Here is a 113,646-nt window from a genome sequence, read left to right as displayed (position 1 = left end):
GCTGGTCGTCCTGGAAGAACCGATAGTATCCGTTGGGCGCCAGCCGCAGCATAATCTCTCCGAATGTTACCACACGCTTGCTCATAAGTGAGAGCCTCCTTATTTCTGTACCAGATGAATGGCAAAGCCGCCGAAGGTTCCGTCCAGATAGATGGCCTTGGTCCTTCCCTTGCCGTCGGTCTTTCGGGTCTCCTCCAGACACTTGACGCCCTGAAGGCCCAGATGATAGACCGCCCTGTCCACGCTGTTGGTGCCGATGGCGATGTGGCCGTGGACGCCGGGGCCGGGCGTCTTGGTGCACTCTGCCGCAGGCAGCGCCTGCACGGAGGAGTTGCCCATCTTATACTCGAATCCAAAGATGGCGCACAGCGTCCTGGCCGTCTGGTCCGCCTCCGCCTCGCTGCCGCAGTTGATGCCCACGTGATGCAGGGAGAACCCCAGCATGGTGCGCACGGCTTCCCGGGTCATGCGGGTGATCTCCTCCCACTTTTCTCCCTCGATGAGCTCCTTTTTCACCATCCAGGTGCCTCCGCAGGCCACGATCTGGTCAAAGGACAGGTAATCCATCAGATTCTTTGCGTTGACTCCGCCGGTAGGCATCCATTTCAGCGCCCGATAGGGGCCGGCGATGGCCTTCAGCTTGGCCACGCCCCCGTTCTGTTCGGCGGGGAAAAACTTTACCACCTCCAGGCCCATGGACATGGCCTGCTCCATCTCGCCGGGGGTGGCGGTGCCGGGCACCATCAGCGCCCCCTTGGAGAGGACATACTGCACGGTGTCCGGGTTGAATCCGGGGCTGACGATAAACTTGGCCCCGGCCTCCAGCGCCCGGTCCACCTGCTCATAGGTCAGGACAGTGCCCGCGCCCACCAGCATCTCGGGCACTTCCCGAACGATCGCCCGCATTGCCTCCTCCGCTGCGGCGGTGCGGAACGTCACCTCCGCCACGGGCAGGCCGCCAGCCACCAGGGCCTTCGCCAGCGGCACCGCCTTCTCAGCGTCGTCGATGGCGATCACGGGCACAATGCCGACGTTGGAAATTTGTTTCAGAATGGGGTCCATGCGCTCAACCTTCTTTTCTGCAAATTTAGAACCTGTATTCCTGAGACGGGCAGGGTCCCCGCAGCATGGCGGGAAAACCCCGCCTGGATGCCGCGGGACGGAGGTGCATACGGGCTCTTACACACGAAAAACACCGCACCCGGCGTCGAAACCAGCCGGCATGCCGGGACGCGCACGAATGCGGTGTGCTCTCTCTGTTACCGGTGGTCCTTTTGAATGGCCTCCCACAGGCCGCTGAGGTAGGCCACGCCCAGCGCCCGGTCGTACAAGCCGTAACCCGCCCGGCCCTGCTCATCCCAGATCATACGTCCGTGGTCGGGCCGGATATAGCCCTCGAAGCCGATGTCATAGTAGGCCTTCATGATCTCGTACAGGTCCAGGCTGCCGTCGGCGGAGAAGTGCGCCGCCTCCTCAAATTGGCCGGGCCCGGTAAACTTGATGTTGCGCACATGGCCGAAATGGATGCGCCCCCGGCTCCCGAATTCCCGCACCATGGCGGGGATATCGTTGCAGGGATTGGAGCCCATGGAGCCGGAGCACAGCGTCAGGCCGTTGCAGGGACTGTCCACCAGGGAGAGGATGCGCGTCACATTGTCCCGGTTGGTACAGATCCTTGGCAGGCCGAAAATATCCCAGGGGGGATCGTCCGGATGGATGGCCATTTTGACGTCGTACCGCTCACAGACCGGGATAACGGCCTCCAGGAAATAGCGCAGATTGCGGAAAAGGTCCTCATGGGAGACGCTCTGATACTGGGCGAAGAGGTGCTTGATCTCCGCCATGCGCTCCGGCTCCCACCCGGCCATCTCGAACTCGCCCGCCCCCTGCTGGATCCGGTCGGCAAAGTCCTGGGGATCGGTGATCTTGTCGATGACAGCCTGGTCATAGGCCAGTACGGTGGCCCCGTCGGCGCGTGGCTTGAACAGGTCGCTGCGGGTCCAGTCAAAGACCGGCATGAAATTGTAGCAGATGACCTTCACGCCCGCCTGTCCCAGCCGTTCAATGGTCTTGCAGTAATTGTCGATGTACTCGTCCCGGCCGGGCAGGCCCAGCTTGATATCCTCATGGACGTTGACGCTCTCGATGACCTCCAGCTCCAGCCCTGCGTCGTTGACCTCCTGCTTCAGGGCCTGGATGCGCTCGGTGGGCCACAGGGCCCCGGCGGGCATGTCCATCAGGGAGCTCACCACACCGCTCATATTGGGGATCTGTTTGATATAACGCAGCGGTATGGGGTCCATCTGGCTCCCGTACCAGCGAAATGTCATCTTCATGGATGATCGCTCCTCATGCTCTCTCACTCAAATACCGGCGCAGAGTGGTACGGACCGCGCCGGGGCCCGCCAGCATGGCCCGGAACGCGGCTTCTGTTTTTTCTCCCAGCCCCGCCTGATACAGGTCCACGCCAAAAATAGCGGCGTTGGAAAGGATGGGGCGGAGCTGATCGGTACAGGTCTCGGGCGTGCCCACCTTCACTCCGGCCAACAGGGCCTGGAGGGCAGGCACCATGGGATCGGGGCTCACCGGCATCTCCCGCAGGGCGTCGTCCACCCCCAGCAGGTACCGGCACCACCCCGCGAAGACCAGCGGGATATATTCCAGCGCGGAGACCGCCAGATCGGTGCGCTGGGTATAGCGCTGAAGCGTGCCGCCGTACCGGACGGGCAGCTTCTGGGAGGTGTCCGCGGCGATACGCTGGGGCGTATCCGGGATGGCGGGGTTGGGAAAACGCTGGCGCAGCACCTCGTCGATGAACTTTCGGGGACTGAGGAGGCCCGGGTCCTCCACCACGGGGAGACCTTCGGCGGCGATGTGCTCCACCAGAGCCCGCAGGTCCGGGTCGGCCATCTCCGCGGCGATGGTGGTGTAGCCCAGCAGGCACCCATACACGGCCAGGGCGGTGTGCAGGGGATTGAGGCAGGTGCCCACCTTCATCTTCTCGGCCTTTTCCACCGTGGCGCGGTCGGTAAAGTAGACCCCCGCCCGCTCCAGGGGAGGGCGTCCATTGGGGAAGGCGTCCTCCAGCACCAGGTATTCTGTGGTCTCGGCGTTGACAAAGGGGGCGATCAGCGTACCGGTGTTGGTCCTGGAAATGGTCATGTCCTGCAGCCCCAGGTCCTCCAGGGCCTTTTTGACCTGCTCGGAGGGGTGAGGGGTGATCTTATCGATCATGGACCAGGGGAAGGTGACCTTTTTCTGGTCGGAGAGCCATGCCAGGAAGGCGGCGGGGACCAGTCCCGCCCGCTCCCATGCCTCTGCGGCGGCAAACACGCCCTCCCGGAGCTTTTTTCCGTTCTGCGCGCAGTTGTCCATGCTCACCATGGCGATGGGGTGTCCCCCCGCCTGGAAGCGGCGGTAGAGGAGCGCCGCCGCAATGGACATGGTGTGCCGCGGGGCGTCCGGCCCGGCGGCAAAATCCTGCCGGGCCACGGGGAGCGTCTCGCCCGCCAGATCGGTCAGCGCATACCCCTTCTCCGTGATGGTAAAGCTGGCCAGCTGGAGGCTGGGATTCTGGAACACCTGCACCAGCCGTGCCCAGTCAGGCCCCGCGCAGTCGGCCTTGTATCCGCCCGCCACGCTGGCCACGACCTCCTTGTCGTAGAAGCCGTCGGCATGCATGCGCACCAGCAGGCTCAGCTCGTCATAGGGCTCGTATACTTTGTCGATGATCTGGAAGTCGAAGGATTCGGCCGCCAAAATGCCGGTATCGGTGACCCCGGCGTTCAAAAGGGTCTGTTGGGCCGCGGCCAGAAAGCCCCGAAAGATATTGCCCGCGCCGAAGTGGACCCAGGAGGGCCTTTGCAGCGTCCGGGCCTTCATGGCCTCCACATCGTACCGCGGCAGCGCAATGCCGGCGGCTTCCCAGGCGGAGCGGTCCTTCAGTCCCTGAATATTCAAATGCAACATAGCAGATCGTTACCCTTTCCGTCAGACTCTGGTGTCCACCAGATGCTTGCCCAGCTTCTTTTCCAGCATTCCCTGGAGCTGAGTGAGCACGGTGCTGAAAATCAGGTAGACAAGAGCGGCCTCGCAGTAGAGCAGCAGGGGCTGGAATTTGACGGCGATGATGGACTTGGCCGTCATGAGGATCTCCGCCACCGTGATGGAGGAGACCAGGGAGGTGTCCTTCAGCAGGCTGATGAAGGAGTTGCCGAGAGATGGTACGGCCACCAGGGCCGCCTGCGGGATGACCACCTGGGCCATTGTCTGGAGCTTGTTCAGTCCCAGGGCCCTGCATGCCTCAAACTGTCCTTTGGGGATGGAGCCCAGGGCGGCGCGGATGACTTCGGAATTGTAGGCGCCCTGGCTGATGACCAGCGCCAGGATAGCGGATGGGATGGGGTCCAGCACAAGCCCCACAGAGGGCAGTCCAAAATAGATCACATAAATCTGGACCAGCAGGGGGGTGCCGCGGATCACCCAAACCACAAACCAGGCGATTGCCTTGAAGGGTGCGATCTTGGACATGCGCATCAGCGCCAGGACGAATGCCAATACCAGGCCCACGACAAACGAGACCAGCATCAGCGGGACAGAGATCAACAGGCCCGCTTTGAACATGGGCCAGAAGGAATCGACCAGCAATTGAATGTTTTCCATGGCAGCCCGCCTCCTTGTTTTTCGAGAAAAGGGGGCGCCGCCCAAGGGCGGCGCCCCGGTCAATGCTTGACTTACTTCTTGTAGATGCTGGTGCTGTCGGCCACGGTCTGGCCAAAGTACTTCACGGTCAGGTCATAGCAGGTGCCGTCGTCGATCATCTCCTGGATGATCTCGGAGATCTTGTCGCACAGTTCCTGATCCTCTTTGCGGAGCATACCGGCGGACTCGATCATGTACTCCTCGCCTTCGGCGGGCTCATAGATCGCGGCGATCTTCACGTTGACCTCGGGACGGTTCTTCATATACTCGTCCACGGCGGCCACGTTGTTGATGGTGCCGTCGGCGCGACCGGTGTTCAGCTGCTCCATTGCGGCGGTCAGATCACCGTCGGCAGTGGTGGCGCCGAAGCTCTGGGCGATCTTGCCCGCGGCGGAGGAGGGAGAGTTGATGCACAGCTTGCCGTCGAGGTCCTCAAAGGAGGTGATCTCATCGTTGTCGCCGTTGACCACCAGGCAGTAGGGGTTCTCCGCGTAGGAGGCGGTGACGGCGTATTTCTCCTGGCGCTCGGGGTTGGGGTTCACGCCGCAGATCACGATGTCATAGCGGGCTGCATCCAGGCCGGCCAGGACGGGGTCCCAACTGTCGGAGATCTGGAACTCGGCCTCCACGCCCAGGCGGGAGGCGATCTCCTTGGCGATCTCCACCTCGAAGCCGGTGAGCTCTCCGGTGCCGTCCTCGTTGTACACGTAGGGGATCCAGTTGCCTTCGGCGCCGATGGACAGCTTGCCCGCGTCCAGCACGCGCTGGAGGGAGCCGTCTCCCTCGGGAGCGGCCGTGACGGGCGTAGTGGTCTCGGGCGCCTCGGTCCCGGGCGTGGGCGTGGCGCTGCTGCCGCCGCCGCAGGCGGCCAGAGAGACGATCATCGCAAGAGACAGGGCGCCGGTAAGGATCTTCTTTGCTTTCATGACTGCTTCACCTTTTCCTTTTCATTATAATTTATTTTTCAGCGCGCCGCGCTGAGAAATACGGATCTCCAGGGCCTGTTGGAACCATGGGGGCAGGCCCGGCGTTGGGGTGTGCCGCCCGTTTTCAAACAGGCCCTAGTCCTGGAGGAACCGCTCCAGGACCCGAAAGTTTCTCCGGTCCGCGGCATAGGGGTCGGTAAAATAGTGCTCGTCCGCCACCTCCTGCACCAGATATCCGGTGAAATGGTGGTCGTTCAGGGTCTGGATCTGCCGTGCCAGGGCGGTGTTTCCGTCACCCCACACATTGTGGAGCCAGGGGTCGCCGTCCAGGAAGTGCATGTGGATCAGATCGTCCCCAAATGCCTGAAACCAGTCCTCCAGGGTCTCCCCCGCCGCGCCGGTGGCAATGTTGTCCACCATCATTTTCAGATTGGGATGGTGGATCTCCTCATACATGCGGCGGGCCCGCTCCAGACTGTAGACCAGATTGCTCTCGTCCTGGCGGAGGGACTCCATCACCAGCAGGATACCCTCCCGCCCGGCCGCCAGGCACAGCCGGCCCAAGTGATCCCGGCATCGGCCCCACATGGCGGCCTCATCCTCCCCGCAGTAACCCCAGCCGGAGTTGACCACGACCCGGTCCGCGCCCAGCTCGGCCGCCAGATGGATGGCGTTGGAGAAGTACCGGAAGGACCGCTCCAGAAGTTCCGGCTCCTGGGAGGCATACTGATATTGATAGGCTATACTGGGCGCCGTGACGGACACCACCCGGACATTGTGCGCGGAGAGCTTGCCCCGGAGCGCATTGACATCGCCGAGTCCCTCATGATCCAGCCAGAAGTGGGCCGCGCCGCACCAGAGCTCGATCTGCTCTACGCCCAGGCGCTGCTGGCAGTCCAGAAAGTAGTCCAGAGAGAAGCGGCGGTAATGCTGGTTCATGTTGACCAGTTGTCCTCGTTTGATGCCCGCCATGGCTACACCTCCCCACACAGGGCCGCCAGGGCCCGCTCGTCCGGATAAGAGGGCCGCTCCAAATACCGCTCACCGGGCAGGCGCAGGGAAATCTCCCCCCCATAGCCCACCTCATTCAGCTGGCACAGGTACCGCTCCATGGGAAGTACCCCTTCGCCCCAAGCCCGCCAGCCGTGGTAATTGCCGTCGCACAGCCGCACCAGCCCCGTCCGGTCCCCCAGCCGGTCGAACCAGTCCGGAATGGTATCGCCGCAGGCGCTCATGACATTGGTATCCAGACACACGCCCAAGCCGGGACGGCGGAGCCGGTGGAGCATGGCCTCCAGCTCCCGCGCAGTGTTGAGGACGGGGGCCTCGGCGATGAGAGGGGTCTCCGCCCCCATGGCCGGGGCCAGCAGCAGGCCAACACCCGCGGCCTCCGCCGCATCACACAGGATGCAGAGGGTGTCGGCGGCGTGCTCCCGGAGCTGTTCGACCTTCAGGTCCCAGCAGGCGCCGGCCGCGTCCAGCACCAGCCGGTCGCACCCCAGTTCGGCGGCCAGTTGGATGCAGCTTTTGTAATAGCCCAGGGTGGCCGCCCGCTGTTCCCCGGCCGGAGCGGTGATGGAACAGCGGTAGGACGGCGGCGTCAGGACCGCCACGCGAAGCCCTGCCCGCGCCAGCGCCGTCTTCAGTCCCGCGGGGTCGTCATGGTCCCGGTATCCGCAGAAGAAATGGGGGACCTGTGGAACAAAGTCCAGACTGCGCAGCCCCAGCCGCCTCATCTCGTCCAGGAAGAATGCCAGAGGGTAGCGGCTGTACTGGCCGTTGGAGCCCAGCAGCCGTGTGCTGACCGCCATTTCTTACTTGATCTCGCCGGGGTAGCCGTTCTCGCACAGCTCGAACCACACATAGGCAAACTTCTCGCCGTCGGCGCACTCGCTGCCGTGGTGGGAGCCGTGGGGGGTATAGGTGATGTCGCCGCCCTGGACGTGGATCTTTTCCTCCTCGGCGGTGTAGGTGAAGGAGGCTCCGGGCAGCATAATGTACCACTGCTCCAGCTCGTTGTGGATGTGCTGGCCGATGTAGTTGGGGCCGGTGCCGAAGTTGGCGCCCATGGACAGGCGGCCCAGGTTGCGGTGCTCCAGCATCATCATCTGCTGGATGTCGGCGCCGGTGAAGTCCTCCTTATAATGCCACGCCTCGGACACGCCGCGGAAACGGGGCAGGCTCATATGCGCCTCACGGAGGCAGGTCTTGTCGTAGTCGTTGAGCTCGGTGACGAAGTGGACGATCTCCATCGTCTCCTTGGCGTCGGCAGCGCAGTGGAAGGTGAAGGTCTCCTTATCAAAGTCGGGCACAAACACGGAGACCTCCTTGATGTTGAACACGCGGCGGGGGGTGACGATGTAGCCCTTGCCCGCGGTCACCAGGAAGACCTGATTGTGCTGCTCCCGGGTATAGGTCTCCGGGGTGAAGTCCGCGCCGGGCTGGAGGGACACTCGCTCCACGGTGGCGTCCTTGTAGGCGCCCTCCAGGACGCTCACGCGGGACACACCGTTGGTATACTTGTGCTGGATATCAGTACCTCTTGAAATCTTGACCAGAGCCATGGTAAATTCCCCTTTACAGTGAATTGTTGTGTATGAACGATCAGGTAGGCGTCCCTTTCGGTGGACCTTATTTGATCTCTCCGGGATACCCGTCGATGCACATCTCGAACCAGATGTAGTCGCACTTCTTGCCGGCCTCGACCTTGCTGCCGTGCCAGAAGCCGGTGGGAGTGAAGGACAGGTCGCCGCCGGTCATGTGCACTTCCTCGCCGCCGGCGGTATAAATGAACTCCGAGCCGGGCAGGGGGAAGTACCACTGGGCCAGCTCGTTGTGGATATGCTGACCGATCTCGATGGGGCCGCAGCCCTTGACGCAGCCCATGGACAGGCGGCCCAGATTGCGGTGCTCCAGCAGCATCATGGAGGTGGTGACGGAGTTATCCTTGAAATCCTCGTCGTAGGTCCAGCCCTGGCTGATGGTGCGGAACCGGGGCAGCACCATGCGGGACTCCACCAGGCAGGTCTTGTCATACCCGTTGAGCTCGGTAATGATGTGCAGGAATTCCAGGGGCTGCTTGCTGTCGGCGGAGCAGGTGATGGTGAAGCGTTCGGTGTCGAACTCGGGGACGAACACGCCGGGCTCGGTCACGTTCCAGGCCTCGCGGGGCGTGGTGACATAGCCCTTGCCCTTGGTGAAGATGAAGAGCTGATTGTGCTCGGTGACGGAGTATACGTCGGGGGTAATGGAGTGGCCGGGCTGGAGCGCACAGTGGGCGAAGCGGGCCTGATCAAAGGCCTCCTCCAGCACGGGCACGCAGGCATAGCCGTCCTTGAAATCGTACTTGACGTCGCTGTACCGGGCTACCTGAATGAGAGACATAAGTTCGTTCCTCCTAGCTAAATTTTCTGTGGTTGATTTAGATCAAAGCATCTTGCTCAGGAAATCCTGGAGACGCTTGTTCTTGGGATGCGCAAAAAACTCCTGCGGCTCGCTGTCTTCCACGATCACACCACCGTCAATGAAGATGACCCGGTCGGCCGCCTCACGGGCAAAGCCCATCTCGTGGGTGACCACCAGCATGGTCATGCCGTCGGCGGCCAGCTTCTTCATGACGTCCAGCACTTCGCCCACCATCTCGGGGTCCAGCGCGGAGGTGGGCTCGTCGAAGAGCATGACCTCCGGCTGAAGGGCCAGGGAGCGGGCGATGGCGATGCGCTGCTGCTGACCGCCGGAGAGCTGATTGGGGTAGGCGTCGCGCTTGTCCTCCAGGCCTACCGTTCTGAGCAGCTTCAGGGCCCTTTCCTCGGCCTCCCGTTTGCCGGTGCCCTGCACCTTGATGGGGGCCAGCGTGATGTTGTCCAGCACCGTTTTGTGCGGGAACAGGTTGAACTGCTGAAAGACCATGCCCATGCCCAGCAGGACCTTGTTGGTCTCTTTAGGCGCGCCGGAGACCAGATCCACGTCATGGTAGAGGATCGAGCCGCCGGAGGGCTTCTCCAGCAGGTTGAGGCAACGCAGGAAGGTGGACTTGCCGCACCCGGAGGGGCCCACGATGGCCACCACCTCGCCGGGCTGGATCTCGATGTCGATGCCCTTGAGGACCTCATGCTTGCCGAAATTTTTTCGGAGTCCCTTGACGCTGATCATACTCATAACGTTTCTGCCCCCCGTAAGTGATAGCGGCCGAAGCCGAAGTAGGCAACGCTGTTGCGGTAGGAGATGTCGGCCACCAGGCGCTCCAGCGCCTGCCTGTCGTCCGGAAACTGCCCTTCTTCCACCCAGCGTCCCAGCAGAGCGCACAGGATGCGGCGGAAGTACTCGTGCCGGGTATAGGACAGGAAGCTGCGGGAGTCGGTGAGCATCCCGATGAAGTTGCCCAGGACGCCGCCGGCGGCCAGATTTTTGAGCTGGGCTTCCATGCCCTCCTTGCAGTCATTGAACCACCAGGCCGAACCGTGCTGGAGCTTGCCCCGCACGCCCTCCCCCTGGTAGCAGCCCATCAGGGTCACAAGGCCCGCATTGTCGCCGGGCTCCAGGGAGTAAAGGATGGTCCGCGGCAGTTCTCCGTTCTCGTCCAGCGCGTTCAGGAAGGCGGCCAGATCCGGCAGGTGCACCGCCGGTCCGATGCTGTCATATCCGGTGTCCGGTCCCAGCAGGCGGTACATGCGGGAATTGTTGTTGCGCTGGGCGGCAAAGTGCATCTGCATCGCCCAGCCCCGCTTGGCATAGCCCCGGCCAAAGAACAGGAGCAGGGCCGTTTTATACTGCCACAGTTCCTCCTCCGTCACACCCTCTCCCGCCAGGCGCTTTTTCAAGATCCCGTCCAACTCTGCCTCCCCGGCGGGGCGGAAGCAGATATTGTCCAGCCCGTGGTCGGCCAGCGCGCAGCCGTGGGCGTCAAAGAAGTTCAGCCGCTGCTCCAGGGCGTCCAGAAGGCTCTGCCAGCCGCCGATCTCCATTCCCGCGGAGGCGGAGAGCCGCTTTATGTATTCGGGGAAGTCCTCCTTCTCCAGGTTCACCGCCCTGTCCGGTCGGAATGCCGGGAGGACCTTTGTCTCCAGCGTCGGGTCGTCGGAGAGCCTCTCATGCCATTCCAGCGTGTCCGCCGGGTCGTCGGTGGTACAGATCAGGGTCACGTTGGACTTTTTCAGGATGTCCCGCACGTGCATCCCCTCTCCGATGACCGCCTGACAGTGGTCCCAGACCTCTTTGGCGTTGGCTCCGGTGAGGTGCCCGTCATAGCCGAAATATCGCTTGAGCTCCAAATGGCTCCAGTGATAGAGGGGATTGCCCGCCGACCGCTCTAAGGTGGCGGCCCAAGCCTGGAATTTTTCCTCGTCTGGCGCAGACCCGGTGATGAGCCGCTCCGACACACCGTTGGCGCGCATCAGCCGCCATTTGTAGTGGTCCCCCTCCAGCCACAGCTGGGTCAGGTTGCGGAAGACCCGGTCTTCCGCAATCTCCCGCGGACTGACATGGCAGTGGTAGTCCAAAATGGGCATCCCCTCCGCCACGCCGTGGTAAAGCGCCCTGGCCGTCTGTGTATCCAGCAGAAAATCCTCGTCAAGGAATGGTCTCATTCTTCCATCCTCCGTCCCGTTCACAGGTTTTGCCGTTCTGTTCAAAGTTCCATCATATATGAATGATATATTTGTGATATATCTCTTGTAGCCAAACATAACATAGTTTGTCCGCCGTGTCAAGCAAAAACCAGACTATTTTGCCAAAAAAATATTCTGTTCTGAAAACGAACTGTTGATTTTCGCCATAAGTCCTATCCCTGAACCTGTTTCCGTCCTTGACATCCCTGGCATATGCTGGTATACTGACAGTGTTCTTGATATATTACATACCACCTATTTTCAATCATCTGATATATTACAGTGGAGGTGCCTTATGGCAAAAGCACTTGCCCAAAAGCGGGAAAGCCTGTCACAGGTCGCATACGACCAGATCAAGGCCATGATCCTGCAAAAGGAGCTGATCCCTGGACAGTTTATCAACGAGTCCCAGCTTCAAGAGATGCTGTGCCTGGGCCGCACACCGGTGCGTGAGGCGATTCTGGCGCTGGCGCAGGACAACCTGGTTACGGTGCACCCCAGGCGCGGGATCGAGATCACCCGCCCCACCCCCAAGGACATCCACGATATTTTTGAGATCCGTTCACTGTTGGAGCCCACGATCCTCCGCCAGTGCTTCACCATGGTGGACCCTCAGTGGGCAATGGATATGCGCGCACTGCTGCTCCAGCACGAGGACGACAGCGCCGGCAATTCCGCCGAGACGGCGGCGCCGCTGATCGAGCTGGACAACCGCTTCCACCTGGAACTGGTGGACACGCTTCGAAATCAATATGCCACCAACCTGATGCGCAGCCTGGTGGACTACCTGAACCTGATCCGGGTCACCGCCTGGCGCCCCATCCGGTATCGGGCCAGCAACCGGGAACATATCGATATCCTGAACGCCATTCTGGAACAGGATCTGGAGAAATCCTGCCGGTTGCTCTCCGATCACATTCATCTGTCCTATCAGGAGGCCATCAACACCATGATGCACAGTTCTTTTTGAAGCGGCGCCAGGGGCCACCGATTAGTCGGCGGGAAGGGTGCCGGAACGTGTGCGTACAAAGGCCGTGAAAAGCCTGTGCCGACAGGCGTTCGGAGGGCGGGGCGAAAGCTTTCCCGGGGCAGAGCACTGGGAAAGTAACGGCATTGGAAAGTCTGGGAGAACCCAATGGGCAATGTCATTAAGTTAATCTAAAAAACCAGCCGTTGAGGGACGGAAAGGTGCTTTCCGTTGTTCGCATGCCATTCCTTTATTCTATGTTTGGTATGCTTTAAAGAAAGCACCCAATCATACAAACCAGAATTCGAAAGAGGAAGGTAATGGAAGAGAATATCGTAGCGAAGTTGACCGCAAAGGATGATAAATATGCTTGTGCTCTTGCCGATAAAATAATATCCGAAAGTCAGGAAACAGATGAATGGTACGGATATTTTGACGACTTTGCATCGTTGCTTGACCATCCAAAATCATTGGTACGAAATCGAGTGCTGCATATTCTGGCAGCAAATGCTCAGTGGGATGAGGAAAATCATTTTGATTCCATTATATCTGATTTTCTCACGCATATAATGGATGAAAAACCGATTACCGCAAGACAGTGTGTTAAGGCTCTTGCACAGGTAGGATTGGCAAAGCCACAGTATATTCCAAGGATATTATCAAGCCTTAAACGTGCTGATTTATCTAAGTACAAGGACAGTATGCGTCCATTAATTGAAAAGGATATGGCAGAAACCGAAAAGATATTGACAATTTCCAGTTTGTCGAAAAGATGAAGGCTTGACTTGCTGGAATATGATATAAAAAGCTGCATCATGTAGAACCTATGTCCCGCTCCTGTAGAAAAAGTACCCACCCCGTTCAAAATAGGGTGGGTACTTTTTATGTGTGCCCAAAGGTTTAACTTAATGACATTTCCCAAATGGGTCCGCCCTTTTTCCATATCCCTACAGGGTCACGCCGTCTTTCCAAATGGCGAGATCCCGGTAGCCCGCCTGTTCCGACCGGGTGGGCGCGCCGGAGGCCGTATCCAGCACCTTCCGCAGCAGGGCCTCCGTGTGTTTGTCCCAGCCCTCTCCCTGCGCCAGGCCGCCGGCGCTGTAGTCGATCCAGCCCGCCTTATGTCCCGCCAGCGCAGTGTTGGTGGAGATCTTGACGGTGGGTACCGGCGCGCCGAAGGGCGTCCCCCTGCCGGTGGTGAAGAGGATCAGCTGGGCCCCCGCTGCCGCCAGTCCGGTGGTGGACACCAAGTCGTTGCCCGGGGTCTGAAGTATGCACAGACCCCGCTTTTTCGCCCGTTCTCCGTAATGGAGTACATCTCTCACAGGAGAGCTCCCGCCCTTCTGCACACAGCCCAGCGATTTTTCCTCCAGGGTCGTAATGCCCCCCGCCTTATTGCCGGGAGAGGGATTTTCATAGATTACCTGGCCGTGGCGGACAAAGTAATCCTTGCATTCCTCCACAAGGGCGGGTAGGCTCCGGGCTGTATCTCCGTCGGCGCAGCGGCGGAAAAGCACCGCCTCCGCCCCAAACATTTCGGGGATCTCGGCCAGCAGCGCGGTGCCGCCCATGGCCACCAGGCCGTCGGCCACCCGTCCCACCAGGGGATTGGCGGTGATGCCGGACAGACCGTCGGACCCGCCGCACTTCAGCCCCACGATCAGTTCATCCACCCCGATCTCCTCCCGGGTCTGTCCTGCTGCGCGGTCGATCAGCCCACGCAGCAGGGCCTCCCCCTCCGCCAGCTCATCCTGCGCGGCCTGGCATTCCAGGAAGGCCGTGCGCGCGCTGTCCCAGCCGCCAAGCAGCTCCTGGAGCACCGAGATGCTGCTGTTTTCACACCCCAGGCCCAGCACCAGCACACCCCCCGCGTTGGGGTGGCGGATCAGTCCGCAGAGGATGCGCCGGGTAGCCTCCTGGTCCTCCCCGATCTGGGAGCAGCCATAAGGGTGGGGCCAGGCGTATACGCCGTCCACCCTCCCCCGGGCATAGGTCTCCACCACCCGCGCCAGGGCCTGGGCCACACCGTTGACACAGCCCACCGTGGGGATGATCCAAATCTCGTTCCGGATCCCCACCCCTCGGTCGCGGCGCCGGTAGCCCCGGAAGGTCCGGACCGGCATCGGCTCCAGGGTCAAGGCGGTCACCTGCGCCCCCGGGGTCTTACCCTCTTCCAGCGCGGTACCCAGATTGTGGCTGTGTACCCACGCGCCGGGGGCGATATCCCTCTTGGCCCGCCCAATGGGGCAGCCGTATTTGATCACCTCGCCCCCGGCGGCGATGGGGGCGAGTGCCAGCTTGTGTCCCTGTGGGATGTCCTCCAGCGCTGTGACCTCTCTTCCCTCCACCCGGACACGTTCCCCCGCCGCGACGGGAGAAAGGGCAACGGCAACGTTGTCCCTGGCATGAATCCGCAGTACTGCCATATCTGTCCCTCCTATCTGCAATCCGCCAAGACCGCGGCCATGCCGTCTGCACGGATCCGGGCCAAAACCTGCCCCGCCGCCGGGACAAAGCCGGGCAGCGTGCGCAGATCCTCCCCCCAGAAGTCCGTGCGGGCCGCCAGGGCGGCGATCAGCGCCTCCGGCGCCAGCCCGCTGTTTTGGGCAAAAAAGTCCAGTACGGCGGGCTCGTCCCGGACCGGATAGGCATGGCCGCACCGCTCTGCCTGGGTATAGAAGGCGGCCAGAGCGGCAAACGAGAAGGTGAGGCGGCCCGGCGCCCGGCCGTTCTGTGCCAGGAAGGCGTTTACGCTGGGCAGCACCCTGGCCCGCCACTTGGACACGGAGTTGAGGGCAATGTCCAGCAGCCTGTGGTCGATATAGGGATTGGAAAACCGCTCCTCCACCGCCCTGGCAAATGCCTCACAGTCCGTCCGGGGCAGGGAGAGGGTGGGGATGATCTCCTCAAAGAGGGCTCCCTCCAGGAAGGCGCGGACCGCAGGGTCCTCCATGCAGGTGCGGACGATATCATGCCCCGCCAAGAAGGCCGCAGGCACCATGGCGGTGTGACCGCCGTTGAGTATACGCACCTTCTGTTCCTTGTACGGATGGTGGTCGGCCACAAACTTCACCGGCAGGCCCGCCTGCGGCGCGGGGAACTCCTCCGCCAGGGACTCGTCTCCCTCGATCACCCACAGTCCAAATGGCTCCGCAGTATCCAGAAGCGCGTCGCGGTAACCGTTGCTCGCATGGAGTTCCTCCGCCCAGTCCTTGGGATACCCGGTGACGATGCGGTCCACCAGGGTGCTGCAAAAGCGGTTCTCCTCCCGCAGCCAGCGCCGGAACGCCTCCCCCAAGCCCCAATCCTCGGCGTGGCGGAGCACATACTCCCGGAGCACGCTGCCGTTGTCCGCAATGAGCTCGCAGGGCAGCAGCACCCACCCCCGCTCTCCCGCCTGCCAACGTTCCCACAGCAGGCGGGTCAGCTTGGCAGGAAAGGAGGCGGGAGGCCGGTCGTCAAACCGGCAGGACCCATCATAGACGATGCCCGCCTCCGTCGTGTTGGAGATCACAAAGCGCAGCGCCGGGCTGCGGGCGGTACGCAGCAGTTCCTCCCAGTCCGTAAAGACATCCAGCCCCCGGCTGATGCAGCTGATGACCCGCCGGTCGTTTACCACCGCGCCGTCATACTTCCCCCGCAGGCAGAGTTGGTAAAGCCCCTCCTGCGCGTTGATGCGCGCGGCCTTGCCGGTAGAGGCCGGAGGCACCACCACTACCTTGCCGTTGAAGCCCGCCCGCTCGTTCATCACATCGATGAAGTGATCGGCAAAACCCCGGAGGAAATTCCCCTCGCCAAATTGGAGCACCCGCTCGGGCGCCTGCCGGAGGAGATAGCCCTTCCACTCCCCCAGCGTCGTATAGGTCAGTTGTTCCATCTTGAAAACCCCTTTCCTGCCGTCTCAGCCCTCACTGATATATCTATGATATATCATAAGTTTCAGCCGCCGCCCTGTCAATCCTCTTTTTTGATCTGACCACTGTGCTCTTTTGTAAGTGTCTTTGTAGCGGCAAAAAGCGCCGGGCCTGATCAGAATCTGATAAGGCCCGGCGTGTCCCATGCCGTTCCAGGCCGCCAAGGGCACTCCGAACGACATGACATATGTGTATTTGATGAGCAAGCGGAAATGCAGAATGCTTTCATTTGGATGTGTTTAAGGGATAATCTCCATCACGGCGCGCCGAAAACAGTGAGGCGAAAGCGAGACCCGATTGAAGAAGCTGGCTGTGTCCTCCACAAAGGCCCGGTCGACCGAGATATCCGCTATCGTGATGGCCTGGGACTTGCCTGCTGTGCTGTCCTTGAACACACAGGCAATGCCGTAAGTGGTACACTGTCCGGCCTCCTCAATGGAAACCTCTGATTGCACCACCTCATAGATGGGCGCGCGCTCGGAATGCTTCATTGGAATCTACCTCTCTTCTATTTATTTTCCCGGCTGTGAACCGGGCCCACACTAAATAGAACGAGGTAAAACGGGAGATATGACACTTTTTATAACATATTATAGCATAATTTATGTATCTAAATATTCATATATGGGGCCGACATACTCCAGCTCGGTGCTGCCGTCGTAGATATAGACCTCCGCAGACACCCGGTAGCTGTCCCCGGCGATGTTGTCGGTGTAGGTGCCGCCGGCCCCCGAGATGTGGCTGGACTCCTTGTTGCTTTTCGAGGCCACGGTCAGCCAGCCGGTGGAGGTGCGCAATTGCAGCTTGACGTCCACTTTGACCGCCGTGACGCTTTGCACGGAATACGCCATGGCTGTGGCGCCCCACTGTATCCCATCGTCCTTCTCCTCCAGGGTGATGGCCAGGGTGCTGAGATAGGACCACCGGGCGACCGCCGCGCTGGCCGAGGCCGCAAAGGAGAAGACCAGCAGGACCGCGAGCAGTGATGTCAGTTTCTTTTTCATCTAATTGTCCTCCTTCTGGATCAGTCTCATGCTTTCTGCAATTTCCAGCAGCTCATCAAAGGCACACTCTCCCTGCAGGCAAAGGTTGCTGCCCCCCTGGGACCAGGAGAGGACCCTCAGCTCCGTGCCGGCAAGCTCTTTTTCGACCGCATAGGCGCTGAAGCCGTTCACATAGATCCCCTCCGCCTCAGTTGCCTCGTTGTCGTTGAAAAGAGGCGTGCTTGCATCGCATTGCAGGAGGCTGATTGCCCGGTCCTCATCATTGGAAAACACAATGGCTTTTATAGCCCCATCGGCATTGTAAGCGTCGGAAAAGACATATCCCTCCGGCATGTCCTGCGGGTACCAGTAGTTTGTCCAGTCGGATGGGATACCGACGTCAGAGGCTGTGTCCTCCGGGGCCCGGGGCGTGACGTATAATTTCGTGTAGGTGTCATGCACCTGTGTGAAGAATAGGTTGAGCTGCTCCCAGAAGGCCCCGGCCGTCAGAACGCCGAGGAGCAGAAGCACCGTGGCGGCCACGGCCAGCACCCTCCCCGGCAGGAAGCGCCGCCTCCTGCGGGCGGGACCGCGGCGCTGCAGGGCCTCCAATCCCTCATAAAACTGCTCGGAGAATGTGTGCTCCGCCTGCTCGGCCGCTTTGAGAAGGGCGTCGTCATCGTCAAGGATTGACTCTCGGATCATTTCATCGATCTGATTCACAAAATAGTCCCTCCCGCTCCAAAGAATCCATCAGCTTTTTCCGGGCCCGAAAGGCAATCGTCCGGACATTATCCGGAGTGATAGACAATGTCTCGGCGATTTCCTTGTCGGACAGGCCGAGGGATCGATAGCTGAAAATGGCCTTTGTCTTTTCTGGAAGCGCCTGAATAAATCTGCCGACATATTCTTCTGTGGAGTGTGCCGCCGCTGCGGAATACGTGGTGTCTCCCCGCTCCATGGAGAGCTTGTCCATACTGATATCATCCAAGGTCTCACAGGGCTTGTTCTGCCGAAGAAGATCGATTGCCGCATTTTTGGCGGCGCGCAGCGCGTAAACGCGTTCTTCGCGCGCAGTCCTGAAGCTGAGCTTCCCAAAGGTCCGATAAATGCGGAACAGTGCTTCTTGTACAGCGTCTTCAGCCTTTTGCGAGTCGCCCAGGACATTACATGCAATATAGAACATTCCGCTTTGATGTCTTTCGCAAAACAGCTCGAAGTCGCTTAACCGCACATAGCATCACCTTGCCTTGCAAAGTTCGTCCCTATTTTATCACAAATTCCAGCATAATAAAGAGATTTTTGCCGAAAAACAGAAAATAATATCCACAGCAGCGCCTAAAAACAGATTTTCCCTTCAGCCGTCCCCCTCTGCCCTTTCGATCGGTCCGTTTTCCCTTTCATAGCGGGCAATATACTGTTTGATGGCCTGATTGATCTCACTGTTGCGGCTTCTGCCGTTGGCCCCCGCAATGTAATCCAATTTTTGCACGCTCTCGCGGTATACCCGCAAAGTGAAGGCTAATTCGTCAAGTTTCTTTCTTGGCATACGTACCACCGCCTTGACGTTAAGTATAGGCAAATATGGTACTATAAAGTAACCTATTTGGTATCAAAATATAACCAGTTTATTTTTTGTGTCCAAAAACCGCCCCGCCACATGCCTGCCACCGCTCTGCGGCCCTTTACCTTATAAGCGCAAAAGAGCCCTGGCGCAAATGGGCGGTGTTCATAAGACAGTAACAGTCACAGTAGTTTGCTCTGCTGTGGCTGTTCTTGTATATTATCCCGTTATGTGATAATATGGAACCGAACGGACCTGCAATTCAGAATTTGATTGGGAGGTGAGACTTTGGAAAAATTTAAAAGTTTGAATCGCTATCAAAAAGGTGTCCTGATATTTTTGATTGCAATGGCACTGGTGTTTGCAGTGGTTTATCCCATGACAATTTCAAAAGTTGGATTTGAATACAAGGACACAATTCTTGTCCCAAGTCTAGAAAATGGCAGTACGGTGTATTCCGGTAAAATCCAAGGGCAACAGGCACGTTTTACGGTGTCGGAGGATAAGACCGTTGTATTTCAGCATGGCAATAAAACCTATGGTCCTTATACAGCAAAAGAAGACCCTACAGCTATTCCGAAGGACGAAGAAATGGCAGAATACATGACCGGTGTGGAGCTTCGTCAAGGAGAAGATATTCTGTTTCGTGGGGGCGTTTTGGAAATCGGGGATTCATATTGGTTATACAATGAGGATGGAACCTTAGATAACTTTGGATTTTCCTATGTAACCAGCGACGGAATCGAAAGGGACGAAAACGGGAATGAAATTGATCCCCTAGAGCCATCTGCCTCTACCATACTGGAGCTGATGAATGATCCCGAACTGACACATAAGGGCGAATGGTTTGCATGGTTTGGAGCTTTGTTCATTTGCGCTCTCAATGCAATTTCTATTTTGTTTGCAGATGAGCTGTTCCGTTGGAATCTGGCATTTCGGATTCGCAATGCCGACCATGCAGAGCCGTCTGATTGGGAAATTGCAGGAAGATATATCGGCTGGACTGTTCTGTCGATTATGGCATTGGTACTCTTTATCATTGGGCTACAGTAGCAAAACTTCCAGTTTATCGAGCAGATACAAGGGCGCACTTCTATACGGGTATTCCCCGTATGTGCGCTCTACGAGATCGAGCAGCCCGGACAGTTGAATGTCCGGGCTGTTTTGCGTCACTTCGTTCCGAACAAGGGACTGCATCCCCCGCGCCGCTCTGCGGCTATCCTCATAAGACAAAATGCGTGACCACAAAAGTCACGCATTTTGCATAGTTAACTGTCTTACGAACACCCCGCTAAGCGCCAAGGCTCTTTCTTGAAGTGCCTCCGCAGAGTCCGTCTCTTCGCCTCGGAACGTCCCTTTGCTTCCCCCATGCCTCGAACCGTACCGGAACAGCAACATGGCGGCGGGCCTTCTACAAATCTAAATAAAAATCCCCAGAAACTGTACAGTTCCTGGGGATTCACTGGTGGACGATACAGGACTTGAACCTGTGACCTCCCGCACGTCAAGCGGATGCTCATACCAGCTGAGCTAATCGTCCAAATGGCGAAGGTTATAATATCATTTTTATCTTGCTTTGTCAACACCTTTTCAGATTCTTTTTGATCCTCTTTTTTTCATATTATGATAGAAAACCTCCCGCATCTGAAATCTTCCACTGTTCAAACTACACCTGTCCTGCTATACTGATGATACTTGATACTGACACAGACGGGATGTCGGCACAGAGCCGCACCCGGAGTACGAGGAGGTGCCTCCCTCTCATGCAGCAGACGGTTCTGATCACTGGCGGCAGCCGGGGTATCGGTGCGGCGATGGCCCGCGCATTTGCCGCCGCCGGCTATGCGGTAGCGGTCAACTACCACCGCTCCGAAGCCGAAGCCCGCGCCCTGGTGGAGGAGCTCTCCTCCTCGGGATATTCGGTCCGGGCCTTTCAGGCCGACGTGTCCGATCCCGGCCAGGCCCAGTCTTTGGTTGACAATGTGTTGGATATTTTTTGTCAACTTGACATTCTGATATGTAACGCCGGCGTCGCGTGGACAGGCCTTCTCTGCGATATGACGGATACGGACTACCGCCGGGTGCTGGGCACCGACCTGGACGGCGTCTTTTACTGCTGTCGGGCGGCCTATCGGCACATGGTACACCGGAAGTATGGGCGTATCCTCACGATCTCCTCGATGTGGGGACGTTCCGGCGCATCCTGCGAGGCGGCCTACTCGGCGGCCAAGGCCGGTGTGATCGGGCTTACAAAGGCTTTGGCCCAGGAGCTTGGCCCCTCCGGGGTGACGGTCAACTGCCTGGCACCCGGTGTGATTGACACACAGATGAACTGCGCGCTGTCTGCGGGGGACCTGCACACGCTTGCCGAGGAAACCCCGGTGGGCCGTCTGGGCACGGCCGAGGACGTGGCCCGCGCCGCCCTGTTTTTGGCCTCTCCTCAGGCGGGCTTTATTACCGGGCAGGTCCTTGGGGTGGACGGCGGCTTTCTTTTGTAAGCTGCTTTTGTCACTTTTGTGGATATCTTTGTTTCTTTCCTCTTTTTAGGTTGTCAAAAACAACGGTTGACAATTTCATGGGGCAAGGCTTATAATTGTCAACAACCTAAAGGAGGGTTTTACAATGAAAATGAATCGCGCTTTGTCTCTTGCCATGGCAGGCGCCCTGGGCCTGTCCCTGTTGGCCGGCTGCGGCGGCGGCAGCGGCTCCGCCACGCCCGCCCCCGCCGACACCTCTGCTCCTGCCGACCATTCCGGCGCTTCCGGCGTCATCAAGATTGGCGGCATCGGCCCCCTGACCGGCTCCGCCGCCGTGTACGGCCTGGCCACGAAGCAGGGCGCCGAGGTCGCCGTAGCGGAAATCAACGCCTTGGGCGGTCTCCAGTTCTCCCTGGATTTCCAGGATGACGAGGGCGACGCCGAGAAGGCCGTCAACGCCTACAACAAGCTCAAGGGCGACGGCGTGCAGCTCATCTACGGCTGCACCACCACCACTCCCTGCGTAGCCGTGGCCGCCGAAACCTTCAACGACCGCTACTTCCAGCTCACTCCCTCCGCCTCCTCCACCGATGTGACCAGCGGGCGGGACAACGTCTTCCAGGTCTGCTTCACCGACCCCAATCAGGGCCTCACCGCCGCTAATTACATCAAGGAGAACGGCCTGGGCACCAAGGTCGCCGTCATCTACAACAACGGCGACGCCTACTCCACCGGCATCTACAACGCCTTCCAGTCCGAGGCCGACGCCATCGGCCTGGAGGTCGTCTCCGTGACCACCTTCCCCGACGACACCAACGCCGACTTCACCGTGCAGTTGGGCGAGGCCCAGAGCGCCGGTGCCGACCTGGTGTTCATGCCCATCTACTACACCCCCGCCTCCCTGATCCTGAACCAGGCCAAGACCATGGGTTACGCCCCTACCTTCTTCGGCTGCGACGGCATGGATGGCATCCTGGACCTGGAGGGCTTTGATACCTCCCTGGCCGAGGGTCTGATGCTGATGACCCCCTTCAACGCCTGGGGCACCGATGAGCGCACCGTCAACTTCGTCACCACGTACCAAGGGCAGTACGACGGCATTCCCAACCAGTTCGCCGCCGATGGCTATGACTGCATCTACGCCATCTATGAGGCCTGCCAGAAGGCCGGCATCACCGCAGACACCAGCGCCGCCGACGTGTGCGAAGCACTGGTGTCCACCTTCACCTCCGAAGACTTCAGCGTGGACGGTCTGACCGGCACCGGCATGACCTGGTCCTCCACCGGTGAGGTCTCCAAGGCCCCCGTGGTCGTCAAGGTCGAGGGCGGCGTGTACGTCACTCAGTAAGAAAACCAGAAAAGGGAACCCAGGAAGAGGGTTGCCGGGTCTCTCGGCAGCCCTCTTTTCCCCATTCCGGGCCGGAGGCGGCCCCCGCCTGTATGGCGGACACATCCGCGGCCGGAGCGACTGCTGATGTGTCTGCCATATAGTCCCGTTTTGGACCTTTTGCAGAGAGAAAGAAAAGAGAGGTGACTGGCTTGAGTCTTCTCAATAACCTGATCAACGGCATCAGCCTGGGCAGCGTCTACGCCATCATCGCCCTGGGCTATACCATGGTCTACGGCATTGCCAAGATGCTCAATTTCGCCCATGGTGACATCATCATGGTGGGCGCCTACGTCTGCTTTTTCGCCACCGGCCAGTTCGGTCTGCCCCCCATCGCCGGGGTGCTGCTGGCCATGGTGGTATGCACCATCCTCGGCATGGTCATCGAGCGGCTGGCCTACAAGCCCCTGCGGCAGGCTCCCTCCCTGGCCGTGCTCATCACCGCCATCGGTGTGAGCTATTTCCTTCAGAACTCCGCCCTGCTGCTGTGGAAGTCCGACCCCAAGGTCTTTACCTCCGTGGTTCCCGGCGGCGCTCTCACCCTGGGGAGCGTCAACATCACCTATGTAGCCCTTGTGACCGTGCTCTCCTGCGTGGTCATCATGCTGGTACTCAGCTTCTTTACCGGCCACACCAAGCTGGGCAAGGCCATGCGGGCCTGCTCCGAGGACAAGGCCGCGGCCCAGCTCATGGGGATCGACGTCAACCGCACCATCTCCATGACCTTTGCCATCGGCTCTGCGCTGGCCGCCGTCGCCGGAGTGCTGCTGTGCTCCACCTATCCCACCCTGATGCCCACCACCGGGTCCCTGCCCGGCATCAAGGCCTTCACCGCCGCGGTCTTCGGCGGGATCGGCTCCATCCCCGGCGCCATGCTGGGGGGCATCCTGCTGGGGATCATCGAGATCTTTGCCAAGGCCTTTAATACCAATATCTCCGACGCGGTGGTCTTTGCCGTGCTGATCGTGGTGCTGCTGGTGAAGCCCTCCGGCCTGCTGGGCAAGACCGTGCGTGAGAAAGTGTGAGGTGGCCGATATGAAAACCCTTTCTTCCGGCCGGAAACGGCTCTTCCGCAACGCCATTACCTACGGCATTGTCATCGCCGCCTTTGTGATCCTCCAGGTCCTCAACGCCGGCGGGCTCCTATCCCCCTCTCTGCAGGGACAGCTTGTGCCCATCTGCGCCTATGTCACCATGGCCATCGCCCTGAATTTGGTAGTGGGCATCTCCGGTGAGTTGAGCCTCGGCCACGCCGGCTTTATGAGCGTAGGCGCGTTCTCCGGCGTTGTGGTCTCCCTCTCCCTCCAGCAGGCGATCCCCTCCGGCCCCGTCCGTCTGGCGGTGGCCATGCTGGTGGGCGCCGTGTGCGCCGGAATCGCCGGCTTTATCGTGGGCGTGCCCGTTCTGCGGCTCCGGGGCGATTATCTGGCCATCGTCACCCTGGCCTTCGGCGAGATCATCAAAAATATCATCAACATCCTCTATGTGGGCATAGACGGCAACGGACTCCACTTCTCTACCCAGAACGAGGCCGCGCTGGCCCTGGGCGAGGGCGGCAAAGCCATTCTGAAGGGGCCCATGGGCGTCACGACCAATGCGAAGCTTTCCTCCTTTACCGCTGGCTTTATCCTGGTGCTCATCGCCCTGACGGTGGTGCTCAATCTGATCAACAGCCGTTCCGGGCGGGCCATCATGGCACTGCGTGACAACCGCATCGCTGCCGAGAGCGTGGGCATCGGCGCCACCAAGTACAAGCTTCTGGCCTTTGTCACCTCCGCCGTGCTGGCGGGCGCCGCCGGCGCCCTGTACGCCATGAATTACTCCTCCCTCGCCGCCAAAAAGTTTGATTTCAATACCTCCATCCTCATCTTGGTCTTTGTGGTACTGGGCGGGCTGGGCAACATCCGGGGCTCCATCATTGCCGCCGCCCTGCTCTATGTGCTGCCCGAGATGCTCCGCGATTTCTACGATTTCCGCATGCTGATCTATGCCATCGTTCTCATTCTGGTGATGCTGCTCACCAACAGCCCCTTCTTCCAGGACCTGCGCAGTCAGCTCCAGAGCAAGCTGCGGGACCGTGCGGTGGCCAAAGCCGATGCGAAAGGGGGTTCCGGCCATGAATAAGCCCAAGAGAGAGCCCACCCGTCTGGTCCCTGTGCCCAGCCCCAATATCATCCCCGAGCGCGACGTGGACAAGACCCCCATTCTGGAGGCCCGGCATCTGGGCATCGACTTCGGCGGCCTCACCGCCGTGGACGAATTCAACATGGCCATTGGCCGCACCGAGATCGCCGGGCTCATCGGCCCCAACGGCGCGGGCAAGACCACAGTGTTCAACCTTCTAACCAAGGTTTATCAGCCCACCCGGGGCACCATCCTGCTCGACGGCATAGACACCGCCGGCAAGTCCACGGTCCAGGTCAACCGCATGGGGATCGCCCGTACCTTCCAGAACATCCGGCTGTTCTCCAACCTCAGCGTGGAGGACAATGTGAAGATCGGCCTCCACAATCACATCAAATATGGCACCCTCCAGGGGGTGCTCCGTCTGCCCGGGTACTGGAAGGAGGAGCGGATTGCCCACGAGCGTGCATTGGAACTGCTGTCCATTTTCGACATGCAGGATCTGGCCGGCGCCAAGGCGGGCAGTCTCCCCTACGGCGCCCAGCGCCGCTTGGAGATCGTCCGCGCCCTGGCCACCAATCCCTCCCTGCTGCTCCTGGATGAGCCCGCGGCCGGCATGAACCCCTCCGAGACCGCCGAGCTCATGGAGAATATCGTAAAGATCCGCGACACCTTCCAGATCGCCGTCCTGCTCATTGAACACGATATGAGCCTGGTCATGGGCATCTGTGAGGGCATCTGCGTGCTGAACTTCGGCCACATCATCGCCAAGGGCACGCCCGACGAAATTCAAAACAACCCGGAGGTCATCAAGGCCTATCTGGGTTCCGGGAAGGGGGAGTGACACCATGTCCATGCTGCATGTGGAAAACATCAACGTATACTACGGTGCCATTCACGCCGTCAAGGACATCTCCTTCCATGTGGACGAGGGCGAGGTGGTCACGCTCATCGGCGCCAACGGCGCGGGCAAGTCCACCATCCTAAAGACCATCTCCGGCCTTTTACACAGCCATACCGGCTCCATCACCTTCCTGGACCAGAAGATCGCCGGCGTCCCGGCCCACAAGATCGTCTCACGGGGCCTTGCCCAGGTGCCCGAAGGTCGGCAGGTCTTCCTCCAGATGACGGTGGAGGAGAATCTGGAGATGGGCGCCTACACCCGTCCGGGCAGTGAGGTCGCTCCCGGCCTGGAGACCGTCTACGAGCAGTTTCCCCGCCTGAAGGAGCGCCGCCGTCAGGTCGCCGGCACGCTCTCCGGCGGCGAACAGCAGATGCTGGCCATGGGGCGCGCCCTGATGTCCCGCCCCAAGCTGATGATGCTGGACGAGCCCTCCATGGGGCTGGCCCCCATTCTGGTGGAGCAGATCTTCGAGATCATCCAGACCCTCCACAAGGCGGGCACTACCATCCTTCTGGTGGAACAGAACGCCCGGATGGCCCTCTCGGTGGCGGACCGCGGCTATGTGCTGGAGACCGGGCGCATCCTCAAGACAGCCCCCGCCCACACCCTTTTGGAAGACGAGGACGTCAAAAAAGCCTATCTGGGCGGCTGAGAGGCCGTAAAAAGTCCGCCGGCTCTGCCCGTCGGACTTTTTCCCGTTTTTTGCCGCTTTTGTCTTGGCGTATCCGGTGGTATGATAGGAATTGATACGCCGCCGTGGAGGACGGCGCAAAATTCGATCGCATCCGAACAGAGGAGAATCCCAGCCATGCCAAACTATTACGCCCATCTGAGCCTCGGCGCTCAGGTCCTGTCTCAGCTTCCGCAGGAGCTCTCCCTGCTTCTGAACCGGGAGCGTTCCGCCTTCGATCTGGGCTGTCTGGGGCCTGACCCACTCTTCTTTTACCGCCCGACCCTGCCCAACCCGGTCCGCCGGGAGGGCGTCGCCATGCACGCCCGGTCCGCGCTGCCCGTATTCGGCCGCCTACGGGAGGCGGTGGAGGAGGGCGCCCCCATGTCCGCAGGATATGCCGCCGGTTTTCTGTGTCATCTGGCCCTGGACAGTGCCTGTCACGGCTGGATCGACCGCAGGGCGGCCGAAGGGACCGTCACTCACCTGGCCATGGAAGCCGAGTTCGACCGCCTGCTGATGGAGCGGGACGGCCTGGTATCACTGGGACATTCCTACCTCCCTCCCATGCCCTCCGGCGAGGTGTTCGCCGCCGCCGCCCGGGCCTACCAGCACACCTCTCCCAGGCAGTTGGAAGAGGGCTATCGCTCTATGCGGCGGGACACCGCCCTCTTCGCCCGTCTCTCCGGCCACCGTCTGAGCCGCCCGGCCAACCGCGCGGTGGGCGCGCTGCCCGGGCTCAAGGCCCTGCAGGGCATCTTCCTCACCGCCGATTCCCACGATGCCTATGCAGAGAGCAACGAATATCTCACCCGCCAGCTCGCGGCCACCGTGGAGGCGGCGGCCAAACAGACGCAACGCTTTTTCCAGGCGGCGGAGTCCGGCGCCCCGTTGGACCCCTGGCTGGACCGGGATTTTAAGGGCACCCGCCTCTCCGAGGGGGCCGGCGGTCTACCTCAGTCCGCACCGGCCTGAGCCTTCCTTTAAAACGGCAAGAGGGCGTATCCCCACATGGGGATACGCCCTCTTATTGCCCCAGCCCGCCGCCTGCCGGTGTTCTCCTCGCTGCCGGCTGCAGAACATCATTGGAAGTACGCCGCGCCGCTTTCGAAAATGGGCTGGTACTTGTCGCCGGGTATGTTTTTGGCAATGTAGGTCCCCCGCCGCTCGGAGTGGCCCATCTTGCCGAACACCCGCCCGTCCGGAGAGAAGATCCCCTCTATGGCCAGCACGGAGCCGTTGGGATTGGCGGCAATGTCCATGGAGGGCGCCCCGCCCAAGTCCACATACTGCGTGGCCACCTGTCCCCGGGTGATCAGCTCCTCCAGCAGCGCCCCGGGGGCCACGAACTTGCCCTCTCCGTGGGAGACGGGGATGGCGTGGAGGTCGCCCACCTGAGAGCGGAGCATCCAGGGGGAATTCACCGAGGCCACCCGGGTGGTGACATACCGGCTCTGATGGCGGCCGATATCGTTGAAGGTCAGCGTGGCACAGTCCTCGTGCATAGGCCGGATCTCGCCGTAGGGCACCAGTCCCAGCTTGACCAGGGCCTGGAAGCCGTTGCAGATGCCCAGCATCAGGCCATCCCGGTTTTTGAGCAGGTCGTGGACCGCGTCGGTGAGGCGGGGATTGCGGAAGAAGGAGCAGATGAACTTGGCGGAGCCGTCGGGCTCGTCGCCGCCGGAGAAGCCGCCGGGCAGGACGATCATCTGGGCCCCCTGGATGGCCTGCTCCAAAGCTTGGGCGGACTGGGCCAGAAGCCCGGCGCTCAGATTTTTCACCACCACGATCTCCGGCTCGATGCCCGCCCGAAGGCAGGCCGCAGCGGTATCGTATTCGCAGTTGGTGCCGGGGAACACGGGGATCACGGCCTTGGGCCGGGCGGTCTTGTGGGCGCACACCGCCGGAGATCGCCCCTCCCAGGAAATGGCCTTCACGCCGCCGGAGGCGGGGGTGCGGGTGGGGTACACCCGCTCCAGCACCCCTTCGGCACACTGCAGCAGCTCCTCAATGGAGGCGGAGTCGTTCTTCAGGGTGACGATGGGCTCGTCAGAGGTATAGCCCAGCAGAAGGGCGCCGGGGATCTCCCTGCCGCATTCGGCCACAATGGCGCCGGGAGTGGGGTCCCAGAAGGGGTCGGACTCCAGGCGCGGGTCGGCGAGGAAGCCGATCCGGTTGCCGAAGGACATCTTCATCACGGCCTCTGCCGCCCCGCCGGGTCCCACGGCCCAGGCGGCCTTTACGGTCCCGTCCAGGCACAGGCCGTGAAATTTCGCCCACAGGGCGCTCAGCGCCCCGTAGTCCCGGAAGTCCTCCGGCCGGAAGAGGTAGACCGGGTGCCCCGCCTCCTTGAACTCGGGGGAGAGCACATTGCCGGCCCGCTCCGGGGCGATGGCAAAGGAGATGAGGGTGGGGGGGACGTCCAGCCCCAGGAAAGAGCCGGACATGGAGTCCTTGCCGCCGATGGCGGCCACACCCAGGCCCAGTTGGGCGGACAGGGCGCCCAGCAGGGCGGAGAAGGGCTTGCCCCAGCGCACCGGATTGTCACGCAGCTTTTCAAAGTACTCCTGGAAGGAGAGGTAAGCCCCCTTGGCGTCGCAGCCCGCCGCCACCAGCCGACACAGGGAGTCCACCACCGAGACAGAGGCCCCTGTGAAGGGATCGCTCTCCATCCACTTGGGCCGGAAGCCCCACGCCATTACCGAGCAGAGGTCCGTCTCCCGCCCGGGGCCCACCGGCAGCAGGGCGGCCATGGCCTGGGTGGGGGTGGTCTGGGTCCTTCCGCCAAAGGGCATCAGCACCGAGCCCGCGCCGATGGAGGCGTCGAACCGCTCTCCCAGCCCCCGCTGGAGGCCCAGATTCAGCTCGGCGGCCAGCCCCCGCAGATCCTGGGCGACGCCGGCCCCTGCCCGCTGCACGGGCGGCACGGTGACGGCGGTGTGCTTGTCCGCCCCGTTGGAGGAGAGGAAGGCCCGGGAGAGGTCTGCGATGACCTTCCCGCCCCAACGCATCACCATACGGGGGCTCTGTGTGACCTCAGCCACCACATAGGCCTCCAGGTTTTCTGCGTTGGCGGCGGCGATGAACCGCTCCACGTCCCCGTCGGCCACCACCACGGCCATGCGCTCCTGGCTCTCGGAAATGGCCAGCTCCGTGCCGTCCAGGCCGTCGTATTTTTTGCGGACCTGGTCCAGGTCGATGGAGAGCCCATCGGCCAGCTCGCCGATGGCCACGGACACGCCGCCCGCCCCGAAGTCGTTGCAGCGCTTGATGAGCCGGGTCACCGCCGGGTCGCGGAACAGGCGCTGGATCTTCCGCTCCTCCGGGGCATTGCCCTTCTGGACCTCGGAGGCCATGGTGTCCAGGCTCTTGAGGTCATGGCTCTTGGAGGAGCCGGTAGCGCCGCCGATGCCGTCCCGCCCGGTGCGTCCGCCCAGCAGGATGACCTTGTCGCCGGGCGCGGGCGTCTCCCGGATGACGTTGGCCGCCGGGGCCGCGCCCACCACGGCCCCCACCTCCATGTGCTTAGCCACATAGCCGGGGTGGTAGATCTCGCTCACCATACCGGTACACAGACCGATCTGATTGCCGTAGGAGGAGTATCCCGCCGCCGCGGTGGTGCACAGCTTCCGCTGGGGCAGCTTGCCCTCCATGGTCTGGTCCAGCGGGGTGCGGGGGTCGCCGCAGCCGGTGACGCGCATGGCCTGGTACACATAGGACCGGCCGGACAGGGGGTCCCGGATGGCGCCGCCGATGCAGGTGGCCGCGCCGCCGAAGGGCTCGATCTCGGTGGGGTGGTTGTGGGTCTCGTTCTTGAACATGAGGAGCCAGTCCTCCTCCTGCCCATCCACCGTGGCGGTGACGTGGACGGAGCAGGCGTTGATCTCCTCGGACTCGTCCAGCCGCTGGAGCACGCCCCGCCTTTTGAGGACCTTGGTGGCGATGGTGGCCAGGTCCATCAGCGTCTGGGGCCGCCGAGCGGCCTTCTCCTCCCCATAGACCTCCACCCGGGCGGCCAGATACTGCCGGTAGGCCTCCTCCACCGCAGGCTCCAGGATCTCTACCTTGTCGATGTGGGTGGAGAAGGTGGTGTGGCGGCAGTGATCGGACCAATAGGTGTCCACCAGGCGCAGCTCGGTGAGGGTGGGCTCCCGTTGCTCTTCCTCCCGCATATAGCGCTGAAAAAACTTCAGGTCGTTGACGTCCATGGCCAGGCCGTACGCCTGGAGCATATGCTCCAACCCGTCGTCATCCAGGTCCCGGAAGCCCGCCAGCACCTTCACCCTGCCCGGAGCGGAATAGTGCTGGGAGAGGGTCCGGGGCTTGTCCAGCGCCGCCTCCCTGGCTTCCACAGGGTTGATGAGGTACTTCTTCACCTTTGCAAGGTCGGCGTCGTCCACCTGGCCCTGGAGGATATAGACGGCGGCCGTGGCGCAAAGGGGCCGCTCCCCGCCGGTCTGAAGCTGGATGCACTGGCTGGCGGAGTCCGCCCGCTGGTCGTACTGTCCGGGCAGGGCCTCCACCGCCACCAGGCGGCAGGGCGCCCCCGTCATGTCGGGCAGCTCCTCTTCATACACGGCGTCCACCTGGGGCTCGGAAAAGACCGTGGCCGCCGCCTGGGCGTAGACCTGGGGGCTCACGCCCTCCACATCGTAGCGGTTGAGGATGCGCACCCCCGTGAGGCTGGAGATCCCCAGCTCCTCGGTAAGCTCCCGGCACAGGGCCCGGGCCGCACCGTCAAAACCCGGCCGTTTCTCTACGTAACAGCGAAATACCTTCTCCATGTCTCATTCTCCCTCGTCTGTTTCTTCGCGCCTGTATCGGTCGCGGCGGAGCGCTCAGCTCCCCAGGGTCCAGTTTTCAATGCCGGAAAAGGGGTTGTTCTGGGTGGGGGAGAGGCCGCTGACGGCCCCCCACTGGGTCAATACGGATTGGTTCTTGAAACAGAGCACCGTGAACGGGGCCTCCCGCTCCAGGCCCTCCCAGAGGGACCGGGCGGCGGACTCCCGTTCCGCGCCGGAGGCGCGCTGGTAGGCGGCCAGCAGCGCGCCGATCTCCCCGCTCTGGAAGGCCCCGAAGTTCAGGCTTCCTCCCACCTTCGTCAGCAGCCCGGGGTCAAAGTCGGCGGAGAGGGCGGTGGCGCCCAGATAAAGGTCAAATTTCCCGGCGGAGAGCGCCTTCTGGTAGTCGGCCCAGGAGAGCTTCTGCAGGTCCACCGTGATCCCTGACCGGGTGAGCTCCTCGGCCAGATATTCAGCCACGGCCAAGCGGAAGGTATTGTCCGTGTTCACCAGGAAGGTGAGCGCCAGCGTCCGCCGCCCCTTGCCCCACAGGCCATCGCCGTCCTTCTCATAGCCAGCCTGGGTCAGCAGCTCCGAGAGCGCCTGCGGCGAGTAGCTCCGGCGCTGCGCCAGCGTCTCATCGTAAAGGGGGCTGTCGGGCGGCACAGGCAGTGCCGCCGCCTGGGCGTGCCGGGAGAGGAGCGCCACGGCGGCGGTGGTCCGGTCAAAACCCCGGTCCAAGGCCCGGCGGAGCGCGGCGTCGGCGCAGGGCCCGGAGGAGGCGTTGTAGCCGATGAACAGCATGGTGGAGGTGGGGTAGTCCCATACCTCATAGTCCCCGGCAAAGCCCAGGGCATTGGTGCCGGTGAGATCGGCCGTCACCAGGGAGACATCCCCGGTGTCGAAGGCATAGATAAGGTCATCCGCCTCCCTGATGCTCCGCAAGGGGATGGCATCCACGGGCAGGGACTTGTTCTGCCACCAGCCGGACCGGGTGGCCAGCCGGGGGGCTTCTCCCCCCTCCAGCACATAGGGTCCGGTCCCCAGAGGGGCGTCCCCATCGCCCTTGACGATGGGGATATCCAGCAGGGCGGGCAGCGCCCCATTGGGGGCGCTCAGGACCACGGTGACCGCCCCCTCCTCCGCGGCAACGCTTCGGATGCCGGAGAGCCGGCCCGCAAAGCGGGACTGTGCGCTCCGGGCCAGGTTGAGAGAGGTGGCGGCCTCTTCGGCGGTGAGGGGAGTCCCGTCGGAAAACGTGACACCGCTGCGGAGCTGGAAGCTCCAGGTGAGACCGTCCTCGCTGACGCTGTAGCTCTGACAGAGCACCGGCTGGGGCGTGAAGGTCCGGTCCAGCGCAAAAAGCCCCTCCCAGATGAGGCCCCCCAGGGTCAGATTCACTTTATCGGTGCTGAGAAGGGGGTGGAGGCTGCCCTCCGACATGGGCAGGGCGAACTCCAGCGGGGCCGTCGTCTCCGCCGACGGCGCGGGGGTGGGCGTGGGGGCGGGCAGCGTCTCCTCCACGCTGCACCCGCCCAGCCCCAGCAGGAGGGCCGCTGCCAGTATCCCGATCAAACTCAAATGGAGGGGGTGTTTTCGCTTCATGGCTCGCCTCCCGGCAAAAGCAGGATAGGAAAGAGCGAAAAGCGGCACATACCATTCCCCTTTTCGCTCTTTTTTCTTATTTCAGCAGCTCGATCACAGCCGCCTGGCTTCCCCGGACGCCGTTTGTGACCCGGTGAGACCAGTATTTTTCAGGGTGGCAGGCGGTGCAGTCTCCGGACACGGCGATGTGCTCCGGGAGCAGCCCAGCCCGCTCCAGGCGCATGGCGTTGATCCCCTTCAGGTCCACCTTGAACTTTCCGTTCTCAATGGGATCGATATAGGGTGTGGCGCACACGCCCAGCGCCGACGTCATGGCGTTGGGCACGTCCTCGTGGGTCTCGAAACAGCATCTGGAGATTCCCGGTCCGATGGCAGCCAGAATATCCTCCGGACGGGAGCCGTAGAATGCCATTTTCTCCACAGCCCGCTCCACGATGCCCGCGGCGGTCCCCCGCCAGCCAGCATGGGCCGCAGCCGCCACCCGGCGCACCGGGTCGTAAAACAGGACGGGCAGGCAGTCCGCCCCAAACACCACCAGACTGACGCCGGGGATGTCCGTCACCAGACCATCCACCTCATAGGGCTCCACATCGTAGAGATCCCTTTTGACGTCGGCACAGGTGACGGGGCGGACCAGATCGCTGTGGATCTGATTGGACATGGCGATGCTGTCCGCATCCGCACCGATGGCGGCGAAAAAGCGCCGGTAATTTTCCCGGACATGTCCGGGCTCGTCTCCCCGGGTGGTGCCCAGGTCCATGCTCTCATAAATGCCTGTGCTCACGCCGCCCAGGCGGGTGGAAAACCCGTGGGCCACGCCGCCGACGGCCTCAAAGCCGTCGGCGGACAGAAACGTAACGCCGTTTCGGGTCCGGTCAATGATCTTCATATTGCCCTCGCTTGCTCTCTTGTCACTGCAGATCGGGGTGGTACTCCTTACAGGTGCACTTCTTCCACTTCAGTCCGCTGCCGCAGGGGCAGGGGTCGTTGCGGCCGATTTTTTCGCCTTTGTGGACCACCGGCTGCTGCTTCACCGTGCCATCGCCGCCGGAGGTGCCGGTGACCTTGGCCACCCGCTTGCGCTCCACGGTCTGGGCGTTGGTCTGCACCCGCACGATGAACACGCGGCGCACCGTCTCCTCCTGAATGGCCGCGATCATCTCCTCGAACATGGCGTAGCCCTCGCGCTTGTATTCCACCACCGGATCGTTCTGGCCGTAAGCCCGCAGGCCGATGCCCTGGCGCAGTTCGGTCATGTTGTCCAGATGCTCCATCCAGTACTCGTCCACCACCCGGAGCATCATGACCCGCTCCAGCTCGCGCATCAGGGGCGCGCCCAGGGCCTGCTCCTTCTTCTGGTAGATGTCGAAGGCCCGCGTCTCCACCATCTCGCACAGCTCCTCGGCGGTGTACTTCTGGAGCTCCTCGTCGGTAAGCTTGAGTTCCTCGGAGGCCAGGAACACCCCGCGGAAGGGGGCCATGGCTTCCCGGAAGGACTCCGCGTCCATGTGCTTCTGTTCGCCCATGCGGCCGTGGATGGCGTTCTGGATCGTGGTGCGGATCATGTTCTCCACGCTGGCCTTCATGTCTTCGCCGTCCAGCACCTGCCGGCGCTGTTTGTAGATGACCTCGCGCTGGGTATTCATCACGTCGTCGTACTCCAGCACGTTCTTGCGCTGCTGGAAGTTCTTGGACTCCACCTGCTTCTGGGCGGACTCGATGGCATTGGTGAGCATCTTCTGCTCGATGGGCGTGTCCTCATCCACACCCAGCTTCTCCATCATGCCCATGACCCGCTCGGAGCCGAACAGGCGCATGATATCGTCCTCCAGGGACAGGTAGAACCGGGTCTCGCCGGGGTCTCCCTGTCGGCCGGCGCGGCCCCGGAGCTGGTTGTCGATGCGGCGGGACTCGTGCCGCTCGGTGCCCAGGATAAAGAGGCCGCCCGCCGCCCGGACCTTGTCCGCCTCCGGCTTGATGGCCGCCTTGTACTTGGCCTCCGCTTCGGAGAAGAGTTTTCGGGCATTGAGGATCTCTTCATTCTCCGTCTCCGCAAAGCCGGTGGCCTCGGCGATGAGCTCGTCGGAGAGGCCCGCCTTGCGCAGGTCGTTCTTGGCCAGGAACTCGGCGTTGCCTCCCAGCATGATGTCGGTACCGCGCCCGGCCATGTTGGTGGCCACGGTGACCGCGCCGTACTTGCCGGCCTGCGCCACGATCTCGGCCTCTTTCTCATGGTTCTTGGCGTTCAGGACATTGTGCTGGATGCCCTTCTTTTTGAGCATGCCGGAGAGCAGCTCGGACTTCTCGATGGAGATGGTGCCCACCAGAACGGGCTGGCCCTTGGCGTGGCACTCCTCGATCTGCTGGATGATAGCCCGGTACTTGCCCGCCTCGTTCTTATAGACCACGTCGTGGTGATCTACTCGGGCCAGGGGCTTATTGGTGGGGATCTCCACCACATCCAGGCTGTAAGTGCCGTTGAACTCGTCTTCCTCGGTCATGGCCGTACCGGTCATGCCCGAGAGCTTGTCGTAAAGGCGGAAGTAATTCTGGAAGGTGATGGTGGCCAGCGTCTTGGACTCCCGTGCCACGGTCACATGCTCCTTGGCCTCGATGGCCTGATGCAGGCCCTCGGAGTAGCGCCGCCCAAACATCAGCCGCCCGGTGAACTCGTCTACGATGATGACTTCGCCGTCCTTCACCACATAGTCGATGTCCCGCTTCATGAGGCCCCGTGCCCGGATGGCCTGGTTGATGTGATGGGAGAGGGTGGTGTTCTCCGGGTCGGCCAGGTTCTCCAGATGAAAGGCCTGCTCGGCCTTGCGGATGCCGTTGGCGGTAAGGGTGACGGTGCGGGCCTTCTCATCCACGATATAGTCGGCCGTCTCGTTGGGGTCCTCCTCCTCCTTCTCGTCCACGGAGGCCACGGTCTTGCATGTGAGCCTGGAGACAAAATTGTCCACGATGGTGTAGAGCTGCGTGGACTCGTCGCCCTGGCCGGAGATGATGAGGGGGGTGCGGGCCTCGTCGATGAGGATGGAGTCCACCTCGTCCACGATGGCAAAGGAATGGCCCCGCTGTACCATTTCCTGCTTGTAGATGGCCATGTTGTCCCGGAGGTAATCGAAACCGAATTCATTGTTGGTGCCGTATGTGATATCGGCCTCATAGGCGCGGTGCTTGTCCGGGCCCTGCACGCCGTGGATCACCAGGCCCACGGAGAGGCCCATAAAACGATAGACCTTGCCCATCCACTCGCTGTCGCGCTTGGCCAGATAGTCGTTGACGGTAACGATGTGGACCCCTTCGCCGGTCAGGGCGTTCAGATAGGCCGGAAGGGTGGCCACCAGGGTCTTGCCTTCGCCGGTCTTCATCTCGGCGATGCGGCCCTGATGGAGGATGATGCCGCCGATGAGCTGCACCCGGTAGGGCTTCATGCCCAGCACCCGCCAGGCCGCCTCCCGGCAGGCGGCAAACGCCTCGGGCAGCAGGGCGTCCAGGTTCTCGCCGTTCTGATAGCGCTGCTTGAACTCCGGCGTCTTGGCTTGGAGCTGCTCGTCCGTCAGGGCGGCGTATTCCGGCTCCAGCGCCTCGATTTTATTCACGATGGGGGAGATCGCCTTCAATTCCTTCTCCGAGGTGGTCCCGAAGAGCTTTTTGAGCAAACCCATATCTTATCGTACACCTTTCCATATGGAATCAGCCTAGTATACCATATTAAGCAAAAAGAAAAAAGACAAAATTGTAAACAAAAAAGCCCTGACCGCCTTCCGCCCCCTTGGGCTTCGGGCCCGCTTCCCGCACAGATTTCCGGTTTACGGCGGCGGCGCGGAATGATACAATAGGAGGCGTAAGCTCCACCCGTCCGCAGAAAGGATATAGGAACATGAACATAAGATCTGCAAGACTGTTTCCGCTTATGCTGGCCCTCGTGCTGGCGCTGTCCGCCTGTACGTCCGGGGGCCCGTCCAATACCCGGACGCCCGCCGCCTCGTCCACGACTCCGGCCTCACCCACGCCCTCGTCCTCCGGCGCGCCGCAGGACGCCGCTCCGTCCTCCCCCTCGCCCACCCCCCAGGTCCTCACCTGGAGCGAGCAGACCTTCCAGCGGGATTACACCGCGGAGGACGGCACACTGGTCATGTCGGTTAAATATGTCTTTCCCGATGTGGAAAACGCCGACCAGAACCCCGCCTGGTCCGAAATCAGCAGCTACTATGCCGCCGAGGGGGCGGCCTATATGGCCACTGCCGGCGAGCTGGCGGGCTACGCCGCCGACGACTACGCCGTTACCAAGGCCACCGGCGGGGAGTTTCTCCCCTTCGGCGAGGAGTCCGGCTACCGCTTCTCCCTGGAGACCAAGGACCTGGTGAGCGTGGTGCGCAGCTATTACGCCAACTCCGTCACCGGGGCGGCCCACCCGGCCAACTACCAGTTCTCCGAGCAGTTTGACCTCGCCACCGGAGAAAGGCTGACGCTGAGCAGCTTCTTTACCGATCCGGAGGCCGCCCGGACCCGCATCCTGGAGACCCTCTCCGGAAAGGATGCCCTCTCCGGCTACAGTGCCGACACACTCTCCTCGGAATTCAAGGACGAGTATTTTTACCTCACGGAGGACGGCTTTGTCTTCTACTTCCAGCCCGACACCGTGGCCCCTTATGCCGCCGGTCTTTTGGAGTTCTCCATCCCCTACTCCGAGTTGGAGGACCTTCTGAGCCCCACGCTGTAAATCCCATTCCACAAAAGAGAGGTAGTTTCCCTATGCCGAAGAAAAATGATATCGTCCGCCTGACCATCGAACGCTGCGGTCTGGCGGGCGAGGGGATCTCCCGCCTGGACGGACAGGTGGTCTTTGTCTCCGGCGGCATTCCCGGCGAGGTCTGCGACGTGCAGCTTCTCAAGGTGGGCAAAACCGCCATCTGGGGCAGGGTCCACGCTCTGGTGGATGGCTCTCCGGCGCGCGTGGCCGCCGACTGCCCCTATTACCCCAAGTGCGGCGGCTGCCAGTTCCGCCACATGCGCTACTCCGCCGAGCTGGAGGCCAAACGCCGGCGGGTGGAGGACGCGCTCCGGCGCATCGGGGGCGTAGACCTCCCGGTTTCCGAAATATTAGGCGCGGAAAATACGCTCCGCTACCGGAACAAGGTCCAGCTTCCCGTGGCCCCAGGCCCCAGGATCGGCTTCTTCCGTGCCCGGAGCCACGACGTGGTCAACGTGGAGGACTGCCTGCTCCAGCCGGAGACCGCTTCCGCCCTCCGCCGGGCCGTTCTGGCCTGGATGCTGGAGTGGGGTGTGCCCGCCTATGAGGAAGAAACCCATACCGGCCTGCTCCGTCACCTCTATCTCCGCTTCTCCCGGACGCAGGTCCTGTGCTGCCTGGTGGTCAACAGCGCCAAACCCCTCCCCGGGGAGGAGGCGCTGGTCTCGGCCCTCCGCGCCGCCGCGCCGGGGCTGGCCGGCGTGGCGGTATCGGTCAATCAGGAGCGGACCAATGTGGTGCTGGGGCGGGAGCTGCGGTCCCTCTGGGGCCATCCCTGGCTGGACGACACCCTCTGCGGCCTCACCTTCCGCATCTCGGTCCCCTCCTTCTACCAGGTGAATCGGGACCAGGCAGAGGTCCTCTATGAACAGGCCCTGGCGTTTGCCGGACTCACCGGGCACGAGCTGGTGCTGGACCTCTACTGCGGTATCGGTACCATCTCTCTGGTCATGGCCCGGCGCGCGGGCAAGGTCATCGGTGCGGAGATCGTTCCCTCCGCCGTCACCGACGCCAAGGCCAACGCCGCCCGGAACGGCATCACCAATGCGGATTTTCTCTGCGGCGACGCGGGCACGGCGGCCCAGCACCTGGCCATGCAGGGGCTCCGCCCCGACGTGATCTGTGTGGACCCGCCCCGCAAAGGCCTCTCCGCCGAAGTCTGCGACGCCATCGCCGATATGACCCCCGCCCGGGTGGTCTATGTCTCCTGTGACCCGGCGACCCTGGCCCGGGACGTCCGCCGTCTGCATGAGTCGGGCTACCGACCGGAAAAGGCCGTGGCCGTGGACATGTTTCCCCGGACCGCCCATGTGGAGACGGTGCTGCTGCTGCAAAGAGAAGTCGGGTAGGGCGTCTCGAAATCCAGGTGCTCCTCCCATCGTGCAGCATTTGCCGCCGTGGGAGAGCAGCTCCGCAACAAACAGAGATAAAATTGGAACGAAGGCCCCTCCCATGAAAAGATTTGAATACAAAGTCATTCCCATTGCGACCTCTTTGGCGATGCGCACAAAGCAGTTTGAAAAAAATAGCGCAGGAGTTTGAAGTGTCTTTGAATCAATTGGGGCCTGAGGGCTGGGAGCTTGTCCAGCGGATCGACGGCTACTTTTTCTCCAAGCGCGAGCTCTCTTAGTCCCGATTGATCCCGGAGCTGATTTGTATTTTACAGGGAGGTATTTCTATGGAACTGGTTCTCTATTATCATCCCCTTCCTCTGGCCGATCCATCCCAGCTTCGTTCTATCCTGGCAGCCCATGGAGCGGAGCTGCGGGTGGTGTCTCACCCGCAGCTCTGCCGGCCGCTGGGTGAGCTGGCCGGACTCTCCGGGCTGTCTGTCCCCCCCTCCGCGAGGGAGTATCCCCGTCCGGCGGAGCCGGTCATGGTCTTCTGCGGCTTTTCCCGGGAGCGATTGGATACGGTGCTGGACGCTTTCAAGGCGTGTGGAGCCCCCGCCGCCCTAAAAGCAGTCCTCACCGCCACCAATCAGAGCTGGAGCCTGTCCCGCCTGGCGGATGAGCTCCAGGCAGAGCGTGCGGAGATCGCCCGCTCCCTTCAAGGGGGGAAGTGAGCCATGCGTCTCCTCTTCAAACAGCGCTTTCTCTCTTGGTTTGACAGCTATGACATCTACGACGAGGGCGGGAACACTGTCTTCACCGTGGAGGGCAAGCTCTCCTGGGGCCACCGGCTGGAGATCCACGACGCCCAGGGCGCCTATTTGGGCCGCGTCCAGGAAGAGGTGCTCACCCTCCTGCCCCGTTTTGCCCTCTATGTGGGGAAAAACTATCTGGGACAGATCAAAAAGGAGTTCACCTTCTTTCAGCCCGTCTTTACCCTGGACTGCAATGACTGGGTGGTAAACGGCGACTGGCTGGAGTGGGACTACTCCGTCACCGACGGGGCCGGTGTGGAAATCATGCGCTGCTCCAAAGAACTTTTTCACTGGACGGACGTCTATACTTTGGATATACCGGAGCCCCGGAATGCTCTGCTGTCCCTCATGATCGTCCTGGCCATCGACGCCGCCAAGTGCTCCTCCGGAAATGGCTGACCCCGGCCCGAAAAGGGGGATGGTTTTCTCCGCCGCCTCCGCCGTGCTCTTCGGCGTCACACCCGCGGTGGCCAGCCGGATCTATTCCATGGGCGGCAATGCCGTTACCCTCACCTTTTATCGGAACCTGATGGCGGTGCCGGTGCTGTTGGCGCTTCTGGGGCTGGAGGGGGTTTCCCTGCGCCTCACTCGGCGGGAGGCGGGCTTGCTCCTGCTGATGGGAGCGGGCTTTCGGGTCACCACCACCCTTATGCTCTACCAGTCCTATCTATATATCCCCACCGGTATGGCGACCACCCTCCATTTTCTCTATCCGGCCCTTACTGCCCTGCTGTGCCGTGCGCGCTTCCGGGAGCGCCTGGGTCCATGGAAGCTGTTCGCTCTGGGTCTCTCCGGGCTGGGCGCCCTCTGCCTTTTGGAGCTGGGCGCCGGAACAGATCCAAGGGGAGTCCTCCTGGCCTCCTCCTCAGCTTTGACCTACGCATGCTATCTCATCGGCCTTGACAAAACGGCGCTGCGGGATATGCACCCGCACAAGGCGGCATGCTATATGGGGCTTCTCAATGCCGCAGCCATGCTGGCGGTGGGCCTTCCCACCCACCAGCTCCGGCTCGCGCTGCCTCCAGCCGCCCTGGGTCTCTCCTTTCTGCTGGCCGTCTCCACCTCCTTTCTGGCCGTGTCTCTGCTCCAGCGGGGCATCCGCCTCCTGGGCGCCAGCTCGGCAGCCCTCTTCTCCATGCTTGAGCCTATCACCAGCGTAGCGGTGGGCTGCCTGGCCCTCGCCGAATCGGTCTCCCGCCGTTCCCTGCTGGGCTGCGCCCTCATTCTGGCGGGCGTTGCCCTCACCGCCCTGGCCGGCCAACGGCAGGCCGTGGAAAAATGACCGCTTTTCAGGTCCTTCCCGCTTGCATCCACGGGACAAATGAGATATCCTATTGAATTGCACCGAAACAGCCCACTTGGAGAGGAGGGCGCTCTTGGATTACGACAAGCTGCTGACCCTGAGCGGTGAGCTGGGCTATCACCTGCTCCTGAGCGGGGCTGAGATCTACCGGGTGGAGGAGTCGGTCCGCTACCTGCTGCAGGCCTATGGCGCGGGTCCCGGGGAGGTCTTTGCCATTCCCAACTGTATCATCGTGGGTATTTCCTCACCGGGGCAGAAGCCCCTCACCCGGATGCGCCGGGTGGGCCCTCACGGCACCAACGTGCGCAAGATCGAGGCGCTCAACGCGCTGTGCCGCTGCCTTTGCGCCGAGACCCCGGATCTGGACCAGGCCTGGGAGGCGCTCCAGACCGCCGCGGCGGACCAGACGTATTTTTCCACCCCCCAGCAGCTCTCGGCCTATTTTCTCGGCACCGCCGCCTTCTGTCTCTTTTTTGGCGGGACCCTGGCCGATGCTGCGGCCAGCGGCCTCTGCGGCGTGGCCATCGGCATTTCGCTCATCTTTATGAGCCGGCTGGGCACCAACCTTTTTTTCAAAACCATTGCCGGCGGATTTGTCAGCGCCCTGGCGGCAGTGGTCCTGGTGGCGCTGGGACTGGGAACCCACACCAACCTCATCATCATCGGCGCCATTATGGCCCTGGCCCCCGGTGTGGTCATCACCAATTTTATGCGTGACATCATGGCGGGGGATATGCTCTCCGGCCTCTCCAAGTTTGCCGAGGCGCTGCTCACCGGCGCGGGCATCGCGCTGGGCACCGGACTGGCGCTGAGCCTTGCCCGCATGCTGGGAGGTGCCGCCTGAATGCCGTTTCTGGATTGGTTCCTCCCCTGTTTCTACGCCTTTGCCGCCTGTCTGGGCTTCTGCGTTCCCTTTAACATCCGGGGCCTGGGCGCGGTCATCTGCTCTCTGGGCGGCGGTCTCGCGTGGCTGGTCTATCTGATCGCCGGCCCCCTCACGGGCTATCACGACCTGATGCAGTATTTCTGGGCCGCCGTCTTTCTCTCGGCCTATTCCGAGGGGATGGCCCGGGTCCGCAAGTGCCCCGTCACCGGCTATATGCTGGTGGCCTTTCTCCCCCTGGTCCCCGGCGCCGGCATCTACAACATGATGGAGTACGCCCTCAACGGCGACACCGAGCGTTTCCTCAGCACAGGAATGCATACGCTGAGCATTGCGGGCGCCTTGGCGGTGGGGGTGCTGGTGGTCTCCTCCCTGATGCGCATGTACACCGCCCTGCGCCGCAGGCGGAGGATATAGCGCTTGTATGTCGGACGCAATTCTTTTCTCAGGAGGTCGCTATGCCCCGCTATGACATCGTCTTTTTAGATGCCGACAACACACTCTTCGACTTCGACGCCGCCGAGCACGCCGCTCTGCGGCTGGTCCTGGAGGAGCGCGGCTACCCCGCCACGCCGGAAACCGAAGCGCTGTACCTGGGCTTCAACCGGGACCTCTGGTCCGCCTTTGACCGCGGCGAGGTCACTCAGGAATTTCTGCTGGTGGAGCGCTTTCGCCTGCTCACCCGGGTCCTGGGCGGTACGGACGATCCGGCTGCCTTCAACCGGGACTACCTGTCCCACATGGCGGCTTGCAGCCGTCTCCTGCCTGGGGCCGAAGCGCTGTGCCGGGACCTGGTCCGGGGCGGGTGCCGGCTGGCGCTGGCCACCAACGGGGTGGCCCGGGTCCAGCACACCCGGCTGGCGGCTTCCCCGCTCTCTCCCTGGCTGGAGGGGGTATACATCTCGGAGGAACTGGGCGCGCAGAAGCCCCAGAGGGCCTTTTTTGACCGCGCCTTTGCCGGGATGGGGGTGCGGGACAAGTCCCGCGCCGTCATGGTGGGGGACGGCCTCCAGTCCGACATCAAGGGCGGCATTGCCGCCGGGATCGACACCATCTGGTACAATCCCGGCGGTCTGCCCCCCGCGCCGGACGCGTTTCCCACCTATACCGCCGCCGACTACGGCGACGTCCGCCGCCTGATCCTGGGCGGATCGAGACAGACGAGAGAGGAGCACCTGAACCCATGACAGAGCAGAAGGACGGAAAGCGCGTCCTGGAGAAAAACGACAATGGGACCCTGGGCCACCGCAGACGGCTGCTGCTGGCCGCGGTGTTCCTGTGCGCCGGGGTGCTGGGTGCCCTCTCCCTGGGGGCCCTGGCCCAGCAGCCCGGTCCGTCCGCTGCGGTCTCCGCCCCGACGGACGCCGTGCTCCCGCCTTCCACAGCGTCCGCCATCCCCTCCGCAGCGCCGGAGCCCACTCCTGTGCCGGCCCCGGCGCTGGATTTCTCCCTCCCCGCCCCGGAGACCGGCGCGGTGGAGGACGACTGGTTTTCCGACGCCGTCTTTCTCGGGGATTCCCGCTCCGACGGTCTTCGGCTCTACAGCGGCATCCGCGGCGCGGACTTTCTGGCCTATAAGTCCCTCATGGTCTTTCAGGTCACCGGCACCGGCGGCGTGGACGCCAAGGCCATTCCCAAGAACGGGGTGGGCGACAAAAAAACGGCGCTGGCATGGCTGGAGGAAAAACAGTACGGCAAGGTCTATGTCATGTTCGGCATCAATGAGCTGGGCTACGGCGACGACCAGGCTTTCCAGGATGCCTTCGCCCTTCTGATCGACGAGATCCGCGTCCGGCAGCCGGAGGCTGTGATCTACATACAGTCCCTGATCCCGGTGGAGCCGGAAAAGGCCCACCAGATGAACCCGGCCGCCTGGCTCAACAATGAAAATGTGGCCAACTACAATGAGATCCTCCGCCGAGTCTGTGCGGACAAGCGCGCCGTCTACGTAGACGTCCAGTCCGTGATGGCGGATGACAGCGGCACACTCCCCGCCGAGAGCACCACCGACGGCATCCACTTCACCCGGAGTTGGTACGAAAAGTGGTATGGATACCTCAAAACCCACACCGTGGACCCGGAGGCCTATCGGGCCGGCCAGGGGCAGGCGGAGGGGACGGAAGCATAAGGAGTATCTATGATGAAAAAACTGTTTTCTCTCTGCGCGGCACTGGCGTTCACCCTGATCCTGGCCGCCTGTTCCGGCGGCGGGGCGCCCGCCGGGGCATACGACCCCGATGCCACCGCCCAGGCCCTGCTGGACTCCGGCGCCTTTTCCGAGACCCTGGAGGCGCTGGACGCCGATCTGATCTCCAGCCTCTATGGCCTGGAGTCCCAGCCGGAAGCGGCTGCGGTCTATACCTCCACCGGTGCCACCGCGGAGGAGATCGCCGTGCTGGTCTTTTCCACACAGGAGGAGGCTGCCAACGCCCGTAAGGCCCTGGAAGCCCGGGTATCCGACCAGAAGGACGCCTGCGAGGGGTACCTCCCCTCTGAGCTTCCCAAGCTGGAGCAGGCCATTGTGAAGGAATCCGGCAGCTCCGTCCTGCTTGTGGTGGCCAACGACAGCCAGGCGGCCCAGGCCGCCCTGGACGGCCTGGCGCAATAGACGTGCAGAGAGGGAGGAGCGCCAAGCTCCTCCCTCTCTGCACGCTATTCCAGCCTCTCCGGCGGTACATCCATCAGAAGCAGCGCCCCCACGGCGCACAGCCAGGGCAGGGGGGAGCGCCCCGGCGGAAAGGGGAGCACCAGCTCCTGCCGCTCCACCACGGCGCCGGATACGGTGACGATGTCCCGCTGAATCGCCACACAGATCTGATCCCCCTCCAGGCTGGAGAGGGTCAGCGTATCCCGTGCCGAGGTCCCATAGCTCACGGCCCTCTCTGTCCGCAGGACCCGTGCAAGGGGCCCCGCGGCACCGCTCAGGAGCACGGTCCCAGCGTGGATCTGTCCGGCCCCCGCCCATCCCACCGCCTCCGGTGAGATCACCAGCAGGTCCAGCTCCCCTGAAAAGTCCGCCGGATGGGCCCCTGCCTCCAGGACGGGCGGTTCCGCCCCCGCCGCCCGCAGACCTTCCAGTATGACCTCCCGCAGGCCCTCGTTCCGCTCCCAGATCCCGATACGCATCTCCCGCACCCCCTTACAGAGACAGTTTGCGGCTTTTGATGCAAAATATACGGGTCGGCGGGCGGCCGTTTGATCCCAAGAGGAGGAAGATCGGCCCCCATACTTGACTTTTCACCCGTTTCCTCATACAATAAGCGGTGAATTTGATTCGTAAAGGATTGAGATAGACTATGGCAGACAAGAAGCAGGTGGAGCAGATCACGGATATGGAAGTGGACTTCGCCAAATGGTACACCGACGTGTGCACCAAGGCCGAGCTCATCGACTACTCCAGCATCAAGGGCATGTTCATCTACCGCCCCTATGGCTATGCCATCTGGGAAAACATCCAGCGCCTCATGGATGCGGAGTTCAAAAAAACCGGCCACGAAAACGTGTATCTGCCCATGCTCATCCCCGAGTCCCTCTTGCAGAAAGAGAAAGACCATGTGGAGGGCTTTGCCCCGGAGTGCGCCTGGGTCACCCACGGCGGCAGCGAAAAGCTGGAGGAGCGCTACTGTATCCGCCCCACTTCCGAGACGCTCTTCTGTGAGCACTACAAGAACATCATTCACTCCCATCGCGACCTGCCCAAGCTCTACAACCAGTGGTGCAGCGTGCTCCGCTGGGAAAAGACCTCCCGCCCCTTCCTGCGCCACCGGGAATTTCTCTGGCAGGAGGGCCACACCATGCACGCCACGGAAGACGAAGCCCGGGAGGAGACCCAGCGGATGCTGGGCGTCTATGCCGACTTTATGGAGAACGTGCTGGCCATGCCCGTGGTCAGGGGCCGGAAGACTGAAAAGGAGAAGTTCAACGGCGCGGAGGAGACCTACACGGTGGAGTGCATGATGCACGACCGCAAGGCCCTCCAGGCGGGCACCAGCCACTATTTCGGCGACGGCTTTGCCCGCGCCTTCGACATCACCTTCACCGGCAGAGACAACCAGCTCCACTATCCCCACCAGACCTCCTGGGGCGTCAGCACCCGCATGATCGGCGGCATCATCATGACCCACGGCGACAACAACGGTCTGGTGCTGCCCCCCCGCATCGCCCCCATCCAGGCGGTGGTCATTCCTGTGGCCCAGCACAAGCCCGGCGTACTAGACCATGCCGCCACCCTTCTGGCGCGCCTTCAGGCCGCCGGTATCCGCGCCAGGATGGACGACTCCGAGCAGTCCATGGGCTGGAAGGCCGCCGAGTACGAGATGAAAGGCGTGCCCCTCCGGGTGGAGATCGGCCCCAAGGATATCGAGAAGGACCAGTGCGTCATCGCCCGCCGGGACAGCGGCGAAAAGGTCTTCGTCCCTCTCGGCCAGTTGGAGGACAAAGTCCGGGAACTGCTGGACGCCGTCCACGACGGGCTCTACGCCCGCGCCAAGCGGAACCTGGAGGAGAACACCTACGCCTGCGCCTCCCTGGAAGAGGTCAAGGAGAAGATGGCCCAGCGCGGCGGCTTTGCCAAGACCATGTGGTGCGGCGATCTGGAGTGCGAGCTGCGCATGAAGGAGGAGGCCGGGGTCTCCTCCCGGTGCATCCCCTTCGAGCAGGAACACCTGGGAGACACCTGCGCCATCTGTGGCAAGCCCGCCAAGCATATGATCTACTGGGGCGTGGCGTATTAAACCGGATGGAGCCGTTAAAAAGCGCGGAGGCGATCGCCTCCGCGCTTTCCATTTGTCGAAAAATCTTCCGTCCCATACTGAATGACGGTACGAATCAGGCAGGGGAGCTCGAGGGGCGGCGCCCATCTCGAATGGGACCGGCCGCCTTACAGCACCTTCGACAGGAAGTCGATGGTCCGCTGCTCTTTGGGGCCGGCAAAGAAGGCATGGGGTTCGTTTTCCTCCACGATCTTCCCACCATCCATGAAGATGACCCGGGAACCCACCTCCCGGGCAAAGCCCATCTCATGGGTGACCACCACCATGGTCATACCCTCCCGGGCCAGCTCCTTCATCACGTCCAGCACCTCGCCCACCATCTCGGGGTCCAGGGCGGAGGTGGGCTCGTCAAAAAGCATCAGCTTGGGCTTCATCGCCAAGGCCCGGACGATGGCGATGCGCTGCTTCTGTCCGCCGGAGAGCTGCGCGGGGTAGGAATCGGCCTTTTCGGTAAGGCCCACCCGCTCCAGGAGCTTGGCGGCCTCGGCGTCTGCCTCCTCCTGCTTCATGAGTCCCGTGCGCACCGGTGCCAGGGTGATGTTCCGGCGGATGGTCATGTTGGGAAAGAGGTTGAAGTGCTGGAAGACCATGCCCATCTGCCGCCGGATGGCGTCAATGTCCACCTTGGGGTCGGTGATGACGACGCCGTCGAAGGTGATCGTGCCGGCGGTAGGCTGCTCCAGCAGGTTCAGACACCGCAAGAAGGTGGACTTTCCGGAGCCGGAAGGGCCGATGACCACCACTTTCTCCCCCGGGGAGATGTGCTGGTCGATGTTGTCCAGCACCAGATGGTCGCCGAAGGATTTTGAGAGCCCTTTAACGTCGATCACTTTGACGCAGCCTCCTTTCCAGCTTGCTCTGGAGCCAGGTCAGGACAATCACCACCACCAGATACATCACCGCAATGCCAATCAGGGGTGGCATATAGTCGAAGGTCCTGCCGCCGATGGTGCTGGCGTAGTAGAGCAGCTCTGTGCCGCCGATGGCCTGCACCAGAGAGGTGTCTTTAAACAGCGTGATAAACTCGTTGCCCAAGGAAGGCAGGATGTTCTTGAACGCCTGGGGGACCACGATGAAGCGCATGGTGTCCACGTAGTTCATTCCCAGGGAGCGGCTGGCCTCGGACTGGCCGACGTCCACGCTCATCAAGCCTCCCCGGACGATCTCCGCTACATAGGCCCCCGAGTTGACCCCTAGTCCGATGAAGCCGATCAGGACTTTATTCCGGACCGAGGGGAAGATGACGAAGGTCCAGATGAACAGCTGGACCAGCATGGGGGTGCCCCGGATGACGGTGGTGTAAATCTGACAGATCCCATTTAAAAGCCCCAGCAGGGGATTTTTCCGCCGGTCCACCCGCTGCTGATCATGGGCCGTGCGGATCACGGCCACGATCAGCCCCAGGACCAAGCCGAAGCACAGGGCGACCACGGTCATCTCCAGGGTCAGGCCCAACCCTTTCAGGTAGAGTTTCCAGCGGTCCCCCTCCACAAACGCCGTGTAGACCCGTGGGCCGATCCTGTCCAGCCAGTCTATCGCCCCTTGGAACATAGGCCCCTCTCCTTTCTGTGTCTGGTGCAGGGAAAAGGGCGGCCTTTGAAGGCCGCCCTTTTCCTTACTGAAATGGCTGTTACTCGGCGGTGATGTACTTGTCCACGATGGTCTGGAAGGTGCCGTCCGCCTTCAACTCGTCCATGGCGGCGTTGACGGCCTCCAGCAGCCCGGTGTTGCCCTTCTGGAGCGCGATGGCATAGTCCTCCACGGCAAACTCCGTGTCCAGGATCTTCAGGCTGGGGTTGGCGGCCACGTAGGCCTTGGCGGGTTCGTTATCGATGACTACGGCATCCACCTGACCGTTCACCAGAGCCTGAACGGCCACAGCGCCAGTTTCATAGGCGGTGACATGGTCCTCGCCATAGCCGCCGTTCTCCGGGGTGTCGGAGCAGTAGATGTAGCCGGTGGTGGCCTTCTGGCAGCCGATCATATCAGCGTTGGCCAGATCGTCCACTGTCTCAATGGGAGAGTCCTCCTTGACGATGACCACCTGGATACCGGTGGCGTAGGACTCAGAAAAGTCCATGACCTCCTGGCGCTCCTCGGTGACGGTGATACCCGCCATGGCGATGTCGCTCTGGCCGGTCTGGACGGCGGTGAGGGCGGCGTCAAAGCCCATATCATCCACCACCAGCTCCAGGCCCAGCTTCTCGGCGATGGCACCGGCCACCTCCACGTCGATGCCCTCGAAGCCGCCGGCATCGGTGGTCATTTCATAGGGAGGAAAGGCGGCGTTGGTGGACATATGGAGCTTGCCCTCCTCCACGGTGGTGAATCCAGCAGGGGCGGTGGTATCCGCGGGCGCGGCGGTATCAGTAGGCGCTGTGGTGTCGGCCGGTGCGGGGGTGGCGGCGCTGTTCCCACCGGAGCAGGCGGTCAGCAGGCTGAGGCTCAGCACGGCGGCGAGGCCGAGGCAGAGCATGTTCTTCTGATGTTTCATTCCATTTCTCTCCTCTTTGACCATTTGGTCTTTTGTGCGTATGATTATACATCTGATTCTTAAAAAATGCAAGCCTTTTTCCGGCTCTTCCCGGTTTTTATGCACATTATATAGGATATAAATGAATGACCTCCCACACTGGTCAGATTCCATAAAAGAAAGGGCCGCACCGTGCAGGTGCGGCCCTTTCCTCATTTCTGCTAATCAGCCTTTGGTGCAGTTATCAAAGAAGAAGTAGCCCAGGGGCGTATAATACATGCCGTTGATGTCGGAGTTGAGCATATACTTCTGGGTGTAGAAGTAGATGGGACCCAGAGCCCAGTCCTGACCTATAATGATATCCTCGGCGCGGTGCATGGCGTCCATGCGGACCTGCGCGTCGGAGCTGGCCTTGGCCTCGGCAATAGCGGCGTCATAGTCGGCGCTGGAATACTGGGCGTCGTTGTTGCCGCCGCCGGTGAGCCACATATCCAGGAAGGAGATGGGGTCGTTGTAGTCGGCGATCCAGCCGTTGCGGGCGATCTGATACTGGCCCTGCTTACGGGTCTCCAGGAACACGGACCAGTCCTGGTTCTCCAGCTTCACGGTGACGCCCAGGGCGGTCTGCCACTGGCTCTGGAGGGCCTCGCCGATGGCCTTGTGGTTGTCGGAGGTGTTGTAGAGGTAGGTGACGGTGGGGAAACCCTCGCCGTTGGGATACCCGGCGTCGGCCAGGAGCTGACGGGCCTCCTCACAGTTCTTCTCATACTGCTCGGAGGTGGTGGGGGCGGTCCAGTAGTCGCCGCCCACGGCGCGGAAGTCGGGATCACCGGTCACATCGCCCACGCCGGAGGGCACAAAGCCAGTGGCCGGGACCTGGCCGGTCTGGGTCACGTTGTCCACGATATACTGGCTGTCGATGGCCAGGGTAAAGGCCTTGCGCACACGCCAGTCGTCAAAGGGGGCGGCGGTGACGTTGTAGCAGACATAGTAGGTGCCGATATAGGGCACGATGTTCAGCTTTCCGTCGTTGAGGAGGGTGGGGATCTCATCCACGGGCACGTCCTCAGTAAAGTCCAGCTCGCCGGAGTTGAAGGCGGACAGCATGGCGTTGGCGTCGTCCATCAGCATGAAGGTGAGGGTGTCGGGGCCCTTGTCGGCGGAATAGCCGTAGTACTCGGTGTTCTTCTCCATGACGATGCGGGCATTGTGCTGCCAATCGGTCATCTTATAGACGCCGTTGCCGATATAGGTGGACACGTCATGGGTCCAGCCGTCGGGATTGGCGGAGACGATGTCCTCGCGGACGGGCAGGGTGGCGGGGAAGGCGCAGACCTCCAGGAAGTAGGGACAGTCATAGGTCAGCTCGACCACAAAGGTCTTGTCGTCGGGAGCGGAGACGCCCAGCGTGGTGGGATCGGCGTGATCCATGATCTCGACCTGCTCCTCCTCGCCGGTGTCCGCGTTGACCTTGGTCTCGAACTGGCCGGTGGGAGTGCCGGTGTTGACCAGATCATAGCCCTTGACCATATCGATCATGTAGCAGTAGTCGGCGGCGGTGGCGGGGGTGGCCAAGCGCTGCCAGGCATATACAAAGTCGCCGGCGGTGACGGGCTGGCCGTCGGACCACTTGATGCCGTCGCGGAGATGGAAGGTATAGGTAACGGTGCCGTCGTCATTGACCACCTTGTCATAGGTCTCGGCCTGGCCGGGGACCAGCTCGGCCAGGTTGGCGCCCTGAGCGCCCTCCACGGCCTCGCCGCTGTCGGACCATTTCATCAGGCCCTCGAACACATGCTGGGTCATGATGCCGCCGTCCACGGCGGAGTTCAGCGCGGGGTCGATGGTCTGAGGCTCGGAAGCGATGCAGACGCTCATGTTGAAGCCGGCGCTGGGGGCGGAAGTATCCCCAGGAGCAGTGGTGTCGCCGGGAGCAGGGGTGGTGGCGTTACCGCCGCCGCCGCAGCCGGCCAGCAGCCCGAGAGACATCACGCCGGCCAGAGACAGAGCAAGAAGCTTTTTGCCGTTCATTTCATTACCTCCTGAAATATTTTGTATCATCTGTGTCCCGCACGCGGGACCGGATACCAACAGACATTATGTCCCCAAGTCGGGGACATAAAACGGCGCATGCGCCGTTCCCGGTTGGAAGAAAAAGTATCCTCCGCCGTATGCTGCATTATACCATCCCTGTGGTATATTTGTAAAGCAAATGTTTCAAAAGTGTTAAATATCTGAATTCGCCCTGCCGCCGGGAGCGTTTTGCGGAGGGCCCGGAATACTCAGGCCCCGCTCTTTTCCAGCAGGTGACAGGCCGCCCAGTGGCCGGGTGCGTATTCCTTGAACGCCGGGGCCTTTTGTTTGCACGCCTCAGTGGCATAGGGGCAGCGGGTGTGGAACCGGCAGCCCGTGGGGGGATTGATGGGGGAGGGGATATCCCCTTCCAGCACGATGCGCTGGCGGGTGCGGCTCACCTCCGGATCGGGCACCGGTACAGCGGAGAGCAGCGTCTTGGTATAGGGGTGGAGCGGGTGCTTATTGAGCTCATAGCTCTCGGCCAGTTCCACCATGGTGCCCAGGTACATCACGCCGATGCGGCGGGAGATGTGCCGCACCACCGAGAGGTCGTGGGCAATGAAGAGATACGTGAGGCCCAGCTCCTGCTGCATGTCCTCCAGCATGTTGACCACCTGGGACTGGATGGACACGTCCAGCGCGGAGATCGGCTCGTCGCAGACAATAAATTCCGGCTTCACGGCCAGGGCGCGGGCAATGCCCACACGCTGCTGCTGGCCGCCGGAAAACTCGTGGGGGTAGCGGTTGGCATGCTCGGTGTTGAGGCCCACGCGGCCCAGCAGCTCCTTGATCCGGTCGGTTCGCTCCGCCTTGGAGGCGCAGAGCTTGTGGATGTCGATGGCCTCTCCGATGATCTCTCCCACGGTCATGCGGGGGTCCAGAGAGGCGGAGGGGTCCTGAAAGATGATCTGCATTTTCCGGCGGTAAGGCAGCATATCCACCGCCTTCTCCCTGGGCACCCTTTTGCGGATGAGCTCGGTCTTCTCCACCGTCGCGCCGTCCTGACCCCTGACGGTGACCGTCTTTGCCTCAAAGGGATATTCATGCTGATAGATGGGCTCCCCCCGGTATAGGATGGTGCCGGAGGTGGGCTCATGGAGACGGAGGATGGTGCGCCCCAGGGTGGTCTTGCCGCAGCCGGACTCGCCCACCAGCCCCAGGGTCTCCCCCTCGTGGATGGCAAAGGACACGTCCTCCACCGCCTGTACGCCGGGGCCCTTCTGCCCCTTGATGGGGAAATACTTGGTCAGGTGGTCCACCTGGACGAGGATATTCTCATTCATGGCTCTCCACCTCCCCGGTTCCGGTCTTTTCCCGCTCCAACTGGTCCTGTACCCGCAGCCAGCAGGCCGAGCGGTGGTCTTTGCCGATCTCCACATAGGGCGGCATCTTCTTGAGGCAGATCTTCATGGCGTGCTCACACCGGGGGGCGAAGGGGCAGCCCTCGGGCGGATTGAGCATGTCCACCGGCGTTCCCTCGATGGGGATGAGCCGCTCATGGCTCTCTGCGTCCACACGGGGCATGGAGCGCAGCAGCCCCACGGTGTAGGGGTGAGAGGGGTTATAGAAGATATCGTCCACAGGTCCCTGTTCCACCATCTTACCGGCATACATGACGCAGACCTTGTCGCAGATCTCGGCCACCACGCCCAGATTGTGGGTAATAAAGATGATGCCCATATGCGTCTTTTTCTGGAGGTCCTTCATGAGCTCCAGGATCTGGGCCTGGATGGTCACATCCAGGGCGGTGGTGGGCTCGTCCGCGATGAGCAGCTTGGGGTGACAGATGAGGCCCATGGCGATCATGACGCGCTGGCGCATGCCGCCGGAGAACTCGTGGGGATACTGCTTCATCCGTTTCTCCACATTGTTGATGCCCACCAGCTCCAGCATCTCCATGGCGCGTTTGGCGGCGTCCTCCTTGGAAATGGACTTGTCGTGGGCCTTCAGGGCCTCAATGAGCTGGTTGCCCACCGTGTAGACGGGGTTGAGGCAGGTCATGGGGTTCTGGAAAATCATGGCCACCTTGTTTCCCCGGAAGTCGGTCATCTGATCCTTGGTAAAGGCCAGCACGTCCTCGCCCTCAAAGGTAATGGACCCGCCGATGACCTTGCCGGGGGACTGCAAAAGCCCGATGACCGAATAGGCCTCCACGCTCTTGCCGGAGCCGGACTCGCCCACGATGCCCATGACCTCGCCGTAGTTGACGCTGTAAGAAATGCCGCCCACCGCCTTGACCTCACCGGCCGGGGTGAAGAAGGAGACGTGGAGGTCCTTCACTTCCAGCAGCTTTCCACCCGCATCGTCGGCGGCGTGCGTCTCGGTGTGGAGCCGCTCGTCGTGCTGCTTTACGGTTTCATTCTGTGTCATATGCTGTCTCCTCCTTTCTTATTTCTTTAGCTTCGGGTCCAGGGCGTCCCGGAGCCCGTCGCCCACCAGGTTGAAGGACAGGATCATAATGCTCAGGATCAGCGCGGGGAAGAGCAGGCGGTAGGGATAGGTGGTCATGCCGCCCAGGGCCTCGGAGGCCATGGAGCCCAGGCTGGTCATAGGCGTGGACACGCCCACGCCCAGGAAGGAGAGGAAGGACTCCAGGAAGATGGCGGAGGGGATCTGGAGGCAGGTGGTGACCACGATCTGCCCAATGCAGTTGGGCAGCAGATGCTTTTTGATGATGCGGGGGCCGGAGGCGCCCAGGGCCCGGGCGGCGGTGACGTACTCCTGCTGCTTGAGCTGAAGGATCTGGCCGCGGATGATGCGGGACATGGTGACCCAGTACAAAAGGCCGAAGGCGATGAACATGGAGATGAGGTTGGCGCCCAATACGTTGGCCATATCCGCGATGAAGCCCGAATGTGAGTTTACATAACTCGTCAACGCGTCACCGATGACGGTGGCGATGAGGAGGATGACCAGCACCTCGGGGATGGAGTAGATGATCTCAACGATGCGCTGCATGACGGCGTCCACCTTGCCGCCCAGATAGCCGGAGATGGAGCCGTACAGGGCGCCGATGACCAGCACAAGCAGGGCGGCGGACAGGCCCACCACCATGGACACCCGGGTGCCGATCATGACCCGGACCATGATGTCGCGTCCGAACTTGTCCGTGCCAAAGACGTGAGGAAACACGCTCTCCCCCGCGGCCTTGCGCTGGAGCTCGGCGTTGGAGTAGCCAAACAGGCGGGCCCTGATGCCCAACTCCTTGCGGAGCTCATCGGTGTCCGCGCCGCCGCTGGCCTTGGCCGCGGCCATGATCTTGGCCTTATCCACCGGCCCCAGGGTCTTGCCCTGGGCGGCGGCCTCCTCCTGGGCCTTGGCCCAGGCCTCCTCGGGCGTCATCTGGGCCGCGGCCAGCTTCTCCTGGTCCTCCAAAGTGTAGTGCCAGGGGTGCAGGTTCTCGGAGCCCGCGATGAACTGGTCGTAGCCATAGGGCACGATGACCGGGCCCAGGAACGCGAAGAGGGCCACCAGGATCAGAATGACCAGCGCCACCATGGCCACGGTATTTTTGCGGAACCGTCGTCCCGCGTCCTTCCAGAAGGACACGCTCTCCCGGTCCTGGATGAAATTTTCCTTCTCCTGCGAGGAGGCGGGTGCAAAATCGGCGTTGGTCAGCTCGCTCCAGGAGATCACATCCTCCACATCGAGCTGGAGGGAGCCGAATTTGGCCTTTTTCATTTTGTCTGCCATGCTCAGCTCTCCTTTCCGAGGGTGATGCGGGGATCGACCACTTTATAGAGGATGTCCACCAGCAGGTTCATAATGATGATGAAGGAGGCCAGGAAGATGGTGGTGCCCATGATGACCGGGTAGTCCCGGTTGGACACGGACTGGACGAAATAACGGCCCAGCCCGCCGATGGTAAAGACCTTTTCCACCACAAAGCCCCCGCACAGCGTAAAGGCCACCTGGGGCCCCAGATAGGTAAGAACAGGGATCAGGGCGTTCCGGAGGGCGTGCTTGAAGATGATCTTCCCCGTCTTGAGCCCCTTGGCCCGGGCCGTCTTGATATACTCCTGATTGATGGCGTCCAGCATGGCGGCCCTGGACTGGCGCGCGATATAGCACATGGGGTAGAAGCCCAGGGAGAAGCAGGGCAGCACATAGCTGCGGGGCGAACCGTCGAAAATACTTGGGAACCAGCCCACCACGCCGCCGCAGAATACGATCAGCAGCAGGCTCGCCACCACGAAGGAGGGCATGGAGATACCCACGGTACAGACCACCCGCAGCGTGCTGTCCGTGGCGGTGCCCCGGTTATAGGCCGCCAGACATCCCAGCGGGACGCCCACCAGCACCGCCCAGAGGAGGGCAAACGCGCCGATCTTGGCGGAGACGGGGAACATCTCCTTGATGATGCTGATCACCGGGTAGTTCTTCTGCATCTTGACGGAGACGCCGAGATCCCCCCGGAGGAGATTGCCCATATACTTGAAATACTGGACGCTCAGCGGCTGATCCAGACCGTACTTCTCATTCAGGGCGTCCAGCACCGACTGCGGCGGCGTCTTTTCACTCACAAAGGGGTTGCCTGGGACCGCCTTCATCAGGAAAAATGTCAGCGTGGCCACGAGGAAAATCGTAAAGAGTGCCATCAGCACACGCTTAAGGACATACTTTGCCATTTCTTCACTTCCCACTTTTCTATTGCATATTTCTGTATCCAAAATCAGGGAAACTCCCCATACACAGGTCTTATTATTTTATACTATAAACTTTTGTCCGTCAAGGGAAATACGCCTTCAAATTGATGGAATCTCCTTCAAATCCTGCAAATGTCTTTTCCAGAAGGACGAAATAGCTGCATTTTGTCCATGAAAATTTCCTGTCACGGAGCAAAAATGAATTGCATCATGCATAGAAATTCAAAACCGCCGGCGGCGGGGCAAATCCCCGGCCGCCGGCGGCCACAGTCTTGCCTAGAGCTTGCCTGAAAATGGTCCCTGCACTTGGGGCTTTTTCCACTTTCGGTCAAGGTCTAGTATTCTCTTTTTCAGCCTCTTTAGTCGAACCCCAGGCCCATATAGCCCCGGCGGTATTCCCGCCATTCCCGTTCCAGGGCGGCGTCGTACCATTTTACCATGGCAAAGGCCTGCAGATAGCTCCCGGACACGCCGTCCCAGAAGGGCGGCGTGCGCAGATGATAGCGCACGGCGGGCATCTCCGCGCCGATCAGCGCGGCCGCCCCGGCCATCCCAGGCTGGGGAATGAGCAACTCCTTCACCATGACGGTGTCGTCATCCAGATACTCGGTGCAGGCCAGCCCCTCGCTCCCGGCCACCCGCAGGCGGAACAGCGCTCCGTTGGCCATGTGGGAGAGCCCCTCCTGATAGGCCACGAGGGAGTCGCTGTAGACGACATGCAGCGTCTCGGCCAGCAGTTCTTCCCGCAGGCGGTTGTACGTCTCCGGGTCCACCCGCTCCAGCGTGTCGCCCGCCGCCGGAACGCCCACCATGCTGCGCAGCAGCTCCACCTTCCGGGTGGAAAAACATTCAGAAAAACCGGTGGTGCCAAAAAATTTATGCAGGGAGACCTCCGCGGGGACAATGGTGACGCAGTCGGCCCCCCGCTCCTTTAAATAAAAGTCCACATAGCTGAGGATGTATCGGCCAAAGCCCTTTTTTCGGGCGTCCGGGTGGGTGGCCAGGGCATAGATATAGGCGGAGCTGGCCTTTCTCCCGCCGGGCAGGGCGAGGGCCACCGGAAACAGCGCCACCATCGTGTAGACGACTCCGTCCTCCAGCAGGACCAGCACCTGGCTCTCCTCTCCATGGGCGAAAAAATAGTCGATATAGTCGTCCTCATCGCCGAAAGCCAGCTTCCACAGCTCCTTTTGGCGGAGGAGCTCATCCGGCTTGGCGGGGCGGATCTCGATCATGGGGTCACACTCCTCTCGGGAACGGACGGTGTCCGTCGGTCATTCTTTCGTGGCGAAGTACTTCTCCACCATCAGGTCCGGATAATAGGAGCCCTTGGCTTTCCGCAGGCCCTCCACGCCCATGTCGTCCTCCCGGTTGAGGTATTTGATCTCCGGGTGGCGTGCCCGCACCTGCCGGGCAAACTCCCGGTTGATCATGGCGTAGGCCCCCTGGAGCTCTCCGTATGCCTTTTCAAAGTGGACGTCAAAGGTGTCGGCGCAGAGCATGTCCCCCATGGTAAAGGCCACTACCTCGCCGTAGACCCGGATGAGTCCTCCCTCCAGGCCCAGCTCGTGGTAGTGCTCCATGGCCAGGCGGAGGGCGCGGCCCTCATCGCCCAGGTCCCGCTCCTCCGCAAGGCCCTCCCGCACCATGCTGCGGCGGTACCACTCCTTGTCCATCTCCAGGCACGCGGGGAGGGTCTCAGGCGTGATCTCCTCGTAGGTCCAACTGGGGTTGTTCTCCATAAAACGGTTGATGTGGTTGCGCTTGGCGTGGAGCTTCTTGCCGGTGAGGTCGGCCAGGCGGTCGATCTCATAGAGGTAGTCAAAGCCGTCCCGGTCGGCCTCAAAGTGGAATTCACCGGGAAAAAGGGCCTCCATCTCCTCCACCTGGCGGGGGGTGAGGCAGACCATGCGGAAGGGCTTGTCCCGCTCGGCCGCGTCCCGCTCCATGGCCCGGATGACCGGGGCCACATCGCCCTGGCCGGCGGGGTAGATATAGGAGCACCCCAGCGAGCCGCACAGATGGGTCACCAGGAAGCCGTCCACCCGGGCGATACGCTGGTCATAGGCGGGGCTCCATGCGTAGAGGTTGGTAAAGTTATACTCACAGCCCCGGTAATTGGCCTGCCGCAGCAGGTCGTCCACCCAGGGCTTGTCGGACAGACGGGGGAGTTGAAAATCAATCATGGGCGTCAAAATCTCCTTGGTTGGAATTGCCTGTGCCAGAAGTGTACCACGGCGCGGAGAAACGCGCAAGGGTTTGACGGGGATTTTACCGCCCGTCCCAGCGGCACCGGGACAAATCCACCCTCCCGTCCGGAGTAAAGGGCACCCCCTCCGCCTCCAGCAGGGCCCGCTGCACGCCGGGGCCGAAGGCGTGCTCCCGGATGGTCCCGTCCCTGGCCATGACCCGGTGGCAGGGCACGGCGGGATCGGTGCAGGCGGCCATGGCGTATCCCACGGCCCGGGCGGCCCGCGGGCTACCCGTCATCAGGGCGATCTGGCCGTAGGTGGCCGCCCTGCCCCTGGGGATTCGCCGGGCGATCTCATACACCCTGTCATAATAGCTCACCGGCCCTCACCCCCTCGTTTTTTCTTCAGTATACCACACTTTAGGTCCGTGCAGACATCCTTCCGGATAAAAACCCGCCGCAGAGCAGAAGATCGGGGGGCGCCGCAGCGGCGCCCCCCGATCTCTTCCCCGGCTCAGTAGCCCGGATATGCCTCGCTTTTCTTGGGCAGGATGATGGCGGCGGCGATATAGAGCCAGATGCCCACCGTGCCCGCAAAGCAGAAGATCACCCACAGCAGGCGGATGATGCCCGGGTCCAGATTGAAATATTCGGCGATGCCGCCGCACACGCCGGCCAGCATGGCGCCATGCTCCACGCGACAGAGCTTTTTGGGTTCGTTCATGACAACCGCTCCTTTTTTCTATGTCTGAGGATAGTATACGGCGCAAGGATTAAAATAACCCTTGCGCCGAGATTAAAAAAGGATAAAATTATTTGCCCTCTTCCAGGTCCAGCAGGGTCCCCTTTTCATACTTGAGGCGGTGGACCTTGTTTTTGGTGGCCTTTTCAATGTCGTCCATCCGCATGCTCTCGGTGATGGTGGACACCAGGGTGTAGGCCACGCCGTGGCGCTTGGCCCGGCCGGTACGGCCGATGCGGTGGACGTAATATTCATTTTCATCGGGCACATCGTAGTTGAACACCACGTCCACGTCGTCGATGTCCAGGCCGCGGGCGGCCACGTCGGTGGCCACCAGCACCCGCAGCTCCCCTCTGCGAAAGCGGTTGAGCGTCTTTTCCCGCACGGACTGCTGGATGTCCCCATGGATGGCCTCGGCGGAGAAGCCCCGCATCTTTAAAAGGCCGGAGAGCCGGTCCGTCATGTTCTTGGTGTTGCAGAAGGCGATGGCCCGCTCATAGCTGCCGGCCTCCAGCAGGCGGGCGGTGATCTCGGTCTTGTCCCCCCGCTCCACCTCGATGCGGTATTGCTGGATGTCCGGCTTGTTCTGCTCGTCGGCCCGGACGGTGATCTCCACCGGGTCCCGCTGGTACACCCAGGAGATGTCCATGACCTCCCGGGAGATGGTAGCGGAGAACATGCCCAGGTTCTTCCTGGACTTGATGGCGTCCAGAATCCGGGTCACGTCGTGGATAAAGCCCATGTCCAGCATCCGGTCCGCCTCGTCCAGCACCACGGTCTGGACCCTGTCCAGCCGCACGGTGCGCCGCTTCATATGGTCCATCAGGCGGCCGGGCGTGGCTACCACGATCTGGGGCCGCTTCTTCAATTGGGTGATCTGCTTGTCGATGGGCTGGCCGCCGTAGAGCACCACGGCGCGCACCCCCTCCTTGAATTCGCACAGATCCCGCAGCTCGGCCATGATCTGGATGGCCAGCTCCCGGGTGGGGGCCAGGACCAGACCCTGTACCGCGTCCTCCCGGGGGTCGATGTGCTCCACCATGGGGATGCCGAAGGCAAAGGTCTTGCCGGTGCCGGTGGGGGCCTTGGCGATCACGTCCCGCCATTCCATAAAATAGGGGATGGCCCCGCCCTGAACGGGGGTGGCCTGGACATAGCCCTTTTTCTCCAGGGCCCGCATGATCTCGGGGGACAGCTTCAGCTCGTCGTAGCGTACAATCTCGTTGACCTCTTCACCGTTGATTTCCATTGGGTGCATGTTCCTTTCTTACTCAGCTTGCCTGATTCAAGGTCTCCCGCAGGCAAGCGGAACCCCGTTCCGCACCCAAACGCCCTCCTGCTCCGGGGGCGCGACCTCAAATCGCTCACGATAGTCTATCATATCCTGGAAAAGGATGCAATATCTTCTCTTATTTCCGCCGAAACACGTGGATTCGGAAGGAGGCCGTCACGTCCAGGGCCTCCAGCTCCTCCAGCCGCTCCACGCCGGTCCGGGGCGTTTTCCAGCGGTACGGGGTCATTTGGAAGAGGTCCAGCAGGGGCTCCCGGCTGCGGATGGCGAGGGTCTCCTCCACAGGCAGGACCTCCAGATAGTCAAAGCCCTCATAGGGGATGTCCTCCTCCGGGTTGGGGTAGGGCCGCTCATAGAGGACCTGCTTGAGCTCCCAGAGGTGCCGGGCCGCCGGGACCACATAGAGGAACACCCCGCCGGGCCGCAGCACCCGCCGGAACTCCTCCAGGGCCAGGGGCGAAAAGCAGTTGAGCAGGAGGTCCACCCGCGACGGCGCTACCGGCAGATGGTAGACGGAGGCCACGGCGAACTCCGCCTGCGGCTCCCGCCGGGCCGCCCAGCGGAGGGAGGGCTTGGACAGGTCCACGCCCGCCGTCTCCGGCGGTTTCCCCGCCGCCGCCAGGGCCGCGCACACACCGGCGGTGTAATACCCCTCCCCGCAGCCCGAGTCCAGCACGGCCGGGCGCGCCGGCGCATGGTCCACGGCCAGACGGCAGAGTGCGTCGCGCAGGGGGGCGTACCAGCCGCCGGACAGGAAGCGGTTTCGGGCCGCGGCCATGGCCTTGTCGTCGCCCGGGGCCTTGGAGTGCATCCGGTTGGCGGGGAGGAGGTGGACATAGCCCTCCCGGGCCCGGTCAAAGCTGTGCCCCCTGGGGCACCGGTAGGTCCTGTCGGTCTTTTCCAGGGGCGCGGCGCAGAGGGGGCAGCAGAACAGACTCATGACGGGGCCTCCTTTCCTTATTATATTATACCGGCTGCGTCAAGCCGGAGGACTGCATGGCCCGCCGCGGAGGAGGGCAAGGGCCAGGTGGAAGCCCTCGGCGAAGTAATCCCCGTAGGACATGTTCCGGAGCTGCGCCTCCAGCACGGAAAACCGCCGCAGCTTTTCCCGCCCTTCCTCCCCCAGCGCCTTGCGCAGTTCGCCCTCCACCTGTTCCAGCTCCTCATAGATCGCGTTGTATTCCGGGCGGTTGGGCTCGGCGGCTTCCATGGGGTCATAGCGGCAGTAGAACAGATCGCGTAATGTTGCAGGCATTCTTATCACCTCAAAATTATTTTATCTGTATTCCAGATAAAAGTCAATATCTTGATTTCAGATAATGCATAATAGATATTGAGGTGAGGCCTATGATAATACGTAGCAATTTAAAAGAAGTTCGCCAAGACCACGACATTACCCAGCAAGAAGTTGCAGCTATCCTCGGTGTTGCCCAGAACACATACTCTCAATACGAAAACGGTAAAATCGAACTGACGGCACCTGTGCTCATACAATTGGCCGATTATTACCAAGTCAGTATCGATTATCTCTTGGGTCATACTGGTACTGGCCGTACCGGAAATTCGAATATGACTATAATGGATACTCGAATGCGAGAACTGCGCGAGGATAGAGACCTCTCGCAAGCACAGGTGGCGAAAATCTTAAACTGCGATCAGTCCCTTTACTCAAAATATGAGCGCGGCCAACGTGAGCTCCCCTTGCGTTTTGCACTTCTCCTGGCCGATTATTATCATGTGAGTTTAGATTACCTGATGTGCAGGACGACGAAAAAGGAAATCGCCCTTTAGCCTCGCCGTGACCGATCCCCATCGGGGAGGGCACCGCCCTCCGGGGGCCAAACCCATTTCTTTTTCCCCTTTGAAAAAGAAACGGTTTTGGATGCCAAAGAAAAAGGGGCTCTTACGGGGACCCTGGCACGGGGCGCAGGCAAAAGGCAGACGGCGTCTTTCGTCTTTCCGCTTTGTGGGAGGAGCAGCCCCGGCCGTTACGGCCTCCGCAAGTGGAACAGGGACGCCGCCCAGCTCTATCCGGGGGACGCCTGGCGGTACGGCGAGCTTGCCGGGGTGCGCACCGGCGCGGGAACAGGGCCCCGGGGGGTGTCTCCAATAGGGGGGCAGAGGCCCCCCTATTGGTCGTTTTTAAAAGGGGAGATTCCAAAGAGGGGGAAGATCGAAATCCCCCTCTTTGGCCCTTCTTTCCGTCCCCTTTCTTCGGGAAGAAAGGGGACCCCCCGGAGGGTGGGACCCTCCCCGCCAGTCGGTCCCTGGGGGCCGGGTCTGTCACGCTGCGGCGGCTCCGCGCTTCTCCTTGCAAAATGCCGCCGTTTTGATATAATACCTTTCAGCGGAACAAGAATACGGCGGGATCGCCGTCCCAAGGAGTAACCCAACTATGCTGTACGCCATTCTCGTCGTCCTTCTGGTGGCGGCGGACCAGCTTGTGAAGATCCTGGTCCGCGCCAATATCCCCATGGGCGCCTCTATGCCCTTTCTCCCCGGGCTGGTGGAGCTCACCTACGTGCAGAACACCGGCGCGGCCTTCTCCATCTTCAAAGACCATACCTGGCTCCTCACCATCATCTCCGCCGTGGTGGCGGCGGCCATCGCCGCCGCGCTGATCAAAAGGGTGGTGGCCCATCCCTTCGGCGTGATCACCCTCTCCGTGGTGCTGGCGGGCGCTGTGGGAAATCTCATCGACCGGGCCCTCTTCGGTTTTGTCACCGACATGTTCAACCTCCAGTTCATGCATTTTGCCGTCTTCAACGTGGCCGACATCTGCGTGGTCTGCGGCGGCATCGCCTTTTGCGTCTACTTTCTCTTCTTCTATGATAAGCTGGAAAAAAAGGAGGTCCCCGATGACTCCCATCCTGCTGAGGGCTGACCGGGAGGGGGAGCGGCTGGACCAGCTCCTGGCCCGGTCCGTGGACGGCCTCACCCGCTCGGCCGCCCAGCGGCTGCTGGAGGAGGGAGCCGTCACCCTCAACGGCGCGCCGGCCCGGAAAAACACCCGCACCGCCCCCGGCGACGCGGTGGCGCTCTCCCTCCCCGACCCGGTGGAGGTGGACATCCGGCCCCAGAATATCCCGCTGGATGTGGTCTATGAGGATGCCGACGTCATCGTGGTCAACAAGCCGGTGGGCATGGTGGTCCACCCCGCGCCCGGTCATCCGGACGGCACACTGGTAAACGCACTGTTATATCACTGCGGAAATAGCCTCTCCGGAATCAACGGGGCGCTGCGGCCCGGCATCGTCCACCGCATTGACCGGGACACCTCGGGGCTCATCATCGCCGCCAAAAACGACGCCGCCCACCTGGCCCTGGCCGCACAGCTCCAGGACCACTCCCTCTACCGGGAATACGAGGCGGTGTGCGTGGGCACGCTGAAAGAGGCGTCCGGCACCGTGGACGCGCCCATCGCCCGGCACCCGGCGGACCGCAAAAGGATGTGCGTGGACCCAAAGGGGGGACGGGCGGCGGTGACACACTGGTCCGTTCTGGGTCGTTACCCCGGCCATACCCATATCCAATGCCGCCTGGAGACGGGCCGCACCCATCAGATCCGGGTGCACATGGCCTACATCGGCCACCCGCTGCTGGGAGATGTGGTCTATGGGGCGAAAAAGCCCGTCCCGGGCCTGGCGGGGCAGTGTCTCCACGCCCGGCGGCTCTCCTTCGTCCACCCCTCTGCGGGGACGCGCGTGACGGTGGAGTGTCCTCTGCCGGACTATTTCAGTCAGGCGCTGCGGAAACTGGCGCGCTGACGCCCCGGGTTGACAAAGTCGGACCGGCTGATATATAATACGGACCGACCGCAGGACAAATCGAATACAGGGGCGCTGGACGCAAGTCCGGCTGAGATGCAGGGGCGTAGCGCCGCCCCCGGTCCCTTGAACCTGATCCGGGTAATGCCGGCGTAGGAAGATGATTCGGCTTTTCATGTCGTTTCTCCCGTACCGCATTGCGCAGAGTATCCAGGTTTGCGCTGCGGTACATTTTGTTCGAGGGAGAAATGCACCATGGAAAACACCGCGACCGCAAGATCCAAACCCGCCAGGCGAAACGCCACCCGCATGCTCTGTGAGGGCGCCATTATGGTGGCCCTGTCCCAGATCCTGAGCTATATCAAGCTCATGGAGCTGCCCAACGGCGGCTCTCTCACCCCCGCCATGTTCCCCATCCTCCTCTTCGCCGTCCGCTGGGGGCTGGCCGACGGCCTGTTGGCCGGCTTTGTTTTCGGCCTGCTGCAGCTGATGTTCGACGGGGCCTACGCCTGGGGCTGGCAGTCCATGCTGCTCGACTACCTGGTGGCCTTCACCCCCCTGGGCCTCGCCGGCCTTTTTCAGGGGAAGCGCTGGGGCATCTTCGCCGGCACCGTGCTGGGCTGCTTCGCCCGCTTCGTGGTCCATTTCATCAGCGGCGTGACGATTTACCGCATCTACGCCCCCACGGAGATCCTGGGCACGGTGTTTGATAATCCTACGCTCTATTCCATTGTCTATAACGGCTCCTATATGCTCCCCAACACCATTTTGGCACTGGTCATCGCGGCGCTGCTGTACGCGCCGCTGAAAAAGTTCTATCTGGGGGCCGACATTCAGAGATAAGGTGTGTGATTCACTTGGGCAAATTTGAGGGCGTTCTGCTGGCCAGCGACTTTGACGACACGCTGGTGGGCTCCGACTGCGAGGTGTCCCGCGGGAACCGGGAGGCCCTCGAATACTTCGTGCGGGAGGGGGGCCGGTTTACCGTCTCCACCGGGCGGGCCCACCGCACCTTCGCCCCCTATGTGGACGCCGCGCCCATCAATGCCCCTGTGATCCTCTCCAACGGCGCCCTGCTCTATGATTTCCGGGCCGGACGCACGGTGGTGGACCTGCCCCTGCCCGTCTGCGCGGCGGAGGACCTGGGGGAGCTGTGCTCCGCCATCCCCGCGCTGGGGGTGGAGACCTACCACGGCGACGACGTGTATATCTACCGCCCCAACGCCCACACCCAGCGGCACGTGGAGCGGGTCAAGACCACCTGGACCGAGATGGGCCTGACGGAGATGCCCTCCCCCTGGAGCAAGGCGGTGATCCAGGCCGACCACGACGTGCTGCTCCGGGCCCAGGCCCTGATGCGGGAGCGGTGGCCCCAGCGGTACGAGGTCATCTTCTCCAACGCCGTCCTCCTGGAATGCACGGCCAAAACCGCCACCAAGGGGGGCATGGTCCTCAAGCTGGCGGAGCTGCTGGGGATCCGCCGGGAGCACATCTACTGTGTGGGGGACAATCAGAACGACATCCCCATGCTGGCCGTCTCCGCCATTCCGTTTGCCCCGGCCAACTGCGCCCAGGCGGTAAAGGATTGGGGCGCCACGGTCCTCGGCTCCTGTGACGAGGACTGCATCGCCCAGATCATCGGCATATTGGACCTGCGCTATTGAGCCCGGAACCAGCGAGGCCGGCGCGCCATTCGGATGGCGCGCCGGCCTCGTTTTGTCTTGCCCGCATTGGACGCAGGGTCTGGGTCACCGATAGCTGAGCAGGTTATAGATCATCGCCGCGGCCTCCGCCCGCGTGGCGGTCCGTCCGGCGGCGAAGGCGCCGCCGTCCCCCTGGATCACGCCCAGCCCCTGGGCCAGGGCGGCATAGCCGTAATATGCCGCGGGAATGGACGCCTCATCGGTGTAAGAGCATTTGTAGATGCCCTGGAAACGGGCGATGGGGCCATAGCCGGCGCTGTCCAGCAGCAGCTTGACCGTTTCGCCCCGGGTGAGGATCTTGTCATCGCTGCGCGCTTCGGGCGTGAGGATTCCCATACGGTAGGCGCTGCGATAGAGGTCGTCCGCCTGGGCCCCCTCCAGGTCTTCGGGGTCGTAGCGGTAGCCCTGCATGCTCAGGAGCAGCGCCACCATGTCCTTCTGGACCAGGGTCTTTCCCGGCGCAAAGGAGCCGCCGTCAAAGCCCACCTGATAGCGGGCCAGCGTCTCGATCTGTGTTCGGGCCCAGCTCCCCTCCAGATCGTCGTAGGTAAGCCCGCTCCAGGACCAGGGCTCGCTGCGGATGACCTGTCCGGTCTTGGCGTCCACGCCCTGGACGTCGTAGTCGGGGGTGAGACTCCAGCCCAGCTCCAGGGCGCTGAACCAGTTCCAGCCCAGAGCGGCCAGGGGCTGATATTCTGGCCTGGAGAGGTCCAGCTCCACGGGGACCGCCAGATACCCCAGATCCACTGTAAAGGTGCCGAACCAGGCGTCCAGCGCGTCGGATGCGGACACCAGGCCCTCGGCGCTCTCAAAGGTCACCCCCGGGATCTCCCGGCGCTGGAAGCCGCTCACGGAGCCGTCCAGCGCACTGATGGACACGCTGAACTGATCGTCCGGGAAAAAGTAGCCGTTCTCCTGGCGGGCATAGATGAAATACCACTCCGTGGTAGTGACGTCTTCCGCCGGGACATCCCCGCCATAGAGGGCGCTGTTATCGTAACCGGCGCACCGGGCGAAGTCCTCGCCCCAGTAACGCGTCAGGAACGCCTCCGCCTTCTCCCGGGCCGCCGTGCGGTCCACGGTCCGGGGCAGGGTCTCATTCCAGGGCCCGCCGCTCCAAAGGCTCTCCAGTTCCCCGGTGCGGGCGTCCACCGTCACGCATTTTTGCCAGATGCCGCCCTCACCGTTCTGTTTTCCATAGGTAAGCTGGGCAAAGACGTCCCCGGTGTCCGTGCCGCCGTCCGCGATGGCGGTCTCCAGGTAAAACCGGGATTCGGCCAGGGTATAGGTCTCCAGCCCCAGTTCTGAGACGGCCCGCACCTTTTGATCCAGGGCCTTTGCGGACAGAACGCCGGAGAGCTTCTCCACGCCGCTCTGCTCCACCTCAGTGAGGAAGGCCCCGCCGCCCGCGTCCGCGGCCGTATTGGCGGACATTTCTTCGGCATACCCATAGAACTTGTCGCCGTCGGCAAGCGCCCGCCGCTTCTCCGTCAGGTTCACCAGCTCTCCGGTGTGGGCGTCCACATAGTAGTCGTCCCGGCTGTTGGGGAGATAGCGCAGGGAGGCGGTCCTGCCGTCCTCATTCAGGCTGTACTCCAGGCGCATGGTGAGCATGTCCTTGAGGAGCTCCCCCGCCCGCTGGGCGGAGACGTCGGCCTGCCCGGAGGGTACGGTCCCGATGTAGCTGCTGGCCAGATCGTCCCGCCGGAAATTCATCACGCAGTTGTCCGCCGCCCGGACCTCGATGCGCATGCCCAGAGGGGAAGGGACGCCGTTGAGGCAGATGGTCCCCCGGAAATAATAGGAGGACTGGTTCAGGGATTCCCCGCCGTCCTCCTGGAACACCACGGTCTCATTGGCGGCCAGAAGCTTGTCCAGGAAGGCCTCAGCGGCCTTTTGGGCCCCGTCCCGCCCGCCCTCCGGGAAGGATGGATTCCGGAATCCCCGGTCCCAATACTCGGTGTCGTCATGCCGGAAGTAGCTGAGGATGCGGCCGTCCTCCCCCGCGGTGACGCTGAGGCTGCCCCCATCGCCGTACCAGTCAAGGTACCAGAGCGGGGCCAGTGCGTTCTCCTCCGGGTAGCCGCTGAAATCGCTGTAAGCCTCGGTATCCAGATCCAGGGTCTCCTTTACCGCCAGGGTCACGGCGCTCAGCCGCGCCTCGGCGCCTTCCTCCGCCGCCGCAGGCAGCGACAGCGCCAGCAGCAGGGACAGCGCCAATACCAGGGACAGTGCTTTTTTCATTCCGATTTCCTCCTTTGTTGCTTTTTTCCTTCTAATAGGGTAGACGATTCGTGGGGGGAAAATGTTTCAAAAATTTTGCTTGACTTTTATCGAACGTTTGTTGTATTATGGACTCGAACAAAAGTTCTGTGCAACAAAAGCCCAGACAAAATCGTCTATTTGATATAGAAAGATTGAAAAGTCCGTTTTATGGGATAGTAGAACGGCTATGCTGGATCTATCAACAGCGGGAGGGATCGCGGTATGCAGACCATTTACTATGAGACGAGCAATTTCATCCGTCATGAGGGAAACCTGGTGGACCTGGCGGCGTACCGCCAAAAGCTCGCGGCGGTGTCCGGCGGGAACTGGAGCCCGGCGCCGGAGGGCTCCCCGGCGTTTGAGGCGGAGGCGCCCCCGCACACGGGAACGGTGCTGCGGCTTGTGCCGGAGGAGAGCCCCGCCCAGCGGCGCGCCCGCCGCACTGGGAGACGGCTCCGCCGTGCCGCCCTGGCCCTGGACTTCTGCGCCAGTGCGGCCATCGTGGTCCTGACGGTGAGCGCCGTGATCGGGTTTCTGCACCTGTAAAGCATGTCAAATTTCCCGCTGTGGGGCCGCAAGAGGTTGCGGCCCCGTAAATTTTTGCCTTGATCCAGGAATTTTTTCTTTACTTTGCACCCAGAATATGATAATCTACTAAAGCACGTAAAGCGTGTATAGACGCCCTGCGGCCTCGTTTCGGGACACTGCCCGCTCTCATGCGGGGGCTTCACCCGCCCGTTACGCAGCTCCATGGGCAGCAAAAAAGAAAGGTGGAATCTCCCCATGATCCGTAAGGACGAAAAGACGGCCGTGATCGAGGCCAACCGCACCCATCCCACTGACACCGGCTCCCCCGAGGTGCAGATCGCCATTCTCACCGCCCGCATCCAGGAGCTCACTGAGCACCTGAAGATCCATACCCACGACAACCACAGCCGCCGCGGGCTGCTGAAGATGGTCGGTAAGCGCCGCAAGATGCTGGACTATCTGGCCAAGAAGGACGTGGAGCGTTACCGCGCCATTATCGCCAAGCTGGGCATCCGTAAGTAAGTATGTGAACAGGGGTGGCGCGGGACACTGCGCCGCCCCTTCTTCCCATGTGCCGCAAATCGCGCGCACCAGAGCCAACCACGCTTTTTTAGCAGTTGAACCTGGGCCCGGAGGACGGACCCGGCTTCAAATGCTAAAAATCGCGACGGCTCTTGGTGTGCAGCTTCCAAAACAGAATAGGAGGACTCCGCATGTCAACCGTCATCACTCACAAGCAGTTTCCCAACCACAAGGTCTACAAGATGGACCTGTGCGGCCGCCCGCTGACCATCGACGTGGGCAAGGTGGCCGAGCTGGCCAGCGCGTCCGCCATGGTCACCTATGGCGAGACCACCGTACTGGTGGCCGTCACCGTCGCGCCCCGTCCCCGTGACGGCGTGGACTTCTTCCCCCTGAGCGTGGATTTTGAGGAGAAGCTCTACGCCGTGGGCCGCATCCCCGGCTCGTTTATGCGCCGCGAGGGCCAGCCCTCTCTGCCTGCGGTACTGGCCAGCCGCGTCATCGACCGCTCCATCCGCCCCCTCTTCCCCTATGACTTCCGCAACGACGTGGTGGTGACGTGCACCGTCATGAGCGTGGACTACGACTGCTCTCCCGAGGTGACCGCCATGATCGGCGTGTCCGCCTGCCTTTCCTACTCCGAGATCCCCTGGGCCGGCCCCATCGGCTGCCTGGAGATGGGCTATGTGGACGGCCAGATCGTCCTCAACCCCAATCAAGAGCAGAAGCACGCCTCCAAGCTGGACCTCACCGTAGCCGCCACCGAGCAGAAGGTCATCATGATCGAGGCCGGCGCCAAGGAGCTGCCCGACGATATCATGTACGACGCCATCGTGAAGGCCCACGAGGAGATCAAAAAGCAGGTGGAGCTCATCCGGACCATCACCGCTGAGATCGGCAAGCCCACCATGACCTATGACCACGCCGACTTTGATCAGGAGCTCTTCGACAAGATCGTTGCCGCCACCATGGACGAGGCCAAGGCCGCCATGGACACCGACGACAAGAACATCCGCGAGGAGCGTTGGAACAAGCTCATCGACCACTGGCACGAGCTCTTCCTGGAGGACTATCCCGAGATGGACAAGTACCTGGAGGAGATCACCTACAAGTTCCAGAAGAAGATCGTCAAGGCCTGGCTTCTGGAGGGCCACCGCGTGGACGGGCGCGCCAAGAACGAGATCCGTCCCCTGGGGGCCGAGGTGGGCGTACTGCCCCGGGTCCACGGCTCCGGCCTCTTCACCCGCGGCCAGACCCAGGTCCTCTCCATCTGCACGCTGAACACCCTCTCCGCCGCCCAGAAGCTGGATACCATCTGGGAGGAAGAGGAGAAGCGGTACATGCACCACTACAACTTCCCCGCCTATTCCACCGGCGAGGCCCGCGGCGCCCGCTCCACCAACCGCCGCGAGAAGGGGCATGGCGCCCTGGCTGAGCGGGCGCTGGAGCCTGTCATCCCCCCTGTGGAGGAGTTCCCCTACGCCATTCGCGTGGTCTCCGAGGTCCTGAGCTCCAACGGCTCCACCTCCCAGGGCTCCATCTGCGGCTCCACCCTGGCGCTGATGGATGCCGGCGTGCCCATCTCTGCCCCGGTGGCCGGCATCTCCTGCGGTCTCATTCAGGATGACGACGGCGGCTTTACCACCTTCATCGACATCCAGGGCGTAGAGGATTTCCACGGTGAGATGGACTTCAAGGTGGCCGGCACCAAGGCCGGTATCACCGCCATCCAGATGGACATCAAAAACGACGGCCTCAGCCATGCCATCATCAAAGAGGCGCTGGAGATCACCAAGGACGCCCGCTACGCCATTCTGGACGAGGTCATGCTGCCCTGTATCAGTGCGCCCCGTTCCGACGTGGCCGAGACCGCGCCCAAGATGGTGAAGATGAAGATCGACGTGGACAAGATCCGCGAGGTCATCGGCTCCGGCGGCAAGGTCATCCAGAAGATCTGCGCCGATACCGGCGCCAAGATCGATATCGAGGACGACGGCACCATCTACATTGCCGGCGTGAACCGCGAGTCCTGCGACGCCGCCAAAAAGACCATCGAGACCATCGTCTTTGTCCCCGAGGTGGGCCAGCTCTATTACGGCAAGGTGGTCCGCATCCTGCCCTTCGGTGCCTTTGTGGAACTGGCGCCCGGCAAGGACGGCATGGTCCATATCTCCAAGCTCTCCGATCGCCGGGTGGAGAAGGTGGAGGATGTGGTCAACATCGGCGACATGATCTGGGTCAAGGTCACCGAGATCGACGAGAAGGGCCGCGTCAATCTCTCCTATAAGGATGCCCTTAAGGCCATCAAGGAGAACCCCGGCCTGAAGAAGTAAGAGAAGCGTCAAAACTGCCGACCGGGCGGGCGAAAGCTCGCCCGGTCCTTTTTTCACCCGATTTCTATGGTGTTGCGGAGAGGAGGGGCTTGCCTTGACGGGACCGGATGCCTGGTTTGCCGCCGCGGGGGCCGCGGCCTGGGGGACCTGCGCCTATGAAGATGTGCGCCCTCATATGGATGCCCCCGCGCTGGCGCGGGCGGAGGCGCTGTGCCCTGCCCCAGCCGGGATCTATGTGGCCGCCTTTCCCTATTTCCCGGGCGAGGCGCCGGGAAATCTCTCCCTCTACGCCCGGGGTGAGGACTACCACGCCGCCGTGGCCCGGAGGCTGGACCAGGTGTGCGCCGCCCTGCGCCCCGCCCATCCGGGCCGCTGTTTTGCACCTCTTGTGGACAACTCCCCTCTTCCGGAGCAGCTCTGCGCAGCCTTGGCTGGACTGGGCCTTCGGGGCAGGAACACCCTTACGATTCTGCCCCCCTGGGGCACCTGGCTCTTTTTGGGCGCCATCCTCACCGATCTGCCTCTGGAGAGTGCTCCCGTTCCCGCTCCGGCGTGCATGGACTGCGGCAAATGCACTGCGGCCTGTCCCACCGGCGCATTGGGTCCCAACGGCCTGGACCCCGACCGCTGTCTCTCGGCCCTGACCCAGAAAAAAGGTGCGCTGACAGCGGAAGAGGAGGCTCGCCTGCGCGGTCACGGTCTGGTCTGGGGCTGTGACGCATGTCAGCGGGCGTGCCCCTATAACCGGGACGTGCCCCTTTCCCCCCTCCCGGAATTCCGCACCAATTTGATCCACACCCTGGGGACAACGGATGTGGATCATCTGACCCGCCGGCAGTTCCAGGAAAAATATCCGCTCCGGGCCTTCACTTGGCGGGGCCCGGGCGTACTGCTGCGGAATCTGCGTTTGAAAGAGCGCGAGGGCCGAAACGGTCCGTCCGTATAAAAACACCGCCCTTCGTGGAAACTATCCCCGAAAGGCGGTGTTTTACTATGCAAGTACGCGATCTCATGAATCAGAGTGTGGTCTCCATCACGCCGGCGGAGTCGGCCTCCCTGGCGGCCCGCCTCCTCAGCCGTCACAACCTGGGCTCCCTCCCGGTGTGCGGCGAGGACGGCGGCCTGAGGGGCATCGTCACCGACCGGGACATCGTGACCCGGTGCGTCGCCGCGGAGGAGGACCCCCACAAGGTCCAGATCAAGGACATCATGTCCCGGAACTGTGCCGTGGTCTCCCCGGACGACGACGCGGCGGAGGCCGCCCGGATGATGGCGGTGAAGCAGGTGCGCCGACTCCCTGTGCTGGAGGCGGGCAAGGTGGTGGGAATGGTCTCCCTGGGCGACCTGGCCAAGTGCGGCGCCTGCGAGATGGAAGCGGGGGAAGCCCTCTCGGAGATCTCCGAGAACATCCAGCGGACCCGGGGCCTCCACCAGCCGGAGCGGGACTGAGACATCCCTGCCGTTCCTTTTTGGGAAGGCCGGGGCGGGAAGTTCTCCCGCCCCGGCCTTCCCATATTCTGTGCGTCTTGCGCTTACGGCTCCTCCCACAGCACCTCCTGGGAGAGGCCCCTCTCTTTTCGAAGCAGTTGGATATGCTGTGCAGCTTCATCGTGATCCCGCCCTTTCCTGCGTACAGCGTATCACATGGGGTAGAGGACGGCAGCCAAGTCTTGCTTTCCTTCTGTCAAGCGGGGCTTGCGGCCGGCTTTGCCCCCGCCCAAAAGAGCAGCAGTCCCCCGCCGCAGGCTGTGGCGCCCAGCAGCAGGGCCTGCCCGCATCCCGCATCCGCCGCCCGCCCAAAGGCCGGGTTCAGGACCAGGGATACCACATCCATGACCATGGCGTTGCAGGAGAGCTGCGCGGCCCGGGCGCCCGGCTCTGCAGCGGCGTTCTGAAGAGAAAGGGCCAGTGGAGAGAATAGGGCCGCCGCGGCCCTGAGCCCCAGGACCCCCGCCACCGCCGGCAGGGGGGCGGGGCACAGCGCCGTCAGGCACGCCGCGCCTGCGCAGAGGAAGAGGAGCGCGCCGCCCCGGCGGCGGCCCAGACGCCTGGTGAGCCGGTGGGAGCGGGCCCCGGCCAGCGCGCAGAGCGTCGCCAGCACGGAGAGCCAGCCGAACGTCCGGACGGGGAGCCCGGCGCGCTGATAAAGGAGCTGGCTGAGAAAGACGGTGATGAACTGCGCGGTCTCCGCCAGCAGAGCGCTCCCCGCCAGGAAGGGGGCCATGGAGAGGCTCCGGCGGAGCAGCCCGCCCATCCCCGGCCGGGGCGCGGTGGCCGCCGGCTTTTCCCCATCCTCCTCCGGGTCGGTGAGCAGAAGTGTGAGCAGCGCGGCGGCAGAGTAGCTGAGCACGGTCCACAGGGCCCCCCGGCGGTAGTGCTCGCTCAGAAAGAGCGAGGCGCTCATCCCGGCAACCAGAAGGCCCGCGGTCTGCACGGCGTTCCAGAGTCCGAAAATGCGCTGGCTCTCCTTCTCTCCCACGCAGGCGAAGAGGTAGGCCGAATCGCATCCGGAGAGCCCCGCCAGGGCCACGGCCAGGATGAGCCGCTCGGCGAGGAAGTCCGGGAAAGCCCGGGCCTTCCAGAATACCACCTTGGAAAGGGCGAAGAGGGCGGAGCAGATCACCAGAGTCCGGCGGTGACCGATGCGGTCGGCCGCCCGTCCCCAGGGGATCTCCAGAAGAAGCATGGCGGCCAGGGAGATGGACTCCAAAAGGCCGGTCTGGAACAGTGTGAGCCCGGCCTCCAGTCGGTATAGGGTGGCTACGGGACTGTAGAAGCACAGTCCCTGCAAAAAATAGACGGCAAAAAGGAGCGCAACATTGCGCCGATTCCGTACCATAAAAATTCATCCTGTTTCAGGCCTTGTTTGAAAATGGTTTACGGGCCCCAGGCATCACAAAGCACCCGCCGTGTTGCCAGCGGGGCAAAACAGGTGGAATTTTCAGGTGGGACGGCGCATATGCGGCGCTCCTCTCTTCAGGATTTCGTTATTCCCGGCCGGGGCTCTTCCGCAGTAGATATCCGGTCAGGGGGGGCAGCTCGACCACGGCCTCGCCGGTGTCCGGATCGGTCGGGAAGCACAGCAGGCCGCCGATTTCCGCGGCGGACCAGGGAAGGGTCACCCGGGCGCACTCCCGCCCGGCGTTGCAGGCGCACAGGACGGTATCCTCCTCCCAGGTGCGGGTGAAGGCCAGCACGTCTCCCTCGGCCGCCGTATAGCACAGCGCTCCCCTCCGCAGAGGGGCCAACTCCCGCCGGGCCTTCCCCAGGGCCCGGTACCAGGCGATCAGCTCGGCATCCTCCTCCCCCCAGGGGTAGGTGCGGCGGTTGAAGGGGTCTTCAAATCCCTCCATACCCGCCTCGTCCCCGTAGTAGGTGGTGGGGCTCCCCGGGAAGGCATACTGGACCAGTGCGGCCAGCTTCAGCCGCCGGACGCCCAGCGCCCGCTCCTCGGGTGAGAGCCGGTGCTCGGCCCGCCACTGCTTGCTCTCCCCGCCGCAGTCCCCGCCCACCCCCAGCAGGGTGAGGATTCGGGGGGTATCATGGGTGCCCAGGGAGTTCATGGCGGAATAGAAGGCAGCGGGCGGATAGTTCTCCCGAATGGTCTCCATGCTCTCCCGGAACTGCCCGGCGTCCCCGCCCAGCAGCCAGGCCAGCAGCGCATTGCGGAAGGGGTAGTTCATCAGCCCGTCCAGATGTCCCCCCAGAAGGTGCCTGCGGCGGACGCCATAGGCGATCTTGTTGGACCCGTCCTCCCACACCTCGCCGATGATGACGGCCTCCGGCTTGGCCTCCCGGGCGGCCCGGTGGAGCTTTTCAATAAAAGCGTCGGGCAGCTCGTCGGCCACGTCCAGCCGCCATCCGTCGGCCCCGGCCCGGAGCCACCGGCGCACAATGCTGTCCTCACCCTCGATGATATAGTCCACATAGTCCTCCTGGCTCTCGTTGACGGCAGGGAGGGAGTAGATGCCCCACCAGGCGTCATATTGATCCGGCCAGCGGTTGAAGTGATACCAAGGGTAGTAGGGGGAAGCCTTGGACTGATGGGCCCCCAGCTCGGGGTAAAAGCCGTCCCCGTTGAAGTAGCGGCTGACGAACCCCTGGTGATTGAACACGCCGTCCAGCATCACCCGGATGCCCCGGGCCCGGGCGGCGGCACAGAGGTCCTTGAAGTCCTCGTTGGAACCCAGCATGGGGTCCACCCGCTCGTAGTCGGCGGTGCCGTAGCGGTGATTCTCCGCCGCCTCGAAGATGGGGCAGAAGTAGAGGGTCTCCACCCCCAGACTCTGGAGATAGTCCAGCTTTTCCTCCACCCCCGCCAGAGAGCCGCCGAAGAAATCCCGGTTGCGCACCTCGCCGCGGGCATCGGGCTGCCACACCGGCTCCTCGAACCAGCCGGTGTGAACGCTGCGCCCCCCCACCATGCCGGCGGGATCGGGCACACAGGTGCGGCGGAAGCGGTCGGGGAAGATCTGATAGGTGACGCCCTCTCCAAACCAGGCCGGAACGGAGTGGGCGCCGTCGTAGACGGTGAGCTGCCGTTCGGGAAGCTCCAGCGCCTTTCCGTCCAGCCGCTCCAGGCGGAAGGAGTACCAGACCAGGCCCACATAGTCCCCGGTGTCCAGCGCACAGGAAAAGAGATCCCGGTCCCCGTCCAGCCCTGTCCAAGGCATGGGCACTTCAGCAATCTCCTCCCCCCGGAACTCAAACCGCGCCCGAAGCACGGCCCGGGACCAACCACCGGCGCGGCGGGGGCGGAGGGTGAGGGCGACCCGGGTCCCGGAGGGCACCGCCCCATAGGGAGTCTTGCACCGGGGGTCTCGTGCGTTGAAGATGGAGGGATCTATCATGGTATCAACTCACAAATCAAAAATGGGGGCGCTACCGCAGCAGCGTGTTCTCCCCCTCCACGGTCTCCATGCCGCTGCCGGAGGAGAAATAGTAGTCCAGGATCTCCACGGCAATGCTACTCAGCGTGGAGCCGGAGCCGCCCTTTTCCACCACGATAGCCAGAGCGATCTCCGGGTCCTCGTAGGGGGCGAAGCAGACAAAGACGGCGTTGGACTCGGTGGCGCTGCTCACCTGGGCCGAGCCGGTCTTGGCCGCCACCTGTATGTCCAGGGTGTTGAAGCCGTAGCTGTAGGCGGAGCCGCCGGGCTGGGTCACCATCAGCATGCCCCTGGTGACGGCCTCCAGGTTTTCCGGGTCCAGGTCCAGCTCGTTGAGGACCTCCGGCTCATACTGGTAGACCACCTGGGAGAAGTCGCTGGATTTGACCTCCTTGAGCAGGTGGGCCGAGTAGTGTGTGCCGCCGTTGGCCAGGGTAGCCACATAGTTGGCGAGCTGGATAGGGGTAAACTGGTTGTTCTCCTGGCCGATGGCGGCGGGGAGGGTATTGCCGTCGTACCACTTCTGGCCCAGGGATTCGGTGTAACCGGGACCCGCCACGTGACCCTTGCTCTCATAGACCTCGATGCCGGTGTACTCCCCCAGGCCGAACTTCTGGGCGTACTCATCCAGCAGGCTGATGCCCAGGCGGCGGCCCACATCGTAGAAGAAGATGTTGCAGGAGTCCCGGATGGCCTCGGAGACGTTCTCCTTGCCGTGGGTGCGGCCGTACTGGCGGTAATACCAGCACTGGGGCTGGTAATCCTTGTAGTACGTATAGCGCCCGGTGTCCAGAATCTCATCCGTCGGGGTGATGACGCCCTCCTGAAGTCCGGCGATGGCGGTGACCATCTTAAAGGTGGAGCCCGGGGGATAGACCCCCTGGGTAGCCCGGTTGAACAGGGGGTTGAGCGGGTCGTTGGCCAGCTCAGTGTAGTTCTGGAGGAAGGTGGACAGATCATAGGTGGGATAGGAGGCGGAGGCCAGCACGCCGCCGTCATTGACGTCGATGACCACCGCCGCCGCGCCCTGGGTGTCCTCGGATTTGAGGGCGCCCACACCGTCTGCCAGGGCCCGCTCCACTGCCTCCTGGAGCTTGATGTCCAGGGTGGAGATGACATTGCAGCCGGGCTGAGGGGCCTGCGGCTCGCCGGTGCGCTCGTCGATCTTCCAGTTGTCGTCCGCACTGACCACCTTGCCCTGGTCGTTGGTCTCGATGGCCCGCTTGCCCGGCACACCGTGGAGATAGGACTCAAAGGCCTGCTCCATACCGTCCTTCCCAACGGAGGCGTTATAGGGGTAGTCCAGCGCCTGATAGATATTGTTCCACTCATCCGAGTCCATCAGCCCCACCCGGCCCAGCAGATGGGCGGCATAGGAGGTGTTGTACTCCCGGACGGTGGTGGTGTCGATGCTCACCCCTGAGAGGGACGCCTCCTTCACCTTGACGATAAAGGCCATCTCCACATCCTGAGCAAAGACGTAGCTGCTCCATGTGATCTCCCGCGAGCGGAGGGCAAGCTCATAGAGAACGCCCACCAGGTCCCTGGCCTCCCCGTCGGAGAGGGCGGGGTCCACCTGATAGGTCTCCCGGAGCTTGGCGAGCAGGCGCTCGGCGGAGGGGAGGGCGGGGGACTCGGCGCTCTGCAGGGCTTCCAGCTCCTCCGCTGTGGGGACCAGCCCGTCCCATTTCATCTTCTCGGCGTACTTTCTCAGATTGCCGTAGGCGCCTTCCGCCGTAAAGACGTAGGGGGCCGACCGGGAGACGGGCAGGGTGTCGCTCCACGTCACCGACTCCTCCCGGCAGATCTCCAGCAGCCGCAGGAGGATCGCATTTCTCTCCTCCCCCATAAAGGAGGTGTCCAGGCTTACGTTGTAGCTGGCCCGGTTGCCGACCAGCACCCGGCCGTAGCGGTCCAGGATCTGCCCCCGGGATGCCTCCACAGTCTCGGTTTTCGCAATCTTCCGCCGGGACTGCTCCAGATACTCCGCCCCGTGGACATACTGGAGGTCGTAGAGGACCCAGAGAAAGCCCACCAGAACGGCCGCCAGCAATACCATCACGCCCCGGACCCGGACATGGAACTGCCGCCCGTCCATCATGGGTTCCTTTTTCCCGTTCATAACTACCTCCTTGCCGCGCGGCGGCAGGCACTAAAGCCGCAAAAAGTGGATGATGCGCCCTCGCACCCAGGCAAACCAGGGATAGAGGAGACACACGAAACAGAGTGACCAGAGGACCTCCGGCAGAGCCACCCGCAGCAGGGCGGGCAGGGAAGCAAGGCCCGTGAAGAGTCCGGCAAAGACCCGCACCATGTCGATGAGGACCAGACCGGCGGCGGCGCACAGCAGGCAGCCTCCGAAGTTCCTGCTGAGGACATACTGGGAGGCGGCGCCCGCGCCCCAGCCGATGAGACACAGGCCCAGCGTCAGAAAGCCGTGGCCGCCGAAATATACCGCGTCGCACAGGACGCCCACCGCCAGGCCGAAGCCCGCCCCGGCCAGCGCGCCCTCCAGCACAGCCACCGCCACGGCGGCCACAGGCAGCAGCATGGGGGCCACGCCCAGCACCGGGAATCTCCCCAGCACAAAGGTATCCATCCACCAGACCGGCAGCAGCGCCAAGGCGTAGAAAAGCCATTTCAGGATAAAGTCCTGCCTTGTCAAGGGCTGAGCCCCCCTCTACTCCACAATGTCAAACGCTTTGATGATAAACACCTGTACCAGATCGTCCAGATCCGCCGCCGGGACAATGACCGCGTAACGGGACATACCCGAGGCGTCGGTGTGAATGGACTCGATGGTGCCCGCCACCAGCCCGGAGGGGTAGTTGCCCCCCATGCTGGAGGTGAGCACCAGGTCTCCGGTGATGAGCTCCGTGTTTTCCGGCAGGTAGGTGAGCTTCAGCTTCCCCTCGGCCATCAGGGTGAAATCCCCCTCCAACACGGCGGTAGAGTCGGTCCGGGCAATGAGCGCCCCCATCTCCAGGGTGGCGTCCGTTATCGTGATCATGGTGGACCAGTTGGCGCCCGCCTCCTCGATGATGCCCACCAGATTCCCGGCCTCGTCCACCACGCAGTTTCCGGCCTGGACGCCCTGCTCCGCGCCCTTGCTGAGGGTGAGGGTGGAGGCCCAGTTGGAACTGCCCCGGGCGGTGACGGTGGCGGACTCAAAGTCAAATTCTCTGCGCTTTTGCCGCAGCCCCAGCAGCGTCCGCAGCCGCTCGTTCTCCTTGCTGTCCGCCTCGCCCTCCCGGGCCTTGGCCTCCAGCTCGGCGATCTCCTTCCGCAGCCGGGCATTTTCCGCCTGGAGCTCATCGTATTGAAAGGAGTAGTTATAGATCCCCTCCGCCCAGCCGGCGAAGGAGGAGATCCCATTGCGGATGGGGGTGGTGATCACCCCCAGTACGTTGGCCAGGGGGTTGGGCACCCCCTGGAGCACATAGGAGCTCACCGCCGTGATGGCGGCGAGCAGCACGGCGATGACCAGGATTAGGGCGCCGTTGTTTCGGAAAAAATCCTTCAAATCCGGTTCTCCTTCTCAGTGTCCGTCGGGGGACAACAGCTCCACACCGAAAGCCCGCAGCATACGTCCCAGGCGGCACAGGGGCAGGCCCATGACGTTGAAGTAGTCGCCCTCCAGCCGCTGGACCAGCAGCGCCCCCAGGCCCTGGATGCCATAGGCGCCGGCCTTGTCCATGGGCTCCCCGGTGGCCACGTAGGCCGCGATCTCCGCCCCGCTCAGGGCGCGAAAGGTGACGGCGGTGACCTCGTGCTCGGTGCGCGCCGCCCCAGGCCCCGCCAGCGTAAGGCCGGTGTAGACCTGATGGGTCCGCCCGGAGAGGGCGGCGAGCATACGCGCGGCCTCTTCCGGACTCGCCGGTTTGCCCAGGACGGCCCCCTCCAGGGCCACCACGGTGTCGGCGGCCAGCACCAGACCGTCCTTGGGGGCCTCCCGGACCACCGCCGCCGCCTTCCGTGCGGAGAGCTCCTCCACCATTTCAGCGGGGGTGAGCCCGGGGCGGACCGACTCGTCCACATCGGAGGCCCGGACCACAAAGCCCCGCAGGCCCACCTGCTCCAAAAGCTGACGCCGCCGGGGAGAGCCGGAGGCCAGAATGATCTTCATCGCCGTATTCCCTCTTTCTGCGGACGGCGGCCGGGGCCGCCGTCCGGGTTTGAACGTCATTTCCCCGTGGAGCCAAAGCCGCCGGCGCCCCTCGCCGTCTCATCCAACTCCTCTACAGGGGTCAGGGCGGCACGGACCACGGGCACCACCGCCAGTTGGGCGATGCGGTCCCCTGGCGCTACGGTATAGGGGGTCTCGGACAGGTTCACAAGCCCCACTCCGATCTCCCCCCGGTAGTCGCTGTCGATGACCCCCACGCCGTTGGAGAGGGCGATACCGTGCTTGATCCCCAGCCCGGAGCGGTCGAACACCAGGGCCACATACTCTGCCGAGGGGAGCGCGATGGCGATGCCGGTGGGGAGGAAGGCCCGTCCCCCCGGCGCCAGGGTCACCGCCTCGTCGATACAGGCGTGGAGATCCATGGCGGCAGCTCCCGCGCTGGCGTAATAGGGAAAGGGGATCTCCGCCCCGATCTTCGGGGACACGGCCTTGATCTTCAGTTCCATCCTATCCATCCTCCATTCCGGTTATTCCACATCCCGGTAATAGAGCCCCCGGGTAAAGTCGTTGGGCTCATACCGTCCTCTGCCCAGATACCGTTCCGCCACCTGGACGCACTCCCGGGGATTTTCCGTGGTGAAGAGCAGCCGGGCTCCCCAGATACCGGCGCGGCGGTAGTCCGCCTGCTTGTCCGCGAGGAACAGCTTCTTGGCGTTCAAAATCTCGTTCCGACAGCCCGGCGCCTTCACCACCGGGAACCGCTCTCCCTTCCGGTCTGTGAGCAGATTGGGATTGCCGCAGGCACAGCGGCCGGAGCGGTTCCGAATGATGCAGTTCTCCGTGAGCATCAGCGGGAGCCTGCCGTACACCAGCATCTCCAGATCGATACACTTGGAGAGGTCCCGGATCTGGGCCAGCTTGAGCTCAAAGGAGGCGGTGCAGGAAGCAAAACCGAAGCGCTTGTACTCCTTCAGACTCTGCGCGTTGTAGACCCCCAGCCCGAAATCTCCCCGCAGGGCGAGCCCAGCCTCCCGGGCCGGGGCGATCAGGTCCAGCGTGCCCACCAGGGCGTCGGTCACGCCCAGATCCCGGACCACCGCCAACTGTCTGCGCAGCTCCTCCCGCTCGCGGTCCCAGCAGACCCGCGGCAGCGTGACCCCCACCCGTCCTCCTTCCAGGGCCAGGCGGACGGCCTCCGGATGGGCGGCGGCCTCCTCCAGGGGGAGATAGAGCAGGGCGGGGCGGAGCTCCGTCAGCTCGCGGGTGAGCTGGTCGGCCCGGCGCAAAGACATGGTGAGGACGGGTGGCTCCCGGCGGTTCTCATACCGCACACCGGCGTGAAAGGTCCCCAGCTCGGGCGCGGCGGGTGTGCCGCGTTCCCGCGCAAGCCCCTGCAGCACCTCCCGCCGCAGGGCGTTGAGGGCGGCCACAGGCACGGAGAGCTCCGGTTCCACCAGCGCACGGACCCGGGTACACAGGAAGGGCGTGCCGCCGGTGCGGGAGAGCTGTTTCTCCACCGTCTCGGCGGTGAGCGGCCGGGTCCGCGCCGTCTCCGGCACCGGACCGGAGGCGGTGACGGTGTGCCCCTCCTCGTCCTGGACCGCCACCTGCACGGGCTCGCCGGGGCGGATCATGGCGTAGAACACCACACCCACGCACTGCCGCTCCCCGCTCTGGTACTGAGTCCTGGCCTGGGCAAAGAGCTCCCGGGGCTCCGGGCTCTCCTCCCGGACGCCGAACATCTCCGGCCCCTTCCGGTCCAGGTAATAGCCGTCGGTAAAGCCCTGCCGGGAAAAGGCGGCCTCCAACTGGGCCAGCTCCTCCGGCGTGGGCTCCCGGCTTTCCCGGATGGCCCGGGCATAGATCCCCGTGACCACAGAGACGTACTCCGGCCGCTTCATGCGGCCCTCGATCTTAAGGCACTTGACCCCCAGCTTTTTGAGCTCCTGAATGTGTCCGGCCAGGGACATATCCTTGAGGGAGAGGGGGTTGGCGTCGGCCCGTTCCCCCCAGCCGTACTTGAGCCGGCACGGCTGGGCACACAGCCCCCGGTTGCCGGAGCGCCCGCCGATGACGGAGGAGAAGAAACACTGGCCGGAGTAACACATACACAGGGCTCCGTGGGCGAAGGTCTCAATCTCAATGGGAGAGTTGAGACAAATGTGCTCAATGGCGTCCCGGCTGAGTTCCCTGGAGAGGACCACCCGGGCCATGCCCAGCTCCGCGCAGCGGCGGACGCCGTCCAGGCTGTGGACGGTCAGCTGTGTGGACCCGTGGATGGCAAGGCGGGGAGCCACCTGGCGGAGCATCCGCAGGACCCCCAGGTCCTGGATGAGCACCGCGTCCACCCCCGCCTCGGCGGCCTCGGCGGCCGTCCGGGCTGCGGCGGGGAGCTCCCGGTCGGAAACCAGGGTGTTCAGGGTGAGAAATACCTTGGCGCCCCGCACATGGCAGTAAGAAACCGCCGCCGCAAGCTCCTCCAGGGAGAAGTTCTTCGCATTACGGCGGGCGTTAAAGTCCCCGTATCCCAGATAGACCGCGTCGGCGCCGGCCTGGACCGCCGCGGTGACGGCCTCCGGCGAACCGGCGGGTGCGAGAAGTTCCAGCATGATCGACGACCTCCGGCGTGAGATGGACGGAAAACGCGGACCGCCCTCCAGGGCCCCGGCCCTGAAGTGGCGATCCGCGTCCCTTTGTTGCCTATTTCTTGTTCTGCAGCTTGAAGATCTCCCGCTTAGCCTCGGAGAGCTCCATCTTCATCTTGGTGGCCTCCTCCAGGTATTCCTTGAGCTGGCGGCGCAGGTTTTCCGACGCCTCCACCTCTTTGAAGTACTCGTCGGCGATGTTCAGCGCGCCCAGCACGGCGCCGTCCACCAGGGAGACCTTGGATTCGTCCAGCACCTCCTGGATCTTGGCGTCCACATGGGCGGCCACCTTTTCCATGTACCCGGCGTCCTCGGAAGCCACCAGGGTATAGCTCTGCCCGGCGATTGAGACGGTAACTTTGTTTTTCACGGCGGTCCCTCCCAGCATTCATTCTGTCTTTGACATTATAACATAGGTTGGAGAGAAATAAAAATAAATTATCCTTTAATTCTCCCGGTTTTTACGGTAGAATAGACGGTACGAAATGTTGGAGAGGAGGTGGCGCCATGGCGGCCAGCGTATTGCTGCCGGGCGGTGTGATATCCATGACGGACGCGGCGGCAGACCGGCTGATTCGCGCAGGCAGCGGCGAGGCGGCGCTGCTGTATCTCTATCTTCTGCGCCGGGGCGGCGTTTTTGAGGCCGACGGAGTGCGCAAGGCCCTGGGTTGGACGGCGGAGCAGGTCCGCGGAGCCTATCAGGCCCTGGCGAACCTGGGCCTGGTGGACAAGGAGGCCGACCTCGCCCCCACACCCACCCCGCCGGAGCCGGACGGCCCTCCGGACTACACCGCAGCCGATATCGCCCGGGAGCTGGAGGGGAACAGCCCCTTCCCCGCACTGGTGCGGGAACTGGAGCGGCGGCTGGGCAGGGTGCTCTCCACCGCCGATCTCAAGCTGCTGTACACCATCTACGACTATCTGGCCCTGCCCGCGGAGGTGGTGCTCCTGCTCACCACATGGTGTATAGAGGAGACCGAACGGAAATATGGACCGGGCCGCAGACCCAGGATGTCCCAGATCAGGAAGGAGGCCTTTGTCTGGCACCGCCTGGGCGTGGATACTCCCGAGGCGGCGGATGCCCACGTGCGCACGCTCTCCGCGCTGCGGGACCGTGAAAAGTCCATTCTGCCCCGCCTGGGCATCGCGGGCCGCCTGCCGGTGGAGGCTGAGCGGAAATATATCTCCTCCTGGGTGGAGATGGGCTTCGACGACGACGCCATCGCCCTGGCCTACGAACGCACCGTGCTCAAAAAGGGATCCCTGGTCTGGCCCTATATGAACTCCATCCTGAAAAGCTGGCATCAGAAGGGCCTCCACACCCTCCAGCAGATCAAGGAGGGGGATTCCGCACGGAAGGGGTCCTACCCGGGCGGCGGGGCTGCGGCCGGCACAAAAAAAGATGAACAGAGCCGCATCGAGGAGGACCTGGACTGGATGGACCGGTATCTGGAGAAAACAAGAGGGGAGGCGCAATAAGTGCCCTACAGCGAGTCGGTACTGCACAGCGCAAACGCCCGTCTGGCTCTGCGCCGGGCCGCGGCGGAGCGGGCGCGCCAGGCGCGTCAGACAGAAATCTATACAAAGATCCCCCGTGTGGCGGAGATCGACCGGCTGCTCCGCCGTACCATGGCCCAGGTGATCGCCGCCGCCCTGAAGGACGGCGGCGACCCCACCGCCGCCATTGGAGCAGTCCGCAAGCGGAACACCGACCTCCAGGCGGAGCGGGACCGCCTGCTGGCGGCCAACGGATTCCCAGCCGACGCGCTGGACGAAAAGCCCTCCTGTGCAAAGTGCGGGGACACCGGCTGGGTGGGTGCAGCGATGTGCGACTGTCTCAAGCTGCTCTGCACCCAGGAGCAGATCAAGGAGCTCTCCCAGACCCTGGATTTCGGGGAGCAGACCTTCGAGCTTTTCGATTTTTCCTTTTACAGCGATCTGGACCCGGACGCCAAGGGGCGCACCACCCGCCAAAAGATGCGTGGGGTCTACGAGATCTGCTGGGACTATGCCCATCGATTCGGCCGTACCAGCATCAACAACCTGTTTTTGAGCGGCGGGACCGGTCTGGGAAAGACCTTTCTCTCCGCATGTATCGCCAGGACCGTCTCTGAAAGCGGCTTTTCCGTCGTCTACGACGCCGCCGGAACCATCTTTCAGCAATTTGAGATCCAGAAATTCTCCCGGGACGACCTGGATGCAAAGGAGGCCCGGGACGGCACCCGGCGGTATCTGGGCTGCGACCTGCTCATTATGGACGACCTGGGGAGCGAGATGACCACGCCCTTTGTGCAGGCCGCCCTGTATCAGATCATCAACTCCAGGCTGACCGCCAACAAGCGCACAGTCATCAGCTCAAATTTGGGGATCGCGGAGGTTCGGACCAGGTACACGCCTCAAATTGCCTCCAGGTTGGAGGGGGAATACCAGTTTCTGCGCTTTTTCGGCCAGGACATCCGCCTCCAGCGGAAGCAGCGGCTGTAAGGGACAGCAGAGCGGAGACCGGCACATCCGGCCTCCGCTCTTATTGTAGAAAGAAAACCACCGGCTGTGTCCACCATCATAAACATAAGGAGCAGTAGAGGGATTGGGAAGGTATCAAGGGGAGCGGTTAGACGTAGCCGCTCCCCTAAAATTATGGTAAACTGAGAAGGGGGCACAATGAAAGGCGGCTATCGGAATCGGTTCGCCCAGATGACTCGCTTATAACAGGGAAAGCACTGAGAGGACACGCGCGTAAGGCGGGGAGCCAGACATTCAGTCGGGAACGCAAACCTGAGGTTGGTGAGCACACCTTATACCAATAAGACGCACACCGCTTGTCAAAATTGGAACTGATTTAACTCAAGTATAGGAAACCACTTTAACTGTGAGAACATGAACAGTACGTCCTCGTGTTCCTTTTTGATCAGGGGTGATGTTACCAAGATTTGATTAGAGTTTAACTCCTTAAACGTAGAACATGTAGTATTCGCATGAATATCCGCAGAGGCAAATTTGTCATTAAAAAGGTCGATGATAATAATTGGACAAAGTATCCTGTTTTCCGCTTCCATGTAAACATGTGCTTTAAGGAAAATATATTTTCCATTCAGGCTATAGCATACATGCTGCCTTGGAAAATGAAATGATGTTACGTTAATCATCAATTCAGGAGAACTTTTTTGCCTTAAAACAGCCAAACACCCTACTTCGTTACACATGCTTACCTCTGCGATTGAATAAATCAGACATGCGGTGTCCGATTGCTCATTTTCGTAAAGTTCATCAAAAACATAGGAGAACCGGTCGCGAATATCCCAGTAAGGCAGCTTTTCATAATCATAATGCCAACCGTTTATTTCCAAGTACGTTCTCTCCCCTCTAATCTGCACTAAAGCTGTAATTATTACGTCTTATCCGCCTAAGACGTACAAAGCAACTTCCAATTTGCCGGTGAAATAGCAAAGTCATCCGGAGCATTCAACGGTCAAGATAAACGGCGCTTTCAGCGCCGCCGTTGACAGCCCCGCCCGCCTTTGCTAAAGGATAATCAAGGCGGGAACGCCCTAAAATGGCTTCCCGCCCATTTCAATTTTAAGAAAAGAAATACCGCAAAATGAGAAAGAGTACGGCCAAGCACTTTGAGGGATTGGCCGCCTTGTCCACCCGTACAGCGGGACTGAGGGCAGCGGTCAAGGCCGGGGCAAGCCCGGGAAATCTGCGCGATTGGCAGACCATTCGATGAGCCTATTGGCTCTGCCCGGGTCATGCCCCAAGCGGTCCTGTGCAAACCACCGGCACGGCCGGTGGGTATGATTCATATGCGTCTGGCAATCTCCAGCGCGATCCTGAAATAGGCCTCTTTTGCGTCCTGGGGGAGCTTTCCCATCAGGCGGGGGTCCCAGAATGCTCCGTCCAGATTGTCCTCCGTATAGAGGAACTGGTGAAAGGCAACGCCCCGGAACCGGCACACCGCCGCAAGGGAGGCGCACTCCATGTCCACCGCGATGCAGCCCTCCGCCTTCCGCCGGGCCACGTTCCGGCGGGTCTCCCGGTAGAGGGCGTCGGTGGTCCAGGTCCTGCCCAGCGCAAAGGGGACGCCCAGCTCCCGGAGGATCTCCGCCGTCCGCGGCGCGGTGGGGAGGGATATATAGTCCTCGGCGGGGAGGTAGTGATAGCTCACCCCCTCGTCCCGATAGGCGGCCGTGGGGACGATCAGGTGTCCGTCGGGAAGTTCCCGGCACAGCGAGCCGCAGGAGCCGAAGAGGACGACCTTCCGGGCGCCCCGGGCGATGACCTCCTCCAGCATGGCCGCCGACACCGCCCCGCCCATCAGCGTCTGGTAGACGGCCAGCTCCGTCCCTTGGGCGGGGAGGCGGTAGACGGGCATCTGGAAGAACACCGGAATGCGGCACAGGAGCGCCGCCTCCGGCCGGGCCGCAACGGCCTCCACCAAAGAGGGTTGGAAGGTGATGACCACGGTCTCGGGAAACCCCGGGATCGGGCGGGTGGCGTCCTCCGGGTTCAATACCGCGTCGGGCGCGGGATCGTAAGCGTCAAACAGACTCATCTCTTGCCTCCTTGTCAAAAAACTGGCCTCCCGAAGTCGGGAGGCCAGTTCCTGTTTCCATTCGATCTTCCCGGCGCCCTTTCCTTCCCAGGCAAAATCCATTCACCTTGCGGCAAGGTTTTGATACAGGAGCAAAACCCTTGACCCGCCTTCGGCGGGGTGAGGAGGTCCTAAGGTCTCGGGAATCCTCCGCCGGTTTGTCTTTACTTCAGGCCCGCGGTGATGATGGCCATCTGGTAGACCTCCTCGGCGTCGCAGCCGCGGGAGAGGTCGTTGATGGGGGCGTTCAGACCCTGGAGAATGGGGCCGTACGCGGCAAAGCCACCCAGCCTCTGGGCAATCTTATACCCGATATTGCCGGACTGGATCTCAGGGAAGATGAACACATTGGCCTGCCCGGCCACCGGAGAGCCCTTGCACTTGGTCTGGGCCACCACGGGAGAGAACGCGGCGTCAAACTGCAGCTCGCCGTCGATGTCCAACTCAGGCGCGGCGGCCTTGGCCAGCTCAGTGGCGGTGCGGACCTTATCCACGTTCTCACCCTTGCCAGAGCCCTTGGTGGAATAGGAAAGCATGGCCACCTTGGGATCGATGTCGAAAATTCTGGCCGTGTGGGCGCACTCCACCGCGCACTCGGCCATCTCTTCGGCAGTGGGCTCGATATTGATGGCGCAGTCGCCCATGATATACTTCTCTTCGGTGCCGTCGCCCTTCTCACGGATCATCACGAAGCTGGAGGATACGCTCTTGTTGCCGGGCTTGGTCTTTACCAGCTGCAGCGCGGGCCGCACCGTGTCGGCGGTGGAGTAAGTCGCGCCGCCCAGCAGGGCATCAGCCACGCCCATCTTCACCAGCATGGTCCCGAAATAGTTGCCCTTGAGCAGAGCGGCGTGGCACTCCTCCGGTGTCATCTTGCCCTTGCGGAGCTCCACCATCTTGTCCACCAGCTCGTCCATCCGGCGGTAGTTGGCGGGGTCGATGACACGGATGTCGGTGATATCAAAGCCGCCCTTTTCCGCGGCGGCCTGCACCTCCTCAGGGACGCCGATGAGGAGGGGCTCCAGGATGCCGTTCTTCTTCAGGCGGGAGGCCGCCTCCAGAATGCGGGCGTCGGTCCCCTCGGTAAAGACCAGCGTCGTGGGATTCTTTTTGAGCTTTTCAATCAGGTTTTCAAACATAATTGGTACGCCTCCAATAAAATGTTTCGGTTTTGACTCAAGTAAGGGTATTATACACCCAATAACACCCTATCACAATGCCCAATTTGCCCAGATTCCGAAACTTTGGGCTTTACTTTTTGTATTTTGCACACTATACTATACATACTGTTTTTTGTGAGGTGTGAGGAGTATGTGTTCGGACTTTTCCCGTTCCCTGACGCTGCTGAGAAAGGAGAAGGGGATCTCCCAGCGGTCGGCGGCCAAAGATCTGGGCATCAGCCAGGCCCTGCTGTCCCACTATGAAAATGGAATCCGGGAGCCCGGCCTTGCCTTTGTGGTAAAGGCCTGCGATTATTACGGCGTCTCCGCCGACTATCTGCTCGGCCGCACCCTGAGCCGTGACGGCACCACCATCGTGGATGCCGAGAGCCTGTACGATTACAGTGCCGAAAAGGACAATGTCCTGCGCGGCAGTATCATGGCCACCCTATCCAAAAAGCTGCTGGTAAATTCAGTGGGCATTCTCTTCGATCTGCTGGGCAAAGTGGGCAGCAAGGAGGCCATCAAAGCCTGTTCGGATTATTTGGGCACTGCGCTCTATAAGATGTTCCGCTACCTCTATCGGGCAGACGGTACCAACAACGAGGACTTCTTCGCCGTGCCTGCACGGCAGTTTATCACCGGCACCGCCACCATCGATATGACCTGTGCCGAGGTGGCCTATGTGGACGCGCTGGCCGCCCGGGTGAAGGAGTCGGGCAGCCTTCCGCCCATCAACCACGATGTGCTGACGCAGACCTATCCGGGCGCCTACCAATCTCTCCTGCAGATCGTCCACAATACAGGCGAGCGGATCACCCGCCGCCTGATCGCCTATCGCACCGAAAGCAAGTAGGCCTGGATTTTCCTCACGGAGATATCTATTCATGACAGAACAGAACAAAATTCGCAACTTTTCTATCATTGCACACATCGACCACGGAAAATCCTCTCCCCACAAGGGCTGACGCCCTTGCGGGGGCCCCATTGGATCGGACATCCTCGGCGGAAATCAATTCCGCCTGCGGCAAGCCCATCGGGCTTGTGCCCGCTGACGCGCCCCGCTTTGCGGGGGCCCGCGTGGATTTTCCTCACGGAGGTATCTATTCATGACAGAACAGAACAAAATTCGCAACTTTTCTATCATTGCACACATCGACCACGGAAAATCCACGCTGTCGGACCGGCTCATCGAGCTGTGCGACGCGGTGCCTGAGCGGGAGATGGAGAGCCAGCTCCTGGACAACATGGACCTGGAGCGGGAACGCGGCATCACCATCAAGGCCCGGGCGGTGCGTCTCCTCTACAAGGCAGACGACGGCGAAACCTATGAGCTCAATCTCATCGACACGCCGGGCCATGTGGACTTCAACTATGAGGTCTCCCGCTCTCTGGCCGCCTGTGAAGGGGCCATCCTGGTGGTGGACGCCGCCCAGGGCATTGAGGCGCAGACCCTGGCCAACACCTACCTGGCCCTGGAGCACGATCTGGAGATCCTGCCCGTGGTCAACAAAATAGACCTCCCCGCCGCCGAGCCCCAGAAGGTGAAGGAGGAGATCGAGACCGTCATCGGCATCCCGGCCCAGGACGCCCCGGAGATTTCCGCCAAGATGGGCCTCAACATTCCGGCTGTGTTGGAGGATATCGTGGCCCATGTCCCCGCCCCCAAGGGCGACCCCGGGGCCCCTCTGCGTGCCCTCATCTTCGACAGCCAGTACGACCCTTACCGGGGCGTCATCGTCTACTTCCGGGTCATGGAGGGGACCCTCCGCACCGGCATGCCGGTGAAGATGATGGCCTCCGGGGCCCGATATGAGGTGCTGGAGTGCGGCCACCTCCTGCCCATCGGCATGGAGCCCTGCAAGGAGCTCATCGCCGGGGAAGTGGGATACTTTACCGCCTCCATCAAGGACGTAAAGGACACCCGGGTGGGAGACACCATCACCGGGGCCGAACGGCCCGCCGCTGAGGCCCTGCCCGGCTACCGCCCCGCCCGCCCGATGGTCTATTGCGGCATCTATACCGAGGACGGTTCCAAGTACCCCGACCTGCGGGACGCCCTGGAGAAGCTCCAGCTCAACGACGCCGCACTCTCCTTTGAGCCTGAATCCTCCGCCGCCTTGGGTTTCGGCTTCCGCTGCGGCTTTTTGGGGATGCTCCACATGGAGATCATCCAGGAGCGACTGGAGCGGGAGTTCGACCTGGATCTCATCACCACCCTCCCCTCCGTTATCTATGAGATCACCCGGACGGACGGTGAGGTGGTCCATGTGGACAACCCCCACAATTATCCCGATCCGGCCCTGATCGTCGAGGCCAGAGAACCCTATGCCAAGGTGACCATCCTCACCCCGCCGGAATTTGTGGGCAACATCATGCCCATGTGTCAGGAGCGCCGGGCTGAGTTCAAGGATATGCAGTATCTGGACACCAACCTGGTGGAGCTCCACTATTCCATGCCCCTCAATGAGATCATCTACGACTTTTTCGACACGCTCAAGGCCCGTACCAAGGGCTATGCCTCCCTGGACTATGAGGTGGACCAGTATCAGCCCAGCGAGCTGGTAAAGGTGGACCTGCTTCTCAACGGCGATCAGGTGGATGCGTTGAGCTTCATCGCCCATAAGGACAAGGCCTACGGCCGGGCCAGACGGCTTTGTGAGAAGCTCAAGGAGAATATCCCCCGCCAGCTTTTCGAGGTGCCCGTCCAGGCGGCCATCGGCGGCAAGGTCATCGCCCGGGAAACGGTGAAGGCCATGCGCAAGGACGTGCTGGCCAAATGCTACGGCGGCGACATCACCCGGAAGAAAAAGCTGCTGGAAAAGCAAAAAGAAGGCAAAAAGAGAATGCGGAGTCTGGGCACGGTGCAGATTCCCACGGAGGCGTTTATGGCGGTGCTCAAGCTGGACGAGGAGTAACGGCAGCATTTTCTTTTTGCCTTCCGGGGCCCCGCAGCGCGGGGCGGCGCGCAAAGCGCCGTACAAGCGTCCGGGCTCTGCCCGGACCTTGGCGCAGGGAGGATTCACTCCGCCCGAGCAAATGAAATCGGAATGGGGGTCCCCAGGGAAGGCGACGCCTTCCCTGGGGCAAGAAAAAGAAAATGCGGAGCCTGGGGACTGTGCAGATTCCCACCGAGGCCTTCATGGCCGTGCTCAAGCTGGATGAGGAGTAAGACCGCATCTTTTTGCCTTCCTGGTCCCGGCACCATGCCGGACAACCGCCTGTAAACCGGATAAACCGCGGCCCCCGGCGCTGAATGCGCCGGGGACCGCGGTTTTAAATTTCTCTCGGGATCTGTCAATAGAACCAGGGGGACAGTCCGCCGAAGGGCCAGAAGAAATCGGAAGATCCCTGCTGGGATTGCTGCTGCTCCTGCTGGGCCTCCTCTTCCTGAGCGGCCTCCTGCGCGGCACGGCGCTCAGGCGTGTCCTCGTCGAAGGTGAGGGTCAGCGTAAGCTTCTCCCCGCTGCGGTCCACCTCCAGGGTAGCGGTGTCGCCCGCCTTATACTCCTTCTTGGCCTCCACCAGTTCAGCGGAGGAGAGGACCGTGGTGCCATCGATGGCGGTGATGATATCCCCCTTCTGGAGGCCCGCCTTGGCCGCGCACGAACTCTCATCCACGCTCTTGACCAGTGCGCCCTGGCTCATGCCGTAGCGCTGGGCATCGCTCTCAGGTACAGTGGTGACGGTGATCCCCATGTAGGCCTTTCCGGTCACGTAGCCGTGCGCGATGATATCCTGTACCATGTCCTTGATGTCGTTGATGGGGATGGCAAAGCCCAGTCCCTCGATGGTGGCCTCACTGGTGGAAGAGCTGCTGGAGAGCTTGGCGGAGGTGATGCCGATCACCTGTCCGTACATATCAAAGAGAGGCCCGCCCGAGTTGCCGGAGTTGATGGCCGTGTCGGTCTGAAGCATGTTCATGACCTCGCCGTTCTGCATGGTGATGCTGCGGTCCTTGGCCGAGATGATGCCCTGAGTCATGGAATAGGTCAGCTCGCCCAAAGGATTGCCGATGGCCACCACCTGTTCGCCCACCTTGATGTTGTCGGAGTCCCCGATGATGACGGGGGTGAGCCCCGTGGCGTCGATTTTCAGCACGGCGATGTCGTTTTCCTCCTCGCCGCCCACTAGGACGGCGTCATAGGTGGTGCCGTCCACAAAGGCGACCTTGATGCTCTGGGCTCCGTCGATGACGTGGTAATTCGTGAGGATATATCCGTCATTGGTAATGACGAAACCGGAGCCGGCCGCAGCGGCGGACACCGGCTGGCCCCAGGAGTTGGTGGTCACCACCTCCGTGGTGATACCGACGGTGGAGCCGACAAAGGAGGCATAGATCTCCGGCCCGGTGAGGAGCGTCTTTCCGTTGACCTGGGCCACATTGACCACAGTGGGCGCCCGCTCCCCCTCATAGATCGTGGTGGTACCGCCGCTCAAACCGCCCGTGGCGGCGGTAGCGCCTACGCCGCCGACCAGCCCGCCCACCAACGCGCACACCAGGCATAGGGCCACTGTCTTCCCGCCGCGGCCCTTTTTCTTTCCGCTGTGTCCGGGCTCATCGGGGACGTACTCATTATCCAAGGAACGACCGGTGGTCTCGATGGGACGATCCCAGGGCTCCTGGGAATGGCTGTCGTTGTTGCTGTTATAGTACATAAGAATCGCTCCTTCATGGAATATTTGCTCTTCTTTTCTCGTTCGCCTACTAGGATAGCGGAAAAATATGACCATTTCATGAAGAAACGCCAAATGATTTTTGAACGAACCCGGAACCTTTTTTGAACGGATTATTCCTCTTCTCCGGGCGCAGGGGGTCTGCGTGCCGGATGGCCGTTCAAAATGGCCGCGGTGTCCCGTACAGCCAGGCGCAGGTCCCCCAGCAGGCCGTCAAAAATCCCTGTCCGGCACACATTGATGAGTACCAGGCAGAGGACCGGCCCCAGGATCATGCCCAGCACTCCCGCCAAGCGCATCCCCACATACATGCTCACCAGGGACAGGATCGGCGAGAGCCCTGTCTGGCTGCCCACCGCTTTGGGCTCCGCCACCCGTCGGAAGACGCAGACGATCCCCCAGACTACCATAAGTCCCACGGCGTGGACCCAATTGCCGGTGAGCACATCGATGACCGCCCACGGGACCATGACCGTCCCCGAGCCGATGATGGGGATAAAGTCCAGAACGGCCAACAGCACGGCCAGCAGTACGGAATAGGGCTGACGGATCAGCAGGAACCCGGCCAGCAAAATGGCAAACACGCCGATGGAGATGATGACCTCCGCCCGCACATACCCCGCGAAGGCCCCCAGCGCGGTATGCTTGACTCGGGAGAAGAAATCGCGGACCTCGCCGGGCATCTTGTCCGTGACCAAAAAACGGAGATGAGGATAGTCCGCCGTGATGAAATAGGTGGCCATGATGAAGACAATCAGCGCCACCACAAAGGAGGGCAGGCTGAAGGCAAAATCTTTGGCGCGGGTGCCCATCCCCACCATGGCGTCATTGACCCAGACGCTCAGCCAGGCGTTGAGCCCATCCAGACTTTCGTTGACAAAGGTCTCCACCTCGTCCGGGAGATAGGCCAGGAACTTGTCCAGCTCTTCCCCAATGGTAAGAATCCCGCCCTGAAGAGACTCCCAGATTCCCTCCCAGTTGTCAATGAGGGAACTGATCTCGCTGACCAGACTATGGCCCAGCCCAAAGAGGATCCCACCCGCCACGGCAAAGGCCAGCAGGATCAGCAGCAGGGAGAGCACGCCTCTCGACAGGCCCAACCGCTTCTGGAGGCTCTTCACCAGCGGATTGAGGACCCATGCCACCACCAGGGCCAGCGCAAAGGGCATGAGCAGCCCCAGCAGTGGGGGAACCAGATACCGCAGCGCCAGCACGATCAGAAGGACCAGGATCATCCGTATCCCCAGCCGCATCCACAGTCTGCCCCTGTCCCGCCAGGATAACTCTCCTTGCCGCACGTTGGCACGTCCTTTCCCATGCGATTCTTAAGGCATGTCGCCAATATTCAAACAAGCCCCAGACATACCTGCTGGTAAAACCCGCCGATCAGGCGGGGCGGTCCTGTTCAAGTGCGCAGTTCCGCAGGCAGTATTATAACACGTCCAGGGTGCAACATATCACGAAATTGTGAACAGTGTGCACCGAGAGGTCCCTGCAAAAAGGCGCACCACGTGGTGCGCCTTCCGGCCGCCGCCCACCTGTCCCTGGAAGGGGCGAAAAGAATCCTCATTTTGTCCGCTCGGAATTGGACCTCCGCGGCGAAAATCAATTCCGCCTGCGGCAAGGGTCTGTCCCTAGGACAGACCCTTGAACACCGCTGCGCGGTGGACCGCCGTGGGCACGCCGCCTGCCCCCAGCAGTGCTCACTCCTTCACGAAGTAGGCGATCCCGGCGCACCCGGGTCCGGCATGCGTACCCACGACGGCGCCGATATCGCTCTCATAGACGGTCATCCCAGGGATACGCGCCCGGAAGTACTCCTCGCACTCCGCCATAACGGCCGGAGCGTCGGAGTGTCCAAAGGCCACCGGCAGCGCGGTATCCACCGGCTCCTTTTTAATCCGTTCCTCCATCCACTGGTAGGCGCCCTTGCGCCCCCGGGACTTTCCGGCTGCCTCTACCACACCGTCCCGAATGTTCAGGATCGGCGTGATCCCCAGCATCCCGCCCACAACGGCGGTGGCAGCGGAAATGCGCCCGCCCATTTTGAGATATTTGAGGGTCTCCACCACGGCGTAGAACCGCAGCCTCCCGGAGAGTCGCTCCACTTCGGACGCGATCTCGCCGGCGGAGAGGCCCTGGTCCCGCAGAAACGCAGCCCGCTCCACCAGCAGTCCCAGCCCGAAGGTGACCGTCCCCGAGTCCACCACAAAGATATGCGTATCCTCCACCATATCCCGGGCAATGCAGGCGGACTGACAGGTGCCGGAGAGCAGGGAGGAGATAAAAATCCCCACCACCTCGTCTCCCGCCTCTCGGCAGGCCCGGAAGCGGGCGGCAAAATCCTCGGGATTGACCTGGGACGTAGTGGGCAGGGCCTCCGCCCGGCGGAGCCGGGCATAGAAGTCCCCGTTTGTAAGATCCACGCCGTCCCGGAAGGTCTCCGCTCCAAAGTGGACGGAGAGCGGAGCCACCTCCACCCCCAGTTCCACCTGGCGGGACTTGGACAGATCGCAGGTGCTGTCAGTGATGATGCGTACCATATTTCTTCTCCTCGCAGTTTAAAAGTAGGCGTCCCAGGCGCTACGCCTCGTACTTTTCCCGAAAAAAGGCGGTGAGACTGCCCAACGCCCTGACCAGCACCTGGGCCTCCTGGTCGGAGAGCGTCTTCAGGATCTCGTCCACCATCTCTCGGTGAAATGCGGCGTGTACCTGGTCGGCCGCCCGGGCCTTCTCTGTGGGCCAAATTCGAACGGCCCGGCGGTCCCGCTCGTCCCGCCGCCGTTCCAGGTAGCCCTTCCGCTCCAGAAGGGAGACCGCAGTGGTCAGGGTTCCCGCCGTCACCCGCTGGGCCGCAGCAATGGCGGTGGCCCGATTGTCACGGGCCTCATCCTCCGCCCGGCACACCTCCTCGATGAGGTGCAGCTCCCGCAGGGACAAGTCGCTGAAGCTCCCGGCAAGGCTCTCCTCCTCTGTTTTCAAAATCTCGTCGAATACCTCCACCAGAAAGCGGTTGAGCTCAGCCCGATTCCCCTTCACGCTGGTTCCTCCTTCCATATTTATTTGAATATCAAAACATATGCATCATACATGGTTTTCCTGCTGCTGTCAATCTCTATTTGGAATCTCAAAATAAAAACCGTTCCGCACACAAAAAAAGGTCCTCCGCCGCAAGGGCGGCGGAGGACCTTTTTTTCATACAATCACTGTCTCAGGATCACGGTGGCATCGAACTCCGCGCCGTCGTAGGCACCATTCGCCTCAATGATGTCGCCCGCCTCCAGATACTTCAGGCTGAGGCTGTCGCCGGTGGACACATCCAGAATGACCGTGCCGGAGGGCGCGTTCACGGTAACGATCTCCTCGTTGCCGGCCTCGTCCACACAGCGGAGATAGATGTATTTGTCCGAGGCGCTCACATAGATGACGGTGCCGGTGAGTTTATTGCTGGAGTTGACGGCCTGCTGGATCTCAATGGAGACCACCTGCTCGCCGCTCACCACCAGTCCCAGCTTGTAGCCGGGCCGCAGGGAGGAGAGGTTGACGCTCTTGCCGCTCTGGGTAACGGAGACGCCGGAGGTAACGGTGTAGGAGACCTCCTCCCCGTCGGAGAGCGTCATCTCCAGCGTGTAGCCGTTCTTCTCCTGGATGATGCGGTCCACGGTGCCGATGACATTGGCGCTCTGAGAGGTTGCTGTGATGCGGGTGACCTCATTGTAGCGGACGGTGACCTCCACAGAGTCTCCGGTGCGGAGCTTGTCGATGGTACTGTCGGCTTCGTCCCGTTCAATGTCGGGGGGATTGGACAGGTCCACCTTGAAGCTCACTTGGGTATCGTCCTCCTGCGTCACGACGAAGGTGACGGTGGTGTCGGTATCGCTGAATATCCGCTCGGTAATGACGCCCTCGGTGACGGTGGAGCCGGGATAGGCCTCAATCAGGGCGGCATCGCCTCCGGAGAGGCGGAGGGTGACAAAGTAGTCCTTCTTGATGTTCCGCAGAAGAGTCGTCTCGCCGTTATAGGTGATGACGGCGGATTTAGACACGTCATAAGAGGTGGCCTTGCCTGTGTCGAGATTAGTCACCGTGATGGTATTGACGTCGCTGGCGTAGGAGGTGGCTTTCACCGCACCCTGCACATACTCCGTAACGGTATCCACTGCGGCGGTGACCACGGCATTGCTGTCGTTGGAGACCCGCAGGGACACATAGTCGCCCTCATAGCTGCTATTGAGGTTGCTCACCAGACTGTTGACGGTGGTGGTGGCGCCGGAGGGGACGGAGAAGGTACGGGTCACACCGTCGAACCCGATGACCTGAATGCTGGCGGCAGTGGTGCCGCTGGCCTTGGTATACCCGGCAAGAATGCCCTCTTCGGTACGGGTACCGCCATCGAGGCGGATGGCCACCAGATGCCCCTGGTCATCCAGCTTGCAGACCGCGCTGGTATACCCGGCATCCGCATCCACGATGGAGCGGTCCCCGGTGGTCTTGGAGCCCACCTGGACCTGAGTGAAGCGGTCCATGGTGAGGATCTCCCCCTGGCCGCTGCGGGTAATCGCAATGTCGTAGCCGTCAATGCCGTTGACGGTGGCCTCAAACTCCTCCAGCGCATCACTGACGCGGACGGCATAGGCGGTCCCCCTGCCGTCCAGGCAGACCCGGGCGTGACGGCCGGCCTTCAGGGCGGAGGTGGTGGACTCCATATTGTTTTCATAGATGGTCACGCCGGAGGGCAGGGACACCGAATAGGCCGTGGCTCCGGTGAGATCGTCGTTGAGGGTGAGGATCAGCGCGCCGCCGCTGCCCTCGGCGGGCGTGGCCGCGATGACGCCCTGCTGGAAGGCATAGCTGGTGTACTCCGGCAGGTCCGGATCGGTGCCGTGGGCGTCCATGTAGCGAATGGCCCGGGAGAGCATGGTGGCCATAATGGCCCGGGTGACCTGCCCGTCTGGGCCGAAATCGTTGTTCTGATCCCCCTGGACGATGCCGTACACGCTCAGCAGATAGACCGACGGCTTGGCGCTCTCACTGATGGAGGCGGTGTCGTCAAAGCTCATGGGGTAGGAGGAGAGCCGCTCGGACATGGGGCCGAGCTGCATGGCGCGGATCAGGTAGACCGCCAGATCCTCCTTGACGATGGGCTTGATGAGCGCGCCGGACTGGGTAAGGCTCTTCAGATTGGATTCGGTGAGGATCCCCGCGGCCAGGCAGATGGCGAACTCCCGGTAGAACCAGGACTGGCTGCCGTCCAGTACGTCGTCCACCGCCTCTTTATAGTCGTCGGCGATCTCGGCACTGGTGTTCTCATCCAGTCCCACGGCCCGGGCGCAGAGAGCCAGCGCCTCCGCGGTGGTCAGCTTGTTCTCCGGCTTAAAGGTCCCGTCCTCATAGCCCTTGAACATATTGGCGTCGGTCATTTCCTCGATATAGCTCTTGGCCCAGTGGCTCTGGATATCGGGGAAGGCGGTGGCGGCGGACGCGGGCAGCGCCAGCGCGGACACAGTCACGGCCAGCGCCAGCGCGCAGGAGAGGAGTCGGTTCGTTTTCATTCAGCGCACCTCCAAGGAGTGGACCGTTACAAACGGTATACATAAAAATCTACAACAGGTATTATTATTAAAGTATAACGTCCCCGTCCCCAAAAAGCAACTGGAAGTATGCCGCTTTTGACCAATTCCATTTTTTGAGCATCCCAAAGCGTCGGACACCGGCTGAAAAAGCGGGCCCCGGAAGTGGTTCCGGGGCCCGCTGAGGCGTCACTCCCGTCCGGTCACGCCGTCGGCATACCGCACGTCGCTCATGGCGTCCTTGCCGTAGAAATCCGCGCCGATGCGCCGGGCGTACTCCTCGGTGAGCACCGCTCCTCCGGCCATGATCCTGCACCCGGGGGCTCGCTCCCGCAGGAGCCGGATGGTCTCCTCCATCTTTCCCACCGTGGTGGTCATGAGGGCGGAGAGCCCCACCAAGCCGGCCCCCTCCCGGACCACCGTATCGGCCACGGTCTCGGGGGAGACGTCCTTTCCCAGGTCAATGACCTGATACCCGTAATTCTCCAGCAGTACCTTGACGATGTTTTTGCCGATGTCGTGGACATCACCCTTGACGGTGGCCAGCACCACCTTGCCCTTGGAGGCGGGAAGGCCGCCGTCCCCCTGACTCATCCGCTCCCGTAGCAGCGCAAAGACGGCCTTGGCCGCCTCGGCGCTCATGAGGAGCTGAGGGAGATACATCCGGCCCTGTTCAAACTCGGTCCCCACATGGTCCAGGGCGGGGATCAGCGCGGCATCGATGATCTCCATCGGCGTCTTTTCCGCAAGCGCCGCCCGGGCGGCCTGGACGGCGCTCTCCCGGAGGCCCCGGATCACGGCAGCGGGCAGATCCGGCGCGGCGGAAGCCGCCGGTGCCCGGTCCGGCAGCGCGGAGGTCTCTCCCGCCATGGCCGCAATATACGCCTGACAGTTGGCGTCCTGGCCGTTCAGGGCGCAAAACGCGCGGAACGCGTCCATCATGGCCGCGGAATTGGGGTTGAGGATGGCCGCCGAGAGCCCACGCTCCAGCGCCATGAGGAAAAAGGCTGCGTTCACCTTCTCCCGCTGGGGGAGCCCGAACGAGATGTTGGAGACCCCCAGGGAGGTGTGACAGCCCAGCTCCGACCGAATAAGGGCCAGGGCCTCCAAGGTGGTCCGTGCGGCAGTGGGCTCCGCACTCACCGCCATGGCCAGCGTGTCGAACACCAGGTCCTCCTTGGGGATGCCGTAACGCGCCGCCGTCTCCACAATGCGCCGGGCGATGGCCAGACGTGCCTCCGCCGTGGCCGGAATGCCCTGTTCGTCCAGCGTCAGGGCAATGGCCACGCCGCCGTACTTCTTCATCAGCGGGAATACCACTTCCATGCTCTCGGTTTTGCCGCTTACCGAGTTTACCAGCGGGCAGCCGTTGTAGAGCCGCATCCCCCGCTCCATAGCGGCGGGATCGGAGGTGTCGATCTGAAGAGGGAGGTCGGTGACGCTCTGAAGCTGCGGGATGAGGAGGGCCATCATCTCCGGCTCGTCCAGCTCCGGCAGGCCCACGTTCACATCCAGCACCATGGCCCCGCTCTCCTGCTGGCGGACGGCCTCCCGGAGGATATAGTCCATATCCCGCTCCCGCAGAGCCTGCTTGAGCCGGGATTTACCGGTGGGATTGATGCGCTCGCCGATGAGCACCGGACCGTCGCCGAAGGGCACGGTCCGGGCGTAGGAGGAGACCCGGGTCCGCCGCTGCGGGCACAGGGGGCGCGGCGTGATGCCGGAGCAGGCCTGTACGACGGCCGCAATGTGGTCGGGGGTGGTGCCGCAGCACCCTCCCACCACCCAGGCGCCGGCCCGGGCCAGCCCGGCCAGGCCGGCGGAGAAGGCCTCCGACCCCACGCCGAAGCGGGTACAGCCGTCCACGCACTCGGGAAGCCCGGCGTTCGGGTTGAGGATGATGGGCAGGCGGGTATGGGCCCGCAGGGTGGGGAGCAGCTCCGCCATCTGGTCCGGCCCCAGGCCGCAGTTGAGTCCCAGCGCGTCCACCCCCAGCCCCTCCAGCAACGTGACGGCGGAGGGGATGTCGCCTCCGGTGAGGAGCCGCCCCTTTTCATCCAGCACCAGGGTGACGAAGATGGGCAGGTCGCTGTTCTCCTTGGCGGCCACCACCGCCGCCTTGGCCTCATACAGGTCGCTCATGGTCTCCAGAAAGACCAAATCCGCCCCCGCTTGTACGCCCGCCCGGATCTCCCGGGCATAGGCCTCCACAGCGGCCTCAAAGGGCAGGTCTCCCATGGGCTGAAGGAGCCGTCCGGTGGGCCCCACGTCCAGGGCCACCCAGCCGCGGCCGGCCCCCTCCACCGCCTCCCGCGCCAGGCGGACGGCGGCGGCGGCGATCTCCTCCAGAGGGTGGCCGGAGAGCTTCACGCCGTTGGCTCCAAAGGTATTGGTGGCAATGATGTCCGCTCCGGCGGCCAGATATTGCCCGTGGAGGGCGCGGACCACCTCGGGACGCTCCAGGTTCCAGAGCTCCGGCTCCCGCCCGGCGGGCAAGCCGGCGGCCTGGAGCATCGTGCCCATGGCTCCGTCGCAGAAGAGGATGCGGCGGCCCAGTTCGGTTCGGATATCCATGAAAAGTCCTCCTTGGAATGTTGTTCAGGGTCTGGCTGCTGTGCTCTGAGGATGGGGCCAGGCCCTCACTCCAGACGGAAGGCGCAGTCGGCCTTGCCGCAGGCACGGCAGCCGTCCGGACGGCAGGGAGCGGCCTCCGGAGAGAGGCCCACCAGAGCCGTGACCGATTTGGTAGGGGTGAGCATCATGGTCTCCGTGGCGGTGAGGCCGATGCGCTTCGGGGCCTCCAGCGCACGCAGGAGGGCGCGCTGGCAGGAGATGGGGAAGTCCCCGTAGCCGGGGCTGAACCGGGGGCGGAGGGTGAGCCCTTCGGCGGCCGTCTGGGCCGCGATGGCGGCGCAGCACTCGTCGCAGTAGACCTCCAGCAGGGAGGCGGCGCAGGCCTGGATCATGACCGCCCGGCTCACGTCGGTGACCGAGGCGCGGTGGAGGAGCCGGTCCACCTCCGGTCCCAGTGTGGCCGCAAAGAGGCAGACCGCCGTGCAGCCCTCCAGATGCCGGCGGAGGTGGAGGCTCTCCACCTGCAGGCCCGCCGTCTCCACCCGGCCCTCGCCCAGCGCCAGGGGAAAGCGCCGCCAGACGCTTCTGGGACGGGCACAGGCCATGAGCGCCCGTCCGCAGTCCCGCAGGCCGGCCTCCAGGACCTCGTCCACCGTACCGCCGCCCCTGTGGAGCCCCAGGTAGCGGCGCGCCTCCTTCCAGTCGATCTCAGCCACGGGGCCGGATGATATCCGAGAGGTTGGCCATGATCCTGGCCGCCACATCGGGCTTGTTCATCGTGTAGATGTGGATGTGCTCCACCCCGTGGGCGACGAGGTCCACGATCTGTTCTGTGGCGTAGGCGATGCCCGCCTGCCGCATGGCGGCGGGATCGTCGCCGAAGCGGTCGGCTATGCCTTGGAGCCGCGGGGGCATCACAGTGCCCGAGAGCTCACAGGAGCGGCGGATCTGCTTGACGCTCATCACCGGCATGATGCCCGCGATCACCGGCACCGTGATCCCCTTCGCCAGCACCCGGTAGAGAAAACGGTAGAGCACATCGTTGTCAAAGAACATCTGGGTGGTGAGGAAGTCCACCCCCATGTCCACCTTCCGCTTCAGGAAATCGATATCGTCCTCCCGGTGGGGACATTCCACGTGCCCCTCGGGATAGCAGGCCGCGCCGATGCACAGCTCCTTTCCGCCCTCCAGGCTTCGGATGTGGCCGATGAGCTCACTGGCATAGTGGTAGTGTTCCGGGGAAGGGAAGTCCGCATCCCGGGGGATATCCCCCCGGAGCGCCAAGATGTTCTCGATCCCCGCGGCGCGGAGGGCGGCCACCATAGAGGATATCTCCTCCCGGGTGGAGGACACGCAGGTGAGGTGGGCCAGGGCGGGGACATGATAGGTGTCCTGCAGCCGTACGGCGATCTCCTGGGTGCGCTTGGACGTGCTCCCGCCCGCCCCGTAGGTAACGCTGATAAAATCGGGTCTCAGCGCGGCGGTGTCCCGGAGGACGCCCTCCACCTGGTCCAGCGTGGTCCCCACCTTGGGCGGGAAGAGTTCACAGGAGACGGTGGGCCGCCCCCGTGAGAGAAGTTCCGACAGCTTCATAGCAAAAACCCCTTTTTTTCGTTGGGGGTTATTTTACCACGCCAAAGCCCAATGTGCAACGAAAAAATCCTACTTGACAAATGGGAGCAGCGGTCTTATACCGCAAAGCATAGTATTTTAATATGAATTTAATGCGCAGAGAGGGGGACGCCGCCGTGAACCGGACGGATCTGGAGCTGGAAACCGGGCTGTGCCGGTGGCGGAACAGCCGAATGTACCGCGCCGCTTTTTGAGTGGACACCAAAAAAATCAAAAAGAAAGCGGGTATTTTTTATGAACCACGACACCTATCGCTTTGAGACCCTCCAGCTCCACGCGGGTCAGGAGCAGCCCGATCCCGCCACCGGCGCCCGGCCGGTACCCATCTATCAGACCACCTCCTACGTGTTCCGCGACTGCGCCCAGGCCGCGGCCCGGTTCGGACTCTCCGACGCGGGCAATATCTACGGGCGTCTCACCAATCCCACCCAGGACGTGCTGGAGCAGCGCGTGGCGGCCCTGGAGGGCGGCGTGGCGGCCCTGGCGCTGGCCTCCGGCGCGGCGGCCATCACTTACGCCGTCCAGGCTCTGGCCCAGGCGGGGGAGCATATCGTAGCCCAAAAGACCATTTACGGCGGCAGCTATAACCTTCTGGCCCACACCCTGCCCCAGTTCGGGATCTCCACTACCTTTGTGGACGCCCACGACCTGTCCCAGGTGGAGGGAGCAATCCGGCCAAACACCAAGGCAATTTACCTGGAAACGCTGGGCAATCCCAACAGCGACATCCCGGACATTGACGCCATCGCCGCCATCGCCCACAGGCACGGTCTGCCCCTGGTCATCGACAACACCTTCGGCACGCCCTATCTCATCCGTCCCATTGCGCATGGCGCCGATATCGTGGTCCACTCGGCCACCAAGTTCCTGGGCGGCCATGGCACCACCCTGGGCGGCATCATTGTGGACTCCGGCAAATTCGACTGGAAGGCCGCGGGGAAGTACGCCCCCATCGCCGAGTCCAACCCCAGCTATCACGGCGTATCCTTTGCGGACGCCGCCGGCCCCGCCGCCTTTGTCACCTATATCCGCGCCATTCTCCTGCGGGACACCGGCGCCACCATCTCTCCCTTCAACGCCTTTCTGCTGCTCCAGGGGGTGGAGACCCTCTCCCTGCGGCTGGACCGCCATGCGGAGAACACCAGGAAGGTGGTGGACTACCTGAGCAGGCACCCCAAGGTGGAGCGCGTAAATCACCCCTCCCTGCCGGAGCACCCGGACCACGCCCTGTATCAGAAGTATTTCCCCAACGGCGGCGCCTCCATTTTTACCTTTGAGATCAAGGGCGGACAGGAGGAGGCTCAGCGGTTTATCGACAATCTGAATATCTTCTCCCTGCTGGCCAATGTGGCCGATGTGAAGAGCCTGGTCATTCACCCGGCCACCACCACCCACTCTCAGCTCAGCCCGGAAGAGCTGCTGGACCAGGGCATCAAGCCCAACACCATCCGGCTTTCCATCGGCACGGAGCATATCGACGACATCCTGGAGGACCTAGCGCAGGCCCTGGGGTAAATTTGCCCCACGAGAGAGACGCCCCCCTGTGCAGCAAAACGGCGCTGCACAGGGGGGCGTTTGCGCATGGGCTCACTCCTGCTCCAGCAGCACCGCCCCCGCGGCCCGGGCGAACATACGCGCCGCAGCCAGGGCCTCTTGGAGGGTGTTGCCGTGAGAGCCCACCTCCACCAGCAAGGAGCCGGTGGTGAGCTGTTGATTGTAGCGGTTTTCCCGTAGGCCGATGGGCCGGGCCAGGGTGGGCCAGAGGGTGTTCATCTCCTTCTGGATCTTCACCGCCAGGCTCAGGTTCTGCCGCCAGTTCGGGTGCGTGTACTTGGCGTCCGAGCCCATGACCAGCATGACCTGGGCACATTTTTCACTATTGATGGTGGTAATGGGTTTGTAAATGGTGCCGTCCTCGCCGATCAGCGCGTCCCGGTGGACGTCCATCACCACCTTGATGGTCGGATACCGCTCCAGGTAGGTCTCCACCGCCGCCAGGGAGCGGTCATAGGAGCCGTTGTACTCCGGGTAGTCATAGAGCTCGGTGTCATGGATCACCGAGAGCCCCATCTCGGTGAGCACCTGGGCGATCTCCTCTCCCACCCGGACCACGCTGTGGGTCTTGTCTGTCGTGCGGCATTCCCCGCTGGGAGTGTAGACGTCCTCGCCGTCCGGGGTATAGGCCTCGCTGCCGTGGGTGTGCATGATGAGTACCTGCGGGCCCTCCTCCGGAAGGGTGAGTTCCAGTTGGGCGGAGGCCAGCGCGGCCACATCCAGGGGCAGTCCGGGCCGGTTCTCGATGTACACCCCCTGGGCGGCGTCATAGCCGTCGGCGCTGACCGGGAGGAGTGTCTTTCCAACGATGTCCTCCGGGGCCGTCGTCACCTCCGGAAGCTGGTGGGGGTCCTCCGGGTCGTCCGGCTCCATGGAGGGGGCCTGCGTGGCCCCCGGCTCCTGCTCCGGCTGTTCCCCGGAGAGGTCCGGCCCGCCTTCAAACGCCATGAGCGCCGGGGATTGGCGGAGGACCAGCCGTTGCCAGCCTTCCAGGCCGTTCATGGGGTCGTCCTCCAGCGTGAGGTTCCCCAGCTCCGCCCGGAGGGCGGCGGAGACAAAGGCGGGGCTCTCCGCCAGTGTCTGGAACGTCTGGGCCGCCGCTCCCATGTCCGCTGTCAGCGACAGCACCCACACCGTGACCGTGGTCAAAAAGAGGGCCGTCCCCCGCCGGAGCATTTTTGACCACCGGCCTTGTCCCCTTCTCATCGGCATCCCCGTCCTTTCTTCTGTTCTCTAACACCATATGCGGACCTGCGGGACGCTATGAGTGGGATTTGAAATTTCTGGCACACTATGATATACTGTATAAACTCATTTCAAAACAGAGAGGCAGGCGAGAGGATGAGGCGGCTGTGGGAATCCGCTGGGGTGCGGTTTGTGCGCGAGATCCTGGAGGTATATTTTGACCGCCGGGTGTCCAGGTCCGCCGCGGAGCTGGCCTATTTTCTCATTCTCAGCTTCTTTCCGGTGCTGATCTGCGTCAATGCTTTTGTGGGGCTGCTGCACCTGGACGTGAACCTGATCCTCGCCGGGACCGAGGAATTTCTCCCCAAGGAGAGCCGTTCCATCCTGGGGGACTATATCCTCTACATCACCGATAACCAGTCCAACGCCATGCTCTTCGCGGGCCTCACCATGACGCTCTTTTCCGCCTCCGCGGCCTTTCGGGCCCTCATGAACATCATGGCGGACATCTATGGGCGCACCACCTATCGAGGGGTAGGCCAGGTCGTGGCCAGCGTGGCTTTCTCCGTTCTGTTTCTTATCACCATCTACCTCTCCCTGGCGGTCCTCCTCACCGGAAGCTGGTTCCTCCATCTGGTGGAGACCTATCTGCCCTGGGTGAGGCAGGTGGTGGGGGACTGGCAGTGGATCCGCTTTTGGGTCCTCTTCTGTCTGGTCATGCTCTTTGTCCTGCTCACCTATCGCATGGCGGCCCCCAGAGGCAAGCCCCGGCCGCCCATCCTCACCGGCGGGGTGCTGGCCTCCGCCGCGCTGGTGTGCGCCTCCATGCTTTTTTCCTGGTTCATCGGTATGTCCTCCCGATATTCTCTGGTGTACGGCTCCCTAGCCTCGGTCATCATCCTGCTGGTGTGGCTGTATCTGTGCGGGAATATCCTGATCCTGGGCAACGTATTCAACTACGTCTGGTATCGGCGGAAGAAGGTCCGCTATGAAACATAGCCCAGGGCGCCATTCTTCCCCCCATCCATTCGCTCTGCGCGCGGACGCCGTGCGCTCAGCTCCATGGCGCGCATTGCCGCGCCATGGAGTTTTTCTAAAAGTCCGTTTTATGGGACATGTACTCCGATATACTGATACCATCCTGAAGGAACAGAAAGGAGCGGTACGAAATGGAGTACACGATGAAATGGGTCAGAGGGCATGTGGAGGTCTACGACAGAGCGGGCCGCTTCCTCTTTTCAGCGGACAGCGAGGCCGAGGCCTACCACGAGCTGGAGGACGCCGCGGCGTAAAAAAACGTCGGAGGGGCATTGGGCGGCGTCCGTGAAACAGTGAATCCTCCGTATGCTGCAATCATACGGAGGATTGTTTTCTGCATGATATTCAAACTTGCTGACGGAGAATGAAGTTGCGCAGGACGTACAATACTCCTGATAGGAGAGTATAGAAGTGCGTCCTTTTGTTCCGAAAGGATTTTGCAGCATCCCGACAAACTGGAATTGTCGAACTCTTTATAACTAAAGATATAGCAATCCCGCGCCGAAACGCGCACATGAGCATAGCTGATGTTTTAAGTCATGCCTGTTTGTTTGATAAAATTATTTCACTTATTCTGAGCTTCCACATTACAGACAATCCGATTGAGTGTATCTTCAGAGAATTGGCTGCCTATCACATCAGGAGAACACCATGGGAAGATATACGTACCCAAACAGAAGGCCAAAGAGGATTCGCAGAATTTGCGGAACTGCATTTGTACCAGTTCCGTATTGTTTTCCCCTGGTCCCTGACAGGAAACAATCAGTCCCACGGGCCTATTCTCAATAAAGGACTTGATTTCCATTTCGTCCACAGCCTTGTCAGAGCCTCCGACAAATTTGAACAGCGCTACATGACGATCCATCAGAAGCTTTAACTGCCCTGAGTAAGAGTGCCCGTACAGCGGCGTCCATGACCTTGCCCAACAGCCGGGTCACATCATCATCCTGCACACAGCCGGGTTTATCCAGAACGCTTTGGCAGTGATTGCAGCCCAAACAACCGTTGATCTGATAGTCTGTGATGCGGCAAATTTCCACGTTGTGGTTTGTCTTTAATCTTTCGGCGACCCGTTGCACAATCGCATTGGTATTTCCATTCTTTCTGGGGCTTCCAGAAAGAAGTAGTATATTCATATTCAATCCTCAAATTTCGATTTTTCTCACTCTTTTGCTGAACAAAGTATATCAGCAAAATATGGAAAGCCTATCATTCACACAGGGAAACGCCCGAAGAAGTTTAGGATTCTTCGGGCGTACTCAATGCTGTCTTACGCACGCCCGCTTATGCCTCTCCGACGTTTTTTGCATTTCAGTCCGGAATGTATTCCCGCACCCGGAGGGTGGCCCCCAGGCGCTCACACATCCGGCGGCAGGCCTCGATCTCCTCCGGCGTCTTGTCCTTGTTGACGATGGTCATCATGACGGTGGGGACGTACTGGGCTGCGCTGCGGGTAAAGTCCAGCATGGCGTCCCATGCCTTCGCCCCCTCCCTGGGGCGGGTGACGGCCACATACTCCTCAGGGGTGGAGCCGTTGAGGGAAATAGAGAGCACATCGATACGTCCGGCCAGCCCGGGCGTCACATCCCGGCCATGGATGAGGTTGGCATGGCCGTTGGTATTGATGCGCACCGGCGGCAGATGGGGCACCGCCTTTTTCAGCTCGTCCACCAGCCACAGCAGGTCGTCGATCCGGTAGGTGGGCTCGCCGAAGCCGCAGAACACCAGCTCGGTATACCGGGAGAGGTCCCGGGAGAGCAGGTCCCTCAGAGCCTCCTCCCGGCTGGGCTCATGCTCCAGCCACAGGTCGTCGGCATAGATGGAGCCCTTGTGGCCGTTGTTGCGCAGGCAGAAGATACAGGCGCAGTCGCAGCGGTTGGTGAGGTTGACATACAGCGCGTCGCCGTACTCATAGGAGATGGTTTCCATACTTATCCTTCCCTTCAGTCGATACCGAAGAACCGCTCCCCGTTCTCCAGCGTGATGTCCAGCACTTCCTCTGCGGAGAGCCCCTTCCACTCGGCCACCCGCTCGGCGGTGAGGCGGATCATGGTGGAGTCGCACCGCTTTCCACGGAAGGGCTCGGGGGCCATATAGGGGGCGTCGGTCTCCAGCATCAGGCGGTCCACGGGCATAAATTTCACCACCTCGGGGCCACGCCGGGCATTGGCAAAGGTGATGTTCCCGGTAAAGGAGAGCATCCAGCCCCGATCCAGCAGTACCTTCGCATCCTCGACGCTGCCCGAATAGCAGTGGAACACCCCCCGGCAGCCGGGATGGGCCCGCACGATGTCCAGACAGTCCCGGTGTGCGTCCCGGTCATGGACGACGGCAGGCAGGTCCAGCTCCTCCGCGAGGGAGAGCTGGGCGTCAAAAAAATCCCGTGAGAAGGCCCGGGCCTCGGGGGTCTTGACCCAGTAGTAGTCCAGACCGATCTCTCCTATGGCCTTCACCTTGGGGTGGGCGGACATGGTCCGCACCTGGTCGAGCTGGTCCAGAGAGGCCCCCTCCAGGTTCTCCGGGTGGAAGCCCACGGCGGCGTAAAGATAGCCGAATTTTTCCGCCAGGGCGACGGAGGCCCGGGAGGACTCCAGATCGCAGCCGGGGCAGACCACCAGAGCCACCCCCATGGAGGGGAGGGCCGCAAGCAGTTCGTCCCGGTCCGGGTCGAAGGCCCCGTCATAGTAGTGGGCGTGGGTGTCGAAAATCATGGAAAAGCCTCCTTCCGGCACATGTCCGGGGATGATTCTGCCCTCATGATACAATACTTTGCGGGAAAAAACAAGGCAGGCCCGCTCTGCTGCTGTGCTTCCTGCCCGCCGGCCTGGAGGTGCTGGGGATGGTGCTGCTGGCTCCCCGGCTGATGGGAGTGTCCACTCTGGATGCCGCCGTCATGGGCGCGGTGGTGGGCGCGGTCTCCCCGGCGGTGCTCGTTCCCCGGATGCTCCGGCTCCTGGAGGAGGGCTATGGAGCGGAAAAGGGCATCCCGCAGATGATCCTGGCCGGCGCTTCAGTGGACGACGTATTCGTCATTGTGCTCTTCTCCTCCTTTACCGGCATGGCTCAGGGCGGGAGCCCGCGGGCCTCCGCCCTGCTGGGCGCCCCGGTCTCCATCCTGCTCACCGCGCCGTTGGGTGCCCTGGCCATCGACCACACCTGCCGCCGTCTGCTGCGGCGGGAGGGGAGCGAATATAAAACCGTGCGCCCCGCCGAAAGGCGGGGCGCACGGTTTTATTCAGCATCTCAGCACAGACCGTAGCCGGCGGGCACCTTGTCGTCCAGGATGATGAGATGGAGCTTCTCCGTACCGTCGGGTTCCTCCTTCACCGCAGAGATGAGCATACCGTTGGACATGATCCCCATCATCTTCCGGGGCTTGAGGTTGGTGCAGGCCACCACGGTCTTGCCCACCAGCGCCTCGGGCTCATACCACTCGTGGATGCCGGAAAGGATCTGCCGGGGGAACTCCTCCCCGCAGTCCAGGGTGAAGCGCAGCAGCTTGCTGGACTTGGGCACGGCCTCACAGGCCAGGACCTTGGCGGTCACGAACTTCACCTTGTCAAAGTCGTCAATGGTAATATACGCCGGGGCGGCAGGCGCCTCCTGCTTGCCCTCGGCCTTGGCCTCGGGCGCCGGAGCGGCAGCCTCGGCGGGCTTTTTCTCCATAGATTCCAATTCCTTCAGCTCCTTTTCCATATCGATGCGGGGGAAGAGGTTCTCGCCCCGCTTGACGGCCACACCGGCGGGCAGAACGCCCCAAGTTCCGGCGCTCGCCCAGGACTGCGCCTCGCTCCCCGCGCCCACCTGGGCAAAGATCTTTTCGCAGGTGGAGGGCATGAAGGGCCGCAGCAGCACCGCAGAGATGCGGATGCTCTCCAGCAGGTTGTACATCACCCGGGCCAGGCGGGCCTTGTGGGCCTCCTCCTTGCCCAGCACCCAGGGCTTGGTCTCGTCGATATACTTGTTGGCGCGGGAGACTACGGCAAAGACGTCCACCAGGGCCTCCTGGAAGGCGAATTTCTCCATGTGCTGCTCATACCGGTCCCGCACGCCGGCGCACAGGGCGATGAGCTCGGCGTCTTCCGGCCCCTCGGCCTGCTCCTCCGGAAGGCGGCCGCCCTCAAAATACTTGCCCGCCATGGACACGGTCCGGCTCACCAGATTGCCCAGGTCGTTGGCAAGGTCGGTATTGATGCGCCCGATGAGGGCCTCGTTGGAAAAATTGCCGTCGGAGCCGAAGGGGAACTCCCGCAGCAGGAAGTACCGCAGGGCGTCCACGCCATAGCGTTCGGCCAGTACATAGGGGTCCACCACGTTGCCCTTGGATTTGGACATCTTGCCGCCGTCCAGCAGCAGCCAGCCGTGGCCGTACACCTTCTTGGGGAGGGGCAGGTCCAGCGCCATGAGGATGGCGGGCCAGATGATGGAGTGGAAGCGGACGATCTCCTTGCCCACAAAGTGGACGTCGGCGGGCCAGTACTTCTCAAAGTCATGGTATTTGCCGTTCTCATAGCCCAGGGCGTTGATATAGTTGGAGAGGGCGTCGATCCACACATAGACCACGTGGCCCGGATCGAAGTCCACAGGCACGCCCCAGGTAAAGCTGGTCCGGGAGACGCACAGATCCTCCAGGCCGGGCTTGATGAAATTGTTCACCATCTCGTTCACCCGACTGCGGGGCTCCAGGAAGTCGGTGTTCTCCAGCAGCTCCTGGATGCGGCCCGCGTATTTGGAGAGGCGGAAGAAATAGGCCTCCTCCTCGGCGTCCACCACCTCGCGGCCGCAGTCGGGGCACTTGCCGTCCACCAGCTGCGTCTCGGTCCAGAAGGACTCGCAGGGCTTGCAGTACTTGCCCACGTATTTGCCCTTGTAGATGTCGCCCTGTTCATAGAGACGCTTGAAGATCTTCTGGACCGACTCCATGTGGTAGTCGTCGGTGGTGCGGATGAAGCGGTCATTGGAGATGTCCATCAGCTTCCACAGATCCAGCACGCCCCGGGGGCCCTCCACGATATTGTCCACAAAGGCCTTGGGCTCCATGCCCGCCTCCCTGGCCTTGTCCTCGATCTTCTGGCCGTGCTCGTCGGTGCCGGTGAGGAAAAGCACGTCGCAGCCCTTCAGCCGTTTATAGCGGGCCATGGCGTCGGTGGCCACGGTACAGTAGGTGTGGCCGATGTGGAGCTTATCCGAGGGGTAATAGATGGGCGTGGTAATATAAAATGTGTTGTTATCCTTCATCAGGGGTTCCCTCCCTATTCAAATCTTCTGTTTCAGTGTCCTTCAAAAGCCGCTTCCCCGGCATTCGCGGTTCCCGGGGCTGCCGGGCGTTGCAGAGCAGCACCGCGGAAGAGGCGGCAAAATAGAGGAAAAAGGCCAGATACAGGGCCAGGAAGCCCGGCTCGTGGGTATCGGCCAGCGTGACCAGGATGAAGTACATGGCGCACAGGGAGAAGAAGGCGCTCCGAAAGGTCTTGGCCCGCTCGAAGCCGAAGCCCGCCATAAAATAGGAGCCCAGCACCGCGGCGATGACGGCAAAGAGCTGATAGACGTAGTCGAGGATGATAGGGTCCCCGGAGCGGGCCTGATAGGCCACGATGAGCCACATGCAGGCGGTATAGGCCGGAATGAGGAGGCTGGAGCTGTATTTCCCCTGTCCCTCGCCACGGTAGTTGTTCTTTCCCAGTTGGAAGAGGCTCCAGCCCGAGCACAGGGCCAGGACGGCCAGCAACGCCTTAGGCAGCAGCCCCAGCATGGGGGTGCCCTTGGTCTGGAGCTTGGCCTCGGCATAGAGCTGAGGCAGCTCCATCAGGAAGAGGGCCCCGGCGATGACCATGAGGAAGGCGGCCGCCACCATGCCGGCCATGTAGAGGGTGCGGCCCCGGGCAGAGAATGCCTCGTCATAGCCGCCGGGGAATACCCGGTGGCTGCCCCTGCACAGCAGGGCCAGCGCCAGCACCGTCGCCGCGGACAGGGCGATAAGGGCCCAGGTGGCGGGCATTCCCGGTATGGGCAGTCCGGTATCCGCCTCGAAAGCGGAGGCCAGCTCCCAGCGGCGCAGGAAAAAGCCGGCCGCGCCGCTCACGGCGGCGGTCACCGGCAGGACAAGCTCTTTGCGCATGCGTTCCAGTCCTCTCTTGGCGTGGTTTTTCACTTGGAGCCTATTTGAAAATGGTGAACACGTCCCAGCGCCGGGCCTGTTCCCAATCTTCAGCAAGCCATAGTATATCACAAATTGGGGGCCGTGTCAGCCGCCTCCACCGGATCATCGGGGAATGTTCAGCAAATCCGCCCTGCCGGTGCCGATGGGGAAGGCGCGGCTCAGGCCCTAGCCTCCTGCGCGGTCCGCTCCAGATACTCGTCATAGGTCATCTGCCGGTCGATGAGCTTGCCGTCGGGGGTAAAGTCGAAGATGCGGTTGGCCACAGTCTGGACCATCTGATGGTCGTGAGAGGAGAAGAGGACGTTGCACTTCACCGCCTCCAGGCCGTTGTTCACGGCGGCGATGGACTCCAGATCCAGGTGGTTGGTGGGCTGATCCAGCAGCAGCACATTGGCGCCGGAGAGCATCATCCGGGAGAGCATGCACCGCACCTTCTCGCCGCCGGAGAGGACCTTCACGGGCTTGTATACCTCGTCGCCCGAAAAGAGCATCCGGCCCAGGAAGCCCCGGAGATAGGCCTCGTGGGGGTCGGAGGAGAACTGGCGGAGCCACTCCACCAGGTTGTCGTCGCAGTCCTTGAAGAACTCGGTGTTGTCCTTGGGGAAATAGGACCAAGTGGCGGTCTGTCCCCACTTGACCGTGCCCTCGTCGGGCTCCCACTCGCCGGTGAGGATCTTGAAGAGGGCGGTCTGGGCGTTCTCGTTCTCGCCCACAAAGGCGATTTTGTCCCCGTGGTTCACCGTAAAGCTCACCTTGTCCAGCAGCTTCACGCCGTCCACCGTTTTGGAGACCTCGGTGACGAAGAGGATGTCCTTGCCCACCTCCCGGTCGGGGCT

Annotated in this window: 107 protein-coding genes, 1 tRNA gene, 1 pseudogene and 1 riboswitch (2 of these 110 cut by a window edge); of the genes and pseudogenes, 41 read left to right on the top strand and 68 right to left on the bottom strand. The window is 62.2% G+C overall.

The genetic code is table 11. From position 1 onward, the window contains the following. The 12 genes from SRB521_RS01075 to uxaC all read right to left on the bottom strand — a co-directional run. Positions 1-85 carry the beginning of a sugar kinase gene (locus SRB521_RS01075; protein ID WP_075705081.1) on the bottom strand. Its footprint begins 941 nt before the window's first position, so the window shows 85 of its 1,026 coding nt (coding positions 1-85); the start codon lies at positions 83-85; its stop codon lies off the left edge, out of view. Positions 86-99: 14 nt separating this feature from the next. After that, positions 100-1,062: a bifunctional 4-hydroxy-2-oxoglutarate aldolase/2-dehydro-3-deoxy-phosphogluconate aldolase gene (gene eda, locus SRB521_RS01070; RefSeq protein ID WP_116721535.1), complete on the bottom strand. Its 963-nt coding sequence runs from the start codon at positions 1,060-1,062 to the stop codon at positions 100-102. A gap of 197 nt (positions 1,063-1,259) precedes the next feature. Continuing rightward, positions 1,260-2,336 carry a mannonate dehydratase gene (gene uxuA / locus SRB521_RS01065; protein WP_033118469.1) on the bottom strand — a complete coding sequence of 359 codons (1,077 nt, stop codon included), beginning with the start codon at positions 2,334-2,336 and terminating at the stop codon, positions 1,260-1,262. A gap of 13 nt (positions 2,337-2,349) precedes the next feature. Continuing rightward, positions 2,350-3,969, bottom strand: a complete 1,620-nt coding sequence (locus tag SRB521_RS01060; RefSeq protein ID WP_116721536.1) for a mannitol dehydrogenase family protein — start codon at positions 3,967-3,969, stop codon at positions 2,350-2,352. 21 nt (positions 3,970-3,990) lie between these two features. Then, entirely contained in the window at positions 3,991-4,662 is a 672-nt protein-coding gene (locus tag SRB521_RS01055; RefSeq protein ID WP_033118470.1) for an amino acid ABC transporter permease, read from the bottom strand. Positions 4,663-4,733: 71 nt separating this feature from the next. After that, positions 4,734-5,627: a transporter substrate-binding domain-containing protein gene (locus tag SRB521_RS01050; RefSeq protein ID WP_116721537.1), complete on the bottom strand. Its 894-nt coding sequence runs from the start codon at positions 5,625-5,627 to the stop codon at positions 4,734-4,736. 135 nt (positions 5,628-5,762) lie between these two features. After that, complete coding sequence (locus SRB521_RS01045) at positions 5,763-6,599, bottom strand: sugar phosphate isomerase/epimerase family protein (protein ID WP_116721538.1); 837 nt, start codon at positions 6,597-6,599, stop codon at positions 5,763-5,765. A gap of 2 nt (positions 6,600-6,601) precedes the next feature. Further along, positions 6,602-7,438: a sugar phosphate isomerase/epimerase family protein gene (locus SRB521_RS01040; protein ID WP_075705077.1), complete on the bottom strand. Its 837-nt coding sequence runs from the start codon at positions 7,436-7,438 to the stop codon at positions 6,602-6,604. 3 nt (positions 7,439-7,441) lie between these two features. Continuing rightward, positions 7,442-8,191 (bottom strand): cupin domain-containing protein, encoded by a 750-nt coding sequence (locus SRB521_RS01035; protein ID WP_075705076.1) that lies wholly within the window; start codon positions 8,189-8,191, stop codon positions 7,442-7,444. Positions 8,192-8,258: 67 nt separating this feature from the next. Further along, positions 8,259-9,011 (bottom strand): cupin domain-containing protein, encoded by a 753-nt coding sequence (locus tag SRB521_RS01030; protein WP_075705075.1) that lies wholly within the window; start codon positions 9,009-9,011, stop codon positions 8,259-8,261. A gap of 42 nt (positions 9,012-9,053) precedes the next feature. Beyond that, a complete protein-coding gene (locus tag SRB521_RS01025; RefSeq protein ID WP_165366665.1) occupies positions 9,054-9,779 on the bottom strand; it encodes an amino acid ABC transporter ATP-binding protein in 726 nt (241 codons plus the stop codon). A 2-nt stretch (positions 9,780-9,781) separates the two neighbouring features. Continuing rightward, positions 9,782-11,212 carry a glucuronate isomerase gene (gene uxaC, locus SRB521_RS01020; protein WP_075705073.1) on the bottom strand — a complete coding sequence of 477 codons (1,431 nt, stop codon included), beginning with the start codon at positions 11,210-11,212 and terminating at the stop codon, positions 9,782-9,784. A 316-nt stretch (positions 11,213-11,528) separates the two neighbouring features. On the opposite strand from uxaC, the gene SRB521_RS01015 reads away from it, so the two are divergent. Together SRB521_RS01015 and SRB521_RS01010 are read left to right on the top strand one after the other, a co-directional pair. Continuing rightward, on the top strand, positions 11,529-12,203 hold the full coding sequence (locus SRB521_RS01015) for a GntR family transcriptional regulator (protein ID WP_075705072.1): 675 nt from the start codon (positions 11,529-11,531) through the stop codon (positions 12,201-12,203). A 317-nt stretch (positions 12,204-12,520) separates the two neighbouring features. Continuing rightward, on the top strand, positions 12,521-12,976 hold the full coding sequence (locus tag SRB521_RS01010) for a SufBD protein (RefSeq protein ID WP_075705071.1): 456 nt from the start codon (positions 12,521-12,523) through the stop codon (positions 12,974-12,976). 171 nt (positions 12,977-13,147) lie between these two features. Here SRB521_RS01010 and SRB521_RS01005 read toward each other — a convergent pair whose 3' ends face one another. From SRB521_RS01005 to SRB521_RS00975, 7 genes are all read right to left on the bottom strand, one after another. Then, complete coding sequence (locus tag SRB521_RS01005) at positions 13,148-14,626, bottom strand: UxaA family hydrolase (protein ID WP_116721539.1); 1,479 nt, start codon at positions 14,624-14,626, stop codon at positions 13,148-13,150. An 11-nt stretch (positions 14,627-14,637) separates the two neighbouring features. Next, positions 14,638-16,077 carry a tagaturonate reductase gene (locus SRB521_RS01000; RefSeq protein WP_075705069.1) on the bottom strand — a complete coding sequence of 480 codons (1,440 nt, stop codon included), beginning with the start codon at positions 16,075-16,077 and terminating at the stop codon, positions 14,638-14,640. A gap of 276 nt (positions 16,078-16,353) precedes the next feature. Further along, positions 16,354-16,605, bottom strand: a complete 252-nt coding sequence (locus SRB521_RS00995; RefSeq protein WP_116721540.1) for a DUF6514 family protein — start codon at positions 16,603-16,605, stop codon at positions 16,354-16,356. 111 nt (positions 16,606-16,716) lie between these two features. Next, positions 16,717-17,118 carry a hypothetical protein gene (locus SRB521_RS00990; protein WP_116721541.1) on the bottom strand — a complete coding sequence of 134 codons (402 nt, stop codon included), beginning with the start codon at positions 17,116-17,118 and terminating at the stop codon, positions 16,717-16,719. After that, on the bottom strand, positions 17,119-17,820 hold the full coding sequence (locus SRB521_RS00985) for a DUF4367 domain-containing protein (RefSeq protein WP_129868750.1): 702 nt from the start codon (positions 17,818-17,820) through the stop codon (positions 17,119-17,121). Then, positions 17,804-18,331, bottom strand: coding sequence for an RNA polymerase sigma factor (locus tag SRB521_RS00980; RefSeq protein WP_129868749.1), 528 nt, complete (start codon positions 18,329-18,331; stop codon positions 17,804-17,806). Before SRB521_RS00980 ends, SRB521_RS00985 begins: the two co-directional genes overlap by 17 nt. Positions 18,332-18,454: 123 nt before the next feature. After that, positions 18,455-18,646 (bottom strand): CopG family ribbon-helix-helix protein, encoded by a 192-nt coding sequence (locus SRB521_RS00975; protein ID WP_033118489.1) that lies wholly within the window; start codon positions 18,644-18,646, stop codon positions 18,455-18,457. 303 nt (positions 18,647-18,949) lie between these two features. On the opposite strand from SRB521_RS00975, the gene SRB521_RS00970 reads away from it, so the two are divergent. Next, positions 18,950-19,714 (top strand): hypothetical protein, encoded by a 765-nt coding sequence (locus SRB521_RS00970; RefSeq protein ID WP_116721544.1) that lies wholly within the window; start codon positions 18,950-18,952, stop codon positions 19,712-19,714. Positions 19,715-20,124: 410 nt separating this feature from the next. On the opposite strand, the gene SRB521_RS00965 is transcribed toward SRB521_RS00970, so the two are convergent. After that, positions 20,125-20,201: transfer RNA gene (locus SRB521_RS00965), tRNA-Val, on the bottom strand. A 223-nt stretch (positions 20,202-20,424) separates the two neighbouring features. Here SRB521_RS00965 and ymfI point away from each other — a divergent pair. The 7 genes from ymfI (at position 20,425) to SRB521_RS00930 (ending at position 27,198) form a co-directional block, all read left to right on the top strand. Then, complete coding sequence (gene ymfI, locus SRB521_RS00960) at positions 20,425-21,159, top strand: elongation factor P 5-aminopentanone reductase (protein WP_116721545.1); 735 nt, start codon at positions 20,425-20,427, stop codon at positions 21,157-21,159. Between the two features lie 130 nt (positions 21,160-21,289). Then, positions 21,290-22,486, top strand: a complete 1,197-nt coding sequence (locus SRB521_RS00955) for an ABC transporter substrate-binding protein (protein ID WP_033119246.1) — start codon at positions 21,290-21,292, stop codon at positions 22,484-22,486. 191 nt (positions 22,487-22,677) lie between these two features. Then, positions 22,678-23,550: a branched-chain amino acid ABC transporter permease gene (locus SRB521_RS00950; RefSeq protein ID WP_075705014.1), complete on the top strand. Its 873-nt coding sequence runs from the start codon at positions 22,678-22,680 to the stop codon at positions 23,548-23,550. Positions 23,551-23,560: 10 nt separating this feature from the next. Beyond that, the gene (locus tag SRB521_RS00945; protein ID WP_116721635.1) at positions 23,561-24,649 is read left to right on the top strand and encodes a branched-chain amino acid ABC transporter permease; all 1,089 of its coding nucleotides are present in this window, start codon (positions 23,561-23,563) and stop codon (positions 24,647-24,649) included. Further along, complete coding sequence (locus SRB521_RS00940) at positions 24,642-25,493, top strand: ABC transporter ATP-binding protein (protein WP_116721546.1); 852 nt, start codon at positions 24,642-24,644, stop codon at positions 25,491-25,493. Before SRB521_RS00945 ends, SRB521_RS00940 begins: the two co-directional genes overlap by 8 nt. Positions 25,494-25,503: 10 nt before the next feature. Then, on the top strand, positions 25,504-26,205 hold the full coding sequence (locus SRB521_RS00935; RefSeq protein ID WP_033119248.1) for an ABC transporter ATP-binding protein: 702 nt from the start codon (positions 25,504-25,506) through the stop codon (positions 26,203-26,205). Between the two features lie 156 nt (positions 26,206-26,361). Beyond that, positions 26,362-27,198, top strand: a complete 837-nt coding sequence (locus tag SRB521_RS00930) for a zinc dependent phospholipase C family protein (RefSeq protein ID WP_165366518.1) — start codon at positions 26,362-26,364, stop codon at positions 27,196-27,198. Between the two features lie 107 nt (positions 27,199-27,305). On the opposite strand, the gene SRB521_RS00925 is transcribed toward SRB521_RS00930, so the two are convergent. The 4 genes from SRB521_RS00925 to secA all read right to left on the bottom strand — a co-directional run bounded on the left by SRB521_RS00925 (position 27,306) and on the right by secA (position 36,280). Beyond that, on the bottom strand, positions 27,306-31,007 hold the full coding sequence (locus tag SRB521_RS00925; RefSeq protein WP_116721548.1) for a phosphoribosylformylglycinamidine synthase: 3,702 nt from the start codon (positions 31,005-31,007) through the stop codon (positions 27,306-27,308). A gap of 54 nt (positions 31,008-31,061) precedes the next feature. Beyond that, complete coding sequence (locus SRB521_RS00920) at positions 31,062-32,609, bottom strand: ABC transporter substrate-binding protein (protein WP_116721549.1); 1,548 nt, start codon at positions 32,607-32,609, stop codon at positions 31,062-31,064. Positions 32,610-32,685: 76 nt separating this feature from the next. Continuing rightward, positions 32,686-33,498, bottom strand: a complete 813-nt coding sequence (gene pgeF / locus SRB521_RS00915) for a peptidoglycan editing factor PgeF (RefSeq protein ID WP_116721550.1) — start codon at positions 33,496-33,498, stop codon at positions 32,686-32,688. 22 nt (positions 33,499-33,520) lie between these two features. Beyond that, entirely contained in the window at positions 33,521-36,280 is a 2,760-nt protein-coding gene (secA, locus tag SRB521_RS00910; RefSeq protein ID WP_116721551.1) for a preprotein translocase subunit SecA, read from the bottom strand. 248 nt (positions 36,281-36,528) lie between these two features. On the opposite strand from secA, the gene SRB521_RS00905 reads away from it, so the two are divergent. From SRB521_RS00905 to SRB521_RS00855, 10 genes are all read left to right on the top strand, one after another. Further along, a complete protein-coding gene (locus tag SRB521_RS00905; RefSeq protein WP_165816280.1) occupies positions 36,529-37,338 on the top strand; it encodes a DUF3298 domain-containing protein in 810 nt (269 codons plus the stop codon). Positions 37,339-37,370: 32 nt separating this feature from the next. Further along, positions 37,371-38,717: a 23S rRNA (uracil(1939)-C(5))-methyltransferase RlmD gene (gene rlmD / locus SRB521_RS00900; protein WP_116721553.1), complete on the top strand. Its 1,347-nt coding sequence runs from the start codon at positions 37,371-37,373 to the stop codon at positions 38,715-38,717. A gap of 329 nt (positions 38,718-39,046) precedes the next feature. Continuing rightward, positions 39,047-39,433, top strand: a complete 387-nt coding sequence (locus tag SRB521_RS00890) for a DUF3783 domain-containing protein (RefSeq protein ID WP_052082780.1) — start codon at positions 39,047-39,049, stop codon at positions 39,431-39,433. 3 nt (positions 39,434-39,436) lie between these two features. Beyond that, the gene (locus tag SRB521_RS00885) at positions 39,437-39,913 is read left to right on the top strand and encodes an LURP-one-related/scramblase family protein (protein WP_116721554.1); all 477 of its coding nucleotides are present in this window, start codon (positions 39,437-39,439) and stop codon (positions 39,911-39,913) included. Positions 39,914-39,932: 19 nt separating this feature from the next. Next, positions 39,933-40,796, top strand: coding sequence for a DMT family transporter (locus tag SRB521_RS00880; protein ID WP_165366517.1), 864 nt, complete (start codon positions 39,933-39,935; stop codon positions 40,794-40,796). Positions 40,797-40,890: 94 nt separating this feature from the next. Beyond that, positions 40,891-41,661, top strand: coding sequence for a threonine/serine exporter family protein (locus SRB521_RS00875; protein WP_075704994.1), 771 nt, complete (start codon positions 40,891-40,893; stop codon positions 41,659-41,661). Next, the gene (locus SRB521_RS00870) at positions 41,662-42,117 is read left to right on the top strand and encodes a threonine/serine exporter family protein (protein ID WP_033118427.1); all 456 of its coding nucleotides are present in this window, start codon (positions 41,662-41,664) and stop codon (positions 42,115-42,117) included. Positions 42,118-42,158: 41 nt separating this feature from the next. Then, complete coding sequence (locus SRB521_RS00865) at positions 42,159-42,887, top strand: YjjG family noncanonical pyrimidine nucleotidase (protein WP_116721556.1); 729 nt, start codon at positions 42,159-42,161, stop codon at positions 42,885-42,887. Continuing rightward, entirely contained in the window at positions 42,884-43,828 is a 945-nt protein-coding gene (locus SRB521_RS00860) for a GDSL-type esterase/lipase family protein (RefSeq protein WP_116721557.1), read from the top strand. Before SRB521_RS00865 ends, SRB521_RS00860 begins: the two co-directional genes overlap by 4 nt. A gap of 9 nt (positions 43,829-43,837) precedes the next feature. After that, entirely contained in the window at positions 43,838-44,308 is a 471-nt protein-coding gene (locus tag SRB521_RS00855) for a DUF4358 domain-containing protein (protein ID WP_116721558.1), read from the top strand. A 44-nt stretch (positions 44,309-44,352) separates the two neighbouring features. Here SRB521_RS00855 and SRB521_RS00850 read toward each other — a convergent pair whose 3' ends face one another. After that, positions 44,353-44,826, bottom strand: coding sequence for a hypothetical protein (locus tag SRB521_RS00850; protein WP_207742506.1), 474 nt, complete (start codon positions 44,824-44,826; stop codon positions 44,353-44,355). A 170-nt stretch (positions 44,827-44,996) separates the two neighbouring features. On the opposite strand from SRB521_RS00850, the gene proS reads away from it, so the two are divergent. After that, positions 44,997-46,433 (top strand): proline--tRNA ligase, encoded by a 1,437-nt coding sequence (gene proS / locus SRB521_RS00845; protein WP_116721559.1) that lies wholly within the window; start codon positions 44,997-44,999, stop codon positions 46,431-46,433. Between the two features lie 146 nt (positions 46,434-46,579). On the opposite strand, the gene SRB521_RS00840 is transcribed toward proS, so the two are convergent. The 15 genes from SRB521_RS00840 to SRB521_RS00770 form a co-directional block, all read right to left on the bottom strand. Then, positions 46,580-47,302 (bottom strand): amino acid ABC transporter ATP-binding protein, encoded by a 723-nt coding sequence (locus SRB521_RS00840; protein WP_033118424.1) that lies wholly within the window; start codon positions 47,300-47,302, stop codon positions 46,580-46,582. Beyond that, a complete protein-coding gene (locus SRB521_RS00835) occupies positions 47,289-48,023 on the bottom strand; it encodes an amino acid ABC transporter permease (protein ID WP_116721560.1) in 735 nt (244 codons plus the stop codon). Before SRB521_RS00835 ends, SRB521_RS00840 begins: the two co-directional genes overlap by 14 nt. 79 nt (positions 48,024-48,102) lie before the next feature. Continuing rightward, positions 48,103-48,966 (bottom strand): transporter substrate-binding domain-containing protein, encoded by an 864-nt coding sequence (locus SRB521_RS00830; protein WP_058116852.1) that lies wholly within the window; start codon positions 48,964-48,966, stop codon positions 48,103-48,105. Between the two features lie 204 nt (positions 48,967-49,170). After that, positions 49,171-50,976 carry a peptide ABC transporter substrate-binding protein gene (locus SRB521_RS00825; RefSeq protein WP_116721561.1) on the bottom strand — a complete coding sequence of 602 codons (1,806 nt, stop codon included), beginning with the start codon at positions 50,974-50,976 and terminating at the stop codon, positions 49,171-49,173. 251 nt (positions 50,977-51,227) lie between these two features. After that, the gene (locus SRB521_RS00820; protein ID WP_033118421.1) at positions 51,228-52,304 is read right to left on the bottom strand and encodes an ABC transporter ATP-binding protein; all 1,077 of its coding nucleotides are present in this window, start codon (positions 52,302-52,304) and stop codon (positions 51,228-51,230) included. Then, complete coding sequence (locus tag SRB521_RS00815) at positions 52,297-53,391, bottom strand: ABC transporter ATP-binding protein (protein ID WP_081959924.1); 1,095 nt, start codon at positions 53,389-53,391, stop codon at positions 52,297-52,299. Before SRB521_RS00815 ends, SRB521_RS00820 begins: the two co-directional genes overlap by 8 nt. Before the next feature lie 18 nt (positions 53,392-53,409). Further along, positions 53,410-54,714 carry an ABC transporter permease gene (locus SRB521_RS00810; RefSeq protein WP_033118420.1) on the bottom strand — a complete coding sequence of 435 codons (1,305 nt, stop codon included), beginning with the start codon at positions 54,712-54,714 and terminating at the stop codon, positions 53,410-53,412. A 2-nt stretch (positions 54,715-54,716) separates the two neighbouring features. Next, positions 54,717-55,649: an ABC transporter permease gene (locus tag SRB521_RS00805; RefSeq protein ID WP_058116850.1), complete on the bottom strand. Its 933-nt coding sequence runs from the start codon at positions 55,647-55,649 to the stop codon at positions 54,717-54,719. Positions 55,650-56,026: 377 nt separating this feature from the next. Further along, positions 56,027-56,902, bottom strand: coding sequence for a GNAT family N-acetyltransferase (locus SRB521_RS00800; protein WP_058116849.1), 876 nt, complete (start codon positions 56,900-56,902; stop codon positions 56,027-56,029). Between the two features lie 39 nt (positions 56,903-56,941). Then, positions 56,942-57,853: a DUF2156 domain-containing protein gene (locus SRB521_RS00795; protein WP_033118417.1), complete on the bottom strand. Its 912-nt coding sequence runs from the start codon at positions 57,851-57,853 to the stop codon at positions 56,942-56,944. A gap of 85 nt (positions 57,854-57,938) precedes the next feature. After that, positions 57,939-58,238, bottom strand: coding sequence for an MGMT family protein (locus SRB521_RS00790; protein WP_058116848.1), 300 nt, complete (start codon positions 58,236-58,238; stop codon positions 57,939-57,941). Positions 58,239-58,372: 134 nt separating this feature from the next. Then, positions 58,373-58,582 (bottom strand): PspC domain-containing protein, encoded by a 210-nt coding sequence (locus tag SRB521_RS00785; RefSeq protein ID WP_116721562.1) that lies wholly within the window; start codon positions 58,580-58,582, stop codon positions 58,373-58,375. Between the two features lie 88 nt (positions 58,583-58,670). Then, positions 58,671-59,849 (bottom strand): DEAD/DEAH box helicase, encoded by a 1,179-nt coding sequence (locus SRB521_RS00780; protein ID WP_033118414.1) that lies wholly within the window; start codon positions 59,847-59,849, stop codon positions 58,671-58,673. A gap of 160 nt (positions 59,850-60,009) precedes the next feature. Further along, on the bottom strand, positions 60,010-60,831 hold the full coding sequence (locus SRB521_RS00775) for a putative RNA methyltransferase (protein ID WP_116721563.1): 822 nt from the start codon (positions 60,829-60,831) through the stop codon (positions 60,010-60,012). Between the two features lie 39 nt (positions 60,832-60,870). Then, the gene (locus tag SRB521_RS00770) at positions 60,871-61,146 is read right to left on the bottom strand and encodes a DUF6809 family protein (RefSeq protein ID WP_075704986.1); all 276 of its coding nucleotides are present in this window, start codon (positions 61,144-61,146) and stop codon (positions 60,871-60,873) included. Positions 61,147-61,238: 92 nt separating this feature from the next. Here SRB521_RS00770 and SRB521_RS16840 point away from each other — a divergent pair, with 92 nt between their 5' ends. From SRB521_RS16840 to SRB521_RS00740, 5 genes are all read left to right on the top strand, one after another. Then, entirely contained in the window at positions 61,239-61,682 is a 444-nt protein-coding gene (locus tag SRB521_RS16840; protein WP_371744255.1) for a helix-turn-helix domain-containing protein, read from the top strand. 604 nt (positions 61,683-62,286) lie between these two features. Further along, positions 62,287-62,775 carry a signal peptidase II gene (lspA, locus tag SRB521_RS00755; protein ID WP_116721564.1) on the top strand — a complete coding sequence of 163 codons (489 nt, stop codon included), beginning with the start codon at positions 62,287-62,289 and terminating at the stop codon, positions 62,773-62,775. Further along, on the top strand, positions 62,750-63,658 hold the full coding sequence (locus SRB521_RS00750; RefSeq protein ID WP_058116846.1) for an RluA family pseudouridine synthase: 909 nt from the start codon (positions 62,750-62,752) through the stop codon (positions 63,656-63,658). The genes lspA and SRB521_RS00750 overlap by 26 nt, the downstream gene beginning before the upstream one ends. Before the next feature lie 58 nt (positions 63,659-63,716). Then, positions 63,717-63,835: riboswitch (TPP riboswitch) on the top strand. A gap of 78 nt (positions 63,836-63,913) precedes the next feature. Continuing rightward, complete coding sequence (gene thiT, locus SRB521_RS00745; protein WP_075704984.1) at positions 63,914-64,501, top strand: energy-coupled thiamine transporter ThiT; 588 nt, start codon at positions 63,914-63,916, stop codon at positions 64,499-64,501. Between the two features lie 5 nt (positions 64,502-64,506). Further along, the gene (locus SRB521_RS00740; RefSeq protein ID WP_116721565.1) at positions 64,507-65,322 is read left to right on the top strand and encodes an HAD-IIB family hydrolase; all 816 of its coding nucleotides are present in this window, start codon (positions 64,507-64,509) and stop codon (positions 65,320-65,322) included. 84 nt (positions 65,323-65,406) lie between these two features. On the opposite strand, the gene SRB521_RS00735 is transcribed toward SRB521_RS00740, so the two are convergent. After that, complete coding sequence (locus SRB521_RS00735; protein ID WP_116721566.1) at positions 65,407-67,605, bottom strand: S-layer homology domain-containing protein; 2,199 nt, start codon at positions 67,603-67,605, stop codon at positions 65,407-65,409. A gap of 243 nt (positions 67,606-67,848) precedes the next feature. Here SRB521_RS00735 and SRB521_RS15905 point away from each other — a divergent pair, with 243 nt between their 5' ends. The 5 genes from SRB521_RS15905 (at position 67,849) to SRB521_RS00710 (ending at position 72,458) form a co-directional block, all read left to right on the top strand. Further along, complete coding sequence (locus tag SRB521_RS15905) at positions 67,849-68,172, top strand: hypothetical protein (protein WP_075704982.1); 324 nt, start codon at positions 67,849-67,851, stop codon at positions 68,170-68,172. Positions 68,173-68,409: 237 nt separating this feature from the next. Continuing rightward, positions 68,410-68,676, top strand: a complete 267-nt coding sequence (gene rpsO / locus SRB521_RS00725) for a 30S ribosomal protein S15 (RefSeq protein WP_033118406.1) — start codon at positions 68,410-68,412, stop codon at positions 68,674-68,676. A 191-nt stretch (positions 68,677-68,867) separates the two neighbouring features. Then, positions 68,868-71,009 carry a polyribonucleotide nucleotidyltransferase gene (locus SRB521_RS00720; RefSeq protein ID WP_116721567.1) on the top strand — a complete coding sequence of 714 codons (2,142 nt, stop codon included), beginning with the start codon at positions 68,868-68,870 and terminating at the stop codon, positions 71,007-71,009. Positions 71,010-71,103: 94 nt separating this feature from the next. Then, on the top strand, positions 71,104-71,955 hold the full coding sequence (locus SRB521_RS00715) for an epoxyqueuosine reductase (protein WP_075704980.1): 852 nt from the start codon (positions 71,104-71,106) through the stop codon (positions 71,953-71,955). Positions 71,956-72,002: 47 nt separating this feature from the next. After that, complete coding sequence (locus SRB521_RS00710; RefSeq protein WP_058116841.1) at positions 72,003-72,458, top strand: CBS domain-containing protein; 456 nt, start codon at positions 72,003-72,005, stop codon at positions 72,456-72,458. 235 nt (positions 72,459-72,693) lie between these two features. On the opposite strand, the gene SRB521_RS00705 is transcribed toward SRB521_RS00710, so the two are convergent. From SRB521_RS00705 to SRB521_RS00665, 9 genes are all read right to left on the bottom strand, one after another. Next, positions 72,694-73,848 carry an MFS transporter gene (locus SRB521_RS00705; RefSeq protein WP_075704979.1) on the bottom strand — a complete coding sequence of 385 codons (1,155 nt, stop codon included), beginning with the start codon at positions 73,846-73,848 and terminating at the stop codon, positions 72,694-72,696. Between the two features lie 148 nt (positions 73,849-73,996). Continuing rightward, positions 73,997-75,859 (bottom strand): glycoside hydrolase family 13 protein, encoded by a 1,863-nt coding sequence (locus SRB521_RS00700; RefSeq protein ID WP_075704978.1) that lies wholly within the window; start codon positions 75,857-75,859, stop codon positions 73,997-73,999. Positions 75,860-75,890: 31 nt separating this feature from the next. Then, the gene (locus SRB521_RS00695; RefSeq protein WP_242943970.1) at positions 75,891-78,020 is read right to left on the bottom strand and encodes a penicillin-binding transpeptidase domain-containing protein; all 2,130 of its coding nucleotides are present in this window, start codon (positions 78,018-78,020) and stop codon (positions 75,891-75,893) included. Positions 78,021-78,050: 30 nt separating this feature from the next. Continuing rightward, positions 78,051-78,563: a rod shape-determining protein MreD gene (mreD, locus tag SRB521_RS00690; protein WP_075704977.1), complete on the bottom strand. Its 513-nt coding sequence runs from the start codon at positions 78,561-78,563 to the stop codon at positions 78,051-78,053. 15 nt (positions 78,564-78,578) lie between these two features. Further along, positions 78,579-79,421 (bottom strand): rod shape-determining protein MreC, encoded by an 843-nt coding sequence (gene mreC, locus SRB521_RS00685; protein ID WP_033119277.1) that lies wholly within the window; start codon positions 79,419-79,421, stop codon positions 78,579-78,581. A 15-nt stretch (positions 79,422-79,436) separates the two neighbouring features. Then, positions 79,437-80,024: a Maf family protein gene (locus SRB521_RS00680; protein ID WP_116721568.1), complete on the bottom strand. Its 588-nt coding sequence runs from the start codon at positions 80,022-80,024 to the stop codon at positions 79,437-79,439. A gap of 56 nt (positions 80,025-80,080) precedes the next feature. After that, on the bottom strand, positions 80,081-80,530 hold the full coding sequence (gene dut, locus SRB521_RS00675; RefSeq protein ID WP_058116837.1) for a dUTP diphosphatase: 450 nt from the start codon (positions 80,528-80,530) through the stop codon (positions 80,081-80,083). A gap of 21 nt (positions 80,531-80,551) precedes the next feature. Next, positions 80,552-82,633 carry a U32 family peptidase gene (locus SRB521_RS00670; protein WP_075704975.1) on the bottom strand — a complete coding sequence of 694 codons (2,082 nt, stop codon included), beginning with the start codon at positions 82,631-82,633 and terminating at the stop codon, positions 80,552-80,554. Between the two features lie 91 nt (positions 82,634-82,724). Then, on the bottom strand, positions 82,725-83,039 hold the full coding sequence (locus tag SRB521_RS00665) for a cell division protein ZapA (RefSeq protein ID WP_075704974.1): 315 nt from the start codon (positions 83,037-83,039) through the stop codon (positions 82,725-82,727). A 137-nt stretch (positions 83,040-83,176) separates the two neighbouring features. On the opposite strand from SRB521_RS00665, the gene SRB521_RS00660 reads away from it, so the two are divergent. Both SRB521_RS00660 and SRB521_RS00655 read left to right on the top strand, forming a co-directional pair. Then, positions 83,177-84,148, top strand: coding sequence for a DnaD domain protein (locus SRB521_RS00660; protein WP_033119272.1), 972 nt, complete (start codon positions 83,177-83,179; stop codon positions 84,146-84,148). Then, positions 84,149-85,153: an ATP-binding protein gene (locus tag SRB521_RS00655; protein ID WP_033119271.1), complete on the top strand. Its 1,005-nt coding sequence runs from the start codon at positions 84,149-84,151 to the stop codon at positions 85,151-85,153. A gap of 338 nt (positions 85,154-85,491) precedes the next feature. Here SRB521_RS00655 and SRB521_RS00650 read toward each other — a convergent pair whose 3' ends face one another. Next, positions 85,492-86,016: a hypothetical protein gene (locus SRB521_RS00650; RefSeq protein WP_116721569.1), complete on the bottom strand. Its 525-nt coding sequence runs from the start codon at positions 86,014-86,016 to the stop codon at positions 85,492-85,494. Between the two features lie 251 nt (positions 86,017-86,267). Between SRB521_RS00650 and SRB521_RS16605 the strand changes: the two genes are divergently transcribed. Further along, positions 86,268-86,396 (top strand): hypothetical protein, encoded by a 129-nt coding sequence (locus SRB521_RS16605; RefSeq protein ID WP_272039742.1) that lies wholly within the window; start codon positions 86,268-86,270, stop codon positions 86,394-86,396. Positions 86,397-86,468: 72 nt separating this feature from the next. On the opposite strand, the gene SRB521_RS00640 is transcribed toward SRB521_RS16605, so the two are convergent. Both SRB521_RS00640 and pta read right to left on the bottom strand, forming a co-directional pair. Next, the gene (locus tag SRB521_RS00640; RefSeq protein WP_075704972.1) at positions 86,469-87,221 is read right to left on the bottom strand and encodes a nucleoside phosphorylase; all 753 of its coding nucleotides are present in this window, start codon (positions 87,219-87,221) and stop codon (positions 86,469-86,471) included. Between the two features lie 203 nt (positions 87,222-87,424). Further along, the gene (pta, locus tag SRB521_RS00635) at positions 87,425-88,399 is read right to left on the bottom strand and encodes a phosphate acetyltransferase (protein WP_116721571.1); all 975 of its coding nucleotides are present in this window, start codon (positions 88,397-88,399) and stop codon (positions 87,425-87,427) included. 172 nt (positions 88,400-88,571) lie between these two features. Here pta and SRB521_RS00630 point away from each other — a divergent pair, with 172 nt between their 5' ends. Together SRB521_RS00630 and lepA are read left to right on the top strand one after the other, a co-directional pair. Further along, the gene (locus SRB521_RS00630; protein ID WP_033118801.1) at positions 88,572-89,276 is read left to right on the top strand and encodes a helix-turn-helix domain-containing protein; all 705 of its coding nucleotides are present in this window, start codon (positions 88,572-88,574) and stop codon (positions 89,274-89,276) included. 253 nt (positions 89,277-89,529) lie between these two features. After that, positions 89,530-91,338 carry a translation elongation factor 4 gene (gene lepA, locus SRB521_RS00625; protein ID WP_116721572.1) on the top strand — a complete coding sequence of 603 codons (1,809 nt, stop codon included), beginning with the start codon at positions 89,530-89,532 and terminating at the stop codon, positions 91,336-91,338. Positions 91,339-91,717: 379 nt separating this feature from the next. Here the strand turns inward: lepA and SRB521_RS00615 are convergent, their stop codons facing one another. From SRB521_RS00615 to metF, 8 genes are all read right to left on the bottom strand, one after another. Next, entirely contained in the window at positions 91,718-93,079 is a 1,362-nt protein-coding gene (locus SRB521_RS00615; protein WP_075704970.1) for a S1C family serine protease, read from the bottom strand. A 131-nt stretch (positions 93,080-93,210) separates the two neighbouring features. Beyond that, on the bottom strand, positions 93,211-94,350 hold the full coding sequence (ytvI, locus tag SRB521_RS00610) for a sporulation integral membrane protein YtvI (RefSeq protein WP_075704969.1): 1,140 nt from the start codon (positions 94,348-94,350) through the stop codon (positions 93,211-93,213). A 450-nt stretch (positions 94,351-94,800) separates the two neighbouring features. After that, the gene (locus SRB521_RS00605; RefSeq protein ID WP_116721573.1) at positions 94,801-95,640 is read right to left on the bottom strand and encodes a DegV family protein; all 840 of its coding nucleotides are present in this window, start codon (positions 95,638-95,640) and stop codon (positions 94,801-94,803) included. A gap of 40 nt (positions 95,641-95,680) precedes the next feature. Then, positions 95,681-96,136 (bottom strand): MarR family winged helix-turn-helix transcriptional regulator, encoded by a 456-nt coding sequence (locus SRB521_RS00600; protein WP_033118795.1) that lies wholly within the window; start codon positions 96,134-96,136, stop codon positions 95,681-95,683. Between the two features lie 164 nt (positions 96,137-96,300). Continuing rightward, a complete protein-coding gene (locus SRB521_RS00595; protein WP_116721574.1) occupies positions 96,301-98,649 on the bottom strand; it encodes an S-layer homology domain-containing protein in 2,349 nt (782 codons plus the stop codon). A 207-nt stretch (positions 98,650-98,856) separates the two neighbouring features. Further along, a complete protein-coding gene (locus tag SRB521_RS00590) occupies positions 98,857-101,241 on the bottom strand; it encodes a homocysteine S-methyltransferase family protein (RefSeq protein WP_116721575.1) in 2,385 nt (794 codons plus the stop codon). A 65-nt stretch (positions 101,242-101,306) separates the two neighbouring features. Then, positions 101,307-101,957 (bottom strand): vitamin B12 dependent-methionine synthase activation domain-containing protein, encoded by a 651-nt coding sequence (locus tag SRB521_RS00585; RefSeq protein ID WP_083631007.1) that lies wholly within the window; start codon positions 101,955-101,957, stop codon positions 101,307-101,309. Further along, positions 101,950-102,834 (bottom strand): methylenetetrahydrofolate reductase [NAD(P)H], encoded by an 885-nt coding sequence (metF, locus tag SRB521_RS00580; RefSeq protein WP_058116827.1) that lies wholly within the window; start codon positions 102,832-102,834, stop codon positions 101,950-101,952. The genes SRB521_RS00585 and metF overlap by 8 nt, the downstream gene beginning before the upstream one ends. 273 nt (positions 102,835-103,107) lie before the next feature. On the opposite strand from metF, the gene SRB521_RS00575 reads away from it, so the two are divergent. Continuing rightward, positions 103,108-104,388, top strand: a complete 1,281-nt coding sequence (locus SRB521_RS00575) for an O-acetylhomoserine aminocarboxypropyltransferase/cysteine synthase family protein (RefSeq protein WP_116721576.1) — start codon at positions 103,108-103,110, stop codon at positions 104,386-104,388. A 72-nt stretch (positions 104,389-104,460) separates the two neighbouring features. Here the strand turns inward: SRB521_RS00575 and spoIIP are convergent, their stop codons facing one another. Next, positions 104,461-105,633 carry a stage II sporulation protein P gene (gene spoIIP, locus SRB521_RS00570; RefSeq protein WP_116721637.1) on the bottom strand — a complete coding sequence of 391 codons (1,173 nt, stop codon included), beginning with the start codon at positions 105,631-105,633 and terminating at the stop codon, positions 104,461-104,463. A gap of 171 nt (positions 105,634-105,804) precedes the next feature. Between spoIIP and SRB521_RS00565 the strand changes: the two genes are divergently transcribed. The 3 genes from SRB521_RS00565 to SRB521_RS16390 all read left to right on the top strand — a co-directional run bounded on the left by SRB521_RS00565 (position 105,805) and on the right by SRB521_RS16390 (position 107,527). After that, positions 105,805-106,611 carry a YihY/virulence factor BrkB family protein gene (locus tag SRB521_RS00565; protein WP_242943969.1) on the top strand — a complete coding sequence of 269 codons (807 nt, stop codon included), beginning with the start codon at positions 105,805-105,807 and terminating at the stop codon, positions 106,609-106,611. Between the two features lie 170 nt (positions 106,612-106,781). Further along, positions 106,782-106,904 carry a hypothetical protein gene (locus tag SRB521_RS16600; protein WP_257534796.1) on the top strand — a complete coding sequence of 41 codons (123 nt, stop codon included), beginning with the start codon at positions 106,782-106,784 and terminating at the stop codon, positions 106,902-106,904. A gap of 167 nt (positions 106,905-107,071) precedes the next feature. Then, entirely contained in the window at positions 107,072-107,527 is a 456-nt protein-coding gene (locus SRB521_RS16390) for a hypothetical protein (RefSeq protein WP_195614760.1), read from the top strand. Here SRB521_RS16390 and SRB521_RS16835 read toward each other — a convergent pair. The 3 genes from SRB521_RS16835 to SRB521_RS00545 form a co-directional block, all read right to left on the bottom strand. Continuing rightward, the gene (locus SRB521_RS16835; protein WP_075704961.1) at positions 107,472-107,786 is read right to left on the bottom strand and encodes a flavodoxin family protein; all 315 of its coding nucleotides are present in this window, start codon (positions 107,784-107,786) and stop codon (positions 107,472-107,474) included. The genes SRB521_RS16390 and SRB521_RS16835 overlap by 56 nt on opposite strands. Positions 107,787-107,961: 175 nt before the next feature. Further along, positions 107,962-108,579, bottom strand: a complete 618-nt coding sequence (locus SRB521_RS00550) for a TatD family nuclease-associated radical SAM protein (RefSeq protein WP_116721578.1) — start codon at positions 108,577-108,579, stop codon at positions 107,962-107,964. Positions 108,580-108,593: 14 nt separating this feature from the next. Beyond that, a complete protein-coding gene (locus tag SRB521_RS00545) occupies positions 108,594-109,361 on the bottom strand; it encodes a TatD family hydrolase (protein ID WP_058116822.1) in 768 nt (255 codons plus the stop codon). A 65-nt stretch (positions 109,362-109,426) separates the two neighbouring features. Between SRB521_RS00545 and SRB521_RS00540 the strand changes: the two are divergent. Further along, positions 109,427-109,909: pseudogene (locus SRB521_RS00540) on the top strand (cation:proton antiporter domain-containing protein); the annotation flags it as partial. Here SRB521_RS00540 and metG read toward each other — a convergent pair. From metG to SRB521_RS00525, 3 genes are all read right to left on the bottom strand, one after another. Next, positions 109,894-111,888 carry a methionine--tRNA ligase gene (gene metG, locus SRB521_RS00535; protein WP_116721579.1) on the bottom strand — a complete coding sequence of 665 codons (1,995 nt, stop codon included), beginning with the start codon at positions 111,886-111,888 and terminating at the stop codon, positions 109,894-109,896. The pseudogene SRB521_RS00540 and the gene metG overlap by 16 nt on opposite strands. Further along, positions 111,878-112,768, bottom strand: a complete 891-nt coding sequence (locus SRB521_RS00530) for a hypothetical protein (RefSeq protein ID WP_207215986.1) — start codon at positions 112,766-112,768, stop codon at positions 111,878-111,880. The genes metG and SRB521_RS00530 overlap by 11 nt, the downstream gene beginning before the upstream one ends. Before the next feature lie 200 nt (positions 112,769-112,968). Further along, positions 112,969-113,646 carry the end of an ABC-F family ATP-binding cassette domain-containing protein gene (locus SRB521_RS00525; RefSeq protein WP_116721580.1) on the bottom strand. It continues 927 nt past the right edge of the window, so the window shows 678 of its 1,605 coding nt (coding positions 928-1,605); its start codon lies off the right edge, out of view; it ends in the stop codon at positions 112,969-112,971.

The sequence above is a fragment of the Intestinimonas butyriciproducens genome (assembly GCF_004154955.1).
Classification (GTDB): Bacteria; Bacillota; Clostridia; order Oscillospirales; family Oscillospiraceae; genus Intestinimonas; species Intestinimonas butyriciproducens.
This window is presented reverse-complemented; position numbering and strand designations above follow the sequence as displayed.

Coding starts and splice junctions, on each gene's coding strand:
- SRB521_RS00630 (WP_033118801.1), top strand. CDS start 88,572: ATGTGTTCGGACTTTTCCCGTTCCCTGACGCTGCTGAGAAAGGAGAAG.
- SRB521_RS00975 (WP_033118489.1), bottom strand. CDS start 18,646: ATGCCAAGAAAGAAACTTGACGAATTAGCCTTCACTTTGCGGGTATAC.
- SRB521_RS00545 (WP_058116822.1), bottom strand. CDS start 109,361: ATGATTTTCGACACCCACGCCCACTACTATGACGGGGCCTTCGACCCG.
- dut (WP_058116837.1), bottom strand. CDS start 80,530: ATGGAACTGAAGATCAAGGCCGTGTCCCCGAAGATCGGGGCGGAGATC.
- SRB521_RS00660 (WP_033119272.1), top strand. CDS start 83,177: ATGGCGGCCAGCGTATTGCTGCCGGGCGGTGTGATATCCATGACGGAC.
- SRB521_RS00705 (WP_075704979.1), bottom strand. CDS start 73,848: ATGGTACGGAATCGGCGCAATGTTGCGCTCCTTTTTGCCGTCTATTTT.
- SRB521_RS00860 (WP_116721557.1), top strand. CDS start 42,884: ATGACAGAGCAGAAGGACGGAAAGCGCGTCCTGGAGAAAAACGACAAT.
- rlmD (WP_116721553.1), top strand. CDS start 37,371: ATGCCGAAGAAAAATGATATCGTCCGCCTGACCATCGAACGCTGCGGT.
- SRB521_RS00680 (WP_116721568.1), bottom strand. CDS start 80,024: ATGAAGATCATTCTGGCCTCCGGCTCTCCCCGGCGGCGTCAGCTTTTG.
- SRB521_RS00670 (WP_075704975.1), bottom strand. CDS start 82,633: ATGCTGGAACTTCTCGCACCCGCCGGTTCGCCGGAGGCCGTCACCGCG.
- pta (WP_116721571.1), bottom strand. CDS start 88,399: ATGTTTGAAAACCTGATTGAAAAGCTCAAAAAGAATCCCACGACGCTG.
- SRB521_RS15905 (WP_075704982.1), top strand. CDS start 67,849: ATGCAGACCATTTACTATGAGACGAGCAATTTCATCCGTCATGAGGGA.
- SRB521_RS16600 (WP_257534796.1), top strand. CDS start 106,782: ATGGAGTACACGATGAAATGGGTCAGAGGGCATGTGGAGGTCTACGAC.
- SRB521_RS00815 (WP_081959924.1), bottom strand. CDS start 53,391: ATGACACAGAATGAAACCGTAAAGCAGCACGACGAGCGGCTCCACACC.
- eda (WP_116721535.1), bottom strand. CDS start 1,062: ATGGACCCCATTCTGAAACAAATTTCCAACGTCGGCATTGTGCCCGTG.
- SRB521_RS00590 (WP_116721575.1), bottom strand. CDS start 101,241: ATGGATATCCGAACCGAACTGGGCCGCCGCATCCTCTTCTGCGACGGA.
- lspA (WP_116721564.1), top strand. CDS start 62,287: ATGCTGTACGCCATTCTCGTCGTCCTTCTGGTGGCGGCGGACCAGCTT.
- SRB521_RS00995 (WP_116721540.1), bottom strand. CDS start 16,605: ATGAAGCATTCCGAGCGCGCGCCCATCTATGAGGTGGTGCAATCAGAG.
- uxaC (WP_075705073.1), bottom strand. CDS start 11,212: ATGAGACCATTCCTTGACGAGGATTTTCTGCTGGATACACAGACGGCC.
- SRB521_RS00550 (WP_116721578.1), bottom strand. CDS start 108,579: ATGGAAACCATCTCCTATGAGTACGGCGACGCGCTGTATGTCAACCTC.
- SRB521_RS01015 (WP_075705072.1), top strand. CDS start 11,529: ATGGCAAAAGCACTTGCCCAAAAGCGGGAAAGCCTGTCACAGGTCGCA.
- SRB521_RS00530 (WP_207215986.1), bottom strand. CDS start 112,768: ATGCGCAAAGAGCTTGTCCTGCCGGTGACCGCCGCCGTGAGCGGCGCG.
- metG (WP_116721579.1), bottom strand. CDS start 111,888: ATGAAGGATAACAACACATTTTATATTACCACGCCCATCTATTACCCC.
- SRB521_RS00850 (WP_207742506.1), bottom strand. CDS start 44,826: ATGCGTATCGGGATCTGGGAGCGGAACGAGGGCCTGCGGGAGGTCATA.
- SRB521_RS00885 (WP_116721554.1), top strand. CDS start 39,437: ATGCGTCTCCTCTTCAAACAGCGCTTTCTCTCTTGGTTTGACAGCTAT.
- SRB521_RS00870 (WP_033118427.1), top strand. CDS start 41,662: ATGCCGTTTCTGGATTGGTTCCTCCCCTGTTTCTACGCCTTTGCCGCC.
- SRB521_RS00820 (WP_033118421.1), bottom strand. CDS start 52,304: ATGAATGAGAATATCCTCGTCCAGGTGGACCACCTGACCAAGTATTTC.
- SRB521_RS00855 (WP_116721558.1), top strand. CDS start 43,838: ATGATGAAAAAACTGTTTTCTCTCTGCGCGGCACTGGCGTTCACCCTG.
- SRB521_RS00805 (WP_058116850.1), bottom strand. CDS start 55,649: ATGGCAAAGTATGTCCTTAAGCGTGTGCTGATGGCACTCTTTACGATT.
- SRB521_RS00835 (WP_116721560.1), bottom strand. CDS start 48,023: ATGTTCCAAGGGGCGATAGACTGGCTGGACAGGATCGGCCCACGGGTC.
- proS (WP_116721559.1), top strand. CDS start 44,997: ATGGCAGACAAGAAGCAGGTGGAGCAGATCACGGATATGGAAGTGGAC.
- SRB521_RS00830 (WP_058116852.1), bottom strand. CDS start 48,966: ATGAAACATCAGAAGAACATGCTCTGCCTCGGCCTCGCCGCCGTGCTG.
- SRB521_RS00615 (WP_075704970.1), bottom strand. CDS start 93,079: ATGTACTATAACAGCAACAACGACAGCCATTCCCAGGAGCCCTGGGAT.
- SRB521_RS00945 (WP_116721635.1), top strand. CDS start 23,561: ATGAAAACCCTTTCTTCCGGCCGGAAACGGCTCTTCCGCAACGCCATT.
- SRB521_RS00890 (WP_052082780.1), top strand. CDS start 39,047: ATGGAACTGGTTCTCTATTATCATCCCCTTCCTCTGGCCGATCCATCC.
- SRB521_RS00925 (WP_116721548.1), bottom strand. CDS start 31,007: ATGGAGAAGGTATTTCGCTGTTACGTAGAGAAACGGCCGGGTTTTGAC.
- SRB521_RS00595 (WP_116721574.1), bottom strand. CDS start 98,649: ATGAAAACGAACCGACTCCTCTCCTGCGCGCTGGCGCTGGCCGTGACT.
- metF (WP_058116827.1), bottom strand. CDS start 102,834: ATGAAGCTGTCGGAACTTCTCTCACGGGGGCGGCCCACCGTCTCCTGT.
- SRB521_RS00700 (WP_075704978.1), bottom strand. CDS start 75,859: ATGATAGATCCCTCCATCTTCAACGCACGAGACCCCCGGTGCAAGACT.
- SRB521_RS00920 (WP_116721549.1), bottom strand. CDS start 32,609: ATGAAGCGAAAACACCCCCTCCATTTGAGTTTGATCGGGATACTGGCA.
- SRB521_RS01025 (WP_165366665.1), bottom strand. CDS start 9,779: ATGATCAGCGTCAAGGGACTCCGAAAAAATTTCGGCAAGCATGAGGTC.
- SRB521_RS01035 (WP_075705076.1), bottom strand. CDS start 8,191: ATGGCTCTGGTCAAGATTTCAAGAGGTACTGATATCCAGCACAAGTAT.
- SRB521_RS01005 (WP_116721539.1), bottom strand. CDS start 14,626: ATGGCAGTACTGCGGATTCATGCCAGGGACAACGTTGCCGTTGCCCTT.
- SRB521_RS00780 (WP_033118414.1), bottom strand. CDS start 59,849: ATGGAAATCAACGGTGAAGAGGTCAACGAGATTGTACGCTACGACGAG.
- SRB521_RS16605 (WP_272039742.1), top strand. CDS start 86,268: ATGAGAAAGAGTACGGCCAAGCACTTTGAGGGATTGGCCGCCTTGTCC.
- SRB521_RS00800 (WP_058116849.1), bottom strand. CDS start 56,902: ATGATCGAGATCCGCCCCGCCAAGCCGGATGAGCTCCTCCGCCAAAAG.
- rpsO (WP_033118406.1), top strand. CDS start 68,410: ATGATCCGTAAGGACGAAAAGACGGCCGTGATCGAGGCCAACCGCACC.
- SRB521_RS01055 (WP_033118470.1), bottom strand. CDS start 4,662: ATGGAAAACATTCAATTGCTGGTCGATTCCTTCTGGCCCATGTTCAAA.
- lepA (WP_116721572.1), top strand. CDS start 89,530: ATGACAGAACAGAACAAAATTCGCAACTTTTCTATCATTGCACACATC.
- SRB521_RS00880 (WP_165366517.1), top strand. CDS start 39,933: ATGGTTTTCTCCGCCGCCTCCGCCGTGCTCTTCGGCGTCACACCCGCG.
- SRB521_RS00905 (WP_165816280.1), top strand. CDS start 36,529: ATGCTGGCCCTCGTGCTGGCGCTGTCCGCCTGTACGTCCGGGGGCCCG.
- secA (WP_116721551.1), bottom strand. CDS start 36,280: ATGGGTTTGCTCAAAAAGCTCTTCGGGACCACCTCGGAGAAGGAATTG.
- SRB521_RS01060 (WP_116721536.1), bottom strand. CDS start 3,969: ATGTTGCATTTGAATATTCAGGGACTGAAGGACCGCTCCGCCTGGGAA.
- SRB521_RS00710 (WP_058116841.1), top strand. CDS start 72,003: ATGCAAGTACGCGATCTCATGAATCAGAGTGTGGTCTCCATCACGCCG.
- SRB521_RS00770 (WP_075704986.1), bottom strand. CDS start 61,146: ATGCCTGCAACATTACGCGATCTGTTCTACTGCCGCTATGACCCCATG.
- SRB521_RS01010 (WP_075705071.1), top strand. CDS start 12,521: ATGGAAGAGAATATCGTAGCGAAGTTGACCGCAAAGGATGATAAATAT.
- SRB521_RS01000 (WP_075705069.1), bottom strand. CDS start 16,077: ATGGAACAACTGACCTATACGACGCTGGGGGAGTGGAAGGGCTATCTC.
- pgeF (WP_116721550.1), bottom strand. CDS start 33,498: ATGAAGATCATTGACCGGACCCGAAACGGCGTTACGTTTCTGTCCGCC.
- thiT (WP_075704984.1), top strand. CDS start 63,914: ATGGAAAACACCGCGACCGCAAGATCCAAACCCGCCAGGCGAAACGCC.
- SRB521_RS00795 (WP_033118417.1), bottom strand. CDS start 57,853: ATGATTGATTTTCAACTCCCCCGTCTGTCCGACAAGCCCTGGGTGGAC.
- uxuA (WP_033118469.1), bottom strand. CDS start 2,336: ATGAAGATGACATTTCGCTGGTACGGGAGCCAGATGGACCCCATACCG.
- SRB521_RS00955 (WP_033119246.1), top strand. CDS start 21,290: ATGAATCGCGCTTTGTCTCTTGCCATGGCAGGCGCCCTGGGCCTGTCC.
- SRB521_RS01045 (WP_116721538.1), bottom strand. CDS start 6,599: ATGGCGGGCATCAAACGAGGACAACTGGTCAACATGAACCAGCATTAC.
- SRB521_RS01030 (WP_075705075.1), bottom strand. CDS start 9,011: ATGTCTCTCATTCAGGTAGCCCGGTACAGCGACGTCAAGTACGATTTC.
- SRB521_RS00775 (WP_116721563.1), bottom strand. CDS start 60,831: ATGAGTCTGTTCTGCTGCCCCCTCTGCGCCGCGCCCCTGGAAAAGACC.
- SRB521_RS00735 (WP_116721566.1), bottom strand. CDS start 67,605: ATGAAAAAAGCACTGTCCCTGGTATTGGCGCTGTCCCTGCTGCTGGCG.
- SRB521_RS00930 (WP_165366518.1), top strand. CDS start 26,362: ATGCCAAACTATTACGCCCATCTGAGCCTCGGCGCTCAGGTCCTGTCT.
- SRB521_RS00940 (WP_116721546.1), top strand. CDS start 24,642: ATGAATAAGCCCAAGAGAGAGCCCACCCGTCTGGTCCCTGTGCCCAGC.
- ytvI (WP_075704969.1), bottom strand. CDS start 94,350: ATGCGGCTGGGGATACGGATGATCCTGGTCCTTCTGATCGTGCTGGCG.
- SRB521_RS16840 (WP_371744255.1), top strand. CDS start 61,239: ATGATAATACGTAGCAATTTAAAAGAAGTTCGCCAAGACCACGACATT.
- SRB521_RS00695 (WP_242943970.1), bottom strand. CDS start 78,020: ATGAACGGGAAAAAGGAACCCATGATGGACGGGCGGCAGTTCCATGTC.
- ymfI (WP_116721545.1), top strand. CDS start 20,425: ATGCAGCAGACGGTTCTGATCACTGGCGGCAGCCGGGGTATCGGTGCG.
- SRB521_RS00640 (WP_075704972.1), bottom strand. CDS start 87,221: ATGAGTCTGTTTGACGCTTACGATCCCGCGCCCGACGCGGTATTGAAC.
- SRB521_RS00605 (WP_116721573.1), bottom strand. CDS start 95,640: ATGGTACGCATCATCACTGACAGCACCTGCGATCTGTCCAAGTCCCGC.
- SRB521_RS00785 (WP_116721562.1), bottom strand. CDS start 58,582: ATGAACGAACCCAAAAAGCTCTGTCGCGTGGAGCATGGCGCCATGCTG.
- SRB521_RS00750 (WP_058116846.1), top strand. CDS start 62,750: ATGACTCCCATCCTGCTGAGGGCTGACCGGGAGGGGGAGCGGCTGGAC.
- SRB521_RS00575 (WP_116721576.1), top strand. CDS start 103,108: ATGAACCACGACACCTATCGCTTTGAGACCCTCCAGCTCCACGCGGGT.
- SRB521_RS01050 (WP_116721537.1), bottom strand. CDS start 5,627: ATGAAAGCAAAGAAGATCCTTACCGGCGCCCTGTCTCTTGCGATGATC.
- SRB521_RS00825 (WP_116721561.1), bottom strand. CDS start 50,976: ATGAACGGCAAAAAGCTTCTTGCTCTGTCTCTGGCCGGCGTGATGTCT.
- SRB521_RS01040 (WP_075705077.1), bottom strand. CDS start 7,438: ATGGCGGTCAGCACACGGCTGCTGGGCTCCAACGGCCAGTACAGCCGC.
- SRB521_RS00990 (WP_116721541.1), bottom strand. CDS start 17,118: ATGAAAAAGAAACTGACATCACTGCTCGCGGTCCTGCTGGTCTTCTCC.
- SRB521_RS00935 (WP_033119248.1), top strand. CDS start 25,504: ATGCTGCATGTGGAAAACATCAACGTATACTACGGTGCCATTCACGCC.
- SRB521_RS00865 (WP_116721556.1), top strand. CDS start 42,159: ATGCCCCGCTATGACATCGTCTTTTTAGATGCCGACAACACACTCTTC.
- SRB521_RS16835 (WP_075704961.1), bottom strand. CDS start 107,786: ATGAATATACTACTTCTTTCTGGAAGCCCCAGAAAGAATGGAAATACC.
- spoIIP (WP_116721637.1), bottom strand. CDS start 105,633: ATGAGAAGGGGACAAGGCCGGTGGTCAAAAATGCTCCGGCGGGGGACG.
- SRB521_RS00810 (WP_033118420.1), bottom strand. CDS start 54,714: ATGGCAGACAAAATGAAAAAGGCCAAATTCGGCTCCCTCCAGCTCGAT.
- SRB521_RS00720 (WP_116721567.1), top strand. CDS start 68,868: ATGTCAACCGTCATCACTCACAAGCAGTTTCCCAACCACAAGGTCTAC.